The organism is Alitibacter langaaensis DSM 22999 (genome assembly GCF_003096995.1).
GTDB classification, from domain to species: Bacteria; Pseudomonadota; Gammaproteobacteria; order Enterobacterales; family Pasteurellaceae; genus Exercitatus; species Exercitatus langaaensis.
This window is the reverse complement of sequence record NZ_QENU01000007.1, coordinates 1-92680: the sequence shown is the minus strand read 5'-3', so window position 1 is coordinate 92680 and position 92680 is coordinate 1. Positions and strand designations below refer to the sequence as shown.

At 41.5% G+C, this 92680-nt stretch carries 88 protein-coding genes, 7 pseudogenes and 1 riboswitch; of the genes and pseudogenes, 52 read left to right on the top strand and 43 right to left on the bottom strand.

The genetic code is table 11. The features are described 5' to 3' along the window. Positions 1 to 101, bottom strand: a pseudogene (locus C8D76_RS06310) (IS1595 family transposase); the annotation flags it as partial. A gap of 176 nt (positions 102 to 277) precedes the next feature. Here C8D76_RS06310 and aspA point away from each other — a divergent pair. The 10 genes and pseudogenes from aspA to C8D76_RS10145 form a co-directional block, all read left to right on the top strand. Continuing rightward, positions 278 to 1705 (top strand): aspartate ammonia-lyase, encoded by a 1428-nt coding sequence (gene aspA, locus C8D76_RS06305; protein ID WP_116631943.1) that lies wholly within the window; start codon positions 278 to 280, stop codon positions 1703 to 1705. 139 nt (positions 1706 to 1844) lie between these two features. Next, a complete protein-coding gene (hslV, locus tag C8D76_RS06300) occupies positions 1845 to 2366 on the top strand; it encodes an ATP-dependent protease subunit HslV (protein WP_116631942.1) in 522 nt (173 codons plus the stop codon). A gap of 76 nt (positions 2367 to 2442) precedes the next feature. Further along, positions 2443 to 3768, top strand: a complete 1326-nt coding sequence (hslU, locus tag C8D76_RS06295; protein WP_207775007.1) for an HslU--HslV peptidase ATPase subunit — start codon at positions 2443 to 2445, stop codon at positions 3766 to 3768. Between the two features lie 155 nt (positions 3769 to 3923). Next, positions 3924 to 6506, top strand: a complete 2583-nt coding sequence (leuS, locus tag C8D76_RS06290) for a leucine--tRNA ligase (RefSeq protein ID WP_116631940.1) — start codon at positions 3924 to 3926, stop codon at positions 6504 to 6506. An 83-nt stretch (positions 6507 to 6589) separates the two neighbouring features. Beyond that, the gene (locus C8D76_RS06285) at positions 6590 to 7294 is read left to right on the top strand and encodes a DUF8095 domain-containing protein (RefSeq protein WP_133241336.1); all 705 of its coding nucleotides are present in this window, start codon (positions 6590 to 6592) and stop codon (positions 7292 to 7294) included. 10 nt (positions 7295 to 7304) lie between these two features. Further along, positions 7305 to 7811 carry an LPS-assembly lipoprotein LptE gene (locus tag C8D76_RS06280; RefSeq protein WP_116631938.1) on the top strand — a complete coding sequence of 169 codons (507 nt, stop codon included), beginning with the start codon at positions 7305 to 7307 and terminating at the stop codon, positions 7809 to 7811. Positions 7812 to 7822: 11 nt separating this feature from the next. After that, positions 7823 to 8863, top strand: coding sequence for a DNA polymerase III subunit delta (gene holA / locus C8D76_RS06275; RefSeq protein ID WP_116631937.1), 1041 nt, complete (start codon positions 7823 to 7825; stop codon positions 8861 to 8863). Between the two features lie 298 nt (positions 8864 to 9161). Continuing rightward, positions 9162 to 9263: riboswitch (glycine riboswitch) on the top strand. A gap of 69 nt (positions 9264 to 9332) precedes the next feature. Continuing rightward, on the top strand, positions 9333 to 10706 hold the full coding sequence (locus C8D76_RS06270) for an alanine/glycine:cation symporter family protein (protein ID WP_116631936.1): 1374 nt from the start codon (positions 9333 to 9335) through the stop codon (positions 10704 to 10706). Between the two features lie 87 nt (positions 10707 to 10793). Next, a pseudogene (locus C8D76_RS06265) lies at positions 10794 to 11602 on the top strand (helix-turn-helix domain-containing protein); the annotation flags it as partial. Between the two features lie 32 nt (positions 11603 to 11634). Beyond that, positions 11635 to 11790: pseudogene (locus tag C8D76_RS10145) on the top strand (IS3 family transposase); the annotation flags it as partial. A 45-nt stretch (positions 11791 to 11835) separates the two neighbouring features. Here the strand turns inward: C8D76_RS10145 and rpoH are convergent. The 8 genes from rpoH to oxyR form a co-directional block, all read right to left on the bottom strand. After that, positions 11836 to 12678: an RNA polymerase sigma factor RpoH gene (rpoH, locus tag C8D76_RS06260; RefSeq protein WP_116631935.1), complete on the bottom strand. Its 843-nt coding sequence runs from the start codon at positions 12676 to 12678 to the stop codon at positions 11836 to 11838. 179 nt (positions 12679 to 12857) lie between these two features. Continuing rightward, entirely contained in the window at positions 12858 to 13172 is a 315-nt protein-coding gene (locus C8D76_RS06255) for a DUF2322 family protein (protein WP_116631934.1), read from the bottom strand. 12 nt (positions 13173 to 13184) lie between these two features. Beyond that, positions 13185 to 14210 (bottom strand): UDP-N-acetylmuramate dehydrogenase, encoded by a 1026-nt coding sequence (gene murB, locus C8D76_RS06250; protein ID WP_116631933.1) that lies wholly within the window; start codon positions 14208 to 14210, stop codon positions 13185 to 13187. A 129-nt stretch (positions 14211 to 14339) separates the two neighbouring features. Further along, a complete protein-coding gene (gene gltS / locus C8D76_RS06245) occupies positions 14340 to 15548 on the bottom strand; it encodes a sodium/glutamate symporter (protein ID WP_116631932.1) in 1209 nt (402 codons plus the stop codon). A 185-nt stretch (positions 15549 to 15733) separates the two neighbouring features. After that, the gene (locus C8D76_RS06240) at positions 15734 to 16240 is read right to left on the bottom strand and encodes a GNAT family N-acetyltransferase (RefSeq protein WP_116631931.1); all 507 of its coding nucleotides are present in this window, start codon (positions 16238 to 16240) and stop codon (positions 15734 to 15736) included. Positions 16241 to 16242: 2 nt separating this feature from the next. Further along, on the bottom strand, positions 16243 to 17931 hold the full coding sequence (gene narQ / locus C8D76_RS06235; protein WP_116631930.1) for a nitrate/nitrite two-component system sensor histidine kinase NarQ: 1689 nt from the start codon (positions 17929 to 17931) through the stop codon (positions 16243 to 16245). A gap of 56 nt (positions 17932 to 17987) precedes the next feature. Continuing rightward, on the bottom strand, positions 17988 to 18599 hold the full coding sequence (gene fabR / locus C8D76_RS06230) for an HTH-type transcriptional repressor FabR (protein ID WP_116631929.1): 612 nt from the start codon (positions 18597 to 18599) through the stop codon (positions 17988 to 17990). 1 nt (position 18600) lies between these two features. Next, positions 18601 to 19503: a DNA-binding transcriptional regulator OxyR gene (gene oxyR, locus C8D76_RS06225; RefSeq protein ID WP_116631928.1), complete on the bottom strand. Its 903-nt coding sequence runs from the start codon at positions 19501 to 19503 to the stop codon at positions 18601 to 18603. A gap of 133 nt (positions 19504 to 19636) precedes the next feature. Between oxyR and C8D76_RS06220 the strand changes: the two genes are divergently transcribed. Then, a complete protein-coding gene (locus C8D76_RS06220) occupies positions 19637 to 20359 on the top strand; it encodes a glutathione peroxidase (RefSeq protein ID WP_116631927.1) in 723 nt (240 codons plus the stop codon). A gap of 82 nt (positions 20360 to 20441) precedes the next feature. Here C8D76_RS06220 and C8D76_RS06215 read toward each other — a convergent pair whose 3' ends face one another. The 3 genes from C8D76_RS06215 to C8D76_RS06205 all read right to left on the bottom strand — a co-directional run bounded on the left by C8D76_RS06215 (position 20442) and on the right by C8D76_RS06205 (position 24656). Further along, entirely contained in the window at positions 20442 to 20831 is a 390-nt protein-coding gene (locus tag C8D76_RS06215; protein WP_116631926.1) for a RidA family protein, read from the bottom strand. A 126-nt stretch (positions 20832 to 20957) separates the two neighbouring features. Beyond that, complete coding sequence (gene adhE / locus C8D76_RS06210) at positions 20958 to 23582, bottom strand: bifunctional acetaldehyde-CoA/alcohol dehydrogenase (RefSeq protein ID WP_116631925.1); 2625 nt, start codon at positions 23580 to 23582, stop codon at positions 20958 to 20960. A gap of 225 nt (positions 23583 to 23807) precedes the next feature. Beyond that, entirely contained in the window at positions 23808 to 24656 is an 849-nt protein-coding gene (locus tag C8D76_RS06205) for a patatin-like phospholipase family protein (RefSeq protein ID WP_116631924.1), read from the bottom strand. A gap of 136 nt (positions 24657 to 24792) precedes the next feature. Between C8D76_RS06205 and C8D76_RS06200 the strand changes: the two genes are divergently transcribed. Next, positions 24793 to 25548, top strand: coding sequence for an alpha/beta hydrolase (locus C8D76_RS06200; RefSeq protein ID WP_116631923.1), 756 nt, complete (start codon positions 24793 to 24795; stop codon positions 25546 to 25548). A gap of 30 nt (positions 25549 to 25578) precedes the next feature. Here the strand turns inward: C8D76_RS06200 and C8D76_RS06195 are convergent, their stop codons facing one another. Beyond that, on the bottom strand, positions 25579 to 26466 hold the full coding sequence (locus tag C8D76_RS06195; RefSeq protein ID WP_116631922.1) for a LysR family transcriptional regulator: 888 nt from the start codon (positions 26464 to 26466) through the stop codon (positions 25579 to 25581). Between the two features lie 209 nt (positions 26467 to 26675). Between C8D76_RS06195 and C8D76_RS06190 the strand changes: the two genes are divergently transcribed. Together C8D76_RS06190 and C8D76_RS06185 are read left to right on the top strand one after the other, a co-directional pair. Continuing rightward, complete coding sequence (locus C8D76_RS06190) at positions 26676 to 27128, top strand: nuclear transport factor 2 family protein (RefSeq protein WP_116631921.1); 453 nt, start codon at positions 26676 to 26678, stop codon at positions 27126 to 27128. A 91-nt stretch (positions 27129 to 27219) separates the two neighbouring features. Then, entirely contained in the window at positions 27220 to 28383 is a 1164-nt protein-coding gene (locus C8D76_RS06185) for a multidrug effflux MFS transporter (protein ID WP_116631946.1), read from the top strand. Between the two features lie 273 nt (positions 28384 to 28656). On the opposite strand, the gene C8D76_RS06180 is transcribed toward C8D76_RS06185, so the two are convergent. After that, entirely contained in the window at positions 28657 to 29526 is an 870-nt protein-coding gene (locus tag C8D76_RS06180; RefSeq protein ID WP_116631920.1) for a LysR family transcriptional regulator, read from the bottom strand. A 101-nt stretch (positions 29527 to 29627) separates the two neighbouring features. On the opposite strand from C8D76_RS06180, the gene C8D76_RS06175 reads away from it, so the two are divergent. Next, on the top strand, positions 29628 to 30017 hold the full coding sequence (locus C8D76_RS06175; protein WP_116631919.1) for a DoxX family protein: 390 nt from the start codon (positions 29628 to 29630) through the stop codon (positions 30015 to 30017). Between the two features lie 85 nt (positions 30018 to 30102). Further along, positions 30103 to 30654, top strand: a pseudogene (locus C8D76_RS06170) (NADPH-dependent FMN reductase). Between the two features lie 121 nt (positions 30655 to 30775). On the opposite strand, the gene C8D76_RS06165 reads toward C8D76_RS06170, so the two are convergent. The 3 genes from C8D76_RS06165 to focA all read right to left on the bottom strand — a co-directional run bounded on the left by C8D76_RS06165 (position 30776) and on the right by focA (position 34437). Further along, the gene (locus tag C8D76_RS06165) at positions 30776 to 31066 is read right to left on the bottom strand and encodes a putative quinol monooxygenase (RefSeq protein WP_116631918.1); all 291 of its coding nucleotides are present in this window, start codon (positions 31064 to 31066) and stop codon (positions 30776 to 30778) included. A 90-nt stretch (positions 31067 to 31156) separates the two neighbouring features. Further along, the gene (pflB, locus tag C8D76_RS06160) at positions 31157 to 33481 is read right to left on the bottom strand and encodes a formate C-acetyltransferase (protein WP_116631917.1); all 2325 of its coding nucleotides are present in this window, start codon (positions 33479 to 33481) and stop codon (positions 31157 to 31159) included. A 95-nt stretch (positions 33482 to 33576) separates the two neighbouring features. Continuing rightward, positions 33577 to 34437 carry a formate transporter FocA gene (focA, locus tag C8D76_RS06155; RefSeq protein WP_116631916.1) on the bottom strand — a complete coding sequence of 287 codons (861 nt, stop codon included), beginning with the start codon at positions 34435 to 34437 and terminating at the stop codon, positions 33577 to 33579. Positions 34438 to 34687: 250 nt separating this feature from the next. Here focA and hinT point away from each other — a divergent pair, with 250 nt between their 5' ends. The 7 genes from hinT to nagE all read left to right on the top strand — a co-directional run bounded on the left by hinT (position 34688) and on the right by nagE (position 42482). Continuing rightward, on the top strand, positions 34688 to 35038 hold the full coding sequence (gene hinT, locus C8D76_RS06150) for a purine nucleoside phosphoramidase (protein WP_116631915.1): 351 nt from the start codon (positions 34688 to 34690) through the stop codon (positions 35036 to 35038). After that, the gene (locus tag C8D76_RS06145; protein WP_116631914.1) at positions 35038 to 35388 is read left to right on the top strand and encodes a YcfL family putative periplasmic lipoprotein; all 351 of its coding nucleotides are present in this window, start codon (positions 35038 to 35040) and stop codon (positions 35386 to 35388) included. The genes hinT and C8D76_RS06145 overlap by 1 nt, the downstream gene beginning before the upstream one ends. A 1-nt stretch (position 35389) precedes the next feature. After that, a complete protein-coding gene (gene nagZ, locus C8D76_RS06140; RefSeq protein ID WP_116631913.1) occupies positions 35390 to 36436 on the top strand; it encodes a beta-N-acetylhexosaminidase in 1047 nt (348 codons plus the stop codon). A gap of 65 nt (positions 36437 to 36501) precedes the next feature. After that, positions 36502 to 37452 (top strand): methionyl-tRNA formyltransferase, encoded by a 951-nt coding sequence (gene fmt / locus C8D76_RS06135; protein WP_116631912.1) that lies wholly within the window; start codon positions 36502 to 36504, stop codon positions 37450 to 37452. A 59-nt stretch (positions 37453 to 37511) separates the two neighbouring features. Beyond that, positions 37512 to 38858, top strand: a complete 1347-nt coding sequence (rsmB, locus tag C8D76_RS06130; protein ID WP_243405825.1) for a 16S rRNA (cytosine(967)-C(5))-methyltransferase RsmB — start codon at positions 37512 to 37514, stop codon at positions 38856 to 38858. Between the two features lie 35 nt (positions 38859 to 38893). Continuing rightward, positions 38894 to 40906 carry an OPT family oligopeptide transporter gene (locus C8D76_RS06125; RefSeq protein ID WP_116631910.1) on the top strand — a complete coding sequence of 671 codons (2013 nt, stop codon included), beginning with the start codon at positions 38894 to 38896 and terminating at the stop codon, positions 40904 to 40906. Positions 40907 to 41027: 121 nt separating this feature from the next. Further along, a complete protein-coding gene (gene nagE / locus C8D76_RS06120) occupies positions 41028 to 42482 on the top strand; it encodes an N-acetylglucosamine-specific PTS transporter subunit IIBC (RefSeq protein WP_116631909.1) in 1455 nt (484 codons plus the stop codon). Positions 42483 to 42549: 67 nt separating this feature from the next. On the opposite strand, the pseudogene C8D76_RS06115 reads toward nagE, so the two are convergent. Beyond that, a pseudogene (locus tag C8D76_RS06115) lies at positions 42550 to 43454 on the bottom strand (IS3 family transposase). A gap of 340 nt (positions 43455 to 43794) precedes the next feature. Between C8D76_RS06115 and raiA the strand changes: the two are divergent. Further along, on the top strand, positions 43795 to 44112 hold the full coding sequence (gene raiA, locus C8D76_RS06110) for a ribosome-associated translation inhibitor RaiA (RefSeq protein ID WP_116631908.1): 318 nt from the start codon (positions 43795 to 43797) through the stop codon (positions 44110 to 44112). Between the two features lie 112 nt (positions 44113 to 44224). Here the strand turns inward: raiA and C8D76_RS06105 are convergent, their stop codons facing one another. Genes C8D76_RS06105 through ung form a run of 3 tightly spaced genes read right to left on the bottom strand, consistent with a single transcriptional unit; the run spans position 44225 to position 46302 of the window. Then, on the bottom strand, positions 44225 to 44842 hold the full coding sequence (locus C8D76_RS06105) for an LptM family lipoprotein (RefSeq protein ID WP_116631907.1): 618 nt from the start codon (positions 44840 to 44842) through the stop codon (positions 44225 to 44227). Positions 44843 to 44848: 6 nt separating this feature from the next. Continuing rightward, complete coding sequence (yaaA, locus tag C8D76_RS06100) at positions 44849 to 45625, bottom strand: peroxide stress protein YaaA (protein WP_116631906.1); 777 nt, start codon at positions 45623 to 45625, stop codon at positions 44849 to 44851. An 8-nt stretch (positions 45626 to 45633) separates the two neighbouring features. Further along, positions 45634 to 46302 carry a uracil-DNA glycosylase gene (ung, locus tag C8D76_RS06095; protein WP_116631905.1) on the bottom strand — a complete coding sequence of 223 codons (669 nt, stop codon included), beginning with the start codon at positions 46300 to 46302 and terminating at the stop codon, positions 45634 to 45636. 264 nt (positions 46303 to 46566) lie between these two features. Here ung and grcA point away from each other — a divergent pair, with 264 nt between their 5' ends. The 5 genes from grcA (at position 46567) to era (ending at position 51559) form a co-directional block, all read left to right on the top strand. Next, the gene (grcA, locus tag C8D76_RS06090) at positions 46567 to 46950 is read left to right on the top strand and encodes an autonomous glycyl radical cofactor GrcA (RefSeq protein WP_116631904.1); all 384 of its coding nucleotides are present in this window, start codon (positions 46567 to 46569) and stop codon (positions 46948 to 46950) included. A 169-nt stretch (positions 46951 to 47119) separates the two neighbouring features. Next, a complete protein-coding gene (gene lepA, locus C8D76_RS06085) occupies positions 47120 to 48913 on the top strand; it encodes a translation elongation factor 4 (RefSeq protein ID WP_116631903.1) in 1794 nt (597 codons plus the stop codon). An 11-nt stretch (positions 48914 to 48924) separates the two neighbouring features. Beyond that, positions 48925 to 49947, top strand: coding sequence for a signal peptidase I (gene lepB / locus C8D76_RS06080; RefSeq protein ID WP_116631902.1), 1023 nt, complete (start codon positions 48925 to 48927; stop codon positions 49945 to 49947). A 1-nt stretch (position 49948) separates the two neighbouring features. After that, positions 49949 to 50620, top strand: coding sequence for a ribonuclease III (gene rnc / locus C8D76_RS06075; RefSeq protein ID WP_116631901.1), 672 nt, complete (start codon positions 49949 to 49951; stop codon positions 50618 to 50620). A 12-nt stretch (positions 50621 to 50632) separates the two neighbouring features. Continuing rightward, positions 50633 to 51559: a GTPase Era gene (gene era / locus C8D76_RS06070; RefSeq protein ID WP_116631900.1), complete on the top strand. Its 927-nt coding sequence runs from the start codon at positions 50633 to 50635 to the stop codon at positions 51557 to 51559. A gap of 396 nt (positions 51560 to 51955) precedes the next feature. Here the strand turns inward: era and rplA are convergent, their stop codons facing one another. The 9 genes from rplA to uspA all read right to left on the bottom strand — a co-directional run bounded on the left by rplA (position 51956) and on the right by uspA (position 60277). Further along, positions 51956 to 52645 carry a 50S ribosomal protein L1 gene (gene rplA / locus C8D76_RS06065; protein ID WP_116631899.1) on the bottom strand — a complete coding sequence of 230 codons (690 nt, stop codon included), beginning with the start codon at positions 52643 to 52645 and terminating at the stop codon, positions 51956 to 51958. A 4-nt stretch (positions 52646 to 52649) separates the two neighbouring features. Continuing rightward, on the bottom strand, positions 52650 to 53078 hold the full coding sequence (rplK, locus tag C8D76_RS06060) for a 50S ribosomal protein L11 (RefSeq protein ID WP_116631898.1): 429 nt from the start codon (positions 53076 to 53078) through the stop codon (positions 52650 to 52652). 217 nt (positions 53079 to 53295) lie between these two features. Then, positions 53296 to 53853, bottom strand: a complete 558-nt coding sequence (gene nusG, locus C8D76_RS06055; RefSeq protein ID WP_116631897.1) for a transcription termination/antitermination protein NusG — start codon at positions 53851 to 53853, stop codon at positions 53296 to 53298. A 1-nt stretch (position 53854) separates the two neighbouring features. Continuing rightward, positions 53855 to 54265: a preprotein translocase subunit SecE gene (gene secE / locus C8D76_RS06050; RefSeq protein WP_116631896.1), complete on the bottom strand. Its 411-nt coding sequence runs from the start codon at positions 54263 to 54265 to the stop codon at positions 53855 to 53857. Between the two features lie 155 nt (positions 54266 to 54420). Next, positions 54421 to 55308, bottom strand: coding sequence for a UTP--glucose-1-phosphate uridylyltransferase GalU (gene galU / locus C8D76_RS06045; protein ID WP_116631895.1), 888 nt, complete (start codon positions 55306 to 55308; stop codon positions 54421 to 54423). Positions 55309 to 55390: 82 nt separating this feature from the next. Beyond that, positions 55391 to 56755 (bottom strand): phosphohexomutase domain-containing protein, encoded by a 1365-nt coding sequence (locus tag C8D76_RS06040; RefSeq protein WP_116631894.1) that lies wholly within the window; start codon positions 56753 to 56755, stop codon positions 55391 to 55393. A 30-nt stretch (positions 56756 to 56785) separates the two neighbouring features. Further along, the gene (csrA, locus tag C8D76_RS06035) at positions 56786 to 56977 is read right to left on the bottom strand and encodes a carbon storage regulator CsrA (protein ID WP_116631893.1); all 192 of its coding nucleotides are present in this window, start codon (positions 56975 to 56977) and stop codon (positions 56786 to 56788) included. A 78-nt stretch (positions 56978 to 57055) separates the two neighbouring features. Next, positions 57056 to 59680 carry an alanine--tRNA ligase gene (gene alaS / locus C8D76_RS06030; RefSeq protein WP_116631892.1) on the bottom strand — a complete coding sequence of 875 codons (2625 nt, stop codon included), beginning with the start codon at positions 59678 to 59680 and terminating at the stop codon, positions 57056 to 57058. A gap of 168 nt (positions 59681 to 59848) precedes the next feature. Next, positions 59849 to 60277: a universal stress protein UspA gene (uspA, locus tag C8D76_RS06025; protein ID WP_116631891.1), complete on the bottom strand. Its 429-nt coding sequence runs from the start codon at positions 60275 to 60277 to the stop codon at positions 59849 to 59851. Positions 60278 to 60436: 159 nt separating this feature from the next. On the opposite strand from uspA, the gene mazG reads away from it, so the two are divergent. Next, positions 60437 to 61225, top strand: a complete 789-nt coding sequence (gene mazG / locus C8D76_RS06020) for a nucleoside triphosphate pyrophosphohydrolase (RefSeq protein ID WP_116631890.1) — start codon at positions 60437 to 60439, stop codon at positions 61223 to 61225. On the opposite strand, the gene ampD is transcribed toward mazG, so the two are convergent. Then, positions 61222 to 61785 (bottom strand): 1,6-anhydro-N-acetylmuramyl-L-alanine amidase AmpD, encoded by a 564-nt coding sequence (ampD, locus tag C8D76_RS06015; RefSeq protein WP_116631889.1) that lies wholly within the window; start codon positions 61783 to 61785, stop codon positions 61222 to 61224. The two genes, mazG and ampD, sit on opposite strands and share 4 nt — an antisense overlap. A gap of 106 nt (positions 61786 to 61891) precedes the next feature. Here ampD and ppdD point away from each other — a divergent pair, with 106 nt between their 5' ends. The 7 genes and pseudogenes from ppdD (at position 61892) to C8D76_RS05980 (ending at position 66791) form a co-directional block, all read left to right on the top strand. Then, complete coding sequence (gene ppdD, locus C8D76_RS06010; RefSeq protein WP_116631888.1) at positions 61892 to 62335, top strand: prepilin peptidase-dependent pilin; 444 nt, start codon at positions 61892 to 61894, stop codon at positions 62333 to 62335. A gap of 18 nt (positions 62336 to 62353) precedes the next feature. Next, a complete protein-coding gene (locus tag C8D76_RS06005) occupies positions 62354 to 63757 on the top strand; it encodes a GspE/PulE family protein (protein ID WP_116631887.1) in 1404 nt (467 codons plus the stop codon). Continuing rightward, positions 63754 to 64989 (top strand): annotated as a pseudogene (locus tag C8D76_RS06000) (type II secretion system F family protein). Before C8D76_RS06005 ends, C8D76_RS06000 begins: the two are co-directional and overlap by 4 nt. After that, entirely contained in the window at positions 64986 to 65672 is a 687-nt protein-coding gene (locus tag C8D76_RS05995) for a prepilin peptidase (RefSeq protein WP_116631886.1), read from the top strand. The pseudogene C8D76_RS06000 and the gene C8D76_RS05995 overlap by 4 nt, the downstream one beginning before the upstream one ends. 28 nt (positions 65673 to 65700) lie before the next feature. Beyond that, a complete protein-coding gene (coaE, locus tag C8D76_RS05990) occupies positions 65701 to 66318 on the top strand; it encodes a dephospho-CoA kinase (RefSeq protein WP_116631885.1) in 618 nt (205 codons plus the stop codon). Then, complete coding sequence (yacG, locus tag C8D76_RS05985; RefSeq protein WP_116631884.1) at positions 66315 to 66518, top strand: DNA gyrase inhibitor YacG; 204 nt, start codon at positions 66315 to 66317, stop codon at positions 66516 to 66518. Before coaE ends, yacG begins: the two co-directional genes overlap by 4 nt. Positions 66519 to 66527: 9 nt before the next feature. Then, positions 66528 to 66791 (top strand): GNAT family N-acetyltransferase, encoded by a 264-nt coding sequence (locus C8D76_RS05980; RefSeq protein WP_116631883.1) that lies wholly within the window; start codon positions 66528 to 66530, stop codon positions 66789 to 66791. Between the two features lie 43 nt (positions 66792 to 66834). Here the strand turns inward: C8D76_RS05980 and mutT are convergent, their stop codons facing one another. The 3 genes from mutT to secM form a co-directional block, all read right to left on the bottom strand. After that, entirely contained in the window at positions 66835 to 67236 is a 402-nt protein-coding gene (mutT, locus tag C8D76_RS05975) for an 8-oxo-dGTP diphosphatase MutT (RefSeq protein ID WP_116631882.1), read from the bottom strand. 104 nt (positions 67237 to 67340) lie between these two features. Continuing rightward, entirely contained in the window at positions 67341 to 70046 is a 2706-nt protein-coding gene (gene secA / locus C8D76_RS05970; RefSeq protein ID WP_116631881.1) for a preprotein translocase subunit SecA, read from the bottom strand. Positions 70047 to 70126: 80 nt separating this feature from the next. Beyond that, a complete protein-coding gene (secM, locus tag C8D76_RS05965; protein WP_133241335.1) occupies positions 70127 to 70429 on the bottom strand; it encodes a secA translation cis-regulator SecM in 303 nt (100 codons plus the stop codon). Between the two features lie 110 nt (positions 70430 to 70539). Between secM and C8D76_RS05960 the strand changes: the two genes are divergently transcribed. After that, positions 70540 to 70860, top strand: a complete 321-nt coding sequence (locus C8D76_RS05960) for a DciA family protein (RefSeq protein WP_116631879.1) — start codon at positions 70540 to 70542, stop codon at positions 70858 to 70860. 161 nt (positions 70861 to 71021) lie between these two features. Here C8D76_RS05960 and gorA read toward each other — a convergent pair whose 3' ends face one another. Beyond that, the gene (gorA, locus tag C8D76_RS05955) at positions 71022 to 72392 is read right to left on the bottom strand and encodes a glutathione-disulfide reductase (RefSeq protein WP_116631878.1); all 1371 of its coding nucleotides are present in this window, start codon (positions 72390 to 72392) and stop codon (positions 71022 to 71024) included. A 255-nt stretch (positions 72393 to 72647) separates the two neighbouring features. Between gorA and purB the strand changes: the two genes are divergently transcribed. From purB to C8D76_RS05920, 7 genes are all read left to right on the top strand, one after another. Further along, the gene (gene purB / locus C8D76_RS05950) at positions 72648 to 74006 is read left to right on the top strand and encodes an adenylosuccinate lyase (protein WP_116631877.1); all 1359 of its coding nucleotides are present in this window, start codon (positions 72648 to 72650) and stop codon (positions 74004 to 74006) included. After that, on the top strand, positions 74006 to 74551 hold the full coding sequence (locus tag C8D76_RS05945) for a GNAT family N-acetyltransferase (protein ID WP_116631876.1): 546 nt from the start codon (positions 74006 to 74008) through the stop codon (positions 74549 to 74551). The genes purB and C8D76_RS05945 overlap by 1 nt, the downstream gene beginning before the upstream one ends. Before the next feature lie 11 nt (positions 74552 to 74562). Continuing rightward, on the top strand, positions 74563 to 75366 hold the full coding sequence (locus C8D76_RS05940; protein WP_116631875.1) for an amino acid ABC transporter substrate-binding protein: 804 nt from the start codon (positions 74563 to 74565) through the stop codon (positions 75364 to 75366). Between the two features lie 92 nt (positions 75367 to 75458). Continuing rightward, positions 75459 to 76130, top strand: coding sequence for an amino acid ABC transporter permease (locus C8D76_RS05935; RefSeq protein WP_116631874.1), 672 nt, complete (start codon positions 75459 to 75461; stop codon positions 76128 to 76130). 15 nt (positions 76131 to 76145) lie between these two features. Further along, positions 76146 to 76898: an amino acid ABC transporter ATP-binding protein gene (locus C8D76_RS05930; RefSeq protein WP_116631945.1), complete on the top strand. Its 753-nt coding sequence runs from the start codon at positions 76146 to 76148 to the stop codon at positions 76896 to 76898. Next, on the top strand, positions 76898 to 78232 hold the full coding sequence (locus C8D76_RS05925) for an MmgE/PrpD family protein (protein WP_116631873.1): 1335 nt from the start codon (positions 76898 to 76900) through the stop codon (positions 78230 to 78232). The genes C8D76_RS05930 and C8D76_RS05925 overlap by 1 nt, the downstream gene beginning before the upstream one ends. Beyond that, positions 78229 to 79395 carry an amidohydrolase gene (locus C8D76_RS05920; protein ID WP_116631872.1) on the top strand — a complete coding sequence of 389 codons (1167 nt, stop codon included), beginning with the start codon at positions 78229 to 78231 and terminating at the stop codon, positions 79393 to 79395. Before C8D76_RS05925 ends, C8D76_RS05920 begins: the two co-directional genes overlap by 4 nt. A gap of 172 nt (positions 79396 to 79567) precedes the next feature. On the opposite strand, the gene C8D76_RS05915 is transcribed toward C8D76_RS05920, so the two are convergent. From C8D76_RS05915 to rlmN, 6 genes are all read right to left on the bottom strand, one after another. After that, positions 79568 to 80179, bottom strand: a complete 612-nt coding sequence (locus C8D76_RS05915) for a YfgM family protein (protein ID WP_116631871.1) — start codon at positions 80177 to 80179, stop codon at positions 79568 to 79570. A 10-nt stretch (positions 80180 to 80189) separates the two neighbouring features. Beyond that, on the bottom strand, positions 80190 to 81461 hold the full coding sequence (gene hisS, locus C8D76_RS05910; protein WP_116631870.1) for a histidine--tRNA ligase: 1272 nt from the start codon (positions 81459 to 81461) through the stop codon (positions 80190 to 80192). A gap of 51 nt (positions 81462 to 81512) precedes the next feature. Further along, positions 81513 to 82625, bottom strand: coding sequence for a flavodoxin-dependent (E)-4-hydroxy-3-methylbut-2-enyl-diphosphate synthase (ispG, locus tag C8D76_RS05905; RefSeq protein WP_116631869.1), 1113 nt, complete (start codon positions 82623 to 82625; stop codon positions 81513 to 81515). Between the two features lie 5 nt (positions 82626 to 82630). Beyond that, positions 82631 to 83599 carry a RodZ domain-containing protein gene (locus C8D76_RS05900; RefSeq protein WP_116631868.1) on the bottom strand — a complete coding sequence of 323 codons (969 nt, stop codon included), beginning with the start codon at positions 83597 to 83599 and terminating at the stop codon, positions 82631 to 82633. A 97-nt stretch (positions 83600 to 83696) separates the two neighbouring features. Beyond that, entirely contained in the window at positions 83697 to 84248 is a 552-nt protein-coding gene (pilW, locus tag C8D76_RS05895; protein ID WP_116631867.1) for a type IV pilus biogenesis/stability protein PilW, read from the bottom strand. A 41-nt stretch (positions 84249 to 84289) separates the two neighbouring features. Further along, positions 84290 to 85405 (bottom strand): dual-specificity RNA methyltransferase RlmN, encoded by a 1116-nt coding sequence (gene rlmN, locus C8D76_RS05890; RefSeq protein ID WP_423802748.1) that lies wholly within the window; start codon positions 85403 to 85405, stop codon positions 84290 to 84292. Between the two features lie 242 nt (positions 85406 to 85647). Here rlmN and artP point away from each other — a divergent pair, with 242 nt between their 5' ends. The 6 genes from artP (at position 85648) to C8D76_RS05860 (ending at position 89817) form a co-directional block, all read left to right on the top strand. Then, on the top strand, positions 85648 to 86382 hold the full coding sequence (gene artP / locus C8D76_RS05885) for an arginine ABC transporter ATP-binding protein ArtP (protein WP_116631866.1): 735 nt from the start codon (positions 85648 to 85650) through the stop codon (positions 86380 to 86382). Between the two features lie 9 nt (positions 86383 to 86391). After that, positions 86392 to 87114: a lysine/arginine/ornithine ABC transporter substrate-binding protein gene (locus C8D76_RS05880; protein WP_116631865.1), complete on the top strand. Its 723-nt coding sequence runs from the start codon at positions 86392 to 86394 to the stop codon at positions 87112 to 87114. A 3-nt stretch (positions 87115 to 87117) separates the two neighbouring features. Further along, positions 87118 to 87789 (top strand): arginine ABC transporter permease ArtQ, encoded by a 672-nt coding sequence (artQ, locus tag C8D76_RS05875; protein ID WP_116631864.1) that lies wholly within the window; start codon positions 87118 to 87120, stop codon positions 87787 to 87789. Continuing rightward, the gene (artM, locus tag C8D76_RS05870) at positions 87789 to 88475 is read left to right on the top strand and encodes an arginine ABC transporter permease ArtM (protein WP_116631863.1); all 687 of its coding nucleotides are present in this window, start codon (positions 87789 to 87791) and stop codon (positions 88473 to 88475) included. The genes artQ and artM overlap by 1 nt, the downstream gene beginning before the upstream one ends. Positions 88476 to 88593: 118 nt before the next feature. Further along, on the top strand, positions 88594 to 89244 hold the full coding sequence (locus tag C8D76_RS05865; RefSeq protein WP_116631862.1) for an HAD family hydrolase: 651 nt from the start codon (positions 88594 to 88596) through the stop codon (positions 89242 to 89244). Between the two features lie 117 nt (positions 89245 to 89361). After that, on the top strand, positions 89362 to 89817 hold the full coding sequence (locus C8D76_RS05860) for a surface-adhesin E family protein (RefSeq protein ID WP_116631861.1): 456 nt from the start codon (positions 89362 to 89364) through the stop codon (positions 89815 to 89817). Positions 89818 to 90020: 203 nt separating this feature from the next. Here C8D76_RS05860 and C8D76_RS05855 read toward each other — a convergent pair whose 3' ends face one another. Both C8D76_RS05855 and C8D76_RS05850 read right to left on the bottom strand, forming a co-directional pair. Next, positions 90021 to 91469: a DNA cytosine methyltransferase gene (locus C8D76_RS05855; protein ID WP_116631860.1), complete on the bottom strand. Its 1449-nt coding sequence runs from the start codon at positions 91467 to 91469 to the stop codon at positions 90021 to 90023. After that, complete coding sequence (locus C8D76_RS05850; RefSeq protein WP_165814350.1) at positions 91466 to 92227, bottom strand: HNH endonuclease; 762 nt, start codon at positions 92225 to 92227, stop codon at positions 91466 to 91468. Before C8D76_RS05850 ends, C8D76_RS05855 begins: the two co-directional genes overlap by 4 nt. 352 nt (positions 92228 to 92579) lie before the next feature. Here C8D76_RS05850 and C8D76_RS05840 point away from each other — a divergent pair. Beyond that, positions 92580 to 92680, top strand: a pseudogene (locus C8D76_RS05840) (IS1595 family transposase); the annotation flags it as partial.

Below are 92680 nucleotides of genomic sequence, written 5' to 3'. Positions count from 1 at the left end.
CCAAGTAAATCTGCAGCTGAGCGAGCCGTGACTTCTAGCACAAAAAATTCAAGTAATTTTCTCTGTATAGATTTCTTTAGTTTACAATGAGTTATCTTCATTTTTGTAGATTAGCATAGTACCTAATCTACGTCAGCCCCAATTTTTATAATGCGAAGGATAAATTTATATCATGAAAGCCATCATAAAAGATTGATCCATATCAATTTTTTTTGTTGTAAACAAGACTATGATCTCGCCCAGATTTTATTTATAACCCTTTTGGAGAAATCAAATTATGAGTAACACACGCATCGAAGTCGATCTTTTAGGCGAACGTGAAGTATCAAATGATGTTTATTGGGGAATCCACACCCTAAGAGCGGTGGAAAATTTTAACATTTCTAATGTCACCATTTCCGATGTGCCAGAATTTGTACGCGGTATGGTTATGGTGAAAAAAGCGACCGCACTTGCCAATGGCGAATTAGGTGCAATTCCGAAAAAAGTTGCCAAAGCCATTGTTCAAGCTTGCGATGAAATCTTAGAAAAAGGTCGCTGTATGGATCAATTCCCGTCAGATGTATATCAAGGTGGCGCGGGAACATCTGTGAATATGAACACAAATGAAGTGGTGGCAAACCTTGCATTAGAAATTTTAGGGCAACCGAAAGGGGCATATGATGTGGTCAACCCAATGGATCACGTTAATGCCAGCCAATCTACCAATGATGCCTACCCTACTGGTTTCCGCATTGCCGTATACAACAGCATCTTAAAATTAATTGAAAAAGTCTATTATTTACAAAAAGGTTTTGAAGCCAAAGCTGACGAATTCAAAGACATTTTGAAAATGGGGCGTACTCAATTACAAGATGCGGTGCCAATGACCGTTGAACAAGAATTCAAAGCCTTTGCGGTGCTATTGGAAGAAGAAGTACGCAATTTAAAACGTACCGCAGAATTATTACTAGAAGTAAACCTTGGTGCCACCGCTATTGGTACCGCTTTAAACACCCCAGAAGGTTATCAAAAATTAGTGGTGAAACATTTATCTGAAGTGACAGGCTTGCCGTGCGTGCCGTCAGAAAACTTGATCGAAGCCACTTCAGACTGCGGTGCCTATGTGATGATTCACGGTGCATTAAAACGTACTGCGGTCAAATTATCTAAAGTTTGTAATGACTTGCGTTTACTTTCTTCAGGCCCTCGTGCAGGTTTGAATGAAATTAACTTGCCAGAATTACAAGCAGGCTCTTCTATTATGCCAGCAAAAGTCAACCCAGTGGTGCCAGAAGTGGTGAACCAAGTTTGCTTTAAAGTGATTGGCAATGACACCGCTGTAACCTTTGCGGCAGAAGCAGGACAATTACAATTAAACGTGATGGAACCTGTTATTGGTCAAGCAATGTTTGAATCTATCGACATTTTAGGTAACGCCTGCGTGAATTTACAAGATAAATGCGTAAGCGGCATCACTGTGAACAAAGAAATTTGCGAAAACTTTGTGTTCAACTCAATCGGTATCGTTACTTACCTAAATCCATTTATCGGCCACCACAATGGCGATGTCGTTGGTAAAATCTGTGCAACAACAGGACGCAGCGTGCGTGATGTCGTGTTAGAAAAAGGTTTACTCACCGAAGCACAATTAGATGATATTCTTTCGGTAGAAAATTTGATGAAACCAACCTACAAAGCAGCGAAATTTACCGATGAAGAATAATTTATAAAATAATCTTAATTTTGACCGCACTTTTGACGAACAACGCAAAGTGCGGTCATTTTTTTCATTTTTTCCTTGAAAACGCATTGAATCATCCCAATCTTCTCCGCAATTCACGATTAAAAAGGACAAAATAATAATGACTACAATTGTATGTGTTCGTAAAAATGGCAAAGTGGCTATCGGTGGTGATGGTCAAGCAACATTAGGCAACAGCGTAGAAAAAGGCACCGTGCGCAAAGTACGCCGTTTATATAAAGACAAAGTGGTGACTGGCTTCGCAGGCTCGACCGCCGATGCGTTTATTTTACGCGATCTGTTTGAGAAAAAATTAGAATTGCACCAAGGGCATTTAGTGAAAGCCGCCGTGGAATTAGCCAAAGAATGGCGCACAGAACGTTCATTACGCCGCTTAGAAGCGATGATGATTGTGGCAAATGAGACTGAATTTTTATTAGTGTCAGGTAGCGGCGATGTGATTGAGCCAGAATTTGATGTTTTGGCTATCGGTTCAGGCGGCAACTATGCAAAATCCGCCGCCCTTGCGTTATTGCGCACCGACAATGAATTAAGCGCAGCAGAAATTGTGAAGCAAGCCTTAACCATTGCAGGCGATATTGATATTTATACTAACCACAATCATGTCATCGAAGAACTTTAACAGAGCAGCTTAACATTAAACTTATCTAATTATAATTTAGGGTGGACACAGGTTCCGCCCCACAATGGAATATAAAATTATGTCAATGACCCCAAGAGAAATTGTATCTGAGCTAGATGCTCATATTATTGGACAAAATGAAGCGAAACGTGCCGTGGCAATTGCCTTGCGTAATCGCTGGCGCCGTATGCAGCTGCCCGAAGAGCTGCGCCATGAAGTCACCCCTAAAAATATTTTAATGATTGGGCCAACGGGTGTAGGGAAAACTGAAATCGCCCGCCGCTTAGCCAAATTGGCGAATGCACCATTTATTAAAGTGGAAGCCACTAAATTCACCGAAGTGGGCTATGTGGGTAAAGAAGTGGATTCGATCATTCGTGATCTCGCTGATGTCGCCATGAAATTAGTGCGTTCACAAGCGGTAGAAAAAAATCGTATGAAAGCGCAAGATGCGGCAGAAGATCGCATTTTAGATGTGTTATTGCCACCAGCAAAAGATCAATGGGGTAATGCTGAGGACGCGCATAATAGCTCGACTCGTCAAGTTTTCCGCAAAAAACTGCGTGAAGGCAGTTTAGACGATAAAGAAATTGAGATTGATGTGAGTGCGCCAGTGAGCGTAGAAATTATGACCCCACCGGGTATGGAAGAAATGACTTCGCAGCTGCAATCTTTATTTGAAGGAATGTCGCCAAACAAAACGAAAAAACGCAAGATGAAAGTCAAAGATGCGTTAAAAGTGATGATTGACGAAGAAGCCGCGAAATTGGTTAATCCAGAAGAGCTTAAACAGCAAGCCATTGAAGCCGTTGAACAACACGGTATCGTCTTTATTGATGAGATCGACAAAATCTGTAAAAAAGGCGAATACAGCGGTGGCGATGTCTCTCGCGAGGGCGTGCAACGTGATTTATTGCCAATTATTGAAGGTTCAACCGTCAATACGAAACATGGCATGGTAAAAACCGATCATATCTTGTTCGTTTGTTCTGGTGCGTTCCAAGTGGCACGCCCGTCAGATTTATTACCCGAATTACAAGGGCGTTTGCCTATTCGTGTAGAGCTCAAATCCCTCACGAAAGAAGATTTCGAGCGTATTTTAACAGAGCCTAACGCCTCATTAACATTGCAATATGTTGAACTAATGAAAACAGAATGCGTTGACATTGAATTCACCAAAGATGGGATCAGCAAAATTGCAGAATCCGCCTTCCGTGTTAATGAAAAAACCGAAAATATCGGTGCTCGCCGTTTACACACGGTGTTAGAACTCTTAATGGACGGCATTTCATTTGATGCAAGCGAACGTGCTGGCGAGAAAATCGTGATTGATGAAAAATACGTGCAAGATGCGTTAAATGACGTGGTGGAAAATGAAGATTTAAGTCGCTTTATTCTTTAATAAAAATTTTCCAAAATTTGACCGCACTTTTAAAGTGCGGTCATTTTTTTAAAATTCTGTTCATTTCCCTTGTTTTAAGCTATCCTATAGCGCATTTCTAACGTTCAAATTCGCCGCAAAGTGCGGTCAAAATATCTACATTTTAAGGTTATATCATGCAAGAACAATATCGTCCCGATTTAATCGAAGCCGAGGTACAAAAATATTGGCAAGAAAATAAAACATTTAAAGCCATTAAAGATGCCAGCAAAGAGAAATATTACTGTCTTTCCATGTTGCCATACCCATCAGGCAAATTGCATATGGGGCACGTTCGCAACTACACAATCGGCGATGTTGTTTCACGCTATCAACGTATGATCGGTAAAAATGTATTACAGCCAATGGGTTGGGATGCATTTGGTTTGCCTGCGGAAGGGGCGGCGGTAAAAAACAACACCGCACCTGCAAAATGGACTTACGAAAATATTGAATATATGAAAGGTCAGCTCAAAATGTTAGGCTTTTCATACGACTGGGATCGCGAAGTTACCACTTGCCGCCCAGAATATTACAAATGGGAACAATGGTTCTTTACTGAGCTATACAAAAAAGGCTTGGTCTATAAAAAAACTTCAACCGTAAACTGGTGTCCGAACGATGAAACCGTGTTGGCGAATGAGCAAGTTCACGAAGGCTGCTGCTGGCGTTGTGATACCCCTGTTGAACAGCGTGAAATTCCACAATGGTTTATTAAAATCACCGATTATGCAGAACAACTTTTGGCGGATTTAGACCAGCTTTCTGAATGGCCAGATATGGTGAAAACCATGCAGCGCAACTGGATTGGGCGTTCTGAAGGCGTGGAAATCACCTTTAAAATTGAAAATTCAGACGAGACAGTAGCAGTTTACACCACACGCCCTGATACTTTCTATGGCGTGAGCTACATGGCGGTGGCAGCAGGCCATCCATTAGCTGAAAGTGCGGCGAAAAATAATCCAGAATTAGCGGCATTTATTCAAGAATGTAAAAATACCAAAGTTGCCGAAGCTGAGCTTGCCACCATGGAGAAAAAAGGCATGGCAACGGGCATTAACGCCATTCACCCAATCACAGGCAAACCCGTGCCAGTTTGGGTGGCGAACTTTGTGTTAATGCACTATGGTACAGGCGCAGTTATGGCAGTGCCAGCACATGATCAACGTGATTTTGAATTTGCACAAAAATACGGTTTGCCTATCAATCAAGTGATTGAGCCTGCAAATGGCGAAGCGATTGATTTAACCAAAGCTGCCTTTACCGAACACGGCAAACTGGTTAATTCTGCCGAATTTAACGGCTTAGAATTTGAGGCGGCATTCAATGGTATCGCCGACAAATTAGAACAAATGGGCGTGGGTAAACGCCAAGTGAACTTCCGCTTACGTGATTGGGGCGTTTCGCGCCAACGTTATTGGGGGGCGCCAATTCCAATGTTGACATTAGAAAACGGCGAAGTCGTTCCTGCGCCAATGGAAGATTTGCCGATCATTTTACCTGAAGATGTAGTGATGAATGGGGTGCATAGCCCGATTAAAGCAGATCCTGAATGGGCAAAAACCACTTATCACGGTCAGCCAGCGTTAAAAGAAACTGATACTTTTGACACATTCATGGAATCATCTTGGTATTACGCGCGCTACACTTGCCCGCAATTTAACCAAGGCATGTTAGATAGTGATGAAGCCAATTATTGGCTCCCAGTGGATCAGTATATTGGTGGTATCGAGCACGCTACAATGCACTTGCTCTACTTCCGTTTCTTCCACAAATTATTGCGTGATGCAGGCATTTTAAATTCCGATGAACCGGCGAAAAAACTCCTTTGCCAAGGTATGGTGCTAGCTGATGCATTCTATTACACCAGCCCAACTAACGAGCGCATTTGGGTATCGCCAACACAAGTTACCTTAGAGCGTGATGAAAAAGGGCGCATTATCAAAGCCACTGATCCTGAAGGGCGTGAATTGGTGCATAGCGGGATGACCAAAATGTCAAAATCCAAAAACAATGGTATTGACCCGCAAGAAATGGTGGAAAAATATGGCGCAGATACTGTCCGCTTATTTATGATGTTTGCCTCCCCAGCGGAAATGACACTGGAATGGCAAGAATCAGGTGTGGAGGGCGCGAAACGTTTCTTGGGTCGTCTTTGGAATTTGGTGTTTGAATACAACCAAAACCCAGCAAAAACTGCATTAAATCCGACCGCACTTTCAGCTTCGCAAAAAGCCTTGCGCCGTGATGTGCATAAAACCATTGCGAAAGTGTCTGATGATATTGGTCGTCGCCAAACGTTCAACACCGCCATTGCTGCAATTATGGAGTTAATGAATAAACTCACGCGCGCACCGCTTGCAGATGAACAAGACCGCGCCGTGATGGGCGAAGCGCTCAGCGCTGTGGTGCGTATGCTTTATCCAATCACACCGCACATTTGTTTCCAATTATGGAAAGAACTCGGCAACACCGACATCATTGATTTTGCACCGTGGGTACAAGCAGATGAAGCAGCGATGGTTGAAGACGAAAAACTGGTTGTCGTTCAAGTGAATGGTAAAGTGCGCGGCAAAGTCACTGTGCCAGCAGACTTCAGCGAAGAACAAATCAAACAAGTGGCATTAGCGGATCCGAATGTGCAAAAATTCTTAGACGGATTAACTATCGTGAAAACCATTTATGTACCAGGTAAATTATTTAGCTTTGTCGCGAAATAATTGCAGTAGCGAGATAATTATAGTCGCGAAACAACCGTAGTGTGGGCTTTCGCCCACGCTTTCAACAAAATAACGCTACGCCTATGATGAAATTACGCAAACTCATAAAAATTTCGTTAATTTTGACCGCACTTTCAGGTTGTGCCACCCATTCAGATGTGGTGGAATGGCGTCCATATAAAGATATTGATGGCAGTATTCAGCATATCAGTTTCTTAGAATGGGAAACTTGGGCGACGGTCGATGGTAAGCAGCAAAAAAGCCGCAGCGTGGAAGTGTCTAAAGCGGAGAATTTCGGTGATACCAAGGTGCGTCAACCACTCGGCAATCTGCAAGCATTACGTACCGCTGAAAACGACTTTATGGGCGTGTTATTTATTCATAACGCAAAAGGTTTGGATATTTATGACAAAGAAAATATCCAAACCCTTGCCAAAGCGAAAAGTTTTGAGTTTTATGAATTCGGGCGATTTCGTTTAACCCATGCAAAATTCAGTGCGCCAAAAGGCATTTGTCAGGATTTTAACCGTAAAACTGGCGTAAACTTGCTGATGACAACGAATTATTATCCCGAAAATAGCTTTACCGATTTTTACACCGCGCTGATTAATGTGAATTTGCAGCGTAATAATGCGCCGAGAGAGATCGGATACACGCCAAGTTTTACTGGCAATGATAAAAACTTACAACAACAAATTCACCAACAAGAACAGCAAAATGGCAAAGGTTTAGCGATTGCGAACATCAAAGAAAAAGCCAGTATCCTATTTAATATTATTTGTCACTAAGGTCTAGCCTATGTTTAAAACACTAAAAAAAATCGCCCTACTCACTAGCATTGCGGCATTGAGCGCTTGTGGTTTCCATTTTCAACATGGTCAGCTTATTCCGCAAGAATTGAAAACGCTTACCTTTGAAAGCAATGATCCCTATAGCGATATGTCGATGGCGATGCGTAAACAGCTGCAAATCAACAATATCAAATTAGTCGATGCCAATGAGAGCATTCCTGTGCTGCGCATTGACAGAATTCGCACCAGCGATGAAGTGGTTTCCGTCTTTAAACAAGGGCGCGAAGCAGAAAAAATGCTCATGATGCAAGTGGATGCAAGCGTGCATTTACCAAAACAAAATACTTATCCAATCAGTGTGAAAGTAAATCGCACATTCTTCGATAACTCTCGTGCTGCCTTAGCAAAATCCGCAGAAAAAGAGGTGATTTGGAATGATATGCGTGAACAAGCTGCCCGACAAATTATCAGTAAAATGGTGGCGCTACAACATCAAGTCAAAACAGCAAAATAGCTTTCATCAGTATGAACCGCCTATTTCCTGAGCAGCTCCAACACTCGCTAAGCCAACGCTTGGCGAGTATTTATTATTTGGTGGGGCAAGATCCCCTATTGCTTAGCGAAAGCCATGATCTCATCATCAAAACCGCCAGCTCACAGGGCTTCGATGAAAAATTTAGCCTGCAAGTAGATAACTCAACCGATTGGGATGAGCTGCTCGAACGTTGTCAATCTATGGGGCTTTTTTTCAATAAACAAGTGATTAGCCTAACCTTGCCCGATAACTTAACGAATGCTTTACAAGCGCATTTAGCCAATTTAATTGAGGTATTAAATGAAGATGTGCTGTTAATTTTACAGCTGTCTAAATTCGCTAAAGCCACTGAAAAGCACGAATGGGTGAAAAAATCGCAGCAAATTGAACCGCACTTGGTGCTCATTAATTGCCAAACGCCAAATATAGAGCAACTGCCACGTTGGATATCCAATCGCGTCAAGGTGATGAATATGACCATTGAGCCAGACGCGATTCAATTATTGTGTTATAGCTATGAAAATAACTTGTTGGCATTGAAGCAAAGTTTAGAGCTATTGGCGTTGCTTTATCCCGATAACAAACTCAGTTTTGCCCGCGTGCAATCCGTGGTGGAGCAATCCTCGGTTTTCACACCGTTTCAGTGGATTGACGCGATGCTAGAGGGCAAAGAAGGGCGCGCACGCCGTATTCTGGATGGCTTAAAAAACGAAGACACACAACCTGTTATTCTGCTGCGCACACTACAACGTGAACTGATGGTTTTGTTAGAATTAGCGAAACCGCAACAACGGATTCATCTCGATCAACCCTTGCCTGTGGCACAACTTCGAGAAGGTTTCGACCGCTTAAAAGTGTGGCAAAATCGCCGTAATCTATACACCGCTGCTTTCCAACGCTTAAGCTATCGAAAACTCTATGAATTATTTCAGCAACTCGCAGAATTGGAACGCATTGCCAAGTTAGATTTTGGTGCCGACATCTGGGAAAAATTGGCTGACATTTCAGTCAATTTGGCGGTTGCTAAATAAAACGGCATTGGCGAATAAAAAACTTAAGGCTTGTTTTAATCAGCACCGACAAATCAGCACAATAATCTTTGCATATCCATAATTCTAAATTCCCCAACATGGGAAAACGCTATACTTAAAATGCAAGCTGAACACAAAAGTGCGGTTGAATTTTTCAAAAATTTTGATAAAATCGACCGCACTTTTTGTTAGCCTTGCTAATAAAAATGTTCGGTTGAAGCTAGTTGGAGAGTAATGAATCAACATTACACCGACGAAGTAAATCTTTCAGGTGCGCGTAAGCGTGGGGACTGCTAGTGGACGAACCCTTGGAGAGATCCGGCACAAATGTGCAAAGGACGCCGAAGGCGAAAGAGTGGCAACACTTCAAACGCTCAGGCAAAAGGACAGGGGCAGGAGATTTCATTAGGCGTTTTTACGCACCTTTCTTACTTATCTCTATTGCCTTTGTATTTTCAATGTTTAGGAAATTACAATGGAATCAATTTTATCTACAATCGACTCTTTTATTTGGGGTCCACCACTTCTGATTTTACTTTCAGGCACAGGATTGTATTTAACCTTGCGCCTTGGTTTTATTCAATTCCGCCAATTGCCTCGCGCCTTTGTCTATATGTTCAAACGCGAAACAGGTAATGGGCAAGTCGGCGATGTTTCAGCTTTTGCCGCACTTTGTACCGCACTTTCCGCCACCATTGGTACAGGGAATATTGTGGGCGTGGCGACCGCAATTAAAGCGGGTGGCCCCGGCGCAATGTTCTGGATGTGGTTGGTGGCATTGCTTGGTATGGCAACAAAATATGCCGAGGGCTTGCTTGCTGTTAAATACCGCGTACGAGATAAAAATGGCTTTATCGCTGGCGGCCCAATGTATTACATTGAGCGCGGCTTAGGCATCAAATGGTTAGCCAAACTCTTTGCTGTATTTGGTGTGCTTGTCGCCTTTTTTGGTATCGGAACCTTCCCACAAATTAATGCCATCACCCATGCAATGCACGATAGTTTCAATGTGCCTATTGAGATCACCGTCACAGTTATGACGGTTTTAGTCGCGATGATTATATTAGGCGGTGTCAAACGGATCGCCTCCGTGTCATCTCTTGTGGTGCCGTTTATGGCGGTGCTCTATGTGTTGACGTCAGTCATCATCTTAATCCTAAACGCAGACAAAGTGCCGGCCGCATTAGGGTTAATTATTCATAGTGCCTTTAACCCCGAAGCCGCACTTGGCGGTGCTTTGGGCTTAACCGTTATGAAAGCCATCCAAATGGGCGTGGCTCGCGGGATTTTCTCCAACGAATCGGGCCTAGGTTCTGCGCCAATTGCCGCCGCCGCGGCACAAACCAAAGAGCCAGTGCGCCAAGGGCTTATTTCAATGACAGGCACATTTTTGGATACCATTATTGTATGTTCGATGACAGGCTTGGTGTTGGTGATTACGGGCGCATGGCAGGGTCCCGCAGAAGGTGCTGCAGCCACCAATGCTGCATTCTCCACAGGCTTAGGTACAAATATTGGCGCCACCATTGTAACGCTCGGATTATTATTCTTCGCATTCACGACAATTTTAGGCTGGTGCTATTATGGCGAACGTTGTTTTGTTTACTTGTTCGATATTCGTGGCATTAAATTATATCGTTTCTGCTTTATTTTATTAGTTGCCACAGGGGCATTTATCAAACTTGATACCATTTGGGTCTTGGCGGATATTGTTAACGGTTTAATGGCATTTCCGAATTTAATCGCCCTTATCGGCTTACGCAAAGTCATTGTGCAAGAGACAAAGGACTATTTCCATCGTCTGCATAATGGAAAACTCGATACAGACGAAAGTCACGCATAGCGTGATATTCGTCATAGAAAAAGGGGGCGTTTTCTGATCTGCACCCCAAAAGTTGGACTAACCAACCGATTAAGGTGCAGATTTTTTATGACTAAATATACTCAAAGTTTCAAACAACAAGTACTCGATTTTTATCTTCAAAATGGAAAAAATCGTTCGCTTACTCGCCTGTATTTTCAGCTTACCAAAAACACGTTAGAGCACTGGATTGCTAAATTTAATCATAATGGAATCAATGGATTAGCGGTACCAGGTAAAAAATGATGTTATTCTGTTCAGTTTAAATTAAAAGTTATTCAAACAATCCCCAAAGGGCAACATTCCGCTGAAGCCGCGTATTTTCACTTTGATATCCCCATTAGCCAATGGTTGCAAACCTCCGAAAAACAAGGTATAGAGAGGTTGTTACCCAAACCTAAAGGTCGTTCAAGTATGAAACTAAAATCGCCCCAAATGCCACCGAAGCCCAAAACGGAAGAGGAACGCTTGCGTTACCGAATTTTGGAATGAGAGGCGGAGAATGCTATTCTAAAAAAGTGGCAGGAACTCAACCAACAAAAAGTGCAGAAAAAAAACCTCATCGTAAATGCCTTGCGTTTCTCGTTGGAATTATTACTCAGGCTAATCGGATTGGTACGCAGTTCCTTCTTTTATCATCTCAAACCAAAGATTGATAAAAATACCGAGATTTTACAGCAAATAGTGGTGATTTATCACAAAAATGACGAAAGCTATGGTTATCGTCGAATTACTTTGGAATTAAGAAAAGACTGAATTATCAACCACAAAGGGGGTAGGCGATAATGCAACGTTTGGGGTTACAAGGAAAAGGTAAGCAGAAAAAATACCGTTCTTACCAAGGTGAAGTGGGGAAAATTACCGCTAATCTGCTGCAACTGTGCGGAAGGCAAACTTTAGTTATCGGCGATTAAAGACAGAATGTTACTTTGGCAAGCGGTTTGAGACGTTTGAACAACTTGAAAAAGTGATTCACGAATACATTCATTAGTACAACAATGAGCGTATTCAAGTGAAGCTAAAAGGGCTAAGTCCTATGGAATATAGAACTCAGCCCTTGAATTAAAATAGAGTCTAACTTTTTGGGGTCAGATCATTTTCACTAAACTTTTTAAAAATTGACCGCACTTTTTAATTTTTTCAGTGCGTTAGTTTCTAATTGGCGGACACGTTCAGCAGAAATGTTATATTTTGCCGCTAAATCATGTAGTGTTGCTTTGTTTTCATCTAACCAGCGGGTTTTGATGATGTCTTGGCTGCGGGCATCTAATGTTTCCATTGCGCTGCTAAGCTGATCCACCGCTTGGTTTTCGAAGTTTTCGCTTTCAAGCTCTGCGGCGAAGTTTGAGCTATTATCTTCCAAATACATAGAAGGCACAAAGCTGTCTTCATCATCATCGTTTGATAAATCAAAACCTACATCCGCCCCAGTCATGCGGCTTTCCATTTCAATAACATCTTCTTTAGATACGCCTAATTCGTTCGCAACTAAATCCACTTCGTTATCATTAAACCAACCTAAACGCTGTTTTGTTTTGCGCAAATTAAAGAATAATTTACGTTGTGCTTTTGTGGTCGCCACTTTAACGATACGCCAGTTGCGTAATACGTATTCATGAATTTCCGCTTTAATCCAATGCACCGCAAATGAAACCAAACGCACACCCACTTCTGGATTGAAACGTTTTACGGCTTTCATTAAGCCAATGTTGCCTTCTTGAATTAAATCTGCTTGTGGCAAGCCATAACCTGAGTAGCTGCGGGCAACGTGGATAACAAAGCGCAAGTGCGATAGAATCAAAGCTTTCGCGGCTTCTAAATCCTCGTTGTAATATAAACGCTCTGCTAAATCCTTTTCTTCGTCCGCCGTGAGCATTGGATATTCATTTGCCGCACGGATGTAACCTTCAAGATTACCTTGTGGAATTAACATCATTTGAGCTTCTTTATTCATTATCTTCCTTCTTAGTTAAGACTAACGATTTCGTTCGTTATAACATAAAAATCTGAAAGTACCAATGACTTTCAAAATTATGTTAAATTTGACCGCACTTTGCTCACCAAAGTTCAATATATCTGAGTATTTTTATCGGTATTTTTCTTTTACCCCAAATATCCTATCTATATTCCTTGCTACGCCTTGATTGGCTGTAACACATAAACAAGATTTTGATTAATAACTTGGAATAATAAGTCAATATTCGGGTGTTTGCCTGGATTGGCTTTGGCATCAGCGGTATGCTCTGCAAAGATTTCTAATCCCTTTTCAGCAGAAGTGCGGTCAAGTTTGCCGTTAAATTGTTGCGCCAAAGCAAAGTAAACACGCAATGAACCCAATTTTCCTGCCACCGCGGGAATATGATGAATCACTTGTTCGCCATTCAACACATTTAAACCGCTTAAATGATCAATCGTGGGTAATGTATCTAAAATTGTTTTGAAGTCCATAAATTATCCTTTTTAACTAATTGCATTTTCTGCGTTTACTTCACCATTTTCAGCAATAAATCGCACTTCTGGTGCAAGATATACATCAAATTTCGCGGCGACAACTTGGCGTATATGGTGCGCAAGTTCCACCACATCAGCACCCGTTGCATTGTCTTTGTTAATTAACACTAACGCTTGTTTTTCATGAACAGCCGCGCCGCCAATTTGATAGCCTTTTAATCCGCATTGATCGATCAGCCAACCTGCCGCCAATTTAACAAAGCCCTGTTGTTGAGGATAGCTTGGGATAGCTGGATATTCCGCTTTCAGATCATCAAATTGGCGTTGCGTGACAACAGGGTTTTTAAAGAAGCTGCCAGCATTGCCAAATTCTTTAGGGTCGGGCAATTTAGCACGACGCACGGCACAAACTTCATCAAAAATTTGTTTCGGCATGACCGCACTTGGATCGAATTCCGCTAATGAGCCATATTTCAAGACTGGTTGCCAATTTTTTGCCAATTTTAACCCTACAGCGATCACCACAAAATCCCCTTTATACTGGGTTTTGAAAATACTTTCACGATAACCAAAATGGCAATCTTTATTTGTTAAACGGAAAGTTTCCCCCTTGGCTAAATCGAGGACATCCACATAATCGCAAACATCTTTAAATTCCACGCCATAAGCGCCGATATTCTGCACTGGCGCAGAACCCGCGCAACCGGGGATTAAAGCAAGATTTTCTAGCCCCGCAATCCCTTGGCTGAGCGACCATTCCACCAAAGAATGCCAATTTTCACCTGCGTGAGCATGCAAATAATGGAAATCCTCATCTTGGCGGTGTTCAATGCCCATTAAACGATTGACCAAAACCGTGCCATTAAAATCGCGTAAAAATAAAACATTACTGCCTTGCCCTAAAAATAATACAGGTTGATTCTCTGCTTTGGCTTGTCGCCATGCTTGTTGGAGTTCATCAACGGTGGTGAATTCTAACAACATTTTGGCGTTCGCAGGGGTCGCAAAGGTGTGGTATGGAATAAGGCTTGGCATTATTGTGGATCCTGTCAATATCGAAAGCTCATAGTCTAACGATCATTACAGGCTAAGGCAAATTTTGTCGAAAAAATACCGCACTTTTATGCGGTACTTTTGTTCGGTATTATGAGAATAAACCAATAATTAGTGTAATACGCTAATGAAAGCTAAGAATCCTTTCAATATTGTTGCATTTAATAAGTCAATAAAAAATGCCCCAACCATTGGTACGATTAAGAAGGCTTTATGTGATGGACCAAAATGCGATGTAACCACTTGCATATTTGCCACCGCAGTTGGCGTTGCGCCTAAACCAAAGCCACAATGCCCCGCACTTAACACCACCGCATCATAATCTTTGCCCATTGCACGATAAGTCACGAAAATAGCATACAAGATCATCACAACCACTTGCACCGAAAGAATGATAAACACTGGTAAAGCTAATCCTGCGAGTTCCCATAATTTCAATGACATTAAAGCAATGGCTAAGAATAATGACAAACCGACCGTGCCTAACACGTCCACGGCTTCATCCGCTACTTTAAATTTGAAAATATGCGCCAGGCTATTGCGTACAATCACGCCCGTAAATAAACACCATACGAAAGTTGGCAACTCAAAGGCTGTTTCTTTGGTGGCTGCACTTAAATGTTGTCCAACGAACAGACAAATAGACATCATTGTGATGGTTTCGATGATCGTGCGTGTATTCACTTTACGGCGATAAACAGGTTTTTCAAAGGCCTCTTCGATGTCGTCAATGTTTTCATCTTCTGCCACTTCATCTTTATGCATACGTTTTAGCAAGAAGCTGGCAACTGGGCCACCAATAATCCCACCAAACACTAAACCGAATGTCGCACACGCCATGGCAATTTCCATTGCGCTGTTAATGCCAAATTTCGAGGTTAAAGTCCCAGCCCAAGCAGCGCCCGTACCGTGTCCCCCTGTTAAGGTGACGGAACTTGCGATTAAGCCATAAGCGGGATCGATTCCCAATGCCATTGAGCCTAAAACGCCGACTAAGTTTTGCAGACAAATTAAACCCGCAGCAACAACCAAGAAAACAACTAATGGCTTACCGCCCTTAATTAAGCGTGCAAAATTCGCACTTAAACCAATGGAGCTGAAGAATACCAACATCATGGTGTTCTGCAAGTTTTTGTCGAACGTAAAGCTCAATCCCCAGCCTTGATGCGCAATTGTTAATGCAATCGCCACAATAAAGCCGCCCACAACAGGCTCTGGGATATTAAAGTTTTTTAACACTCGGACACGTTTTACTAAAAAATACCCGAGCAATAAAACCAAACAGGCAAGCGCCACTGTTTCATAAGTATCAAATGTCATAATGTCCTTCTTAGGTTACAACAAAATAGAAAGTTTCTTTCTTCTTTTAAAGGATAGGTGCATCAATCTATCAGAAAAAAATAACGCATTCCAGCAAAATACGCATTTTTCAAAATTTCATTTATTTTGACCGCACTTTTTAACCAATGCTGAAATATTTACTGCGCAAATTAAGGAAAAAGCATTCACTCAGCGCGCTGATAACCATACATTAAGAAAGTCTGCAGGCTATCTCGCATATTAGCGATGTTTGGGTATCGTCCCCATTGCTCAAAGCCTTGTTTTTCAAACATTTTTCGGCTGATTGCATTTTCTTCAATCACATAAGCCATCAGCGTATTAACGCCACAAATTGGCATTTGCGACTGGAGAAATTGAATCGCTTTTGAGCCATAGCCTTTGCCCTTTGCGTTTGCATCTAAATAAACGCTCACTTCCACCGTTTCATTAAATGCCGCGCGATCATAGAACGGAGAAAAACTGCACCAGCCCAAAATTTTGCCATTTTCGACCGCACTTTCTAGCACCCAAATCGGATGGTTTGCGCTAGTTAAATGCTGATGAAACCAAGGTCGGCGATCTTCTTCTGTCACGAGCTCTAAATCAGCGGTGATACGGCGACACGGAATCGCTTGGTTATATATGGCGATAATTTGAGAAAAATCTTGTTCAGTGGCTTTTCTAATTTTCATGGTTATAACAAAATACGAACTTCAGTACCGCCAGTTGGGCGGTTTTTAATGGTTAATTGAGCATTTAATTGTTGGCTGCGTTCTTCCATAATGCGTAACCCATAATGCCCGACTGGCTCATCAAGGCTTGGGATGCCTACGCCATCATCACGGATCAGAATTTCACGCTCGCCCTCAGCATTGGTCTGCGCCACAATTTCAATTAACGAGGCTTTTGAATGCTTAATGGCATTGAGCGTGGCTTCTCGAACAATTTGTAAGGCGTGGACTAATTGCTGCGCATTAAAAGTTTGCGACGGCAAGGTGCATTGCACGCATAATTGAATATCCGTTTGCGCACGCAATCCCTCAATGACTTGCTCCAAGGCTAATTTTAAATTTGCTTCTTGCACCGTCAAGCGGAATGTGGCTAACAATTCACGCAGCTGGATATAGCCGTCCCTTAGGGCTTGCTCAAAATCATTGATAATCGCAAGGCTTTTCAGTTTATGCTCATCGCCCTCTTTATGCAAAGTATGTTTCAACAAAGTCAGCTGAATTTGCAAATAAGATAGCACTTGCGCCAAAGAATCATGCAATTCTCGGGCAATAATTGAGCGTTCTTCCATTAATAATAGCTGTTGTTGCTGGCGTTGGCTTTGGTTGAAATGCAAGGAGCGGCTAAACAATTGCGCAATATTTTCCATCGTACGCGGATCGGGGCAAGGCAATCCAGCCTGCCAACGTAACACGCCCAAGCGATGATTTTCTTCGCCCAATGGCACTTCTTGCCAATTCAAATATTCCGCGCTTTCGCCCAAGGAAACATTCCAATTTTCCGCGCCAAAAATTTCTAGTTCAAATGCCGTGAGATGCTCTGTTGCCATTACGTTTTGCATCACGAATTGCAAGCGGCTGCGATCAATATCCGAAGCCGCCAAGCTTTGCGAACAATGATAAAGCATAGACAAAGTGCGGTTAGTTTGCGTCAATTTTTGCGTTTTTTCGTTAATCTTGTCTTCTAAATGGGCATATAACTTATAAAGTTCGCTAGACATTTGGGTAAAGGCTTTGGCAAGGCTACCAAGCTCGTCCGCCCGTTCCGTATCCAGCGGCACATGCTTAAATTGTCGCATTTGCACTTGCACGCTCGCCCGTGTGAGCTGGCGCAATGGGGTAACCACTTTTTTGCGGGTATACCAAATGACATAGCCAACCATCGTAATAATGAGCAACATGGCGATTAAAATAACCGCCGTGGTGATATTCAACTTGTACTCAGCGAATTCTTGCAAAGAATACACAAATTTATCCACTTGCCCTACATATTCGGGCAAGGCTTCACGATACGCCTTTTCATCCCCTTTCAAGGCGAATTCTTCCATTTTGCCCCAACTGCTGATTAAATCATGGTAAGCGTTTTTCAAGGAAAGCGGTGCCATAAATTGTTCGTCAATTTGGGCTAAGGCATGGGAATGTAGGCTGCGGCGATATTCGCGTAAATATTGTTCCAAATGTTCGGGTTCTTGTTTTAAGCCGTACCACATTCGATAGGTTTGAAAACGCAGAGAGCCTGAAATATTGATTTGTTCCGCATCAGAACGGCTGCTGGCAATAATACCCAGCGCAAAAGTGGTAATAATGCCCGCAAACACAATCACCATAAACAAATAGTGAGCGATTTTGGTGGAAACAGATTGTTTAACGTTCACATTTATTCCTTACGAAGTGCGGTCAAAAAATTCTGAATTTTTGACCGCACTTTCGATTATCGTTTATCCGCTTGGGAGTGCGTTGCGCCTTTCGCAAGCATGCGTAATTGTAAAATAAGGCGTTCTTTCAATTGCTTGCGTTCTTTCTGCGCCATATCCAAGGCGTTGGCGCCAGCGGTAAACACCAATGTCACCATGCCCTCCGCTTGGACATAGGCAATGTAGTGGTTATATTGATGTTTATGGGCGAGATATTCGGCTAATTCATCGGCAAAATGCTTAATTTCTCGTGCGGATGCTGTGCGAAATGCTGCTGACGTGCCAGAACTTTCACGCAGCAATAAACGAAATACGTTCGGGCTGTTGTGGATAAACTCGAAAAAAGTTTCTACCGAGATCGCAATCACGCTGCCGCCTTTTTCAATGCGCTTGCGCGCTTGGCGCATTAATTGGCGCAAGGTTAAACCCGCTTCGTCCACCATTACCAATCCCAATTCATCCATATCTTTGAAATGCCGATAGAACGAAGTTGGCGCTATCCCTGCCTCACGCGCTACTTCACGCAGGCTTAAATTAGAAAAACTTTTTTCGGCATTGAGTTGATTAAACGCTGCATCCACCAAGGCTCGGCGGGTTTTTTCTTTTTGAATTGCACGGACGCCCGCCATATTAATTTCCCTCTAAAATAGGTTTAACCGCATTGGCGACCGCTGTTGCAATGCGTTCATAACGAGCGCGTAATGGCGAACCGGGGCGATAGACTAAGGCAATGGTGCGTTTCGGCTCTGGCATTGTGCAAGGGATATATTTCACGCCGACACGCGAGCCTTCATTTAACACAGCGAGTTCTGGCATTAAGGTAATTCCTGCGTTTGCCGCGATCATATTGCGTAACATTTCAAGGCTTGTTGCTTTAAAATGTGCGTTTTCGCTAGCGCCAGCGGTGAAACAATAGCCTAAGGCTTGATCGCGCAAACAATGCCCATCATCTAACATTAAAACTTCGCGCCCTTTTAATTCTGGCATCGACACTTGATTTTTCTGTGCAAGTTCGTGGTGTTCGGAGACCGCCAACATCATGCGTTCATTAAATAACGGCACTTCAATAAAAGGTTCTGTTTCTGGCACAGAGGCTAAAATAGCACAATCTAAATGCCCTGTTTCTAGCTGGTCAAGTAATTGTGAGGTTTGCGATTCGTATAAAAATAATTCAAGTTCAGGAAAAGCGTCTTTCAACGCAGGCATAATATAGGGTAACAAATAAGGTCCCACAGTCGGGATCACGCCGATATGAATTGGCCCCGTCATATCTTTGCCTTGATTGCTTGCCATTTCTTTTAATATTTTCACTTCACGTAGCACTTGTTTGGCTTGATCGACCAATAACAAACCCGATTGCGTAAACAACACTTTTCGGCTAGTGCGTTCAAGCAAAATAATGCCGAGTTCATCTTCTAATTTACGAATTTGCCCACTAAGCGTTGGTTGGCTTACGTTACAGGTATCTGCTGCACGGCGGAAATGTTTGTGTTCTGCGAGGGCGACAAGGTATTCCAAATCACGAATATTCATACTAAAACCTGCCTATGTTTAAATAGAAAAAAACGATTGAATGAATAGTTATTAATTGTTTGTAACGATAACATAAAAGGAACTATAATTCACTCAGTTTAAAGATTAACTCACTCAAATAGGAGAAATTATTATGAGTATGGAAGGCAAAAAAGTCCCACAAGTTACATTCCACACACGCCAAGGCGATGCTTGGGTTGATGTGACTTCCGCTGAATTATTTGATAACAAAACCGTTGTGGTGTTCTCGCTCCCAGGTGCGTTCACGCCAACTTGTTCATCAACACATTTACCGCGTTATAACGAATTAGCTTGCGAATTCAAAGCATTAGGCATTGATGACATTATTTGTATGTCTGTCAACGATACTTTCGTGATGAACGCTTGGAAAGCAGACCAAGAATCAGAAAACATCACCGTGATCCCAGATGGTAACGGCGAATTTACTGCAGGCATGGGCATGCTTGTAGATAAAGAAGAACTTGGTTTCGGCAAACGTTCATGGCGTTATTCTATGCTAGTGAAAAACGGCGTGGTGGAAAAAATGTTCATTGAACCAAATGAACCAGGCGACCCATTCAAAGTCTCTGATGCGGATACAATGATCAAATACTTAAAACCAGACTGGACAGCTAAACCGTCAGTGTCAATCATCACAAAACCAGGTTGCCCATTCTGTGCGAAAGCAAAAGCCTTGTTAAAAGCCAAAGGCTATGCATTTGAAGAAATCGTGTTAGGTCGTGATGCATCAACAATTTCTGTTCGTGCTATCACTGGCAAAACATCGGTTCCACAAGTCTTTATCGGCGGTCAGCACATTGGCGGCAGCGATGATTTAGAAAAATATTTCGCCTAATTTAACTACAAAATAAAATTTTGACCGCACTTGAGCAATCAAAGTGCGGTCAATTTCATTAGAATATTGTGCAAAAGTAAACTTACTTACGCACCGCAATTGCTTCAATTTCTAACCCCACATCTTTTGGCAAACGAGCCACTTCCACGCACGAACGCGCAGGGAAATTCGGGTGATTGTTCTCTTTAAAGAAACGCTCATATTCCGCATTCACCGTAGCAAAATCATTGAGATCTTTCACAAATACTGTGGTTTTCACGATGTCGCCCACTGTTAAACCCGCTTGCTCGATAATCGCTTTGATATTTTCCAAAGATTGACGCGCTTGTGCCGTAATCTCTGCGGGCACTTCGCCCGTTGCAGGATTAACTGGAATTTGCCCAGAGGTCATCACTAAATTCCCTAAATCCACCGCTTGGGCATAAGGGCCAATCGCCGCTGGCGCGTTTTCTGTATGAATAATTTTTGTCATGGATAGCTCCCTTTGTTCAGTTGATGGCATGATTTTACACGCGCGCCCAATAAAAACAATCCAAAAAATGACCGCACTTTGATCTGTGCAGCCAAAGTGCGGTCGATTTTTGCAAAATTTTAGCAATTAATATTTGCTTTCATCATAGCCATAATACGCATTGGTAAGGATTTCTTCCATATCCGCTACCATTGGCAAGCGTGGGTTTGCTGGTGAACATTGGTCTTCATAGGCAAGTAATGCGATTTCATGACGCGCGTCCATCCATTCTTTTTCATCCAAACCTTGCTCTTTGAATGACATTTTAATGCCACAACGAATGGCTAAATCATAGACCGCTTTAGCATAAGATTTCACGCCTTCTTCTGGTGTGGCAGCTGGCAACCCTAACAAACGTGCGATATCTTGATATTTTTGATCCGCTTTGTAGTAGTTGTATTTCGGCCATGTCGCTGTTTTCGTTGGTTTAGTGCCGTTATAACGAATAACATGCGGCATTAAAATAGCGTTTGTGCGACCGTGTGGCGTATGGAAGTGTCCGCCCAATTTATGCGCCAATGAGTGGTTCATGCCTAAGAATGCGTTGGCAAAAGCCATACCCGCCATAGTTGATGCATTATGCATTTTTTCACGCGCTTCTGGATCTTTCTCTTTCACTGAACGTTCGAGATATTCAAAGACCAATTTAATCGCTTGTAAAGCTAAGCCATCGGTATAATCATTCGCTAACACGGAAACATAGGCTTCAGTAGCGTGGGTCAACACATCTAACCCTGTATCTGCGGCAACATTTGCAGGCACGGTCATCACTAAAGCTGGGTCAACAATGGCAATGGTTGGCGTTAATGAATAGTCTGCCAATGGATATTTTTTATCTCCTTTGGTGATAACGGCAAATGGGCTGACTTCAGAACCTGTACCCGAAGTGGTTGGAATGCCGATATAACGTGCTTTTTTCCCTAAAGATGGGAATTTGAACGCACGTTTGCGGATATCCATAAATTTTTGCACTAAATCACGGAAATCAATTTCTGGTTGTTCATAGAATAACCACATTGCTTTCGCTGCATCCATCGCCGAACCGCCGCCTAAAGCGATAATGGTGTCTGGTTTGAAACTTTGGATCAGTGCTGTACCACGGCGTACCGTCTCAATACTTGGATCGGGCTCTACGTCTGCAAATAATTGATAAGCCACGCTATCTCTACGGGATTCTAATTGATGAGCAATTTTTTGTACAAAGCCTAAATCGACCATAGTACGGTCAGTAACAATCACTGCACGTTTCATGTCAGGAATGGATTGTAAATATTGAATTGAATCACGTTCAAAATAGATTTTTGAAGGCACTTTGAACCATTGCATATTATTTCTCCGTCTTCCCAAACGTTTAATGTTGATTAAATTGACCGCACTTACATTGTTACCTACTGAGTTTTTACCATAAGAACCACAACCCAATGTTAATGATGGTAAGAAAGAGTTATACACATCACCAATGCCGCCAAAGGTTGACGGTGAATTCCAAATCACACGAATCGCTTTCACACGTTCACCAAAGTGTTTGGCTAGTTCCGCGTCTTTGGTATGAATCGCCGCAGAATGTCCTAAACCGTGGAATTCCACCATTGCTTCCGCCAAATCTAAGCCTTGTTCACGCGATTTAGATTTAAGCAACGCCAATACTGGAGAAAGTTTTTCACGGGTTAATGGCTCTTTTTCGCCCACTTCTTTACATTCGGCTACTAAAATATTGGTTTTCGCTGGCACGGTGAAACCCGCTTGTTCTGCGATCCACGCAGCCGCTTTGCCCACCACGTTGGCATTTAATTTCGCACCACCGCAGTTTTTGCTATCAGCTTTCACACCGAACATAAATTCTTCTAATAACGCTTTTTCTTTTTTATTGACGAAATACACGCCATAAGATTTCATTTCTTTGACAAATTCATCATAAATTTCAGCATCAACAATCGCCGCTTGTTCAGAGGCGCACACCATGCCGTTATCAAATGATTTTGACATCACAATATCGTGAACTGCTTGTTTCACATCGGCAGATTTTTCTACATAAGCTGGCACATTTCCTGCTCCCACGCCCAAGGCAGGTTTACCGCAAGAATAAGCTGCTTGAACCATTGCGTTACCACCTGTGGCTAAAATTGTTGCAATACCAGGGTGATTCATCAATGCGTTAGTGCCTTCCATAGACGGTTTTTCAATCCATTGGATACAATCTGCAGGCGCGCCCGCTGCAACCGCGGCATCACGCACGATACGCGCTGCATGGGCAGAAGATTGTTGTGCTGATGGGTGGAATGAAAAAATGATTGGGTTACGAGTTTTTAAGGCAATGAGTGATTTGAAAATGGCGGTAGAAGTTGGGTTGGTGGTTGGGGTAATACCACAAATCACACCCACAGGGTCGGCAATTTCAGTGATGCCAGTGACATCATCTTCACTGATCACGCCAGCGGTTTTCAAATGGCGCATTTTGTTTACTACGTGCTCACAAGCAAACAAGTTTTTGGTGGCTTTATCTTCAAACACACCACGTCCTGTTTCTTCTACCGCATGTAATGCCAAGGCACCGTGTTGATCAAGGGCAGCCACAGAGGCTTTCGCCACGATATAGTCCACTTGCTCTTGATTTAGCTCGCGGAATTTCTCCAACGCCACCAAACCTTTTTCCACAAGGGCATTCACTTCCGCTTGCGCTGGGCTGACTGCATTTTCAACAGTGTTACTCATAATGATTTCTCCTAAAGTTGTTAAATTTTAAAATCTTAGCTGCGGATAATTATACTCCTTTGTGGGTAGGCAAAAAGTGGGTATTTATTGAAACTTAAAAATAATATGATCTAGATCACAAAATTTTATTGGTTGAAAGAATTGACTTTGTATGAAAATAAATCGCTGTCTAAATATCATAAAAGTGCGGTCAAAAACTGTTAAATTTTTGACCGCACTTCATTTTTACTCAACCTGTGCTAAATACGCCTTTAAAGCCCTTATCTGCTTGCGCCCTTCTGCAACGCCTAACTCATACATCGCTTTCACTTTATGCGGGTCTTTTTCCAAACGGCTAATGTGTAAATCTTGGTTTGGACGGACGACAAAAATCTTTCCTTGCCGCTCTAGCTCTATCACTTGTTCCACCGCTGCATTGTATTCTGCATAGCGATTTGCCCAGCGTTTACAGAGTTTAGGAAATTTTCGATAGATCAAATTAAACAGAATATTGTTTGATGGCGTTTTGCGATAATCCAATGGGCGAGTAAGCACTACAATGATTTTATCAAATCCCAATGCTTGCGTTTTTTGCAGCGGGATACTGTCGGCGATGCCACCGTCAAGATATTTTTTCCCTTCAATTTCCACCATTTTCGACACCATTGGCATTGCCGATGTCGCACGCAACGCTTCCATTTGTGCAAAGGCATCTGTGATTTTTACATATTCAGCCTCTCCGGTTTCCACGTTGGTCAGGGTGACCCAAAAATCGATGCCCGACTTTGCGAACGTGGCTTGGTCAAAGGGATCTAGCGTAAACGGCAATTCATAAAAGGCAAAATCTCGATTCACCACATTGCCTGTGGTGAGCAAGCTGTGTAACCCCATATAACGTTTATCATTTAAGTATTTCAAATTATAGCGCAACACGCGCCCTGCTTGTTTTGACGGGAAATTCACGCCAAATAATGCACCAGCGGATACCGTCACCATGCCATCCACCTGCACATTCTCGGCTAACATGACATCTAACACGCCAGCGGTAAACATTCCGCGCATAGCGCCGCCTTCTAAGACTAAACCTATTTTCATTACTGCTCTCCTATTTTGCACAAATTATAGTCTATTTATTGGCTTTCACTAAAATATTCATCAACTCCCTAAGATATTTAGTGCTACTATTTAACGAAGAAATTTCACGATAAAAAGAAAGTATAAGAAGAAAATTATGGAAAAACTCTTTGATATTAATGAAAACGGACACAGCGTTCGCTGCAAATTATTTTATGAAAAAGATCTACAGGCTATTGAAAATGTCGTGATCGTCTTACATGGTTTTGGTTCATCGAAAGATTTAAAATCCAATACCAAATTTGGCGAGCGCCTGCACGCAAAGTATAAGAATTACGCTGCCCTTGCCTTTGATTTACCTTGCCATGGCACAGATGCGCGCAAAAAATTGTCGCTGGCAGAATGTTTGCTCTATCTGCAAATTGTATTGGATTATGCGAAAAACCATTTACACGCTAAACAAATTTATGCCTACGGGACAAGTTTTGGCGGTTACTTGGTGCTGAAATATATCGCTGAACAGGGTAATCCCTTTGCTAAAATCGCAATGCGTTCACCTGCATTACAAATTTATCATTCCCTAAGCAACCGCTTAACCGATGATGAACGCCACAAATTGGCTAAAGGCAAAGAAATTTTATTCGGCTTTGAGCGAAAAATGAAAGTCACCAAGGATTTCTTTGATGATCTCGCTCAAGGGGAAATTATGCAAAATGATTATTTAGCCTACGCCGATGATATGCTCATCGTTCACGGCACCGCCGATGAAATGGTCGATATCCAAGTTTCTCAAGAGTTTGCAGACAACAATGTGATCGAACTCATTCCAGTGGAAGGCGCCGACCACCCATTTACTAACCCCAATTTAATGGATTTCGCCATTGGGAAAATTGTGGGATTTTTAGGGGAATAATTATAGAGAGCCGTAAATTTGAGATTGCCGCTAATCTCGCCCCGCAAACGCTTCCACTAAAAAGTCCACAAAGCTGCGTATGGTTTGGGAAAGTTGACGATGTGGGGGATAAACGGCATAGACTTGATAAGTCGGCATTTGCCAATCGGGTAGCACAATTTGTAGTTGGTTATTCGCAAGTTGCTGTTCAATAAAATACTTTGGCAACATTGCGATTCCCCCGTCTGCTAGCGTGAAATTAAGTAATGCGCCCGTGTCATTAATGGTGAGCTGGCTGGTAAGTTCCAAAACGGTTTCTTGCCCGTCTTTGATAAATGTCCACTCTTTTCGGTTTACATTTGCGTGTGCTAAATAACGGTGGTTGACGAGTTCCTGCGGCGAATGAATCGTGCCATATTCGGCTAAATACGCTGGTGTTGCCACTAATAAAGAATGGCAAGTAAATAATGGGCGTGCCACAACATTGGGATCAGGATTATTGGTAAAGCGAACCGCAAGATCAATTCTCTCTTCAACTAAGTTTACCGTGTTATCCGCCAAGATCAGTTGAATATTCAGTTTTGGGTGTTTGGCTAAAAAAGCACGAATCGCAGTGAGTAAATGGGTGCTGCCAAATGCAGGATTGGAAGCAATTCTCAACAAGCCCCGTAATTCGCCTTGTTTCGTCAAAAAATCTTGTTCAATGGCGGATGTTAATTCCGTCATTTTTTTGCAATATTCAACCGCCTGTTCGCCTGCATTTGTCAATGAAACATGGCGGGTAGTGCGTTGCAACAGCCGAGCGTTGAACCATTCTTCCATAAGAGCGACAGCCCGAGTGACTTTAGGGCGCGAAAGATCTAATCGTTCTGCTGTTGTCGTGAAACTGCCTGTTTCTGCCACCATTAAAAAGACTTGAATTGCCGTGATTCTATCCATTTTTCCGTCTATTGTTTCAATTATTGCAACAAGCATATTCAAAAACAGGTCTTTTTTCCAGAAATTATTTCAATATAATAAGAACAAATTTTGCTACAGCAAATTCCTAAATTTGAAAATTTCAAGTTTATTACTAGAGCCCAAACGCCGCCAATCGCATTAAGATTGCGTGGTAAACCATAACAACATATTTAAGAAGGAACATGAGTATGAAAAAATTACTTAAAACTGCCGCAATTTCGACCGCACTTTTAGCTTCAACAGCAGCAATGGCACAAACCACCCCAGAGCAAAACAAAAAAAATGCCATTGAGTTTTATGAATTAGTGTTTAACCAACACAAAGTGCAAGAAGGGACAGACAAATATATCGGTAAAGAATATTTGCAACACAACCCAGGCGTGGCAGACGGTGCTAAAGCTTTTGTGGATGCATTCGCGCCATTCGTAAAAGAATATCCACAATCTCGTGCTGAAATTAAACGTGTAGTGGCAGAAGGCGATTTAGTGATGTTACACGTTCATAGCACATTAAATCCGCAAGATAAAGGCGAAGCCGTGGTGGACATTTTCCGCTTTGATGACAACGGCAAAATCGTAGAACACTGGGATGTTATCCAAGCCGTACCAGAAAAAACCGCAAGCGGTCGTTCAATGTTCTAACTAAAATTTCAGCTCACAAATGGTCGAAAACAAACAGGTTTTTCGACCGTTTTTTATTTCAAACGCTTTTATTTTTACCAAATTAACAATGATGAAAAAAGCCAATTCAAAATTCTTCTTGGTTCTACTACTCGGTGTATTGTCGGCATTTGGACCTTTTGTGGTGGATTTATACTTGCCATCGTTGCCACAACTTGCCGCCTTTTTCCAAACTCACACATCAATGACGCAGCTCACCTTAACCACGGCAATGTTCGGTTTAGCGGGTGGACAATTATTGCTCGGCCCGTTGAGCGATAAATTTGGGCGTAAAAAACCGCTAATTGCGTCATTACTCGTTTACATCGCCACTACCATTGCAATTATTTTCTCGCCAAATATTCAAACGATGATCGTGCTGCGCATCGTACAAGGGTTATCTTCCGCAGGCAGCGTGGTGATTTCTCGCGCGGTGGCGACAGATTTATATCGTGGGCGTGAAATGACACGATTCTTTGGTTTATTAATGGCAATCAACGGCGTCGCACCGGTTGTTTCACCCGTGTTGGGTAGTTTGTTATTAGACCTATTAGGTTGGAAAGGGATTTTTGCCTTTTTAGCCTGCATTGGCGTGATTGTTACCCTATTCAGCTTGCGATTACAAAAGAGCCTCAGCCCCGAAAATCGCTTACAAGGCTCAATTTTGGCAACATTTAGTACCTTCGGCAAAATCATCAAAAATCACCAATTTATGCGCTATGTCGGCATTGAAAGTTTCCTATTTGCGGGAATGTTTGCCTATATTGCTGCATCGCCATTTATTTTGCAAAGCGTTTATGGCTTATCAGCTTTGGCATTTAGCCTATGCTTTGGCGCAAATGGTGCAGCTTTGGCGATGGGTTCTGCTCTAGGGGGCAAGTTTTCTAACCCAACTGCGCTACGCTTTGGCGTGTTAGGTTTTGGCATTGCCGTCTTTTACACCGCAGCTACGCTATTTATTCAACCCCATTGGTTTTGGGTAGAACTAGGTTTCTTCGTCATGCTCTTTACTACTGGCTTGCCAATGCCTGCCATTTCTGCCTTAGCCATGGAAAGCGAACGGCAATATGCAGGGGCGGCTTCCGCTGTACTCGGTTGCACACCGTTTTTGCTCGGTGGCATTGTTTCACCGTTAGTGGGCATGGGCGATATTTTTATCGCAAGCGCAATAGCCATTATCATCTGCGCCCTTATCGCATTAGCCATTTATTGGCGTGCTAAAAGAGAGATTATTTAAACAAAATTATCTGTGTATCTCCTTCGGATTAGCTTGATAACTAAAACGGTCGAAACTCACAACGTTTTCGACCGTTTTTTATAGCCTATTTAGGCTGAAAAACGTTTCAAAAATGGGGAAACCAGCTTTTACCCAATATTCCGTTGAAAAGATATATGCAGAGAAAATGGGAAACATCATTTGCTTGAAAAGTGCGGTCAAAATTAAAGAAGTTTTGACCGCAAGATAATGTTTGAGAAAAAACATTCGGATAATTGTGTATTGGGAATAAAATTAGCCTGCTAAACTCTGCAAAAACTCAACCATACTACGCACTGTCGGCACACTACCTCGATTTTTATAATAAATCACTGACACAGGCGATGACGCCATTTCCCAAGATTTGAGAATTTGCACCAATCCAGTTCGTTGATATATTGGGAAAATAGGCAAGGCACCAATGCCCATTCCACGCTGAATTTGTTTTTCTACCGCAAGGAAATCGTTAGAACTCATGCGGCTAGTGGGCGCAATGGTGATTTGATGATTTTCGCGCTGAAAATGCCACGGCAAGGTATGGTTTTGTCCGATAATTTGATGCTGATAGAGATCATTTGGTGTTTGTGGCTCACCATATTTCGCTAAATAATCCGGGCTTGCAAACACTCCTAGCCCCACTGAAATCCACGATTTCGCGACAACATTATCGTTATCAATGGTGCCTACACGCACGGCTAGGTCGATACCATCTTGAATCATATTAATTTTTTGGTGGCTAAGATTTATTTCTACATTTACGTCTGGATTTTCTTGTAAATATCGCCCTAAGTGCGGTTCAATCAGCAAATGAAAAATATCTGATGCAACTGAGATGCGCAATAAACCGCTTGGTTTTATCAGGCTTTGTTGCACGCTTTCAATGGCTAATTCCGCTTCCTGCAACATCATTTTTGCCCGTTCAAAAAAATGCGTTCCCACTTCATTGAGGGTGACACCTTTTTTGCCACGATTAATTAATTGGGTGCCAAGGGCTTGTTCTAGCTGAGTCAAACGGCGGCTTAAGCGTGAAACAGGAATATCCGTCAATTCACTTGCACGACTTAAACTGCCCGATTGCACAACAGACACAAACAATCGCATATCATCTAAACTAATTTTGTCCATCTTTCTATTATTGCAAAGTTATTTTGCAAAATTGTATCTTGTCGCAAATTTATATTCAATTAAAATGGCGCCGAATTCACTCATATTAAACAAGGAAACTTATGAATAACTTATTAACTAAACTTTCAAACGCATTAAGCCCTGTGATTTTATTGCTCGTTCGTATTATCGCGGGTTATCTAATTGTGTTACATGGGGTGCAAAAATTAACTAACCCTGATATGCCATTATTTTCATTAATGGGCTTAGGCGGATGCATTGAAACTGTCGGTGGTTTATTAATTATTATTGGCTTATTCACACGCGTTGCGACTTTCTTATTAGCAGGTCAAATGGCTGTGGCTTATTTAATGTTCCATGCAAGCGCAGAAACATTCTTCAATCCATTAGCAAACCAAGGCGAACTTGCCATTATTTTCTGTATGACATTCTTGTCATTATTCGTAACAGGCGCTGGAAAATTCTCGCTAGACACAAAATTTAACAAATAATTAAAATTCGGATATAATTCATCTCGGTAATTCGAGGCTGTTTATCTTGTATAAACAGCCTCTTCTAACAAATAAGGACAAAATAATGACCAAACAAGTCGCCGTTTTAGTTGGCAGCAACAGTACAACATCCGTTAGCAAAATCGTAGCACGTTATTTGCAAAGTATCGATCCAGCTAGCATTCAATTAAATTTCGTAGAAATTTCAGATCTTCCTCTTTACGACCGCGATTTAGACGCACAAGAAGTAGCATAATATAGCCGTTTCCGTGCAGAAATCGCCAAAGCAGACGCGGTATTGTTCGTTACTCCTGAACATAACGCAAGCTTCTCAGCAATGATTAAAAATGCGATTGATATTGGCTCACGCCCAATGGGACAAAGCCTTTGGATCGGCAAACCAGCAGGTATCGTTTCTGTTGCAGCAGGTGCTGCAGGCGGCGTTCGTGCAGCGGATCATCTTCGCACAGTTTGCTCTGGTGCGTTTATTAATATGCCAACTGCCTCGTTTGCAGCGAATGTAGGCGGGATTTACAATGGTGTAATCAGTGAAAATGGCGAAATCGCCTCTGAGCCAGTAAAATCAATGTTGGCTGGATTTATCAATTCTTATACAGACTTTGTAAGCAAATTCTAAAGTCTTATGGTGTAAAAGTATTAGCGCCTAATTAATTTCTACTCAAAGTGCGGTCAATTTTGACCGCATTTTTGTTATCTTAAAGTTCTGATATTAAAGCAGTGATATTGAAGTGCTTATATTAAAACGCTTTATTAAAAATCTGAACTTTCGGCTCTGTTGCACTGCATTCTAGCAAAATCGGAAACGCTTTCTTGATATGTGCTGTTTCTAAATGCACATCTAAATCCGCTTTACTCGCCCAGCGTTCGACAAATACAAAATGATTTGGATCATCGCTATTGCGTTGTAATTCATAAGATTCTACGCCTTTGTCATTCTGCGTATGCGCAGTTAATTCACGGCAAGTTTCTAAAAATAACTCAACTTTATCCGCTTTAACATTGAATGTGGCTAATACGGTAATACTCATATAAAACTCCTAAAAAAACGACCGCACTTAGTATCAGAACAAAGTGCGGTCAACTTTTATTACATTTTCGTTACATTCGATTCAATCAAATTACATTGATTCAGTGAATGTACGAGTGATAACGTCTTGTTGTTGTTCACGAGTCAATGAATTGAAACGTACTGCGTAACCAGATACACGAATTGTTAATTGTGGATATTTATCTGGGTTTTCAACCGCGTCTAATAATGTTTCACGGTTTAATACGTTTACGTTCAAGTGTTGACCGCCTTCAACTGTTGCTTCGTGGTGGAAATAACCATCCATTAAGCCAGCAAGGTTACGGCGTTGTGACTCATCATCTTTACCTAACGCATTTGGTACGATTGAGAATGTGTATGAAATACCATCTTTTGCGTATTCAAATGGAAGTTTAGCCACAGATGTTAATGAAGCAACCGCACCTTTTTGGTCACGACCGTGCATTGGGTTAGCACCTGGACCAAATGGCGCACCAGCACGACGGCCATCAGGTGTATTACCTGTTTTTTTACCGTAAACCACGTTTGAAGTGATGGTAAGGATTGATTGTGTTGGTGTTGCATTGCGGTATGTTTTATGTGTTTGGATTTTTTTCATAAAACGTTCTACTAAATCAACTGCGATGTCATCAACACGTGGGTCGTTGTTACCGAATTGTGGATATTCTCCTTCGATTTCAAAGTCTAATGCTAAGTTTTTCGCAACACCTGTTACTTCACCTGCTTTATTTTTGATTTCGATATCGCCACGAATTGGTTTCACTTTTGCATATTTGATGGCAGAAAGAGAGTCAGCCGCAACAGAAAGACCTGCGATACCACATGCCATTGTGCGAATTACATCACGATCATGTAATGCCATTAATGATGCTTCATACGCATATTTATCGTGCATGAAGTGGATGATATTTAACGCAGTCACATATTGTGTTGCTAACCAATCCATGAAGTGATCCATACGAGCCATAACTTTGTCGAAGTCTAAAACTTCATCAGTCATTGGTTCAGATTTAGGACCAACTTGCATACCATTTTTCTCGTCCACACCGCCGTTGATAGCGTAAAGCATTGTTTTCGCTAAGTTTGCACGTGCACCGAAGAATTGCATTTGTTTACCAACGATCATTGGTGATACACAACACGCGATTGCATAGTCATCGTTGTTAAAGTCTGGACGCATTAAATCGTCATTTTCGTATTGAACAGATGAAGTATCAATTGACACTTTTGCACAATAACGTTTGAACGCTTCAGGTAATTGTTCAGACCAAAGAATGGTTAAGTTTGGTTCTGGAGATGTACCCATTGTGTATAAAGTGTGAAGGATACGGAAGCTGTTTTTAGTCACTAATGGACGACCGTCTAAGCCCATACCTGCGATGGTTTCAGTTGCCCACATTGGGTCACCTGAGAATAATTGATCGTATTCTGGTGTACGTAAGAAACGAACCATACGTAATTTCATTACTAAGTGGTCCATTAATTCTTGTGCTTCTTGTTCAGTGATCACGCCATTTTGTAAATCACGTTCAATATAGATATCTAAGAAGGTTGATGTACGACCAAATGACATCGCTGCACCGTTTTGTGATTTGATTGCAGCAAGGTAACCGAAGTAAGTCCATTGGATTGCTTCTTGTGCATTTGTTGCAGGGCCTGAAATATCACAGCCGTATGATGCAGCCATTTGTTTGATTTGACCTAAAGCACGGTGTTGTTCTGCGATTTCTTCGCGTAATTGAATTGTCGCTTGTAAATCTTCACCCGCTTCTAAACGTGGTTGTAAAGAATCGAATTGTGCTTTTTTGTCTTTCATTAAGAAGTCGATACCGTAAAGTGCAACACGGCGGTAGTCACCGATGATACGACCACGACCATACGCATCTGGTAAACCTGTTAATACACCTGATTTACGGCAACGCAAAATGTCTGGTGTATAAACATCAAACACACCTTGGTTGTGAGTTTTACGATATTCAGTAAAGATTTTTTCTACTTTAGGATCTAAAGTACGGCCGTAAACTTGGCAAGAACCTTTGATCATATTGATACCACCGAACGGCATAATTGCACGTTTTAATGGCGCATCAGTTTGTAAACCAACGATTTTTTCTAAATCTTTTTGAATATAGCCCGGTGCATGTGAAGTAATTGTTGATGGTGTATGTTCATCGAAATCTAACGGTGCGTGAGTACGGTTTTCTTCTTTGATACCTTCCATTACTTGCGTCCATAATGCTGTTGTTGCAGCAGTTGCGTCCGCTAAGAATGATTCGTCACCTTCATACGGTGTGTAGTTAGTTTGGATGAAGTCACGTAAGTTAACTTCAGTTTGCCATGCACCTGGTTTAAAACCAGCCCATGCTTTTTGTTGAGCTTCTGTTAATTGAGCCATTGTAATACTTCCTTTTGTTAGTATTGATATATGAAACCTTGCAAGTGCGGTGAAAAATACAACATTTTTTGACCGCACTTACGCCAAAACGATTATTAGTGATGAGCGTGTGGTTTATTGGTGTACCACTGCATTAACGCAACACATACGCCACCACCCACGATATTTCCTAAAGTGACAGGAATTAAATTTTTCACAATAAAATGATAAAGATCTAAATCCGCATATTGCTCTGGATTTAAGCCAATGGATTGCCAAAATTCTGGCGCACTAAAATGTGCAGTTAATATTCCCATTGGAATCATAAACATATTCGCCACACTATGTTCAAAGCCTGAAGCAACGAATAAACCAATTGGTAAAATTTGAATAAAGGCTTTATCTGTTAAAGTTTTGCCTGCGTAAGTCATCCACACGGCTAAACACACCATAATGTTACACAACATACCAAGGGCAAACGCTTCTGACCAAGTATGATGAATTTTATGTTGCGCCGTATTTAAAATTGTTAAACCCCATTGCCCATTGGCTGCCATAATTTGACCACTCATCCAAATTAAAGCAACTATAAACAAACCGCCGACAAAGTTACCGAAATACACTACTACCCAGTTGCGTAGCATTTGGAATGTGCTGATTCGATTATTTGCGCGGGCGACCATCGTCATTGTAGATGAAGTGAAGAGTTCGCAACCGCAAACCACCACCATAATCACGCCTAATGAGAACACTAAACCGCCCACCAATTTGGTTAAACCCCAAGGTGCGCCTGCGGTGCCAGTTTGTGTTGTAGTATAGAAAACGAAAGCTAATGCAATAAATGCACCTGCAGAAATTGCAGAAAGGAAAGAATAGAATTGATTTTTACTGGCTTTATACGCACCTGCATCTTCACCAATTTGCGCCATTTCGGTCGGCGTTGCAGCCACAGTAGACATCTTTTCTTCAGTTGTCATCGGTTATACCTTATCAATGAGAGCCTGTTTATTTTATGCAAAAAATGAACAAACTGCAAATTCAACAATTTTTTAAAATTTATAAGATTTGTTTATTATATGGGAATCAGACCTCAAAGTAAAAAAAGATTTTATGCTAAAAAGAACAAACTTGCGCTAGATCAAACTCTGTCGTGCTAAAATTGCCTTTTCGCTCATTTTCTGTTAAAAAGTGCGGTGAAAAATTACCAAATTTTACAAGGAAAACCCGATGGCAGAAGAAACTATTTTCAGCAAAATCATTCGCAAAGAAATCCCAGCGGATATTGTTTATCAAGACGAACTTGTTACCGCATTTCGCGATATCGCCCCACAAGCGCCAACCCATATTCTGATTATCCCTAACAAAGTGATTCCAACCGTCAATGACATCACCTCAGAAGATGAAGTCAGCCTAGGGCGTTTGTTCACCGTGGCAGCAAAAATCGCCAAACAAGAAGGCATTGCTGAAGAAGGCTATCGCCTAATCGTGAATTGCAACAAACACGGCGGACAAGAAGTTTTCCACATTCATATGCATTTAGTTGGCGGCGAACCTTTAGGCAAAATGTTGGCAAAATAATGAAAAAATTTCTCTTTATTTTAACCGCACTTTTGCTTGCAGCTTGCTCTTCCGCACCAAACTTAGTGCATACTTACCAGCCTATTTTAAACATTGATGCGGCGTTAAATCCCTACGTTGATGCCAGTGCTGGCAGCCATTCTGCTTGGGTAAAAAATAAAAGTCAGCAACCACTTACCGTGCGTTATGACGTATTTTGGTATGCTGAAAATGGCGTAACCCAACCTGCAAATGACCAACAAGAAGCTTTCAGCGGTTCGTTATTGCTGCAACCACAGCAAAAACAAAATATTGAATTAATTAAACCAACTCCTGAAAGCGTCAATTACCGCTTATATTTAAGAAATTAATATGTCAACGCTTATCATCGATCTCAAAGGTCAAAGTCTGCAACAACAAGAAGTAGAACTGCTCGAACATCCTTTGGTGGCGGGCTTGATTCTGTTCAGCCGTAACTTTTATGATCGCGAACAAATCCAAGCCTTAATTAAAGAAATACGCCAGCGGGTGAAAAAAAATCTGCTGATCACAATCGATCAAGAAGGTGGCAGAGTACAACGCTTTCGTGAAGGCTTTACCCAACTTCCTGCGATGCAATCCTTTGCCGTGCTAGAGCAAGATCCGCAGCAGCAATTACGCCTTGCCGAAGAAACAGGCTGGCAAATGGCGGCTGAAATGACTGCATTGAATATCGATCTTAGTTTTGCCCCTGTGTTAGATCTTGGACATGAATGCAAGGCGATTGGCGATCGTAGTTTCTGCGGCGAAGTGGAACCCGCGATTCAACTGGCTTCTGCTTATATTAGTGGCATGAAGCAGGCTGGCATGGCAACCACTGGCAAACATTTTCCGGGACATGGTCATGTGTTAGCGGATAGTCACTTAGAAACGCCTTATGATGAACGCCCAAGTGCGGTCATTTTTGAGCGAGATATTCAGCCGTTCCAACAGCTCATTGCGCAAGGCAAACTGGATGCCATTATGCCTGCCCATGTAATTTTCACCCAATGCGACAGTCAGCCTGCTAGCGGCTCAAGTTATTGGTTACAGCAAATTCTGCGCCAACAGCTTGGCTTTGACGGAGCCATTTTCTCTGATGATCTCGGTATGAAAGGCGCGGGTTTTATGGGCGATTTTGTCGCTCGCAGTGAAAAAGCATTAGCGGCAGGCTGTGATTTGCTGCTACTTTGCAACGAACCTGAGGGCGTGGAACAAGTGCTCGATCAACTAAAACTTGATGAAACTCGACCGCACTTTGAAGCCCGTCAGCGCCGATTACAGCGTCTATTCAAACAAAAATCATTCAGTTGGGATGAACTCACAAAAACGGAACGCTGGCGCAAAAATCACCAAGAACTCTCTGCTTTCCAACAAGAATGGTTAGCGAAAAAAGGTTAGCATCGCCTATTCTCCATAAGCTAACCATAACATTAATAATCACTTTTTTGACGTAGCACTTTATGATGAAAAACTTAAATATTATCTTTGCCGGCACGCCCGATTTTGCCGCTCAACATTTACAAGCCTTACTCAATTCGCAACACAATGTCGTTGCGGTTTACACGCAGCCAGACAAGCCTGCAGGGCGCGGCAAAAAACTGCAAGCCAGCCCTGTCAAACAGCTAGCAGAGCAACATCAATTGCCCGTTTACCAACCCAAATCATTGCGCAATGCGGAAGCACAAGCCGAGTTAAAAGCATTAAACGCTGATGTAATGGTGGTGGTCGCTTATGGCTTAATTCTGCCAACGGCTGTGCTCGAAGCGCCACGCGTAGGTTGCTTAAACGTGCATGGCTCGCTGTTGCCGCGCTGGCGTGGGGCTGCGCCAATTCAACGTGCAATTTGGGCAGGCGATGCGCAAACAGGAGTAACCATTATGCAGATGAACGAAGGTTTAGACACGGGCGATATGCTGCATAAAGTCTATTGTGATATTGCGCCGAATGAAACTTCCGCCACCCTTTATGGCAAATTGGCAGAACTCGCACCGCCAGCATTAATTGAGGTGTTGGATCATTTAGAAAGTGGCAAATTCCCACCAGAAACCCAAGACGATCAGCAAAGCAATTATGCGGACAAACTCACTAAAGAAGAAGCCAAATTAGATTGGTCGCTTTCTGCCGCTCAGCTCGAACGTAACATTCGCGCCTTTAATCCTGCGCCTATCGCATTTTTAACGGTTGTGGTAAATGGCCGTGAAGAACGCATTAAGGTTTATCAAGCAGAAGTTTTGCCGCATCAAAACAAACCTGCAGGCAGCGTGTTGGCTTTCGACAAAAAAGGGCTGCAAATTGCCACTACCGATGGGGTGTTAAACATCACGCAATTACAGCCATCTGGCAAAAAACCGATGAGCGTACAAGATTTCTTAAACGGCCGTGGCGACTGGTTTGCGGTAGGTAGCCAGTTATGAGAACCCATTACAAGAAACCGTTCGCTCAGAACAATAACACGGCAAAGCCTGAGAAAAAAATGAAAAAATCGACCGCACTTTTAGCGAATGGCAACGTTCGCGCATTGGCGGCGCAAATTATCTTGCAAGTATTAGATCAAGGAAAATCGCTTTCAACCCTGCTTCCTGAAATGCAAAGCAAGATCAAACCGCAAGATCTGCCATTATCGCAAGAAATTTGTTTTGGGGTGTGCCGTGTGCTGCCGCGCCTTGAATGGATTATTCGCCTTTTGGTCGATAAACCACTCAAGGGCAAAACCCGCATCGTGCATTGTTTATTGCTCGTGGGTTTATATCAGCTTCTTTATATGCGCGTGCCTGAACACGCTGCGCTCAACGAAACGGTTAACGCCACACAGGATCTGAAATCCGATAATTTTCGTGGATTAACGAACGGCGTGTTGCGCCGTTTTCTGCGTGAGCGCGAAACACTCCTTGCCGTTGTGGATAAAAACTGGCAAACCAATCATCCCGACTGGTTTGTCAACAAATTGAAAAAAGCCTACCCCAATTGGCGTGAGATTATTGATGCCAATAATCAAAAACCGCCGATGTGGATCCGTGTTAATCAGCAACATTGCTCCACCGCAAACTATCGTCAATTATTATTAGCAGAAAGCGAAATTCAAGCCTTTAGCGCGGATAATCCTCTGGCTTTACGTTTAGAAAACCCGACAAGTGTACAAAATTTACCGCACTTTGCGGACGGTTGGGCAACGGTGCAAGATCTGCACGCGCAATGGTCGGCGATTTTGTTAGCGCCTCAAAATGGCGAGCTGATTTTAGATGCCTGCGCCGCCCCCGGGGGGAAAACTACGCATATTTTAGAGCAAGCGCCTGCGGCAAAAGTGGTGGCTTTAGATGTGGAAGAAAGTCGCCTTAAACGTGTGCGCGAAAATTTGGCGCGCTTGCAGCAAAAAGCCTTGGTAATTTGTGGCGATGCAACTGAGCCGCACACTTGGTTGCCCGACGTTGCAGAACAGATTATCGGGCGTAAAAGTGCGGTCCAATTTGACCGAATTTTGCTTGATGCGCCTTGCTCGGCAACGGGCGTTATTCGCCGTCATCCCGACATAAAATGGCTTCGCCAAGAAAACGATATTGCGCAATTAGTGGCATTACAACAGCAAATTTTGACCGCACTTTGGGCAACATTAAAACCCAATGGCATTTTGCTTTACGCCACTTGTTCCCTGTTGCCTGAAGAAAATAGCCAGCAAATTATGCGTTTTTTAGCGGAAACCCCCAATGCCAAATTAGAACCGCTGCCATTCAGCCAACAAGAAAGTGCGGTCGGCTTTCAATTTCTGCCAACTGAATCTGGTGGCGATGGCTTTTATTATGCTAAATTACGCAAGCTCGCTTAGATAAAAGCATTTTAAATTAAACAAGAGAAGTAAATATGATAAATCATCAACCCACATTAAAAGAGCTCACATTCCGTGGAATGCTGCTCGGTGCATTGATTACGGTGGTATTCACCGCGTCAAATGTTTATTTAGGCTTGAAAGTTGGTTTGACTTTCGCCTCGTCCATTCCTGCTGCTGTAATTTCTATGGCTGTGCTGAAATTCTTTCCGGGTTCTAATATCCTTGAAAATAATATGGTGCAGACCCAAGCTTCATCAGCAGGGACGCAATCTTCCGTTATTTTCGTGTTACCCGCGATGTTAATGATGGGCTATTGGCAAGGTTTCCCGTTCTGGCAAACCCTGTTAGTTTGTATGGCTGGGGGGATTTTAGGGGTAATTTTCACCGTGCCATTGCGCCACGTTATGGTGGTGAAGAGTACACTGCCTTATCCTGAAGGCGTTGCCGCCGCAGAAATTCTTAAAGCGGGACATGATGACAGCCAAAATGGCGAAAGTGGCATTAAAGAAATTGCGGCGGGTGGTATTTTAGCTGCGGTTGTCAGCTTTTTAACAAATGGGCTACGCGTAATCGCCGATGGTGCAAGTCTATGGTTTAAAGGCGGCAACGCTATTTTCCAAGTGCCAATGGGCTTTTCTCTTGCATTATTAGGTGCGGGCTATTTGGTCGGTTTAGTGGGCGGTATCGCTATTTTAATCGGTATCGTGCTGGCATGGGGCGTGGCTGTGCCTTATTTCAGCGCCGCAGCGCCAATGCCTGTTGACGGCGATATGATTGGTTATGCGATGGATATTTGGAAAACCAAAGTGCGCTTTATTGGCGTTGGCACTATCGGGATCGCCGCCATTTGGACACTATTAATTTTGCTTAAACCTATGCTTGAAGGCATGCGCCAATCGTTCCGTGCCTTAGGCGATAAAAATATTCAAGAAACTGACCGCACTTCTCGCGATCTTTCCCCTAAAGCGATGAGTTTAATCACGCTAGGCAGCACCGTGTTAATCGTGTTAGCTCTTTATGAATTTATCAAACCAGTAGCATTGTCGGCAGAAACATCGATGTTATTAATCGTGGTCTGTACGGTGCTAGCCGTGGTCATCGGCTTCTTTGTCGCCGCGGCATGTGGTTATATGGCAGGGCTTGTAGGCTCGTCATCTAGCCCAATTTCAGGCATCGGTATTATTTCTGTGGTTATCACTTCCCTCGTCTTAATGGCGTTGGGTAAAGGTGTTGGTTTAATGGATACAGTGGAAGGTCAACGTTTCTTAACCGCACTCACCATTTTCACCTGTTCGATTGTGGTAACGACGGCGGCGATTTCTAACGATAACTTGCAAGATTTGAAAACGGGTCAGTTAGTCGATGCAACACCATGGCGCCAACAAACTGCTTTAATTATTGGCTGTATCGTGGGTGCATTTGTTATCTCGCCTGTGCTTGAACTGTTGTTCAACGCTTATGGTTTCAGCGGTGCAATGCCACGCGAAGGCATGGATGCCGCACAAGCGCTATCCGCGCCACAAGCCACATTGATGATGACAATTTCTAACGGGATTTTCGCACATAATCTTGAATGGTCATACATTTACACAGGCATTGCGTTAGGGGTTGCCGTGATCGCCATTGACGCGCTGTTGAAAAAATCAAGCAACGGCAAATATGCTTTACCTGCATTAGCCGTGGGTATGGGAATTTACTTACCGCCAGTGGTGAACGCACCGCTATTCGTAGGGGCATTGCTCGCTTGGTTGATCAACCGCCACATCGAAAATTATGCTCGCAAATCAGGTAAAGATGCCGTTGAAATGAAGAAAAAAGCAGAACGCTATGGCACATTGTTTGCCGCGGGCTTAATTGTCGGCGAAAGCTTAATTGGCGTCTTGCTCGCATTTATTATTGCAGGCTCCGTCACCTCAGGCGGCAGCGACGCACCATTAGCTCTCGATCTCGAAAACTGGGACGGTACAGCAGAAGTTTTAGGCTTATTGGCATTTGTCATCGGCATGGCAATTTACGCATTACGCGTATTCCGCGCCAAACGCTAATCTGTCAATGACAAAACAAAGTGCGGTCAATTTTCTTGAAGAATTTTGACCGCACTTTTTGTTTGGTGAAATATGACCTTGTGCTACAATCCCGCCATTTTGTATACCAAAGGAAAATATGATGAATATTCTTAACTATTTACAAAAAATTGGGCGCGCGTTAATGGTGCCTGTGGCAGCGTTACCAGCTGCCGCAGTATTAATGGGGATCGGTTATTGGCTCGATCCCGATGGCTGGGGCACCAATAGCCAATTAGCCGCGTTGCTCATTAAATCTGGTTTAGCGATTATTGATAATATGGCAATTTTATTTGCTGTGGGTGTGGCATTTGGCTTGTCGAAAGATAAACATGGATCTGCTGCATTATCAGGCTTAGTGGGCTATTTAGTAGTCACCACCCTACTGTCACCAGCAGGCGCCGCACAATTGCTTGGTGTGCCAGTAGAACAAGTGCCTGCTGCCTTTACAAAAATTAACAATCAGTTTGTGGGCATTCTTGTTGGGGTGATTTCCGCTGAACTTTATAACGCATTCCACCAAGTAGAATTACCCAAAGCGCTCGCTTTCTTTAGCGGAAAACGCTTGGTACCAATTATCGTTTCAATTGTGATGATTGCATTATCTTACGCTTTACTTTATGTATGGCCAGCAATTTTTGGCGGCTTAGTTTCCTTTGGCGAAACCATTAAGGATATGGGCACACTCGGTGCGGGTATTTACGGTTTCTTCAATCGTTTATTAATTCCTGTCGGCTTACACCATGCTTTGAATTCTGTTTTCTGGTTTGATGTTGCAGGAATTAATGATATTCCAAACTTCCTAGGCGGTGCAAAATCAATCGCAGAAGGCACGGGGGTAGTCGGAGTCACAGGTATGTATCAAGCAGGGTTCTTCCCTGTCATGATGTTTGGCTTGCCTGCTGCGGCACTCGCTATTTATCACAGTGCAAAACCTGCTAAAAAAGCCCAAGTGGCATCCATTATGTTCGCAGCAGCATTGGCATCATTCTTTACAGGTATTACCGAACCGTTAGAATTTGCCTTTATGTTCGTTGCGCCAATTTTGTATTTAGTACACGCATTGTTAATGGGATTATCAGTATTTATCGCCGCTTCAATGCAATGGATCGCAGGCTTTGGCTTTAGCGCGGGATTAGTCGATTTGGTACTATCATCACGCAACCCATTAGCCGTGCATTGGTATATGCTCATTGCGCAAGGCATAGTATTTGCTATCATCTATTATGTCGTCTTTCGCGTTATGATTAAAACCCTAAACCTAAAAACATTAGGTCGTGAAGAAGATGAAAGTGAAGCGCAAAATGTGCAAAATAATATCTCTCGTGCCGAACGCGCCGCCAAATTTATCGAGGCACTTGGTGGCAAAGAAAACATTGCCAATATTGACGCTTGTATCACCCGTTTACGGCTCACTATCAACGACATGAGCAAAATTAACGAAGCAATGCTCAAACAGCTTGGTTCAAAAGGCGTAGTAAAATTAGGCGGAAATGGTTTACAAGTGATCCTCGGCGCAGAAGCAGAATTAGTTGCAGATGCTATGAAACATGTTTAAGCAATAAAAATCCCCTCGTTTAAAAAGAGGGGGATTTTTGATCTGACCTAAAAAGTTAGACTCTATTTTAATTCAAGGACTGACTCCTGTATTCCACAGGACTTAGTCCTTTTAACTTCACTTGAATACGCTCATTATTATAGTAATGAATGTATTCGTGAATCACTTTTTCAAGCTGTTCAAACGTCTAAAACAGCTTGCCAAAGTAATATTCTGTCTTTAATCGCCCGAAAAAGCTTTCCATCGCCCCATTATCAATGGCAGTTACCTTTTCTCAACATGCTTTGCTTAGATTAATACCGTGTTTTTTTTTCAATATATTCCTATAACCTATCATTTGGTACTGCCATCCTTGGTCGGAATGGCGTATCGGTTTTGCCCCACTCAAGCGTTTCACTACCTGTGTCATCACAATCAGATTAACCTGAGTAATAGCTCCAACGGAAAACGCGAGCTCAAGGCATTTACGATGACAGCTTTCTCTGTATTTTTTGTTGGTTGAGTTCCTGCCACTTTTTTAGAATGGTATTCTCCGCTTCTCATTCCCAAATTCGGTAACGCAAGCGTTCCTCTTCCGTTTTGGGCTTCGGTGGCATTTTAGGATATTTTCGTTTCATACTTGAACGACCTTTAGGTTTGGGTAACAACCCCTCTATACCTTGTTTTTCGAAGGTTTGCAACCATTGGCTAATGATTCCTGAATTGGGGATATCAAAGTGAAAGCACGCGGCTTCAGCGGAATACTGTCCTTTTGAATAGCTTGAATGACTTTTAATTAAAATTCAACAGAATAACATCGTTTTTTACCTAACACCGCTAATCCATTGATTCCATTATGATTAAATTTAGCAATCCAGCGCTATAACGTGCTTTGGTAAGCTGAAAATATTGGCGAGTAAGCGAACGATTTTTTCCATTTTGAAGATAAAAGTCGAGTACTTGTTGTTTGAAACTTTGAGTATATTTAGTCATAAAAAAATCTGCACCTTAATCAGTTAGTTAGTTAGTCCAACTTTTGGGGTCAGATCATTTCACGTCCCCTTTTATTTATATCACATGTATTTTACTTTTATGCCATATTCATATTGGCATTTCATAACTAATTTCATAGCCATTTGGCTTTTATATGCTAACTGGCTTTGTTCGGAAAAAAAAGGATTTTTTTATGGTTTTGCGATCCAGATCATATTTTTGAAAATTACTCCATTGGCAATGAATAAACTACTTGAAAAGGCATGCAGATAGGCATATTTTGTAATTAATCAAAGTCAACCGCGTAGCAATACGCCTAACAGCAAAAGAGGTAACTGCCATGACACTTAATATCGCAAGCAAACAAATGGACATTACGCCTGCAATTCGTGCTCACATTGAAGACAGATTAGCTAAATTGGAGAAATGGCAAACGCAGTTAATTAACCCGCATTTTGTATTAAGCAAACTCCCACAAGGTTTTGGCGTTGAAGCCACCATCGGCACCCCGAACGGCAATTTATTCGCCACCGCAGAATCTGATGACATGTATCATGCCATCAATCTTGTGGAAGAAAAACTCGAACGCCAACTCAATAAATTACAACACAAAAGCGAAGCTCGCCGAGCAAATGAACGCTTAAAAGATTCTTTTTAATCGAAAATATTAATACAAATACAATAAAAGCGTGGATTTCCCACGCTTTTTTAATTTTCTTAACTAAAATCACCACATATATAAAATCCACCCTGTGGTGGATTTTTAACGATTATTTCGTTGAAGAACGAGCAGGCAATGCACATTGCCAACGCCAATTTAATTTCGCTAAACGAACCAGTTCTTTGTCGATGACGTATTTCTTCAAATAACCAATTAATTTCACTTGCCCCATATTCATTAATTTTTGTGTTCTAGGCACTTTCAAAATATATTGATATTGCACAAAACCGCATCCTGCAACATCCTCTCCCCGCGCTACGTTAACTTGCCAGTTTTTTTGCGTTTCCGTTGGGGAATAAATCACAAAACTATACAACGCCTGATCGCGCTTATCTAAATTAAAATGTTTGACGCCCGTATTTTGATACACTTTTTCCCGTAGTTTTACACGCTCAGTAAGATCACGATTTTCAAAGTTGCGATCATGCAATAACTCAATTTCACTGTTCCAATTAGTGGCGGTATCTTTGCCTTCAAAATACACAAAGCGCGCTATGGTGCCCAAATCATGATCAGCTTTTAATTTATAGGTTTTATTATTATGTTTAATGGTTTTGGGTGCGTTTAATTGCACCTGCTGATCCTGCGGAATTTCTAGGGGATTTTTCGTGCCAGTTAGCGTACAGCCTGTTAAAAGTGCGGTCAAAAATACAAATATTTTTTTCATCGTCAATTACTCTTTTATATCTCGTTTAAAAACAAATTCACTCGCGGTTGAACTCGTTTCATCAAACCAATAGCCGCCTAAATCAAACTCTTTCAGCTGTTCAATATCCGTTAGTCGATTTTGAATGATATAGCGACACATCAAACCGCGCGCGTGTTTGGCATAAAAACTGATCACTTTATATTTGCCGTTTTTGTTATCTAAGAAAATCGGTTTAATAATTTGTGCATTCAGCAGGCTTGCTTTCACCGATTTATAATATTCATCAGAGGCAATATTGACCAGAATATCATCGCCTTGCGCATCTATCGCTTGCTGTAAGGATTGCGTGATGATCTCTCCCCAAAACGCATACAAATCTTTGCCTTTGCTATTTGCCAGTTTGGTTCCCATTTCCAAACGATAGGGTTGTATCAAATCTAGGGGTTTTAGCAAACCATATAAACCTGACAACATTGCTAAATGAGATTGCGCAAATTGCACCTCATCGGCAGTTAAAGAATAAGCATCTAATCCAGTATAAACTTCACCTTTAAAAGCATAAAGCGCGGCGCGAGCATTTTCTTCATTATGTTCTTTTTGCCATTGTGCAAAACGTGCCACATTTAGCCCTGCCAATTTATCGCTAATAGACATTAAAGAAGCCAATTCATCGGGGGTAAATTGGCGGCAAAGCTGAATTAATTGCTCACTGTAATCAGTTAAGTGCGGTTGAGAAAAGGAAAGTTTTGGAACCGCACTTTCGTAATCTAATGTTTTTGCTGGGGAAATAATCGCTAACATAAGGGGTCCTAAATATTTGCTAATTGCCACTTAATGGGGGATAAATTTTTTGAAGATAAATAGTCATTCGCTTTGGCAAAATGTCCACAGCCGAAAAAACCTCGATTGGCTGATAACGGCGAAGGATGCACGGCGGTTAATACGCAATGCTTAGTGCGGTCAATAAATTGCCCTTTTCGTTGCGCATGACTGCCCCATAATAAAAAAACCAAATTTTCACGCCGTTCATTTAACGCTTGAATAACGTGGTCGGTAAAAGTTTCCCAGCCAAAATTCGCATGAGAATGGGCTTGTCCTTGTTCGACCGTCAGCACCGTATTTAATAACAACACGCCTTGCTCTGCCCAAGGAACGAGATAGCCATGATTCGGGATTTGGAAATCAGGATATTCATTTTTCAATTCTTTATACATATTCAAAAGTGATGGGGGAATTTTCACTGAAGGCTTCACTGAAAATGCTAAACCATGGGCTTGATTCGGTCCGTGATAAGGATCTTGCCCTAAAATAACCACTTTGACCTGTTCAAATTCCGTTAATTTGAACGCACTAAAAATTTCATTCTGTGGTGGATAAACAATTTTGCCAGCTTGACGGGCTTGTTGAACTTGCGCAAGAATCTGTTGAAAATACGGTTGTGTTTTCTCGATGGCAATCACATCTTTCCAAGTTTTCATCCCAACTCCTTAAGCATAGAAATGCCCTAATTATAAAGAAGTGCGGTCATTTTCGGTAGTTTTTTATGAAAAGTCACTTGATAACCCTATAAAAAGTGAGTATTCTTTACACAATTCAATTGATATGGATCAATTCAGCGATTTATTCGATAGAAATTTAGAATTGATTAAAATCAAAAAAAAGTTGACCCTTTCAAATTTTTTGATAAAATTTATAACAACTTTTGAATTTATACATTTCCAACAGCCAAATGGAGGCAAAAAATGATTAAAGGTATCCAAATTACTCAAGCAGCAAACGACAGCTTATTAAACTCATTCTGGTTATTAGACGCAGAAAAAGGTGAAGCACGTTGTTTAGCAGCGAAAAAAGATTTCGCAGAAGACCAAGTTGTTGCAGTTAGCGAATTAGGTCAATTCGAATATCGTGAATTACCAGTTGATGTACGTCCAACTGTAAAAGTGGAAGGTGGTCAACACTTAAACGTAAACGTATTACGTCGCGAAACTTTAGAAGATGCAGTGAAACACCCTGAAAACTACCCACAATTAACAATTCGTGTGTCTGGTTATGCAGTGCGTTTCAACTCATTAACACCAGAACAACAACGCGATGTTATTACTCGTACTTTCACTGAATCTCTATAATTTCTGAAAGTAGTTTAGCAAAAACTACCCCAAAGTTCGCTTTGGGGTATTTTTTTGCATAAAACAACGTATTTTATGACCGCACTTCTAGCAGTATCCGAGCCTTTCAGGTACAATTCATCGATTAAATTTTTATAAAAAACAATTTACTAGATTTTAAATTTTTATGATGAAAAACATTCGTAACTTTTCCATTATTGCCCATATTGACCACGGTAAATCCACACTTTCTGACCGCTTAATTCAAACCTGTGGTGGTTTGTCTGACCGTGAAATGGAAGCGCAAGTGCTTGACTCAATGGATCTTGAGCGTGAACGTGGGATCACGATCAAAGCACAAAGTGTTACTTTAAATTACAAAGCAAAAGATGGCGAAACTTATCAATTAAACTTTATTGATACGCCGGGGCATGTGGATTTTTCTTATGAAGTATCACGCTCTCTCGCTGCCTGCGAGGGCGCATTACTCGTTGTTGATGCGGGGCAAGGTGTAGAAGCACAAACCTTAGCAAACTGCTATACCGCGATTGAAATGGATTTAGAAGTCGTGCCAATTTTAAATAAAATTGACTTACCTGCCGCCGATCCTGAACGTGTTGCCGAAGAAATTGAAGACATTGTTGGTATTGATGCGATGGAAGCAGTGCGTTGTTCAGCCAAAACAGGGGTGGGGATTGAGGATGTTTTAGAAGAAATCGTCCATAAAATTCCAGCACCTGAGGGCGATATGAATGCGCCATTGCAAGCGCTAATTATTGACTCTTGGTTTGATAATTACTTAGGGGTTGTTTCTCTCGTTCGCGTTAAAAATGGGGTGATGAAAAAAGGCGATAAGATCAAAGTGATGTCCACAGGGCAAGCCTATAATGTTGATCGTCTTGGTATTTTTACGCCAAAACAACTCGATACAACTGAGCTGAAAACTGGTGAAGTGGGCTGGGTTGTTTGCGCTATTAAAGATATTTTAGGCGCACCAGTGGGGGATACATTCACTCATCAACATAATAGCGCAACAGAAGTATTACCTGGCTTCAAGAAAGTCAAACCGCAAGTTTATGCGGGTTTATTCCCTGTGAGTTCTGATGATTATGAAGCATTCCGCGATGCATTAGGTAAATTAAGCCTTAACGATGCTTCCTTGTTCTATGAACCAGAAACATCAACCGCTCTGGGCTTTGGTTTCCGTTGTGGTTTCTTGGGCTTGCTCCATATGGAAATTATCCAAGAGCGTTTAGAACGAGAATACGATTTAGACTTAATCACCACCGCGCCGACAGTAGTGTATGAAGTGGAACTGACGAATGGCGATGTGGTCTATGTGGATAGCCCATCAAAATTGCCACCACTGAATAATATTCAAGAAATTCGCGAGCCGATTGCTGAATGTAATATATTGGTGCCACAAGAATATTTAGGCAATGTGATTACACTTTGTGTAGAAAAACGCGGCGTGCAAACTAATATGGTTTATCACGGTAACCAAATTGCCTTAACCTATGAAATCCCAATGGGCGAAGTGGTATTGGATTTCTTTGACCGTTTAAAATCGACCTCTCGTGGATACGCTTCCTTGGACTACGGTTTCAAACGTTTCCAAGCGGCAAATATGGTGCGTGTAGATATTATGATTAACGGTGAACGAGTAGATGCACTGGCTTTAATCGTGCACAAAGATAATGCCGCCTATCGTGGGCGTGAATTAGTGGAAAAAATGAAAGAATTAATTCCACGTCAACAATTCGATATTGCGATTCAAGCGGCAATCGGCAACCAAGTCATCGCACGCTCTACCGTGAAACAGTTGCGTAAAAACGTGTTAGCCAAATGTTATGGTGGCGATGTGAGTCGTAAGAAAAAACTGTTACAGAAACAGAAAGAAGGTAAAAAACGCATGAAACAGCTAGGCAATGTTGAAGTGCCACAAGAAGCGTTTTTAGCTATTTTACATGTAGGAAAAGATTAATAAGGAATACTATGTCAAAACTTTTTCTCCCTATTTTATTGGTGGTCGGTTTTGGGATTTGGAAAGTGTTAGATCACTTACAATTACCCAACACCTTTTCAATTTTACTCATTTTATTGACCGCACTTTCTGGGATTTTATGGTGCTATCATCGTTTTTCCGTCATTCCACGCCGTAAACGTCAAATTGCGCGCACAGAACAACGCACAGGTCATGAACTTAGCGCTGAAGAAAAAGCGAAAATTGAGCCCATTGGTGAAGGAGAAGAATTTATCGCTTCGCTATTCCCTGTGCTCGCTTTTGTCTTGATTCTGCGCTCATTCCTGTTTGAGCCATTCCAGATTCCATCACAATCAATGGAGCCAACATTGCTAGTAGGCGATTTCATTGTGGTCGAAAAATATGCTTACGGTATTAAAGATCCCGTTTTCCAAAATACCATCATCCAAACAGGCAAAGTAAAACGTGGCGATGTTGTTGTCTTTAAAGCGCCACCAGCACCCAATATTGACTACATTAAACGCGTGATTGGTATTGGCGGGGATCGTATTTTATATAATGAACTCGAACGTAAATTAACCGTTGTATATGGTAATAACGGCAAGCCTTGTGAAGAAAACTGTACAGTGAAAGAATTCACTTATAGCACGCCGCAAGCTAACGATAAATTTAAAGCGATTATGGGGCGCAATCCAGACGGGAGTTTTATCTATGGCCCAAGCATGTTAGAACTCACAGAAACTGGCGATGTTAGCCATAAAATTCATTGGTATCCAGAGCCTATTTCAGAAGGATTCCGTTATAAAGATTATGCAAAACAAGAATATTATGTTACTGAATGGGTCGTTCCTGCTGATCATTACTTCATGATGGGCGATAATCGCAATATGAGTGAAGACAGCCGTTTCTGGGGTTTTGTGCCTGAAAAAAATATTGTGGGAAAAGCCAGCTACATTTGGTTGAGTTTAGATAAAAAACCAAACCAATGGCCGACAGGAATTCGTACCGAACGCTTATTCACCAAAATCCAATAATATGAATCAACTAGATAGACTACAACGCAAAATCGGTTATCAATTCGCCGATTCTGCGTTATTAAAACAAGCCTTAACGCACCGAAGTGCGGCTAAAATTCATAATGAACGATTAGAGTTTTTAGGCGATGCCATTTTAAATCTCACCATTGGCGAAGCGCTTTATCAGCAATTCCCTGCCTGTAACGAAGGAGAGCTCAGTCGAATGCGCGCCACCTTAGTACGCGAGCAAACCTTAGCGGAAATCGCCAAAGATTTCGAGCTAGGCGATTATATGGCATTAGGTGCGGGTGAGCTCAAAAGTGGCGGATTTCGCCGTGCTTCTATTCTTGCCGACTGCGTCGAAGCTATTATTGGCGCAATGTCGCGAGATAGTGACCTACCGCAAGCAATGGCAATCGTACGTCAATGGTATACGCAATATCTGCACGATATCAAACCAGGCGAAAACCAAAAAGATCCCAAAACACGCTTGCAAGAATATCTGCAAGGCAAACGCCTTCCGCTACCAATCTATAACGTTGCTGATATTAAAGGCGAAGCCCATTGCCAAACCTTTACAGTGGAATGTCACGTTTCCAATTTAGACCGCACTTTTGTCGGCATTGCCGCCAGCCGTCGTAAAGCAGAGCAAGCTGCAGCAGAACAAATTTTAAAAGAATTGCAAATTTAACAAGGCAACAGAATGACAGATGAAATTTTAACAACAGAAGCTGAAGAAACCTATTGTGGTTTTATTGCGATCGTAGGGCGCCCTAACGTAGGTAAATCCACATTACTTAACAAAATCTTAGGTCAAAAAATCTCCATTACCTCACGCAAAGCGCAAACCACCCGCCATCGTATTGTGGGCATTCATACTGAAGGCCCATACCAAGCAGTTTATGTTGATACACCAGGGCTACACATTGAAGAAAAGCGCGCGATTAACCGCCTAATGAACAAAGCGGCAAGCTCTGCAATTGGCGATGTAGATTTAGTTATCTTTGTTGTGGATGGTACCCATTGGAATGAAGATGATGAAATGGTGCTGAATAAATTGCGCCAAGCCAAAGCACCTGTGGTGTTAGCTATTAACAAAATTGACAACGTGAAAAATAAAGATGAATTATTGCCATTCATCAATGAAATCACAGCGAAATTTAACTTTAAAGAAATCGTGCCAATTTCAGCACAACGCGGCAATAATGTGCATAACTTGCAAAAAATTGTACGTAGTTATCTAAAACCAGGCATTCACCATTTCCCTGAAGATTACGTTACCGACCGCTCACAACGCTTTATGGCATCGGAAATTATTCGTGAAAAACTAATGCGTTTTATGGGGGAAGAGCTGCCCTATTCTGTTACCGTTGAAATTGAACAATTCAAACTCAACGAACGTGGCGTTTATGAAATTAACGGACTAATTCTTGTTGAACGAGATGGTCAGAAAAAAATGGTTATCGGCCAAGGCGGACAAAAAATCAAGGTCATCGGCACGGAAGCCCGCCAAGATATGGAACGCCTATTTGACAATAAAGTCCATTTAGAACTTTGGGTCAAAGTCAAATCGGGCTGGGCAGACGACGAACGCGCCCTACGCAGCCTAGGTTATATGGAAGATTACTAGTTCTTAAAACTTATAAAAATTTGACCGCACTTTTCGACTAACCAAGTGCGGTCAAATTTTACGATATTTAGTCTTTTATTCCCACCACCAACTTTTATCTTGCTAATTTAGTTAAATAGCCCTCAAAAACAGCTAATCTATTAGATTTTAGAGAGAGCGCATTCTTCTCATTTACCAATTGAATTGTTGACTATTTAAACCCATTGCTCAGCCCCAAACGGTATCTATATCAAATACACTCTATATTAAATAATTAAATATTTCACTTATATAGACAGAGATTACTATGACTGGGAATAGATTTATATGCATGGTAGAAATAACAAAGGTATCATCTTATCAAAAATAAAAAACCACATAGATTTTATTCTATGTGGTCTTTATTCTAATCAGAAATTAAAGTGATGCTTGATCAACAGCAACACCAGCACCCATAGTTGTAGAGATGCTTACTTTCTTGATGAAGATACCTTTAGCTGTTGTTGGTCTAGCTTTATTTAATGCTGCTAATAACGCAACTAAGTTATCTTTTAATTGTTCTGGTGCAAAGTCTGCTTTACCGATTGTTGTATGGATAATACCATTTTTGTCATTACGGTAACGAACCTGACCTGATTTAGCATTTTTAACTGCTTCAGCAACGTTTGGTGTTACAGTACCAACTTTTGGGTTTGGCATTAAGCCACGTGGACCTAATACTTGACCTAATTGACCTACAACACGCATTGCATCTGGAGAAGCGATAACAACATCAAAGTTCATTTCGCCTTTCTTGATTTGCTCTGCTAAATCTTCCATACCCACTAAATCAGCGCCTGCTTCTTTAGCTGCTTCCGCATTTGCACCTTGTGTGAATACGGCTACTCGAGCTGTACGACCTGTACCATGTGGTAATACTGTTGCACCACGCACATTTTGGTCTGATTTACGAGGGTCGATACCTAAGTTCACCGCTACGTCTACGCTTTCAACGAATTTAGCTGTTGCAAATTGTTTTAACACTGCGATTGCTTCGTTGATTTCGTAAGCTTTAGTAGAATCTACGCCAGCTTTAATTGCTTTCATTTTTTTAGTCAATTTAGCCATTGTATTATTCCTCTACGATTAAGCCCATTGAGCGAGCTGTACCAGCGATTGATTTCATTTTAGTTTCGATAGTCGCACCTGTCATATCCGCAGCTTTAGTTTCAGCGATTTGACGTAATTGCTCTTGCGTTACTGTACCCACTTTCTCTTTGTTCGGTTTACCTGAACCAGATTTGATGCCAACAGCTTTTTTAAGTAATACTGCTGCTGGTGGAGTTTTAGTCACGAAAGTGAATGATTTATCAGCATATACTGTGATAACCACTGGAATTGGTAAACCTTTTTCAATGCTTTCAGTACGAGCGTTGAATGCTTTACAGAATTCCATGATATTAACACCTTGTTGACCTAATGCAGGACCAACTGGTGGTGAAGGGTTAGCCATACCAGCTGCAACTTGCAACTTAATATATGCTTGGACTTTTTTTGCCATTTTTTAGTTTCCTATGTTTTGGGTACAAGCGCTGAAATCAGCTCCCCGATGATAAATAACACAAAAGTGTTGTTACACAAAAATATGAGCAAGTTATCTTGCTCATAATAGGTTGCGGATTATACGCAAAGTGCGGTTAAAATTCAAGCCGTTTTATCGGCTTATTTTAATCAAAAAAGAGCAAACTGATTCGTTTGCTCTTTATTATTTCATTGACTTATCCGTTTGATTTTTCTACCTGAGAAAATTCAAGTTCAACAGGGGTTGCGCGTCCAAAGATAGATACAGACACTTTCAAGCGACCTTTTTCGTAATCCACTTCTTCAACCGTACCATTAAAGTCCGCAAATGGACCTTCAGTTACACGCACTTCTTCACCAGGATGATATTCATTACGATGACGTGGTTTATCTGCATTTTGTTCAACACGATTTAAAATAATATCTGCTTCACGTTGACTAATTGGCAATGGTTTATCTGGCGTACCGCCAATGAAACCCATAACACGAGGCACGCTACGCACGAGCTGCCAAGTGTAGTCATTCATTTCCATTTGTACTAATACATAGCCTGGGAAAAATTTTCGTTCACTTTTACGACGTTTTCCCGCCACATTTTCAACCACTTCTTCGGTAGGAACAAGGACTTCGCCAAATTGATCTTCCATTTGGTTTAATTTGATATATTCACGTAATGTCGTTGCCACGCGGCTTTCAAAACCAGAGAAAGCTTGTAATACATACCAACGTTTTTTAGGAGCTGTTGTTTCTGTCATTTTAGAATCTCAAATTAGTTAAGAAATTAAGCACGGCAATGATAACACTGTCAAAGCCCCATAAAATCAAAGACAATAATACGGTTGCCGCAATAACAATAAAAGTTGTTTGCATTGCTTCTGGACGAGTTGGCCATACAATTCGTCTTAATTCTGTTCTTGATTCACTAAAGAATGCAATCGCGCGTTTACCTTCATTGGTTAAGGCTGCAAACACTAATGCAAGCACGATGAGTACAAAAATTGCAACAACACGGATTGGTGTTGAATATTGATCTGCAAAGACTACATTACCCACTGAGGCAACAAGGATAATCGCAAGAGCCAATAACCATAGACAAATGTTTACGCCTTTGGATTTTTGGCCGACTTCTTCAATAACGTTTTTCTTTTTATCAGCAACTAAAGCCATAAATAAACCTAATTCGATGTAAAAATAGTTTGGAATACTTTTGAATTGGCTATTTTAGCATTTTATTTCACGCTTTCATATTAATTTTTTTCGCGAAAGGGCAAAAGAAAGGCTAAGAATGTCCGATTTCTTAGCCTTTAGTTTAAATTTAACGCTTATAGCGTTTTTGCTAATTTTTTCAAATAATCTTTAAATTGAGCGCCTAATTTGTCGTGTTGCAAACCATATTCAACAAAAGCTTGCATATAACCGATCTTATCACCACAATCAAAAGACTCGCCAGACATTTGGAAAGCTTCAACGGTTTCTTTTTCTATCAACATATCAATAGCATCAGTGAGCTGAATTTCATCACCAACGCCCATTGGGGTTTTCTCTAATAAATCCCAAATTGCTTTTGAAAAGACATAACGCCCTACAACTGCAAGATTTGACGGTGCATCTTCTACTTTCGGTTTTTCTACCATGCGTGAAATTTTAGCACTTACTCCACTGGTAAATTCAGCGCCATTACAATCCGCCACCCCATAACTGCTTACCTCTTTAGGATCAACGGGGGCTACCATGATTTGGCTGTTGCCTGTTTCATTAAAACGTTTAATCATCGCCGCTAAATTTTCTGTTTTTTGATCTGCGGTAAACTCAGCCAATAGCACATCTGGCAACACCACAGCAAAAGGTTCATTCCCTACTAATGGACGACCACATAACACCGCATGCCCCAAACCTTTCGCATTACCTTGACGCACATGCATAATAGTCACATCTTTCGGGCAAATTGAACGCACTTCTTCCAATAACTGACGTTTAACACGTTTTTCAAGCATTGATTCAAGCTCATAGGAGGTATCAAAGTGGTTTTCGATTGCATTTTTTGAAGAATGGGTAACCAAGACAATTTCTTTAACGCCAGCTGCCACACATTCATTCACCACATATTGAATTAATGGCTTGTCAACTAATGTTAACATTTCCTTTGGAATCGCTTTGGTCGCTGGCAACATACGGGTACCTAGCCCCGCCACAGGGATAATCACTTTCATGTCTTTTCCTTTTTATATATAAACGACCGCACTTTAACATAAACAATGCTAAGTGCGGTCAAAATTTACCAAATTTTACAGCTTATTGACGTAACAATGCCAAAATTTCATCCGTTTTCTCTTGCATTAATTTTTTATCGCCACGCGTTTCAAGATTTAAGCGCACTACAGGCTCGGTATTTGAACTGCGTAAATTAAAGCGCCAATTTGGATATTCAATACTGATACCATCCAGATCGCTCACGCTAACAGCCTCTTTTTCATAAGCGGCACGCACGCGCGCAATTGATGCTTTTGCATCTGTTAATTTGCTATTAATCTCACCTGGTGACGGATAAGTATCAATACTTTCATTCACTAATTGCCCTAGGGTTTTACCTGTTGTGCAAACTAATTCCATCACAAGCAACCATGGGATCATACCACTATCACAATAATAGAAATCACGGAAATAATGGTGTGCTGACATTTCGCCGCCATATACCGCATCCACTTCGCGCATTTTTTCTTTAATAAATGAATGCCCAGACTTAGACATCACGGCTTCGCCACCATTTTCTGCCACTAATTTTTCTGTATTCCAGATCAAACGTGGATCATAAATAATCTTGGCACCTTTATGTTTTTGAGCAAACGCTTGACCTAATAACCCCACAACATAGTAGCCTTCAATAAAGCCACCATGCTCATCAAAGAAGAAACAGCGGTCAAAATCGCCATCAAAAGCGATACCAAAATCCGCTTGGTTAGCTAACACAGCATCAATGGTATCTTGGCGGTTATCATGTAAAATCGGATTAGGGATACCGTGCGGGAATGTGCCATCTGGGTTATTATGCACTTTCACGAATTCAATGGGCACATGACGAGCTTTGAATTGCGCTTCAATCGCATCAACCACATGACCTGCCGCGCCATTGCCCGAATTAATCACTAATTTTAGTGGTTTGATATTATCCAAATTTACATAAGATAATAAACGCTCAACATAATCCCCTAATACAGATTGTTGTTTATAGGAACCACGTTGGGCAACGGCTGGGAAGTTATTTTCTTCCGCCAAGCGTTGAATGTCCGCCAAACCTGTGTCCGCACTAATAGGGCGAGAACCTTCGCGCACTAATTTCAACCCGTTAAAATCCATTGGATTATGGCTTGCGGTGACTTCGATACCGCCATCTGCCTTTAAGAATGAAGTCGCAAAATACACCTCTTCCGTGCCGACTTCGCCTAAATCAATAACGTTAACGCCTGAGTCTAACAAACCATTCGTTACTGCGCTTTTTAATTCTTTACTTGTTAAACGAACATCGCCACCCACAACAATCGTTTTGGGTTTTAAAAACTGACCAAACGCACGACCAATACGATAAACAATGTCGGCATTTAATTCATCGCCCAAACGACCACGAATATCGTAGGCTTTAAAACAAGTTAGTTTAGACATAAGACCTCCCAATGATCTAAGCGAGGCAAATCATTTACTATTATCATTTTTGCCCTCCTCCAATTCCTTAATGCGCTGATAGATTTCTTCACGATGAACAGACACATCCTTTGGTGCGTTCACCCCAATTTTCACTTGGTTACCCCGCACACTCAAAACAGTGATAGAAATATCATCGCCGATAAGCAAGCTTTCACCGACTTTACGGGTTAAAATTAACATACAGACCCCCTAATATGCCTGTCGTTCTATCCCTAGATAACCTTGCGGCGAGCAGTCATTCATCGCCGCAAGGTGTCATTACAAATTGGCTTTTAACCAATCTGATGCAGCATTTAATGCCACTGATACATTTTCAGGTTGAGAACCACCAGCCATCGCCATATCTGGGCGACCACCACCTTTTCCGCCAACCTGTTGCGCCATCACATTAACGAGTTCGCCAGCTTTAACTTTTGAAGTTAAATCTGCTGTCACCCCAACAATTAGGTTTACTTTATCTTCTGCCACTGAACCCAACGCGACAACACCAGAGCCTAATTGATTTTTCAAATCATCCACCATGACACGCAATGCTTTCGCATCCACGCCATCAAGCTGATGAACAATCACCGAAACTTCACCAATTTTGACCGCACTTTGTGCGAGGTTTGAACCTGCAGCCTGTGCTGCTTTCGCTTTTAACTGCTCTAATTCTTTTTCCGTTTTCTTCGCTTTATCTTGTAACTGAACAATTTTTTCAGGCAGTGATGGCACGTCAGATTTCAGTAATTCCGCGCTTTGCGCCAAAATGGCTTGTTGATTAAACAACCAATTCATTGCGCCCTCGCCAGTCACCGCTTCGATACGGCGGATACCCGCTGCCACCGCGCTTTCTGAGATAATTTTGAATAAACCAATTTCACCTGTGCGCTCTACGTGCAAGCCGCCACAAAGTTCAATCGAGAATGGACTCATAGTAACAACGCGTACGACATCGCCATATTTCTCACCGAATAATGCCATTGCGCCTTTCGCTTTCGCTTCTTCGACACCCATCTCTTCAGTAAGTACAGGGTGATTTGCACGCACGTGGAAGTTCACTAAACGTTCGATCTCCGCGATCTGTTCTTTGCTCACCGCTTCAGGTTGCACAAAGTCAAAGCGCAGACCTGTATCAGCCACTAAAGAACCTTTCTGCGCCACATGTTCGCCTAATACTTGGCGCAATGCTGCGTGTAATAAATGTGTTGCACTGTGATTTAAGCGAGTTTGCTGGCGACGTTCATGATTTACCGTTGCATTCACAATTTGCCCAACGCTTAATGTGCCTTGTTCTAGCTCACCAACGTGACCAAAAACAAAGCCATATTTTTGTGTATCTTTCACTTCAAATTGCACGCCATTTGCGGTCAACACACCGCTGTCGCCAATTTGACCACCCATTTCTGCGTAGAATGGCGTATTTTCTAATACCACCACCGCACTTTGTCCCGCAGTAATGGTTTCTACTGATTTACCATCATAGAAAAGTGCGGTCACTTTTGCCAAACTTTCGTCATGGGTATAGCCTTCAAACTTGGTTTCGCCGTCAACACGAATAACGCTACTATAATCCACACCGAAGTTGCTTGCTGCTTGTGCGCGTAAGCGTTGCGCTTCCATTTCGCGCTCAAAGCCTTCTTCATCAATGTTAATATTGCGCTCACGGCATACATCGGCGGTTAAATCTAATGGGAAACCGTAAGTATCGTAGAGCTTAAAGGCGACATCGCCAGAAAGCACGCCATTTTTCACGTTAGCCAATGCCTCATCTAACAATGCCAACCCACGTTCAAGGGTGCGTGCAAATTGTTCTTCTTCTAAGCGTAATAATTTTTCAACGTTCGCTTGTTTTTCTTTAACTTGTTTGCCCGCTGCTGCCATAACTTCAATGAGTGTCGGCACTAATTTGTAGAAGAAGGTTTCTTTCGCACCAAGCAAATGTCCATGACGTACCGCGCGGCGAATAATGCGGCGCAAGACATAGCCACGGCCTTCATTTGATGGGATAACACCGTCAGCGATTAAATAGGCACAAGAGCGAATATGGTCTGCAATAACACGCAATGATTTATTGCCTAAATCTTGTGTGCCAACCACTTCTGCGACTTTTTTAATTAATGTTTGGAAAATATCGATTTCGTAGTTTGAATTCACATGTTGCAGCACGGCTGTCATACGTTCCAAGCCCATGCCCGTATCCACTGATGGTTTTGGCAATTTTTCCATTGTGCCATCTGGCAAACGGTTAAACTGCATGAACACGATATTCCAGACTTCAATATAACGGTCGCCGTCTTCTTCTGGAGAACCTGGCAAGCCGCCCCAAATATGATCGCCATGATCATAGAAAATTTCGGTACAAGGGCCACAAGGTCCTGTATCGCCCATTGCCCAGAAATTATCTGAAGCATAAGGCGCGCCTTTATTATCGCCGATACGGATAATATGCTCCGCTGGCACGCCTACGACATTATTCCAAATGTCATAGGCTTCATCATCCGTTTCATACACGGTGACGTATAATTTTTCTTTCGGCAATCCTAACCATTGCGATGAAGTTAAAAACTCCCAAGCGAATTGGATCGCATCATGTTTGAAATAATCACCAAAACTGAAATTCCCCATCATTTCAAAGAATGTATGGTGTCTGGCGGTGTAGCCCACGTTTTCTAAGTCATTGTGTTTACCACCAGCACGCACACAACGTTGAGCCGTTGTCGCACGGGTGTAAGGGCGTTTTTCCATGCCTAAGAACACATCTTTAAATTGGTTCATCCCCGCATTAGTAAATAATAACGTTGGATCATTTTCTGGCACAAGAGAGCTACTTTCTACTACGGTATGCCCCTTGCTATGGAAGAAATCTAAATATGCTTGTCGAATTTGCGCTGTTGTTTTCATTGTAACCTTAAAGAAATTTGTCTAAAAATCGGCTTATTTTGGCATATTTTTCACATTTATAGAACGGCTTTTTCAAGGAATTCTCAGATTTATCATAAAACAAAACCGCACTTTGGGATTTTGCCACAAAAGTGCGGTCGATTTTTAATAAGTTTTCAAACAATGGCATTATGCCTCGTCGTGTAATGGCACAACCAGCATATCAATTTTAATGGTATTCATCACTTGGCGAGTTGATGACATGAGTTTGCTCCAGAAATCTTGATGATGGCCTGTGACTAATAAGTCAACATCATATTGCTCAATCGCATCTGAAAGCACTTGCCCCAAATCACCGCTACCACTTAATTTTTCGGAAATTGGATAGCCTGCATTTTCAGCAAGTTGCACCAATGCTTGTTGAGTTTCACTTGAAATGCGATCTTGCATGGATGACATATTCACATCAATCAAACCAGTATAAAGATCGGAGAAGTTCACATCCACGTGGATAATCGAAAGCTTAGCCCCGTGACGTTGCGCCACTCCTACTGCTTTTTTCAATAAAAAATCGCTCTCATCTGAGAGATCAACTGCGACTAAAACGTGTTTGTACATAATCAACTCCTTATCTGATTAGTTGAACCTTTCGGTTGTCTGTATAGTAGCGCGCCCAAATAAAAAAAACCTTGCACTAGATCACAATTTTGAAAATTCATTGAATTATTTGCATTTACGCAATACACTGCCCCACACCTCGTTTAATAGGGAAATATCATGCAATACAATATCCAAGACTTTATCAAACTTATCGCTCAACTGCGCAACCCCAATGGCGGCTGCCCGTGGGATCTAAAACAGAATTATCAATCAATGATTCCCTGTTTAACAGAAGAAACCTATGAAGTGATTGATGCCATTGAGAAAAATGACGTTGAAAATTTGCGTGAAGAATTAGGTGATCTATTAATGCAAGTGGTCTTTTTCAGCCAGCTTGCCAGCGAAGAGAAAAAATTTACCTTTGACGATGTGGTTAACGAAGTGGCTGAAAAAATCGTGCGCCGTCACCCTCATGTTTTTGGCGATAAATCAGCCAACAATGAAAAAGAAGCCTTGGAGCGTTGGAATGAAATTAAAGCACAAGAAAAACAAGGACAGACGGATAAATCAATATTAGCGGCAATTCCGCATGCATTTCCGGCATTAATGCGTGCGCAAAAAATGCAGAAGAAATGCGCCAAAGTGAGCTTTGATTGGGACAATCTGCCTGATGTCATCGCTAAGGTTGAAGAAGAATTAGAAGAAATAAAACAAGAGCTAAATCGACCGCACTTAATGCAAGAAAAAGTGGAAGAAGAACTCGGCGATTTCCTTTTTGCCACGGTGAATATGGCGCGCCATTTAAACATTGATGCCGAAGAAGCCCTACGCAAAGCGAACCAAAAATTTGAGCGCCGTTTCCGGGCAGTGGAACAGAAACTCGCAGCCCAAGGCAAATCCCCTGCGCAAAGCTCTTTGGCGGAAATGGATATCTTATGGACTGAAGTGAAATCAGAAGAAAATTAAGCGGATAAACTGCCTAAATAACGTTCCCAATCAAAAAACTGCCCTGGATCGATTTTTCGCTCTGGGGCAATATCACAATGTCCAACAATGCGCGATTTATTGATCTGCGGATAAGTTTGCATAATCGCTTGCGAAAGCGCGGTTAAAGCCTGATATTGCTCATCCGTAAAAGGCTGTTCGTTACTGCCCTCAAGCTCAATGCCAATCGCAAAATCATTGCACTTCTCCCGCCCTTCAAAACAAGACAAGCCAGCGTGCCAAGCGCGATCATTAAAATTCACATACTGCGTTACACGCCCATTGCGCTCAATCAAGCAATGAGCAGACACCCGAACTTGATAAATTTCTTCAAAATAAGGATGTACTGTTGGATCGAGTTTCCCTTGAAAAAAATCATCAATAAATCCACCACCAAATTGCTCTGGCGGCAGGCTAATATAATGAATAACCAACAAGGAAATATCTTGGCCATCAGGGCGTTGATCAAAATGGGGGGAAAGCACTTTTCGTGTATGTTCTAGCCACCCTTGCTGTATTTTAAAGGCTGTTTTGCTCGTCATAAAATTAAATTTTGTGATCTGTATTCCATATTTATTTTGCACATTTTGACAGGGTTTGCCCATTATTTCAAAGTGCGGTCAAATTTTCTCACAAAAGGAAAACATCATGAAATTTAACCGCACTTCATTCTCTATCTCTGTTCGCAAAGGTTTTACCTTAATTGAATTAATGATCGTGATTGCGATTGTCGCTATTTTAGCCACGGTCGCCATTCCTTCTTATCAAAATTACACCAAAAAAGCCGCCGTTTCCGAATTATTACAAGCCTCCGCGCCTTACCGTTCAGAAGTGGAATTATGCATCTACAATACAGGTGATGCCACTCAATGCAGCGCGGGAACTAACGGCATTCAAGCCAACAATGCGGGATTAGGCAAATATGTTGCCAGCGTTAATGTGGCATCTGGGGTGATCACCGCAACGGGAAAAGACACCTTAGACAATGTCAGTTATACACTAACGGCAAGTGGAAATGCCGCCAAAGGGGTCAGTTGGCAAACAGCCTGCAAACCCGATGCCACCATTTTCCCCGCTGGATTTTGTAACTAAAGCGACATAAGGCCACCAATGAAAAGCGCAACCACGAGTCAGGGAAAACGCATTGAAATTTCACCGCACTTATGGGCGAAAAATCAGGAGCAGCAAGCCTTGTTGCTCCGCTATCTTGCCTTGCCGCTGACTGAAAATGAACAAACACTCTGGCTAGGCGTGGATAGTCTGACCAACATTTCGGCTTGCGAAACCTTTTCATTTTTAACTGGGAAAAGTATAGAGCCAGTTTTATTATCAACGGTCGAACTCAAAAGACTCTTGCAAGAACTTTCCCCGCTCTCGCTTAAAGTGGAAGAAAGCCCTGTTTTTTATCAAGTTGAAAATACGCCGAGCACGGATTCGGCTCAGCATTCAGACGAACCCATTATTCAACTGCTTGATAATATCTTTGAACAGGCGTTACAAAAAAATGCCTCAGATATTCACATAGAACCCCAAACTCAACATTTACAAGTACGCTTTCGTATTGACGGGGTGCTGCAAAAGCAAGCGCCTCTCTCCCTTGCCTTGACAAGTCGTATAATATCGCGTCTAAAATTACTGGCAAAACTGGACATTGCGGAAACAAGATTGCCACAAGATGGGCGTTTTCATTTTAAAACCACATTCTCTGACATCTTGGATTTTCGGCTTTCCACATTGCCTACTTATCTTGGCGAAAAAGTCGTGCTGCGTGTGCAACAAAATAAGCCAGTGAACTTCAATTTTGCTGAACTTGGAATGACAGCAGAACAGCAGCAGCGTTTTCAGCACGCCTTAAAACAGCCGCAAGGATTAATTCTTGTTACGGGTCCAACAGGCAGCGGAAAAAGTATCACACTTTACACCGCACTTTCTCATCTCAACACGCCCGACAAACACATTATGACCGCCGAAGATCCCATTGAAATTGAGCTCAACGGCATTATTCAAACCCAACTCAATTTAGCCATTGGTTTAGATTTTAGCCGTTTATTGCGCACCTTTCTGCGCCAAGATCCCGACATCATTATGCTCGGGGAAATCCGTGATGAAGAAAGCGCGCGTATGGCATTGCGCGCAGCGCAAACAGGGCATTTGGTGCTTTCTACGTTGCATACTAATGATGCGCCATCAGCAATGGCACGTTTGCAACAACTTGGCATTCAACCGCAAGAAATTAACACCGCTTTATTGCTCATCATCGCACAACGCTTGGTGCGAAAACGCTGTCCTGTGTGCTCTGACAATAAGTGCGGTCAAAAATCAGAAAATATTTGCCATTGTCATCAAGGTTATGCAGGGCGCATCGGGATTTATCAATTTTTGCAACCGCACTTGAACAACGATCATCGCTATGAAACAGACTTTGCTTCGCTTTATCAAGCGGGGCTGATAAAAGTAAATGATGGCATCACAGATTTAGATGAAATCCAACGCGTGTTAGGGAGTGAAAAATGAAATTAAAACTCTACCGCTGGAAAGCCACCGATCATCTAAATCAACGGCAACAAGGGATGATTGTGGCAGAAAGTGAGAGTGCCGCCAAACAAGTGCTTTTTTCTCGTGGCTTGCAACATCTTCGTGTTCAACACAATATTCAACTTTTCAACAAGCCAAAACAGGCGGAAATTTGTGATCTATTAACACAGCTGGCAACCCTATTAAATGCGGCAGTTCCACTTAAAACTTGCTTACAAATTTTATTGCAGAATTGTGTCAATATTCCATTAAACCAATGGCTGCGCGGCAGTATCGCAGATATTGAAAGCGGTTTGTCTTTTTCGCAAAGCCTAGAATCTCAAAAGCTAGAAAAGCAAAATGCCTTTCTCAGCACACAAGAACGGCAACTCATCAAAATTGGCGAAATCACAGGAAAACTTGCTACCGTGTGCCAGCAAATTTCCGAGCATAAGCAACAGGTTTTAAGCTTACAGCGGAAAATGCAGAAAATTTTGCTCTACCCCGCCATTATATTAATTACTTCGCTTATTTTGACCGCACTTTTGCTGATATTTATCGTGCCGCAATTTGCGGAAATGTATGGCGAAAAACAAACAGAATTGCCGATGTTCACTGCCATTTTGTTGGCGTTATCGAATGGGTTGCAGCATTACTTTTGGCATATTGTTATTTTATTCGCACTGGCAATTTGGCTGATAAAATATCAACTGCGTCATTCTCTTAAAATCAATCAGTACAAAGCGAAAATGATGACTCGCCTACCGATTTTAGGCAAAATTCTCAGCCTTTCTCGTCTTGTGCTATTTTGCCGTAGCTTACAGCTTATGTTGCAATCTGGCGTGCCATTAAACCAAGCGCTACAATCCTTTTTGCCGCAGAAAAAGGCTTGGCAACCCCAAATGCTGGCGCAAGAGGACATCGTGCTCATTCATGAAGTGGAAAATATGTTGCACGGCATTACACAAGGGCATTCTTTCTCAAGCTCGGTTAGCGCCAATTTATTTCCAATGCAAGCGCAGTAAATGTTGCAAGTTGGGGAGCAAGCAGGGCAACTTCGCCAGATGCTGCAACACATCGCTCAAAATTATCAGCAGCAGCTAGAACACCAAATTGATCTGCTTTCACAACTGCTCGAACCCGTACTCATGATGATCATTGGCGGGCTGATCGGTTTGATTATGTTGGGAATGTATTTACCTATTTTTAACCTTGGATCGATAATCCAATGATAACGCTCGCATTTTTCTTAATCGGCGGTTTGGTGGGCTTATCCATTCGCCATTATTGGACGCACTTTCATGATCGGCTTGCGCAAGAAGTCTATTCCACTTATTGCGAAATATTTCCTGAAAATCCACCGCACTTTCGCCCACAAAAGATCAGTTTGCCGCCCATAAAGTGCGGTCAAAAATGGCGATATTTTTTAGGTTTCGCCACACTCTTTGGTTTTTGCCAATACTTATTTTCTTCTTCATTACTGGCTGCTTTCATCGCAGCATTCACCTTGTCCATATTGATTACGGTCAGCGTGATCGATTGGCGATATCAATTAATCTCGCCAACATTCTGCCAGCTTCTAGCCTGTTTAGGTGTTGGCGCAGCTTATCTGCAACTTCTGCCCATTTCTTTAGAACAAAGTTTGCAAAGTGTAGCGTTAAGTTTCGCTTTATTCTTTCTTTTCTTTCATCTCACACAATATCTCTACCAACGTGAAGCCTTTGGGCGCGGAGATTACTGGCTGATTAGCGGATTGAGCAGTTTTCTGCCTTGGCAGCAGTTGCCCCTTTTTTACTTTATTGCGTGCAGCTGCGCCATTGCTTATGCGTTGTTCAGCAAACAGCAACAGATTGCTCTCGCACCTTTTTTAAGTATCGGCGCGCTAGCCGCCTTTCTATTGAATGTGCTAGGATAACGCCATTCATTATGGATTGAGAAAGGCTATGAACTATATCGTTGGATTAACAGGCGGCATTGGCAGCGGAAAAAGCACCATTGCTGAGTTTTTTGCTGAATTAGGTGTCCCCATTGTAGATGCCGATGTTGTGGCGCGCCAAGTGGTGGAAAAAGGCTCGCCTTTACTCGCCCAAATCGCAGACCATTTTGGCAATCAAATATTAACGGAAGCAGGGGAATTAAACCGCACTGCATTGCGCGCATTAATCTTTGGCAATGAAAATGAGAAAAATTGGCTCAATGCTTTGCTTCACCCCGCCATTCGCCAAGCGATGCTTGCCCAACTGCAAGCACAAACTGCTGCTTATACGCTTTTTGTCGTGCCATTGTTAATTGAGAATAAATTAACCGCACTTTGTGATCGTATTTTGGTGATTGATGTGAGTGAACAAACCCAACTCAAGCGAGCAAGCCTGCGCGATCAGAATAATCAAAAACTGATCCAGCAAATTATGGATGCGCAAGTCAACCGCGCAACACGTTTAAGCTATGCAGATGATGTCATTAATAATGATGGCGAGATAGCACAAACGCGCGATCTATTGCGTCAAAAAGTGTTAGAATTACACCACACTTATTTAGCATTAGCCGAGGAAAAACGATGACTGAAATATTGACCGTTGCTTGCCCCACTTGCAAAAAGCCTGTGGCGTGGCGCGCAGAAAGCCCTTATCGTCCATTTTGTAGCAAACGTTGCCAGTTAATTGATTTGGGCGAATGGGCGGATGAAGAGAAAGCCATTCCTTGTGAAACGGCAGATTTCGCCGCCAACCCTGAATTTTCTGATGAATGGACAAGTCGTTAAAGGGAAAAGATGAAGATTGAACATCAACAAAATGCGACAGAAGGTGAATTTTTTGTATTGGATAGTTTGGGCAATAAAATTGCTCAGCTAAATTATTTTTTTGAAAATACCAACACCATTAATGCGCATCATACTTATGTATCCGAAACCTTGCGTGGACAAGGCGTTGCAGATAAGCTTTATCAAGCCTTACGCCAGTTTGTGCAAGAAAAACAGCTAAATTTGCACCCAACTTGTAGCTATATTGCGAAAAAATGGGAACGTGAAAAATAAGCCGCCCAAAAGCCGAGTATTTCATTCAAAGTGCGGTCAAAAATCAGCAAGTTTCCGCTAATAAACGTTGAATTAATTTTGCATTCGCCGCTGGAAATTGCCCTGCATCAAGCTCTTTTTGATCTAGCCAAAAGCCTTCTTGACCTTCGCGCCCAAAGGGTTCGCCCACCCATTCTTCCACAAGATAGAAATGAAAGTATAAAATCTTGTGCGGATATTCAAATAAAAATTGCTCGTACAATTCAGCATTAAGAACGTGAATGCCGATCTCTTCTTCTAACTCACGTTTTAACGCTTGTTCAGGGGTTTCGCCCATGTCAACTTTCCCGCCGGGAAATTCCAAAGACTGAGCAAAATCTTGCCCCTCTAAACGTTGGGTGAGAAAGAGCTGACCAAATTCATTACGAATAATCCCCGCTGCAACGTGCGTGATTTTCTTCTCCATTATTTCACCTTTTGAGTTCACTGTTCATCAGTTACAGAAATTGGCTACAAAAATCGGTTACGGCAAAAGTGCGGTCAAAATCGACCGCACTTTCAGGTTAGCACTTAGTTACTGGCACGACTGCCGTGGCAATGTTTGTATTTTTTGCCTGACCCGCATGGACAAGGCTCATTACGACCGATCTTACGTTCGCTTTCTGCTATCGCCACTTGTTCATTGGTTTCTTCCGTTTGACCATTGTATTCTCTCGCTTCTGCTTGGCGTTGCGCCTCTTCACGATGAGCTTGTTCTACTTGGTCAACTTCTTCGGCTGAGCGCACTTGCACACGGCTTAAAATACGGATCACGTTTAATTTTAAAGCTTCAAGCATATCGGTGAACATTTCAAAGGATTCACGTTTATACTCTTGTTTTGGATCTTTCTGTGCATAACCACGCAAATGGATGCCTTGACGGAGATAGTCCATTGAACCTAAATGCTCTTTCCATAGTTCATCAAGGGTTTGCAACATAATTTCTTTTTCAAAACGGCGTAGATTTTCCGCGCCTGCTAATTCTTCTTTTTGGCGATATTCCGCTGTTGCCGCTTCCACAATGCGTTCACGCAAGCTATCTTCATGCAGATTGCTGTCTTCTTCCAACCAATGTTGAATTGGCAGATCTAACGCAAAATCGCTACGCAAACGGGTTTCTAGTTCAGGAATTTTCCATTGTTCTTCTAATGATTGTGGTGGCACATATTCATCAATCACCGAGTTAAACACATCTTCACGAATAACATTGATTGTTTCAGAAATATCTTCATTATCTAATAACGTGTTGCGTTGCGCATAAATCGCATGGCGTTGATCGTTCGCTACATCATCATATTGCAATAAGTTTTTACGCCCATCAAAGTTGTGCGCTTCCACTTTTGCTTGCGCTTGTGCAATCACTTTAGCCAACAATTTAGATTCCATCGCTTCACCCGGAGAACTGAATGCTTTGCGCATCATATTCAGTTTGCCTTCATTAAGGTAAATACGCATAAGCGCATCATCTAATGATAAATAGAAACGAGATGAACCTGGATCCCCTTGGCGACCAGAACGACCACGCAATTGGTTATCGATACGGCGCGATTCATGGCGTTCAGTACCAATAATATGTAAGCCACCCGCTTGCATAACAATGTCATGGCGTTGTTGCCATGCGGCTTTGATTTCTTCAATTTGCGCATCGGTTGGATTGTCTAACTTAGCCACTTCGGCTTTCCAGTTACCGCCTAGCACAATATCTGTACCACGGCCTGCCATATTGGTTGCGATAGTCACCGCCCCTGGATAACCCGCATTCGCCACAATTTCTGCTTCTTGTGCGTGGAATTTGGCATTCAATACGCTATGGTTAATGCCTGCCTTGGTTAACGCCGCAGAAAGTGCCTCTGATTTTTCGATAGAAATCGTCCCTACCAAAACAGGCTGATGACGCGCGACACAATCTTTAATATCTTCAATGATCGCATCGAATTTGTATTGTTCATTTTCAAACATCACATCCGTACGATCATCACGAATCATTGGTCGGTTGGTCGGGATCACAACGGTTTCCAAGCCGTAAATTTGTTGGAATTCGAAGGCTTCTGTATCCGCAGTCCCTGTCATACCCGCTAATTTTTCATATAAACGGAAGTAGTTTTGATAGGTGATAGACGCCACAGTTTGGTTTTCAGCTTGAATACGAACGCCTTCTTTGGCTTCAATCGCTTGGTGTAATCCATCAGACCAACGGCGTCCTGCCATTGTACGCCCTGTGTGTTCATCAACAATCACCACTTCGCCATCTTTCACCACATAATCCACGTCTTTTTGGAATAAGGTATGCGCACGCAATGCCGCAGAAATATGGTGGAATAAAGTTAAATTCGCTGGCGAATATAAGCTTTCATCTTCGCCCATTAGCCCTTGAGCAATGAGCCAATTTTCACATTTTTCTAAACCGCGCTCAGTGAGATTGGCTTGTTTATTTTTCAAGTCTAAGGAATAATCGCCATCACCTTGGAATTCATCGCTGTCTTCTTTTTCTTGCTCAACCAAGGTTGGGATCAATTTATTAATCGCGATATAAAGCTCTGAGCTATCTGCCGCAGGGCCTGAAATAATCAATGGTGTACGCGCTTCATCAATTAAAATGGAATCCACTTCGTCCACCAAAGCATAGTGTAATGGGCGTTGGAAACGCTCTTGCGCGCTATGCGCTAAATTATCACGCAAATAGTCAAAGCCCAATTCGCTATTGGTCGCATAAGTAATATCTGCTTGATAAGCCTCACGTTTCACTTCTGGCGGCAAACCCGGCACATTAACCGCCACCGTCATACCAAGAAATTCAAACAACGGGCGGTTAGTTTCCGCATCGCGGCGTGCAAGATAATCATTCACGGTTACCACATGCACGCCCTTTCCAGTCAATGCATTCAAATAGCAAGGTAAGGTTGCCGTTAAGGTTTTCCCTTCCCCCGTACGCATTTCAGCGATACAACGGTTGGTCAGCACCATACCGCCCACAAGTTGAACATCGAAATGGCGCATGCCTAAAACACGTTTACTGGCTTCACGCACAGTGGCAAAGGCTTCTGGCAAAAGCGCTTGTAGGCTTTCACCATTTGATAAACGCGTACGAAACTCTGCTGTTTTCGCTTTTAATTCATCATCCGTCAACGCTTCGAAACTTGGTTCTAAGACATTGATTTTTTTAACATCTTTATTTAAACGGCGTAAAATACGCTCGTTACGACTACCAAAAATTTTTGTTGCAATTGTTCTTAACATAATGATTTTCTTTAATTTCTTAATTTCAAATAAATAATATACCCACTATTTAGAGCGAGTGACTGGGGTTTAAAAGAGAATTAAGAAAACAAGGGGCTGCCACGAATTGGCGCAGATGGAGAGAAAATTTTCGCCACAAAGTGCGGTGAAATTTTATTAAATTTTATAGATTGCTGCGCTGGGCGTACGGTTTTCGCTTGCGGATATTGTTCAGCTTGCGCAAAAACCGAATGCGCGGCTTGCGTTTGTAGCGACTGATTTTGATATTCTAAATGCAATGTTTGCGCACGCTCTACACCTTGCACCTGCGGCAACGTCAAAAGTGCAATCATGCTCAATAGCAAGTGCGACCAAAAATGCGTACGTTTATGTAAGTTATTCAAAATCAACTCAGTAAAAATGAAAAAGTTTTCGGATTATAACGGAAATTCGCTACAATGTCGCTATTATTGGGATCGATTTAGCAAAATCAAGATCTAGCTTGGGAAATAAAATGGATAAAACAAAACGCTATCAAAAAGCGATGAATATCAAAGAGCTGCTAGAAACGTCAAACCTTGCAGGTGTGATGAAAAAAGGCTTGCTTTTAAATGAATTGAACAATCAGATAAAATCTATTTTTCCTAGCCATTTTAATGGGTTATATCAGATTGTGAATTTTGATGAAAATAGCCTTAATATTGATGTAATCAGCGCAGTGGTGCGACAAGGATTTTTATTCCGCCAGCAAGAATTGCTCTCTTTAATTCAGCTGCAACATCCTGAAATTACTCGACTTAATTTTCGCATTAATCCTCAATTAAGCCCTAAATAGCAGAAAAACTTCACTTATTTTGACCGCACTTTTAGGTTTTAACGGCTTGCTCCCAAGATTGCCTTAAAATACGAAACAGTTATTCGATTAAATTTCTTAGATAAAAAATCTCTCCCTATAAAAAAGAGAGATTTTAAAGAACGGTGCTTTGTCAATAAAGACTAACGCATAGTAACAAACTCTTCCGAGCCTGTTGGGTGGATTGCCACGGTATTATCAAAATCCGCTTTTGTTGCCCCCATTTTGATGGCGACAGCAAAGCCTTGAATCATTTCATCAACGCCGAAACCGATGCCATGTAAACCCACCACTTTTTCGTCTTTCCCCGCGCAAACTAATTTCATACGGCAAGGCTGACGATGTTGTGTGACTGCAGAATACATTGGCGTAAATGAAGATTTATACACTTTCACGTTTTCTGCGCCATAAATTTCAATGGCTTTTGGCTCTGTTAATCCCACCGTACCAATTGGCGGATGGCTGAATACCACAGTCGGCACCAGATTGTAATCCAAATACTCGTTCGGTTTATTATTAAATAAACGCTCTGATAAACGGCGCCCAGCCGCCACGGCAACAGGAGTGAGTTCAATCCCGCCTTCAATAATATCCCCCACCGCATAAATGCCTTTCACATTGGTATTTTGATATTTATCGACTTTAATAAAACCTCGTTCATTCGTTTCAACGCCCGTTGCTTCAAGATTGATTACATCAGTGGCTGGCTCACGACCAATCGCCCACACTAAACTATCAACGACAGTTTCACGTCCGTCTTCCAATTTCAAGGTTAAAGAACCATCCGCATTTTTCACTACTTCTTGTGGAATTGCATTAGTATGCAGCTGAATGCCGTCTTGCGCTAGCACTTCAACCAAGGTTTCCACAATTAATGGATCTTGCTGGCGCAATGGTGCGTGCTTGCGCACAAATAAATGCACTTCAGAGCCTAAACTGTTAAACACGCCAGATAGCTCAACGGCAATGTAACCTGCTCCGACCACGGCGACACGTTTAGGCAATGCTTTTAAAGCAAAAACACCATCTGAATCAATCCCATATTCCGCGCCTTTCACATTCGGAATACTCGGGCGACCACCTGTTGCAATTAAAATATGATCTGCGGTAACTTGCTCAGTTGAACCATCGGCATAACGCACTTCCACGGTTTTTGCATCAACAAATTTTGCAAAACCATTCAGCACATCCACATTATTTTTTGCCAATACGTTATTGTAAGAAGTATGAATGCGACCAATATAGGCTTGGCGATTTTCCACTAATTTAGCGAAATCAAAGCCTTTTACTTCCACATCAAAACCATAATCTGGTGCATAATTGTGAATAGCCTCGGCAATTTGGGCACCATAAAACATCAATTTCTTCGGCACACAACCTACATTCACGCAAGTTCCACCAAGGTGTTTGGCTTCAATAATCGCACATTTCTTGCCATAACTTGCCGCACGGTTAATAGAGGCAATCCCGCCCGAACCGCCACCAATTGCTAAATAATCATAATGTTTTGTCATAATTCTGTTTCCTATTTATATGAAAAATATTGGCTACTATTTTGCCGAAAATACCCATAAAAGGCAAAAGCCTAGGTAAATTGGTTTAATCGGTTTTATCAATCTAAAATTTAACAAATTTTGACCGCACTTTAAGAGTGCTTATAAAATCAAGTCATTTTATATAACTAAATAACATAAGTTAGTGTAGATTGATATTTGTGTCTAACTGGCGGTTTCGTACAATGCATCGAAATTTGCAATAAGGAAAATTAAATGGCTTCACATATTATCGACTTCGCCACATTAGGAAATAATTTTAGCACGCCAGAAATGCGTGCAGTGTGGGATGAAAAAAATCGCTTATTAAAACATATTGAAATTGAAGTAGCACTTGCCAAAGCAGAAGGAGAATTAGGTGTAATTCCCGCCGATGCAGCACAAAAAATTGCCGAACGAGCCGATCCTGAGAAATTTGATTTAGAAATAATAGCGCAAGAAATCGCTCGATTAAAACATTCATTTATGGCAACTATTAATGCATTGCAAAGCCAAGCGGGTGATGCAGGCGAGTTTGTGCATTATGGACCAACAACACAAGATATTGTAGATACTGGCGCTGTTTTGCAATTAAAAGAAGCCTTTGCCATTATTGAACGCGACGCAAAATTGGTGGCAAACGAATTAAAAATTCAAGCAAGAAAATATCAATATACACCTATGGTCGGGCGCACTCATGGCATGCAAGCGCTGCCCACCACATTTGGTTTCAAATTGGCTGTTTGGCTAGACGAATTTGTGCGTCATTTAGAGCGTTTAAAAGAAATTAAAGAACGTGTATTAGTGGGTAATATTAACGGTGCGATCTGTACTTATGCTTCATTTGGTGAGAAAGGCCCAGAAGTGGAAAAACGCACCTTAGATTTATTAGGCTTAAATACGCCAAATATTGGCTGGCAATCTGCACGCGATCGTTTTTCTGAATATGCTTCGGTTATCGCATTAATCAGCGGCACATTAGGTAAAATTGGTAATGAATTTTATAATTTAATGCGAACAGAAATTAATGAAGTGGAAGAACCATTCAGCGCGGGCAAAATTGGTTCATCAACCATGCCACAAAAACGTAACCCTGCTATGCTTGAAGGATTGGCAAGTTTAACTTCGCCATTATTCAAATCAGTGGCATTAATTCACGAATCTATGCGTGTTGAACACGAGCGCGATGCCATGAGCTGGCGTGCAGAATGGATTGCGTTGCCTGAAATTAATATGTATATCGCAGCACAATTAAGCATTGCCCTAGCCGTATTGCGTGATATGAAAGTTAATCAAAAACAAATGCTGAAAAACCTTGAAATGCAAAATGGTTTGTTACTTTCAGAAAAAGTGATGTTTGAATTGGGCACTCGTTTAGGAAAGCAAACAGCACACCATATCGTCTATGATTGTGCAATGGCAGCATTTGAGCAAGAACGTGCATTTTTAGACGTTTTAATGGAAACGCCAGAACTCGCCAAAAACTTCAAACGTGAAGAATTGGCGGAATGGCTAAAACCAGAGAATTACTTAGGTTCTGCGCCACAAAAAGTCGATGTTGTCATTAATTACGCAGAAAAATCAGGTTTACTTTAATGGCAGAAATATACCGAAAACTGACCGCACTTGATGCCGTTGAGTATCAAAACTTGGTACATAAAGCCTATAAGCCCGTAACTGCATTGGGGATTAACTTTGCCGCAGCAACAGCGGATCTTACAAGCATTGAAACCCACTTAAAAACCAATTTTGCTTACGGTTTATTTATTGATAACAAACTTGCTTGCACGATTAGTTTACGTCTGCCTTGGGGCAATAACCCAGGTCCATACGGTGTGCCACACATTGGTTGGGTTGCCACATCGCCTGACTACAAAAAACAGGGTTTAGCGGCAAAAATGCTTGCTTGGGTTGAGCGAGAAGTGTTAATTAAACAGCTCAATGTTCCCTTTGTCACCCTCGGGACGGCAGCAAATCACCCGTGGTTATCACAATTTTATATTCACTATGGTTTTGAAGAAGTGGGCCGTGCGGATTTAACCCCAGATCACACCACAATTTATTACCGTAAAATTTTAAATCATGAACTGTTTGCATTGTGGAAAAAACACAATCCAAATCGAACAAAATTTACGAACTAAAAGGAAATGCTATGAAATTAAAAACTCTTACTATTTTGACCGCACTTTTCAGCTCTATCGCCTTATTTGGCTGTGGTGAAAAGCAAGCAGCTAATCAAGCTGACACGACAGGTGCTGAAAAAGTTTTACGCATTGGCACAACAGGGCAAAGTTACCCTAATGGCTTTAAACAAGACGGAAAATTAGTCGGCTTTGATGTAGAAACTGCGGAAGCCATCGCCAAAGAATTAGGCTATAAAGTGGAATGGACAACAGCAGAATTTGCTGGCTTAATGGGGCAATTAGATGCGGGCCGTTTAGACACCGTAGCCAATGCTGTTGCCATGACTGAAGCTCGTAAAGCCAAATATAACTTCACACAGCCGTATAGCTATTATGGTAGCCAAATTGTGACGCACATTGATAACAAAGATATCAATACCTTTGCGGATTTACACGGCAAAACGATTTCTGGCGTATTAGGCTCAAACCATATTAAAAACCTAGAAAAACAATTCCCTAACAAAGAAGTGAACGTAAAAACTTACGAAACGCGTGATGGGGCGATGAAAGATTTAGAATTTAAACGTGTGGACGGCTACATTAACTCAAAACCAATTTTATTGGCTGAAATTAAACGTGGTAATCTTCCATTTAAATTAGTTGATAAACCGTTGGTCATTGAAGAAGTCGGCTTTGCTTTCGCCAAAACAGAACAAGGCGAAAAATTGCGTAATGAATTCGACCAAGTCATCACAAAATTGAAAGAAAACGGCACAATCAAAGCCCTTTCTGAAAAATACTATGGTGCGGATATTACCACGCCAGAGCAGTAATTTTGTAATGATCGCTTTTGTAGGGTGCGTTTACTAACGCACCATTTTATTTAGATTCAGTGCGTGGGCAAGCGCACCCTACAGGACAATTTATGAACTTTGATTTTTCTTATTTTCTAAGCGTATTTCCTGAAATTATTGGCTATTTACCAACCACATTATTAATTTCAGTGGTATCAATTTTAGTCGCCATTATTTTTGGCTTATGCATCGCGCTTATTCGCATACAACGCTATGCCATTATCGATCAAATACTTGCCGTTTATATTTCTTTATTTCGCAGTATGCCATCGGTTGTCTTATTATTTTTAGTCTATTATGGTTCGCCCCAAATCGTGCCTGCGATGGTGGGCGTGCCTGCGCTAACAGCAGCCATTATTTGTTTTGCCTTAAAATATTCCGCTTATTTAGCTGAAATTTTCCGCGCCGCATTAGAATCTGTCGATGCAGGTCAAAAAGAAGCGGGCATTGCAGTGGGTTTAAGCCAGATCCAGATTTATCGTCATGTGGTCTTGCCACAAGCCTTTGTGAATGCCTTGCCTGGCACAGGAAATATGTTTATCTCCCTATTAAAAGATTCCTCAGTGGCATTTTTCGTCGGCGTACCCGAATTATTATCCGCAGCAAAACTGATGACCGTAGAATCATACAAATTCTTTGAAACCTATCTTGCCGTGGGTATTGTCTATTGGCTTGTGGTTATCCTCTATTCTTGGGGACAAAAAATCCTTGAAACCAAACTTTCAGCCGCATACAAACGCTAGGAGAATAAAATGGAAATGATTAAAGTCGAAAAACTCACAAAATCCTTTGGCTCCAATGTTGTGTTGAAAGAAATTGATTTAACTATTAACGAAGGGGAAGTGGTTGCAATTATTGGCCCATCTGGTTCGGGGAAATCCACACTTTTACGCTGCCTAAATTTATTAGAAAAGCCCGATAGTGGCCATATTAGCATTGCGGATGTATCCCTTGATGTAAAACAGCATAGCCGCAAAGAAGAAAGCGCGCTACGTCATCAATCGGCAATGGTTTTCCAAAGTTATAATTTATTCAAAAATAAAACCGCACTTGAAAACATTACGCTTTCGCCTGTTGTGACACAAGGGCTAAATAAAAATGAGGCAAAAGCATTAGGTTTATCACTGCTCAAACAAGTTGGGTTAGAACAACAGGCGCACCAATATCCAATCACGCTATCGGGTGGACAACAACAACGCGTTGCTATCGCTCGTGCCCTTGCAGTGAAACCCAAAGTATTATTGTTTGATGAACCCACATCTGCGTTAGATCCAGAGCGTGTGAACGAAGTGTTACAAGTGATTCAGCAACTCGCTAAACAAAAAATCACTATGGTGATTGTGACCCATGAGATGGAGTTCGCAAAAAATGTGGCGGATCGTGTGGTATTTATGGCTGGCGGCAATATTGTTGAGCAAGGCCCTGCTAGACAAGTTATAGATCAACCACAACAAGAACAAACAAAACGTTTTGTGCGTCAATTTGGCGATCCCATTGAATTTTATATCTAATGACAGCAACCAAAACGTTAGTGCAACAAATTATGACAACACCGCTCATCACTGATGAGCGTGTGCTAACAATTGCTACCCAAGCACTCACTGATTATTTCGCTTGCATTTTAACATCGAAAAATGAATTAGAAATTCAACAGCTTAAACAATGGATTTCCGATGAGGGCGGCAATGCAACTTCATGGCTAATTGGACAAAAACAAGCGGCCACAGCGCGGCAAGCTGCATTATTTAATGGCTTTCAGGCGCATTTTCTTGATTATGACGATGTTCACGCAGAAGTGCGGGGGCATCCAAGTGCGGTTATTTTATCAGCACTTTTCGCCAGTATTAATATGGCAAAAACATCGGAAAATTTGACCGCACTTAATAGCCAGCGCTTTCTCACGGCTTATGTGATAGGCGTAGAAATTATGGCGCGTTTGGGTGTGGCATTAAACCCTACGCATTATAATCAAGGTTTTCATCCAACTGGAACCCTTGGCGGCATTGGCGCAGTTGCGGCTATTTGTTATTTACATCAATATGATTTTCTTGAGCAAGCGCTAGCTTTAACCGCTACGCAAACTGCAGGTTTACGCTTAATGTTCGGGACGCCAATTAAGCCTTTGCACGCAGGTTTAGCCGCACAATCGGCTATTCAAACCATAGAAATATTAAAACATGGATTAACTGCACAAGCAGATTTTCTTGATGAAAAAATGGGATTTATGGCAGTATATGGCAATGCTCAAAGCATTTTGGATATTCAGAACTGGGGGCAAAGTTGGAAAATCGTTGAGCCCGGGTTATGGTTTAAAACCTATAATTTTTGCTCCGCCGCAGCAACGGTGGCTGATGCCGCAAGCATTTTACAGCCCCAAATCAATCCTGATGAAATTGACAAAATCAAGCTACAATTTAATCCCAAGGGCGATGCGGCGCTGATTTATACTCAGCCAGAAACTCAAGTTAAAGGGCGTTTCTCGGCTGAATATATTGTGGCGAAAATTTTGTGCAATGAACCCTTAGATGCTCACGCATTTACGACAAATCCCATACCACTGCATATACAAAAAATAATGCAGAAAATTGACCGCACTTATGGCGAAAGTTCACAGCGTTTTGGTGCAGTAAAAGTGCGGTTAAAAAATGGCGAGATTTTACAACATTGTGTCGAACATCCCAAAGGCAGCCCGAAAAAACCTTATTCTGAGCGAGAGCTTTATGAAAAACTGGCGAATGCAATACAAAATGATGACTTAAGTCAGCGTTTTTTTGCATCGCTTCAAACATTTAAATTGGAAAGCAATTTATATCATTTTATTAATCAATACAAAGACATACTATGAAGACATTAGACAGCATTATTAAAGACAACCAACAACTCGCCGATTTTCTTACGGCATTTCGCCGCGAGCGTCATCAACACCCAGAGCTTTCAAATGAAGAATTTGAAACAACTAAAGTATTGCGTGCTGAATTAGAAAAACACGGTATCGACATTTTAGATCTACCATTAAAAACTGGCTTAGTCGCTGAAATTAAAGGTGGCAAACCAGGAAAAACGGTTGTGTTACGTTCAGATATCGATGCGCTCCCTATTCTTGAAGAAGCGGAAGTCGATTACATTTCTAAAAATTCAGGCTGTATGCACGCTTGCGGGCATGACTTCCACATGTCTGCCGCATTAGGTGCCGCTATTTTATTAAAACTCAAACAAGCGGAACTCCAAGGAACGGTACGAATTTTATTCCAAGCCGCGGAAGAAACGGGATTGGGTGCGATTGACGTGGTCAATACGGGCGTGCTGAAAGATGTAGAAGTTATTTTTGGTATTCACAACGATCCTACTTTACCTGTGGGAACATTGGGCACCAAGCCTAACGCCTTAACTGCGGGTGTGGATCGTTTTGAGATCAAGATCAATGCCAAAGGCGCGCACGCGGCACGCCCTCATGATGGTAATGACCCAATTATTATCTTGTCGCATTTAATTAATATGGTGCAATCGATTATTAGCCGTAACTCACCATCGCACGAAAATGCGGTAGTTTCCATTACTCAAGTGCATAGTGGCTCAACATGGAATGTTATCCCAGATAATGCGTATCTTGAAGGCACGGTGCGTACATTTAGCCAAGAAGTGCGCGAGCTAATTGAACAACGTTTCCGAGCTATTGTGAATGGTGTAAAAACAGCCTTTGCTGCTGAGATTGAATTTTTCTGGCACGCAGGCCCACCATCAGTGATGAATGCACCAGAATGGGTTGATTTTACACTCAATATCGCTCGTGAAAATGGATTTGAAGCCAAATTAGTGGAAGCAAGCCCTATTGGTGAAGATTTTGCCTTCTATCAACGTGAAATTCCAGGAGTATTTGTAATGGTAGGTTCAGGCGGACCATATGCACTTCACCACCCGAAATTCCGTGTCGATGATAAAGCACTCTTCCCAACAGCTAATTATTTAGCTGAATTAGCTTTCGCATATTTAGCGAAACAAGCGCAATAAACACCAAAGGCTTGGGAAATCCAAGCCTTTTTTCTTAGCTCATTTTACAAAAATTTATCTATTTTTGACCGCACTTTTAACATCGAATCAGTAATTTATCAGGCTCATGGCAATAAAATGCTAACAAAAAAGGCAAATCCTGATTGATTTGCCTTTTGCTATACATTGAAAATTATAAATTATTTAACCGCACTTGTAGCCATTGTTGTTCTAATGGGGTGGAATTTTTCTGTGCTTGCTCATAACTTGTTTGGGCAGCAGTTTTATCGCCTTTAGTCGCTTGAATGTCGCCGATAAGTAATAATTTGCGCGCTTCCCAAGTAGGATCTTTCACTTGGTTTAATGTAGCCAACGCTGCATCGGTATCTTTTAATTGAATTTGAACATTTGCTAAACGAATTGCCGCAAGAGAAGCGAGAATTTCATCGGGCGATTCCTGTATCGCTTGCTGTAATGCGGTAGCCGCTAGCGAATAATCTTTCGCCTCGGTGGCAACTTTGGCTTTTTCGAGTAAGGCTAAAGTGGCATAAGCAGTTTTGCTATTATCTTTTACGAAAATATCAATTTCTGCATTTTTTATATCAACCGAATGATTGCTCAAAATAATGTTATCGTATTCCGTTGACATTGCTTGCGCTTTATTCACTTGGTGCGCTTGCCAATAATGCCAACCCCATGAGCCAGCCAATGCTAAGATTAACACTGCAATAATGGTTTTGTAGTTTTCACTCCACCATGATTTAATTTCGTTAATTTCTTGTTCTTCAAAACTCGTTAATGCCATTTTTCAATCCTTAAAATTTATTTTGCAAATATGCTACAACATTTGCCATATCAACAGTTTGCTGTTCTGTACCACCAAGCAAATCTTTTACTACGACTTGCCCATTTTGAACTTCGCTTTCCCCTACAACAAGGGCAAATTTAGCGCCGCTTTTATCTGCACGTTTAAATTGTTTTTTGAAATTTCCGCCTGAGCAATGTGTCATAATGCGCAAGTGCGGTAATTCTGAACGAAGTTTTTCCGCTAATTGGAATGCGGCCACTGTTGTGCCTTCGCCTGCAAAAACAAGATAAATATCAACCGCACTTGGCAGCTGAATGTTTTTGTTTACTTCTTGCACTAGCAGCACTAAACGCTCTAAGCCCATCGCAAAACCAACGCCCGGCGTTGCGTGCCCGCCAAGTTGCTCCACTAAGCCGTCATAGCGTCCACCGCCACAAACTGTGCCTTGCGCCCCTAGCGCGGTTGTTACCCATTCAAATACCGTTTTGTTGTAGTAATCCAAACCGCGTACCAGTTTCGGGTTAATCTCATAAGCGATGCCTACGCTGTCTAGCAGCGCACATAATTGGGCAAAATGCGCACGGCTGTCGTCATCTAAATAATCCAATAATTTTGGTGCGTCATCGAGAACTTTTTGTAATTCGGGATTTTTCGTATCCAAAATGCGCAATGGATTTTTGACCAAGCGCTCTTTTTCTTCATCGCTTAAAAGTACGGTGTGATTTTGCAAAAATTCCACTAGCGCAGAACGGTAATTCGCTCGCGCTTGTAGAGAACCAATAGAATTAAGTTGCAAGGTGACATCTTTGTCAATGCCTAATTCTTTCCATAGACGCGCGGTTAAAATAATTAACTCCGCGTCAATTTCTGGATTGGCAATACCAAAAATTTCTACACCCGCTTGGTGGAATTGGCGATAACGCCCTTTTTGTGGTCGCTCATGGCGGAACATTGGTCCCATATACCATAAACGTTGCTCATTGTTATAGCTCCAGCCATTTTCGATGGCTGCACGCACACAACCTGCTGTGCCTTCTGGGCGCAAGGTTAATTGTTCATCATTATCCCAGAACGTGTACATTTCTTTAGAGACGACATCGGTCACTTCACCAATCGCACGAGCAAATAAAGGCGTGCTTTCCACAATTGGCATACGCACTTCTGAATAACCATAATTTGCCAAAACTGACCGCACTTTGCCCTCAACCCATTGCCACAAGGGCGTTTCAGTTGGTGCAGTGTCATTCATTCCGCGAATTGCTTTAATAATATTTGCCACTTTTTATCCTTTTCGTTCAATAAGCGAACAGTTCAGTTTATCGCTACAAATTTAACCAGGGAACACTTCAATCCGTTGCTCTTTCATCGCCACTTTTGCACGAATTTTGGCTTCTAATTGATCGATAATATCTTGGTTATCAAAACGCTCTTTTTGGCGTTCGCCATCAAGATAATAACCGCTTTTTTTATTGCCGCCTGTCACCCCTAAATCAGAAACTAAGGCTTCGCCCGGTCCATTCACCACACAGCCAATAATAGAAACATCCATTGGCGTCGTAATATCTTCAAGGCGTTGTTCTAGGGCGTTTACCGTGCCGATCACATCAAATTCTTGACGAGAACAGGTTGGGCAGGCAATGAAGTTAATGCCACGGGAACGAATACGCAAGGATTTTAAAATATCAAAACCGACTTTGACTTCTTCCACTGGATCGGCGGCGAGAGAAATGCGTAATGTATCGCCGATCCCTTCAGCTAAAAGCATTCCCAAACCGACCGCACTTTTAACGCTGCCCGCGCGCGCACCACCTGCTTCGGTAATGCCTAAATGCAAGGGGTGTTTAATGGCTTTGGCTAATAAACGATAGCTTTCCACCGCTAAAAAAACATCTGAAGCTTTAACGCTCACTTTAAATTGGTCAAAGTTAAGGCGATCTAAAATTTCCACATGGCGCAATGCACTTTCAAGCAAAGCTTCAGGCGTTGGCTCGCCATATTTTTCTTGTAAATCTTTTTCCAGCGATCCCGCATTAATACCGATGCGAATAGGGATATTTTTATCTTTCGCACAATCCACCACCGCACGAATACGGTCTTCACGCCCAATATTGCCGGGATTAATACGCAAGCAATCTACGCCATACTCCGCCACCTTTAAGGCAATGCGATAATCAAAATGAATATCCGCCACCAACGGCACACTAGTTTGTTGCTTGATCAACTTAAATGCTTCTGCCGCTTCCATTGTTGGCACTGAAACGCGGACAATATCTGCCCCCACTCGCTCAAGTGCTTTAATTTGTGCTACTGTCGCTTCCACATCTGTCGTGCGAGTATTGGTCATAGACTGCACGGCAATAGGGGCATCGCCACCAATGGGCACATTGCCTACATAAATTTTTGTCGATTCACGACGTTTAATAGTTGGTTTAAATGCTGACATCGTTTTTACTGTAATTTAAATTTCGCAATACGTCCGTCCACTTTGAGCGGATAATTTTCACCTTTATAGGTAATTTTTACATTGCCCGGCGCGCCGATAATCACTGCATAAGGCGCCCCTGCATTGAATGTTAAAATCTCACCTTTTTTATATTCTTTTTGGGCAAGCACTTTGCGATTCGTATCTTTCACGCTGATCCAACTGGTTGCATCGGTGATTTCAATTTGTAAGTCGCCATTCACTGCTGAAACAGGTTGAGTTTCTTGCGAATTTTCCACCGCACTTGGTGCTGCAGGTTGAGCGGTTTCAGTGGTCGCTGCCGATGCAGGTTGTTCTGCTAACGCAGATAGTCCCGCAGATGTAGATTGTTCCGCTGGCGCAGATTGTGACGCAGCAGATTCAGCAGGCTGTTCAGAATTTTCCGCATTCACTGGCGCAGGCGTACCTTCTCCATTGGTCGAAACTTCTAAAGTAGGAATATTGCTATTCGCTGCAGAATCTGTTTCTGTTTCAACTGTTGTTGGCGTATAACTCTGCACTAAATTATCACGTTCTGTTTTGGATTGTTGATAACTTTCCCACCACCACAATGTGGTCATGCCTAAGGCAATAATTACTACAAAGGCGGTTAAATAACCCACCCAACGGTGATGAGAATGGGGATTGGTGACGCGATCAGCCCGCGTGGTACGATTAAAATCATGTTTAGGCGTATCGCCAAAACTGCCGACTGCGCTTGTCCAGACATTTTCGGGTAATTTCAATAATTTTGCGTAACTACGCACATAGCCTTTCATAAAGGTTGCGGGAATTTTTTTATGGGAAAATTCATTGTTTTCAATGTATTCCAAAATATTCGCCCGCAAATTTGCTTTTTGAGCAGCCTCGTCAAGGCTTAAGCCTAATTTTTCACGCGCTTGGCGGAATTGTTCACCTACTGAGAGCGTGCTTGATGTGAATTCTTGATCGGTCATAAATAATACTAACTTTAGTAAAAAATAAATCCGCTAAAGTTTAAAGTTGAAAGGGGGCTTTTGCAACCGTTATTACCTAAATTGATAAAATTAGCCGCTATTTGAGCATACTTTTTAACTGGGCAGCACGTTGTGGTGAGATTTTTTCTAATTGAAGGAGATTTTCTTGGGCACGCGCAAGATTATTTTGTGAATATGCGCAAAGCACGAGATTTTCATAAGTATCCGCTTGTTGATAATATTGCGGAGAGGCTAACGCCGCTTGGAATTGACTATAAGCGTTGTCAAATTCCCCTTGAGAGCATAAAAATGCCCCGTAGTTATTATGCACATCGCCTTGGTTTTTATCTAAATCGATGGCTTTAATGTAAGCCTTTTGGGCTAATTCTACATCGCCCTGTTGCTGATAAAAATAGGCAAAAGCAGAATGAACCAAATAATAATCGGGTGCATAGCTCAAGGCTTTATCAAGATTTAATTTCGCTTGCGACCACGCTTGTTGATTTAGATAACCAATCGCCAATTCAACACGCGCTTTTGCCGCTTGCTGGCGATCAAAATCTGCGTTATGTCCAGAGGAAACACAAGCACTCAAGAACAAAATAAACAAAAAGTGCGGTCGAATTTGCGTGAGTTTTTTAAATTGCATAAATTTCCTTAAATTTAACCGCACTTTAGCGTTAATAAAGACTAACGTACGGCAATATCAATACCTTGCCCGAATTGTTTTTTCTGTGCCGTGCGCTTGGTGCGATCAATCACCTCGCCAGCCAACTGCCCACAAGCGGCATCAATGTCATCCCCACGGGTTTTGCGCACAATAACAGTAAAACCATATTCCATTAAAGTTTTTTGGAAGCGATCGACACGGCTGTTTGAGCTTTTCGCATAAGGCGCATCGGGGAACGGATTCCATGGAATTAAATTAATTTTACATGGCGTATTTTTCAACACTTCGGCTAATTGGTGAGCGTGTTCCGTGCCGTCATTCACATGATCTAATAACACATATTCAATAGTAACTTTGCCGTGATTCGCATTAGACACGCTTAAATAACGATGCACGCTATCCATCAGCATTTTAATATTATATTTACGGTTAATTGGCACAATTTCATTACGCAATTCATCATTCGGCGCGTGCAATGAAATCGCCAATGCAACATCAATCATCTCAGGCAGCTTATCTAAGGCAGGCACCACTCCCGATGTGGAAAGGGTTACACGGCGTTTTGATAAGCCGTAAGCGAAATCATCTAACATAATTTCCATCGCAGGCACAACATTTGCCACATTGAGTAAAGGCTCGCCCATGCCCATCATTACCACGTTGGTGATCGGGCGTACGCCTGTTACGCCAAAATTACCAATAATTTTTGAAGCGCGCCAAACTTGCCCAATAATTTCAGATACCGTTAAGTTACGGTTAAAACCTTGTTGCGCAGTGGAACAAAAAGTACAAGCCAACGCACAGCCCACTTGTGATGACACACACAATGTCGCACGATCCGCTTCGGGAATATACACTGTTTCTACTTGTTGATCGCCAACTTGCATTGCCCATTTAATCGTACCATCACTTGAACGCTGTTCTACCGCCACTTCTGGCGCTTTGATTTCTGCGACGGCTTTTAATTTTTCACGCAGCTGCTTGTTAATATTCGTCATATTGTCGAAATTATCTTCGCCAAAATGATAAATCCACTTGACTAATTGATCCGCTCGAAATGGCTTTTCGCCTAATTCCTTAAAAAACTCGCGCATTTGTTGGCGCGTCAAATTCATTAAATTAATTTTTTCTGACATCGTTTGCCTCGTTATTACACCTTGCAGCATTCATAAATAGGCGGCGATTGTACAGATTTCAGGCTAAATAATCTATCAATATTTCAAAACTCCGCCAAGTTTGACCGCACTTTTTTGGAACACAGATCACGAAAATAATTTCATACGATTTTTTATGCGTAAATCTCTTTTCATATTGCATACTTATGCAAAAAACATTAATATGTTTGCAATTTTTCTTCTTTCATAACATAAATTTTACCATGACCATTAGTGTTAAAAATCTCAATTTCTTTTATGGCTCATCGCAAGCGTTATTTGACATTAATTTAACCGCTGAAGATGGCGATACTGTTGTATTACTCGGCCCTAGCGGCGCGGGCAAAAGTACCTTAATTCGTACCTTGAATTTATTGGAAGTGCCAAAATCAGGGCAGCTTGATATTGCTCACACAACCTTTGATTTGTCGGAAAACACCGATCCGAAAAAAATTCGTCAATTACGCCAAAACGTGGGCATGGTATTTCAGCAATATAATTTGTGGCCGCATTTCACCGTGCTTGAAAATTTAATTGAAGCACCGATGAAAATCTTAGGCTTAAGCGAAAGTGAAGCTAAAAAACAGGCGTTGGAATTATTGGCTCGCTTACGTTTAGAACAACACGCTGAGCGTTTTCCTTTACAGCTTTCAGGCGGTCAGCAACAACGTGTCGCCATTGCCCGTGCGCTAATGATGAAACCACAAGTTTTATTATTTGATGAACCAACGGCTGCGCTCGATCCTGAGATCACTGCGCAAATTATCTCCATTATTCAGGAATTAAAAGAAACGGGCATTACCCAAGTCATCGTGACGCATGAAGTGGCTATGGCGCGCAAAGTGGCAACCAAAGTGGTGTATATGGAACAAGGTCGCATTGTAGAAATGGGCGATGCAAGCTGCTTTGAGCACCCGCAAACAGAACAATTTAAACAATATTTATCTCACTCAGAATAAGGTGGCAACATGAAAAAATTACTTTTAACCGCACTTTTAGCAACAACAGCATTTAGCGCACAAGCGCGTGATATTCACTTCGGTACGGAGCCAAGCTATCCGCCATTTGAATTAACCAATGAGAAAGGCGAAATTATCGGTTTCGATGTGGATATCGCCACAGCAATTTGTAAAGAAATTCAGGCAAACTGCTCATTCTCAAGTCAAGCGTTTGATGGTTTGGTGCAAGCGATTAAACAAAAACGTATTGATGCGGCGATTTCTGCTATGGATATTACAGAAGCGCGTGCTAAACAAGTCTTATTCAGCGATCCTTATTATGACAGTTCAGCGAGTTTTATCGCGGTTAAAGGAAAAGCTGATTTAACCACAGCGAAAAATATTGGTGTGCAAAACGGCACAACCTTCCAACAATATATTGTTGCAGAAGCCTCTCAATATACACCCAAAGCTTATGCCTCTTTGCAAGATGCAATTCTTGATCTAAAAAATGGGCGTATCGATATTATTTTTGGTGATACTGCTGTGCTCGCAGATATGCTCACGAAAGAAGCAAGTCTAGGTTTTGTGGGGGAAAAAGTAACCAATCAAAAATACTTTGGTAACGGTTTAGGCATTGCTGTGAATAAAGCGAATAAAGACTTAGTGGCAGATCTAAATAAAGGCTTAGCTGCGATCAAAGCAAGTGGTGAATATCAAAAAATTTATGATAAATGGATGACCGCGAAGTAATTTATGTTCTTTGAATATCTTCCTTTAATGAAATCCGCAACCTTAATGACATTAGGGCTTGCGGTTTCTTCGCTAATCGTCGGCTTAATTCTGTCGATGATTTTCGTGGTGCTAGAAACCAGCAAATTTACCTGTATCCGCAAACCCGTTTCTGTCGCTATCGCTTTATTACGAGGCTTGCCCGAAATTATTGTGGTATTTCTGATCTATTTCGGGGCAACTGAGTTAGTCGAAAAACTCACGGGGGAATATGTGGAATTTAGTGCTTTTGCTTGTGGTGTCACTGCGTTGTCGCTCATCTTCGCCGCCTATGCGTCGCAATCGCTACGCGGTGCAATTCAAGCAATTCCACTTGGACAATGGGAAAGCGCCGCTGCTTTAGGCTTAAGCCGTGGGCATACTTTTTTGCGCGTCATCATGCCTCAAGTATGGCGTCATGCCTTACCAGGGCTAAGTAATCAATGGCTGGTTTTACTCAAAGACACGGCATTAATTTCTTTAATTGGCGTCAGCGATTTAATGCGTCAAGCTGAACTTATCAATACCAATACCCATCAGCCATTCACTTGGTATGGGTTCGCGGCATTGGTTTATCTGGTCATTACCTTGATCAGCCAAGTATTTATCCGCAAGTTAGAATTGCGCTTTACTCGCTTTGAACGAGGAGTTCGCTAATGTTTTACGAATATCTTAAAGTCATAGCACAAGGTATACCAACTAGTTTAGGCTTGACGGCTGTTGCCTTATTTTTTGCTTTTATCTTAGCGGTATTCTTCACATTTTTGTTATCAATGAATAACAAAATAGCGAAAAGTGCGGTCAAAATTTTCATTATTTTATTCACTGGCACACCTTTGTTGGTACAGTTCTTCTTAATCTATTCAGGCCCTGGGCAATTCCAATGGATTGTTGACAGCCCTATGTGGGGATTACTTTCCAATGCTTGGTTCTGTGCGATGTTAGCCTTAGCGTTAAACAGTGCGGCGTATTCAACGCAGCTCTTCCACGGTGCGGTGAAAGCCATTCCAAAAGGACAATGGGAAAGTTGCGCTGCCTTAGGATTGAGCCGTTTACAAACCTTAAAAATCTTAATCCCTTACGCTTTACGCCGTGCATTGCCATCTTATAGCAATGAAATTATTTTGGTATTTAAAGGCACATCCCTTGCTTCTACCATTACAATTTTAGATATTATGGGCTATGCAAGACAGTTATATGGTACCGAATACGATGCACTAACGATTTACAGTATTGCGGGTTTGATTTATCTCATCATTACAGGCATTACCACCTTGCTCTTACGCAAGTTAGAAACTAAAGTGCTTTCTTTCGAGCGGTTAGAAGTCGAAAAAGCCGCATAAATAATACAAGCGACTTGAGCAATCAGGTCGCTTTTTTATTACAAAGTACGGTCAAATTTGGACTATTTTTTGCAGCGGACAATGCTAGAATAATGGAATAAACGATAAGAGAGGTTCTATGACAATTAAAAATGTGATTTTCGATATGGATGGCGTGCTAATTGATAGCGAGCCATTTTGGGCAGAGGCGCAAATCTCCATTCTTGCACGCTATGGCATCAACATTACAGACGATGATTGTGAGAAGTACACCCGCGGTGTGAGAGTTGATGAACTTGCCGTCATTTGGATAGATATGTTTCATCTCGATATTACCCCTGCCGCTCTAAAAGAGGAAATTATACAAACAGTTTGTTTGCGCATCACAGCGGAAGGCAAACCAATGGCAGGGCTCTATGAATTATTAGACTTTTTAAAATCAAAGCAGATTCAGCTTGCACTTGCCACATCATCAAATCGCCAAGTTATTCAAGCTGTTTTTGATAAACTGAAACTGTGGGATTATTTTCCCATTCAATGCACAGCTGCCGATGAGGAACTTGCTAAACCCCACCCTGCCGTCTATTTAAGTGCGGTCAAAAAATTAGCCGCTTCAGTTCGAGAATGCGTCATTATTGAAGATAGTGTGACAGGGCTCATTGCCGCCAAAGCCGCCAATATACGCACATTTATAGTAAACCCTAACCATAACAATGATCGATTCGCTATTGCGGATAAACGTGTGGCAACATTAAATGATGTATTAGCTATTTTAAAAAGTGAATTATAAAAATGAGACGGCGATCACATTTATCACTAAATAAATAGTTCAAAAGGGTTACACTTTGTGCCACAATGAAATAGACCTTAATTAACCAACCGAGTTTTATGGTTTAAGGAGCTATCCATGAAAAAATATATTGTAGCCCTTTTTGTAATCTTATTATCAAGTTGTACTACGATTGAACAACGAAAACCTAATATCCCACTTCAACCGCCACAAGAAACAGCACAAGGGTATTTCAGAATTTCGCCACGAGCCTATTACTATGCGGATATCACATCAGTTTGGGCTGAAACAGATAAAAAATATTTGGTGCATTTTGATGCCGTGATTAATATGACGAAAGGCATTTATAACTTCGAAGATCCAGAGCTTTACGCAAAATCTATGCGCCAATCTAAAATCATTAACTGTAAAACTTATCAACTAACCCAATTAAATACGGATTACTATTCTAACTTTTGGGGAACTGGAGAACGTTCTACTGCCAAAAAACAACGTACATATACCATAAAATTAAGACCAGGCTCTTCGCTTTATACATTAAGTGAAGTGATCTGTGTTAATATAATGAAGTAATAGCATAAATATTAGAAGCCAGCTAAATACTGGCTTTTATTTTGGAATAAATTCATAAAAGAATTGATTACAGTAACTCATAAAAATGGATAACTAAATTAATACTGTTAGTTCGTTAACAAGCGCAATATTCTGCTATAATTTCAGATTCGGTAAGAATGATTACCACATACTCAAAAGAGTATTCATGTATTTACTTTTTATCAAATTATCTGAAATAGATTCAAATTTACTAGGCGTTGTCTAGCTAATTCAAACCAATCTTTTTCACGCTCACAGCCAATAAATTGACGTTCCAAAATCAAACTAGCTACCCCAGTGGATCCAACTCCCATAAATGGATCAAAAATTAGTTCATTAGAATTTGTATGAATTTGGATAATATCTTTCATTAGCGACACTGGTTTTTGTGTAGGGTGTGCAGTGCGTTCTTTGCCTAATAAAGTAGGTGTTTTGAAAAAAGCACGTTGATAAGGCACACCATCAGGTTTATTAAATACCCATTTGCTACGTTTACTCTTAACCGCCCAAATCGCAAATTCCATATCTTGTACATAACGACGGTTAATATTACGTGGCATTGGATTAGCTTTTTGCCAAACTAAAATATCTTTTACTACGCCACCTAATTGTTCAACTTTATTACCAATATGTGAAATAAATTTGTATGAACAAAAAATAATTAGTGAGCCATTTATATCCAAAATTGGAAATGCCACATCTAGCCATGCCGTAGGGTCAAAATTCCTATCCCACTCGCCAAAATTTACGCCTTGACGCGGATTCTTCATTGTGTGAAATTGATTTTCCGCAGAAATAGAATAAGGCGGGTCGGTAATAATATGATGAACAAATTGTTGTTTGCCGTGCAATTCTTTGGGTAGGCTGCTTTTATCACCTTCGGGTGGAATCATTTTTAACTTATCCAATGCAATTTTACTGTGATTAGTTGCCTGATGATTAAACAATTTCTTCGCATTTTGACGCATTTCACATTGATATTCACTGCTTTTAGGCAGTCTGAAATCTTGTTCAAATTCACCCTTGCCACTTGCTAAAAAATGCAAATCACTAATTGCATCACGAACAGTGATACTGGCTTTTGACGTTTCAGGCAGCCTGTTAAAATCAAACGCTTGTTTTCGCATTGCTACAATAAATACGCGTTCGCGATTTTGTGGTACACCAAAATTTCGCGCATTTAACACCTTGATTTTAGGTTGCAATCCTAATCTTTTCAATTCCGATTCAATTTGTTCTAAAAAATAGCCATTTGCCGTATTAACCAAAGCTTTAACATTTTCCATCACAATAAAATCAGGTTGAATTGTTTCTACAATTTTCAAATATTCACGAAATAAAAAATTACGCTCATCATTCAAGCCTAATTTTTTACCTTTCATAGAAAAACCTTGGCAAGGTGGCCCGCCCAAAATACCGCTGATGTCTAATCGTTTCGCTTGATTAATAATTTGTTGTTTTAGTTCATCAGATGTTAAATCCCCACATAAAATCTGGGTATTTCTATGGTTTTTTTGAAATGTCTCTAATGCTGCTGCATTTATATCTACTCCCAGCGCAATTTCAAAACCTGCTTGTTCAAAGCCGTATGACAATCCACCTGCACCGCAAAATAAATCCAATAATTTCATCGTAGTCTCTTATACACAAAGTCAAGTACTTGATTTTCGCCTGCAAAATTTAAACAAAATTCATAAGTCTTTGGCGAGTTCTTAAAAATATTTCGAATTAAGTGCTGTTGATATGACTCATCAGCACGATTCTTGGTTAAAGCACGATGGCAAGTAGGACAAAGTTTGACTAAATTATCAATTTGGTCACAAGTATTATCAGCAGAAAAACTAATACAATGATGAATTTCTAAGTAATAACGTTCGGAATTTCGGTATTTAAAACTTCGGTCAGCTATGGGATATTGTTGTTTGCAAGCTGCGCACTCATCAGGAAAATATACGCGAACATATTGCACAATTCCTTGATTACGTTTAATTTTATCATCAATGATTAAATCATATTCAAAACCTAATTCTTTACGAAGTTGTTCAATTTCTCGGTTGGTTTTATGCTGCCCGAAAACTTTATTGGTGTAAAAAATCATGCGTTCAATAAAGTTAGGATTATCAGATTGTGCAATATTTTTATTTAGAATCAATTCTTTGTTTTTATTCAAAATATCTGATTTAAAACAATTTACTTGTACTAAATCTATACCAACTTTGTCATAAAAATAGCGCAAATTAATTCTGAATTGTGTATTGCGTTGATTCTCGCCAGTGGTAAATTGTTCTTGTAATTCGCGAAAATTAAGATTTAATTGACGCAAATCTGGTAAATTTGTTAGTAGTTTAAATAAGTTATCCAAATATTGCGGATGAATAACTGAACGCAATAAACCTAAACTATAAAAATTCATTTTGAAATCAGGGCTGCCACGCAAAGCAAAAATGCTAATAGCACCATTTTTTCAAATTCATCTGAATTTAGTTTTGTGTTTTCAAAACGTTTTTGAATAATTCGCTGATAAAGGTTTTGAAAAAAATCTTCCATCTTTGCTGATGACTGGATAAAAAATTGATGTTTGGTTCCCACTAATTTAAAAGTCAAGCCTGTATATTGTTGCAATAATTGATTATTTTTCTGATAAATGGTTTCATGTAATTCATAAGGGGCATATTTGCTATTTTTATATGCAGATTCAATTAGGGGCTGACGTAGATTAGGTACTATGCTAATCTACAAAAATGAATATAACTCATTGTAAACTAAAGAAATCTATACAGAGAAAATTACTTGAATTTTTTGTGCTAGAAGTCACGGCTCGCTCAGCTGCAGATTTACTTGG

Coding starts and splice junctions, on each gene's coding strand:
- aspA (WP_116631943.1), top strand. CDS start 278: ATGAGTAACACACGCATCGAAGTCGATCTTTTAGGCGAACGTGAAGTA.
- hslV (WP_116631942.1), top strand. CDS start 1,845: ATGACTACAATTGTATGTGTTCGTAAAAATGGCAAAGTGGCTATCGGT.
- leuS (WP_116631940.1), top strand. CDS start 3,924: ATGCAAGAACAATATCGTCCCGATTTAATCGAAGCCGAGGTACAAAAA.
- C8D76_RS06285 (WP_133241336.1), top strand. CDS start 6,590: ATGATGAAATTACGCAAACTCATAAAAATTTCGTTAATTTTGACCGCA.
- C8D76_RS06280 (WP_116631938.1), top strand. CDS start 7,305: ATGTTTAAAACACTAAAAAAAATCGCCCTACTCACTAGCATTGCGGCA.
- holA (WP_116631937.1), top strand. CDS start 7,823: ATGAACCGCCTATTTCCTGAGCAGCTCCAACACTCGCTAAGCCAACGC.
- rpoH (WP_116631935.1), bottom strand. CDS start 12,678: ATGAATAAAGAAGCTCAAATGATGTTAATTCCACAAGGTAATCTTGAA.
- C8D76_RS06255 (WP_116631934.1), bottom strand. CDS start 13,172: ATGGACTTCAAAACAATTTTAGATACATTACCCACGATTGATCATTTA.
- murB (WP_116631933.1), bottom strand. CDS start 14,210: ATGCCAAGCCTTATTCCATACCACACCTTTGCGACCCCTGCGAACGCC.
- gltS (WP_116631932.1), bottom strand. CDS start 15,548: ATGACATTTGATACTTATGAAACAGTGGCGCTTGCCTGTTTGGTTTTA.
- C8D76_RS06240 (WP_116631931.1), bottom strand. CDS start 16,240: ATGAAAATTAGAAAAGCCACTGAACAAGATTTTTCTCAAATTATCGCC.
- fabR (WP_116631929.1), bottom strand. CDS start 18,599: ATGGCGGGCGTCCGTGCAATTCAAAAAGAAAAAACCCGCCGAGCCTTG.
- oxyR (WP_116631928.1), bottom strand. CDS start 19,503: ATGAATATTCGTGATTTGGAATACCTTGTCGCCCTCGCAGAACACAAA.
- C8D76_RS06220 (WP_116631927.1), top strand. CDS start 19,637: ATGAGTATGGAAGGCAAAAAAGTCCCACAAGTTACATTCCACACACGC.
- C8D76_RS06215 (WP_116631926.1), bottom strand. CDS start 20,831: ATGACAAAAATTATTCATACAGAAAACGCGCCAGCGGCGATTGGCCCT.
- adhE (WP_116631925.1), bottom strand. CDS start 23,582: ATGAGTAACACTGTTGAAAATGCAGTCAGCCCAGCGCAAGCGGAAGTG.
- C8D76_RS06205 (WP_116631924.1), bottom strand. CDS start 24,656: ATGAAAATAGGTTTAGTCTTAGAAGGCGGCGCTATGCGCGGAATGTTT.
- C8D76_RS06200 (WP_116631923.1), top strand. CDS start 24,793: ATGGAAAAACTCTTTGATATTAATGAAAACGGACACAGCGTTCGCTGC.
- C8D76_RS06195 (WP_116631922.1), bottom strand. CDS start 26,466: ATGGATAGAATCACGGCAATTCAAGTCTTTTTAATGGTGGCAGAAACA.
- C8D76_RS06190 (WP_116631921.1), top strand. CDS start 26,676: ATGAAAAAATTACTTAAAACTGCCGCAATTTCGACCGCACTTTTAGCT.
- C8D76_RS06185 (WP_116631946.1), top strand. CDS start 27,220: ATGAAAAAAGCCAATTCAAAATTCTTCTTGGTTCTACTACTCGGTGTA.
- C8D76_RS06180 (WP_116631920.1), bottom strand. CDS start 29,526: ATGGACAAAATTAGTTTAGATGATATGCGATTGTTTGTGTCTGTTGTG.
- C8D76_RS06175 (WP_116631919.1), top strand. CDS start 29,628: ATGAATAACTTATTAACTAAACTTTCAAACGCATTAAGCCCTGTGATT.
- C8D76_RS06165 (WP_116631918.1), bottom strand. CDS start 31,066: ATGAGTATTACCGTATTAGCCACATTCAATGTTAAAGCGGATAAAGTT.
- pflB (WP_116631917.1), bottom strand. CDS start 33,481: ATGGCTCAATTAACAGAAGCTCAACAAAAAGCATGGGCTGGTTTTAAA.
- focA (WP_116631916.1), bottom strand. CDS start 34,437: ATGACAACTGAAGAAAAGATGTCTACTGTGGCTGCAACGCCGACCGAA.
- hinT (WP_116631915.1), top strand. CDS start 34,688: ATGGCAGAAGAAACTATTTTCAGCAAAATCATTCGCAAAGAAATCCCA.
- C8D76_RS06145 (WP_116631914.1), top strand. CDS start 35,038: ATGAAAAAATTTCTCTTTATTTTAACCGCACTTTTGCTTGCAGCTTGC.
- nagZ (WP_116631913.1), top strand. CDS start 35,390: ATGTCAACGCTTATCATCGATCTCAAAGGTCAAAGTCTGCAACAACAA.
- fmt (WP_116631912.1), top strand. CDS start 36,502: ATGAAAAACTTAAATATTATCTTTGCCGGCACGCCCGATTTTGCCGCT.
- rsmB (WP_243405825.1), top strand. CDS start 37,512: ATGAAAAAATCGACCGCACTTTTAGCGAATGGCAACGTTCGCGCATTG.
- C8D76_RS06125 (WP_116631910.1), top strand. CDS start 38,894: ATGATAAATCATCAACCCACATTAAAAGAGCTCACATTCCGTGGAATG.
- nagE (WP_116631909.1), top strand. CDS start 41,028: ATGAATATTCTTAACTATTTACAAAAAATTGGGCGCGCGTTAATGGTG.
- raiA (WP_116631908.1), top strand. CDS start 43,795: ATGACACTTAATATCGCAAGCAAACAAATGGACATTACGCCTGCAATT.
- C8D76_RS06105 (WP_116631907.1), bottom strand. CDS start 44,842: ATGAAAAAAATATTTGTATTTTTGACCGCACTTTTAACAGGCTGTACG.
- yaaA (WP_116631906.1), bottom strand. CDS start 45,625: ATGTTAGCGATTATTTCCCCAGCAAAAACATTAGATTACGAAAGTGCG.
- ung (WP_116631905.1), bottom strand. CDS start 46,302: ATGAAAACTTGGAAAGATGTGATTGCCATCGAGAAAACACAACCGTAT.
- grcA (WP_116631904.1), top strand. CDS start 46,567: ATGATTAAAGGTATCCAAATTACTCAAGCAGCAAACGACAGCTTATTA.
- lepA (WP_116631903.1), top strand. CDS start 47,120: ATGAAAAACATTCGTAACTTTTCCATTATTGCCCATATTGACCACGGT.
- lepB (WP_116631902.1), top strand. CDS start 48,925: ATGTCAAAACTTTTTCTCCCTATTTTATTGGTGGTCGGTTTTGGGATT.
- rnc (WP_116631901.1), top strand. CDS start 49,949: ATGAATCAACTAGATAGACTACAACGCAAAATCGGTTATCAATTCGCC.
- era (WP_116631900.1), top strand. CDS start 50,633: ATGACAGATGAAATTTTAACAACAGAAGCTGAAGAAACCTATTGTGGT.
- rplA (WP_116631899.1), bottom strand. CDS start 52,645: ATGGCTAAATTGACTAAAAAAATGAAAGCAATTAAAGCTGGCGTAGAT.
- rplK (WP_116631898.1), bottom strand. CDS start 53,078: ATGGCAAAAAAAGTCCAAGCATATATTAAGTTGCAAGTTGCAGCTGGT.
- nusG (WP_116631897.1), bottom strand. CDS start 53,853: ATGACAGAAACAACAGCTCCTAAAAAACGTTGGTATGTATTACAAGCT.
- secE (WP_116631896.1), bottom strand. CDS start 54,265: ATGGCTTTAGTTGCTGATAAAAAGAAAAACGTTATTGAAGAAGTCGGC.
- galU (WP_116631895.1), bottom strand. CDS start 55,308: ATGAAAGTGATTATCCCTGTGGCGGGGCTAGGTACCCGTATGTTGCCA.
- C8D76_RS06040 (WP_116631894.1), bottom strand. CDS start 56,755: ATGTCTAAACTAACTTGTTTTAAAGCCTACGATATTCGTGGTCGTTTG.
- csrA (WP_116631893.1), bottom strand. CDS start 56,977: ATGTTAATTTTAACCCGTAAAGTCGGTGAAAGCTTGCTTATCGGCGAT.
- alaS (WP_116631892.1), bottom strand. CDS start 59,680: ATGAAAACAACAGCGCAAATTCGACAAGCATATTTAGATTTCTTCCAT.
- uspA (WP_116631891.1), bottom strand. CDS start 60,277: ATGTACAAACACGTTTTAGTCGCAGTTGATCTCTCAGATGAGAGCGAT.
- mazG (WP_116631890.1), top strand. CDS start 60,437: ATGCAATACAATATCCAAGACTTTATCAAACTTATCGCTCAACTGCGC.
- ampD (WP_116631889.1), bottom strand. CDS start 61,785: ATGACGAGCAAAACAGCCTTTAAAATACAGCAAGGGTGGCTAGAACAT.
- ppdD (WP_116631888.1), top strand. CDS start 61,892: ATGAAATTTAACCGCACTTCATTCTCTATCTCTGTTCGCAAAGGTTTT.
- C8D76_RS06005 (WP_116631887.1), top strand. CDS start 62,354: ATGAAAAGCGCAACCACGAGTCAGGGAAAACGCATTGAAATTTCACCG.
- C8D76_RS05995 (WP_116631886.1), top strand. CDS start 64,986: ATGATAACGCTCGCATTTTTCTTAATCGGCGGTTTGGTGGGCTTATCC.
- coaE (WP_116631885.1), top strand. CDS start 65,701: ATGAACTATATCGTTGGATTAACAGGCGGCATTGGCAGCGGAAAAAGC.
- yacG (WP_116631884.1), top strand. CDS start 66,315: ATGACTGAAATATTGACCGTTGCTTGCCCCACTTGCAAAAAGCCTGTG.
- C8D76_RS05980 (WP_116631883.1), top strand. CDS start 66,528: ATGAAGATTGAACATCAACAAAATGCGACAGAAGGTGAATTTTTTGTA.
- mutT (WP_116631882.1), bottom strand. CDS start 67,236: ATGGAGAAGAAAATCACGCACGTTGCAGCGGGGATTATTCGTAATGAA.
- secA (WP_116631881.1), bottom strand. CDS start 70,046: ATGTTAAGAACAATTGCAACAAAAATTTTTGGTAGTCGTAACGAGCGT.
- C8D76_RS05960 (WP_116631879.1), top strand. CDS start 70,540: ATGGATAAAACAAAACGCTATCAAAAAGCGATGAATATCAAAGAGCTG.
- gorA (WP_116631878.1), bottom strand. CDS start 72,392: ATGACAAAACATTATGATTATTTAGCAATTGGTGGCGGTTCGGGCGGG.
- purB (WP_116631877.1), top strand. CDS start 72,648: ATGGCTTCACATATTATCGACTTCGCCACATTAGGAAATAATTTTAGC.
- C8D76_RS05945 (WP_116631876.1), top strand. CDS start 74,006: ATGGCAGAAATATACCGAAAACTGACCGCACTTGATGCCGTTGAGTAT.
- C8D76_RS05940 (WP_116631875.1), top strand. CDS start 74,563: ATGAAATTAAAAACTCTTACTATTTTGACCGCACTTTTCAGCTCTATC.
- C8D76_RS05935 (WP_116631874.1), top strand. CDS start 75,459: ATGAACTTTGATTTTTCTTATTTTCTAAGCGTATTTCCTGAAATTATT.
- C8D76_RS05930 (WP_116631945.1), top strand. CDS start 76,146: ATGATTAAAGTCGAAAAACTCACAAAATCCTTTGGCTCCAATGTTGTG.
- C8D76_RS05925 (WP_116631873.1), top strand. CDS start 76,898: ATGACAGCAACCAAAACGTTAGTGCAACAAATTATGACAACACCGCTC.
- C8D76_RS05920 (WP_116631872.1), top strand. CDS start 78,229: ATGAAGACATTAGACAGCATTATTAAAGACAACCAACAACTCGCCGAT.
- C8D76_RS05915 (WP_116631871.1), bottom strand. CDS start 80,179: ATGGCATTAACGAGTTTTGAAGAACAAGAAATTAACGAAATTAAATCA.
- ispG (WP_116631869.1), bottom strand. CDS start 82,625: ATGTCAGCATTTAAACCAACTATTAAACGTCGTGAATCGACAAAAATT.
- C8D76_RS05900 (WP_116631868.1), bottom strand. CDS start 83,599: ATGACCGATCAAGAATTCACATCAAGCACGCTCTCAGTAGGTGAACAA.
- pilW (WP_116631867.1), bottom strand. CDS start 84,248: ATGCAATTTAAAAAACTCACGCAAATTCGACCGCACTTTTTGTTTATT.
- rlmN (WP_423802748.1), bottom strand. CDS start 85,405: ATGTCAGAAAAAATTAATTTAATGAATTTGACGCGCCAACAAATGCGC.
- artP (WP_116631866.1), top strand. CDS start 85,648: ATGACCATTAGTGTTAAAAATCTCAATTTCTTTTATGGCTCATCGCAA.
- C8D76_RS05880 (WP_116631865.1), top strand. CDS start 86,392: ATGAAAAAATTACTTTTAACCGCACTTTTAGCAACAACAGCATTTAGC.
- artQ (WP_116631864.1), top strand. CDS start 87,118: ATGTTCTTTGAATATCTTCCTTTAATGAAATCCGCAACCTTAATGACA.
- artM (WP_116631863.1), top strand. CDS start 87,789: ATGTTTTACGAATATCTTAAAGTCATAGCACAAGGTATACCAACTAGT.
- C8D76_RS05865 (WP_116631862.1), top strand. CDS start 88,594: ATGACAATTAAAAATGTGATTTTCGATATGGATGGCGTGCTAATTGAT.
- C8D76_RS05860 (WP_116631861.1), top strand. CDS start 89,362: ATGAAAAAATATATTGTAGCCCTTTTTGTAATCTTATTATCAAGTTGT.
- C8D76_RS05855 (WP_116631860.1), bottom strand. CDS start 91,469: ATGAAATTATTGGATTTATTTTGCGGTGCAGGTGGATTGTCATACGGC.